The sequence below is a fragment of the Xanthomonas vasicola genome (assembly GCF_000772705.2).
Classification (GTDB): Bacteria; Pseudomonadota; Gammaproteobacteria; order Xanthomonadales; family Xanthomonadaceae; genus Xanthomonas; species Xanthomonas vasicola.
The window spans coordinates 1-115,343 of the sequence record NZ_JSBW02000086.1 but is presented as its reverse complement, the minus strand read 5'-3'; the positions used below and the strand labels follow the sequence as shown (position 1 = coordinate 115,343).

The following is a 115,343-nucleotide window of genomic DNA, read 5'->3' as shown; positions in this document are numbered from 1 at the left end:
GCGGCCTTGGGCGCTTAGCGGCAGCAGACGCCCGCTATACCCCACCGTACGGCCGACCGAACCCAACCGCGTGCAATCCACGCATTGGTGCTTCAGTTGCGCCGCTACTTGGCCGATATCCAGTTATAGCTCACGACGCGTATGGATATGACGACTACGACTTCCGCTTCAGACACACGCGAATTTGATTTCGGCGACCGCGACTTCAAACGCGTCTGCGACCTGATCTACCAGCGTGTCGGCATTGCGCTGGCTCCAGCCAAGCGCGACATGGTGTATGGCCGCCTATCGCGTCGTCTGCGCGTGCTCGGCCTGCGCTCATTCCGCGAATACCTCGATCAGCTCGAGGCCGGCAACGACGAAGAAGAATGGCAGGCGTTCACCAATGCGCTGACCACCAACCTGACCTCGTTCTTCCGCGAGCCGCACCATTTCGACAAACTGCGCGAAGAACTGCAAAAGCGCGCCTCGCAGGCGCCACTGAAGATCTGGTCATGCGCCGCGTCCACCGGCGAGGAGCCCTACTCCATCGCCATCACCGCTTGCGAAGCGTTCGGCACCCTGACCCCTCCGGTCAGCATCGTCGCCACCGACGTCGATACTCAGGTGTTGGAAACCGCGTCGCGCGGCGTCTACGCCATCGACCGTGTCGCCTCGCTGGATGCATCGATCAAGCGCAAATACTTCCAGCGCGGCAGCGGCCCCAACGAAGGCAAATGCCGGGTCATTCCCGCGCTGCGCCAGCTCATCGAATACCGCCAGTTGAATCTGCTGGCACCGCGTTACGACGTTGGCGGCCCGTACGCCGCGCTGTTCTGCCGCAACGTGATGATCTATTTCGACAAGCCTACCCAGCGCGGCATCCTGTCGCGCCTGGTCAGCCACATGGGCGACGATGGCTTGCTCTACACCGGGCACTCGGAGAATTACCTGCACGCGGCCGATCTGATCCAGCCGTGCGGGCGCACGCTGTATCGGCGCGCTCCGCGCGCAGGAGCCTCTGCATGAGTACGGCCGTGCAAGTCGACGATGTCATGCGTTACCGCGATTCGCGGTTCCAGACCATTGCCGCCAAACTGCTGCCCACGCAGTATCTGGTGGTGGACGACGACACCGCGTTGACAACCACCCTGGGATCTTGCGTCGCAGCCTGCCTGCGCGATCCGGTGCTGAAGATCGGCGGCATGAACCATTTCTTGTTGCCAGAAGGCCAGATCGGCGATGGCGCACCCGCGCGTTACGGCAGTTACGCGATGGAGTTGCTGATCAACGACATGCTCAAGCGCGGCGCGCATCGTAAACGCATCGAAGCCAAGGTTTTCGGTGGCGCCAACGTGCTCAAGGGCTTCACCAGCAACCCGGTTGGCACCCGCAACGCAGAGTTCGTGCGCCAGTACCTGCAGGCCGAACACATTCCCATCATTGCCGAAGATCTGTGCGGCATCCATCCGCGCAAGGTGTGGTTCTTCGCGACTACCGGCCGCGTCGTCGTGCAGCGTCTGCCGCATGCACACGAAGCCGAAGTTGCCGCTACCGAATCGGCCGTGCGCGCCCGTCTGTCCAAAGCACCGGTCACCGGTGGAGTGGAGTTGTTCGAATGACGCTGGAAACCCCTGTGCGTGTGTTGATCGTCGACGATTCGGCGGTCGTGCGTCAGATGCTCACCGAAATCCTCTCGCGCGATGCCGGCATCGAAGTGGTCGGCTCCGCCGCCGACCCTTTGCTGGCGCGCGAAAAGATCAAGCGCCTCAATCCGGATGTGATCACGCTGGATGTGGAAATGCCGCGCATGGACGGGCTGGTGTTCCTGGAAAACCTGATGCGCCTGCGCCCAACCCCGGTGGTGATGATTTCATCGCTGACCGAGCGCGGCGCCGACACCACCTTGCAGGCGTTGTCGCTGGGCGCAGTGGATTTCGTGTCCAAGCCCAAGATCGATGTCGCACGCGGGCTGGAAGACTATGCCGAAGAAATCGTCAGCAAGGTCAAGATGGCCGCCAAAGCCAAGGTCAGCGCACTCAATCGCCCGAGCGCCCCCAAGGTCACGCTCGATATGCAGGCGGCGCCGGTGCCCGGCAGCGCGCTGCGCTTTCGTACCACCGACCGTTTGATCGCCATCGGCGCCTCCGCCGGTGGCACCGAAGCGCTGCGCGTGGTGCTCGAACACATGCCCGCCGATGCGCCCGCGGTGGTGATGACCCAGCATCTTCCGGCCAGCTTCAGCACCGCGTTCGCAGAGCGCCTCAACCGCCATTCCGCCATGTCGGTGCGCGAAGCCACCGACGGCGAAGCGATCCTGCCCGGTCACGCGTATTTGCCGCCAGGCGGCCAACATTTACGCATTATTCGCGACGGTGCGCGTTGGCGTTGCCGTATCGACGATGGCCCGCCGGTCAATCGCCACAAGCCGGCGGTGGACGTGCTGTTCCGCTCTGTCGCCGCAAACGCCGGCCCGAATGCGGTCGGCGCCATCCTCACCGGCATGGGCGACGACGGCGCACGCGGGCTGCTGGAAATGCTGCAGGCCGGCGCGCCGACGCTGGTGCAGGACGAAGCCAGCAGCGTGGTCTGGGGCATGCCCGGCGCGGCGTACAAACTTGGCGCTGCGCAGGAAGTGGTGCCGCTGGAGCGCGTGGCCGAGCGCTTGCTCGCATTGTCGGCGCAGGCGCGCTGAGCCCGCATGGCCGCGCATCCCTCGCACCCGAGCGACCCGACGCTTCCGCTGACACCGGGAAGCGCGACGGGCGCTGCTGCGGACGCGGCGGTCGATCGTACGCAGGGGACGGCTGAGCCGGTACATGCGAACACGCCAAGCCACGACCTGGTCAGACCCGGCCCGGTCACTGCCGGCATGGCCAAGGCCGGCGAACAGCCTGAGCAGCGCCGTTCGCGCCTGCTGGCCGAAGCGCTGGATGGCAGCAGCAGCGCCATTCTCATCTGCGATCTGCAATCGCGCATGCTGTATGCCAACGACGGTTTCCAGCGCATGTTCGGCTACACCGAAGCCGAAGTGGTCGGTCTACGTCCCTCGGACGTACTGACCCGCGCGCAGAGCGACCAGAGCGAAGTCGCCCGTGTGCGCGAGAGCGCTGATGCCTTGCAGCACACCCGCGCCGACCTGCTGGTGTACCGCAAGGACGGCACCCCGCTGTGGATCTCGCTGAACTTCAACCCGATCTACGACGCCAACCACGCTCCTTCGCATTATGTGGCCGTGCTGACCGACATCACCGACACCAAGATGCACGAGATATTGCAGCACCGCGTGCTGGAAGCTCTGGTGCAGGAACGCCCGTTGATCGAGGTGATGACGCTCATTTGCACCGAGGTCGAACGCATCGCACCGGACGTGCTGGCCACGGTGATGAGCGCAGACAATCAAGGCCGCCTGCATTCGCTGGCTGCGCCCAGCCTGCCGCCCGAATACGCCGATGCGGTCAACGGCTTGAAGATCGGCCCGGCCGCGGGCGCCTGCGGCACCGCGGCCTGGCGCGGTCGCGCGGTGATGGTGGAAGACATCGCCACCGACTCATTGTTCGAACCGTATCGCGACACGCTGTTGTCATGGGGCCTGCACGCCTGCTGGAGTATGCCGATCCGCTCCAACAGCGCACGCGTGCTCGGCACCTTCGCGCTGTACTACCGCAAGCCGCAACGTGCCGATGCCTGGCACATGCGGCTCTCCGATTGGTGCCAACAACTGTGCACGCTGGCGCTGGAGCGCGAGCAGATCCGCCAGCGCGTGCATCAATTAGCGTTCTACGACACGCTCACCGGCCTGCCGAATCGCATCATGTTCAGCGCGCGCGCAGAGCAAGCACTGACGCAGGCCGAATACGCCGGCGAACCGGCGGCATTGATGTTCATCAACATCGATCGTTTCAAACTCATCAACGATAGCCAGGGTCATGCCGCAGGCGACGGTCTGTTGCGCGACATCGCCCTGCGCATCAACGACCAACTCACTGCCACAGCGATGCTGGCGCGCCTGTCAGGCGACGAATTCGCACTTGCACTGCCGCAGTGCAGTGCCGAGCAAGCCAGTGCCGCCGCCGAGCGTTTGTTGGTCAGCATCGCTAGCCCGCTGCCGGTGGGCCATATGACCGTGCATCCGTCAGCCAGTATCGGCGTGGCGATGTTTCCCGAGGATGGCCGCGAGATCAACATCCTGTTGCGCCACGCCGATCTGGCGATGAACCGCGCCAAGAAAGAAGGCGGTGGGCGTTTCCGTTTCTTCAGTTCCGACATGAACCGCATGGCGCAAGAACGCGTTGCGCTGGAAGCGGAGCTGCGCCAGGCCATCGGCCGCCATCAGCTGCAACTGCATTACCAACCGCAGATGCACAGCGCCGCGCCGCACACGTTGTATGGCGTGGAAGCGCTGCTGCGCTGGAATCATCCGCAATTGGGCGCAGTGTCACCGGCGCGGTTCTTACCGGTGGCCGAAGAGCAAGGCATGATGCCGCAGATCAATGCGTGGGTACTGCGCAGCGCGTGCCAGCAGGTCGCCGACTGGCGTCAGCGTGGCGTGCCGGTGGCACGCGTCTCGGTGAATCTGTCGGCCAGTGGTTTCGAAAGCCCGCGCATGCTGTCGGATCTGCTCCAGCTCATTGCCGACATGGGCGTACAGCCCTCCGACCTGACCCTGGAACTGACCGAAAGCGTGATGCTGTCCGGGCAACCGGGCGTGCTGGAAAACCTGCATGCCATTCGCGAAGCCGGCATCTCGCTGTCGCTGGACGATTTCGGTACCGGCTATTCCAGCCTGAGCCATTTGCATCGCCTGCCAATCGACGAACTCAAACTGGACATGAGCTTCGTCCGTGATATCGAACACAGCGAAGACGCGCGCGCACTCACCACCTCGGTATTGCGCATCGGCGAACACCTGCGCAAGCACGTGGTGGCCGAAGGCGTAGAAAACGAAGCACAGCGCCTGTTTCTCGCCGATCTGGGCTGCGAAGTGCTGCAAGGCTACCTGTTCTCGCGGCCGCTGCCGGCCGCAGCGCTGGAAGCATGGCTGGGCGCGCAGCCATAGCGCGACTGATAAACGACCTCGTGGCGATCAGGCTGGTGCATTGTTACTCAGTGCGGCATGGACACCACATACAGAATCACCAATGCCCACCTACCATCGTGGGACCCCGTGCGTAGCTTTGAATAGAGCGGGCAGCAGACTGCTCGACGCGGTGTTCTCGCGCTTCAAGAAGCCACCTGCAAACTGTCTGGCGCGGTGCCCTCGCCGATTGCGGGACCGTTGGCGGCATGGATGCCGCCAACGAGCCCCCCATGGACTGGTTCACAGCGTGTCCCGCGAGCAGTGAGGGCACTGCGCACGCGCCTAATCAAGCTTTTGCCCCAAGGGTTGGTTAGCTGATCCGACTGCTGGCAATGCCCTCAAGCGCTCCTCTTAGCAGTCATGCCAGCACTCAGCCTCACTGCAACGTGCGCTTCAACCATCCCAACAGCTGCGCATTGACGAATGCCGGATTTTCCAGCGATGCGATATGCCCGGCATCGGGCACCAGTTCGTAATCGCAGCCGATCACCTCGGCCATCATCCACAACTCTTCCGGCGGGCGCGGAACGTCGTATTCGCCAGCGAGCAGGAACGTGTTGGCAGGGTTGAGCGCTGCCAGTGTTTCGAGCCGATCGTCGCGCCCGAAGATCAACCGCCCTAGTGGCACGATCGACGCACGCAACTGCTCCGACGTCATCGCCGCCAGACGCTGCGCGAACGCCGCCGGCAACGCGGATTGCAGATCGATATCGGCACGGAAAAACAGCGGCACGATCGCCTCGACCAATTCCGGCGTCACCTGCCCCGCCGCATCGATCGCATTGAGCAACGCAAAGTAGCGCGTGCGCGCCGCCTGCGATTCGGCACCCATAAAGGTGTCCATCAACACCAGGCTGCGCACTCGCTCCGGCGCGCGCATGGCCAACTCCGCGCCCCACATGCCACCGACCGACAGACCCACCACCGCGCATTGCGGAAGCTCCAGCGCATCCAGCAGCGCCAGCATCTGATCGGCAAGATGCCCCACGGTCTGCGTGCCGGCCGGCAATGGGTCTGATTGCCCATGCCCCCACAGCTCGGGAACGATCACCTGGTAATGCTGCGACAGCGACCGAATCTGCGGCTCCCACATCGCCGCGTCCCACAGATAACTGTGACCAAGCAAAATCGGAAACCCTTGGCCGTGTTGCGTGTAGTGCAACGTCTGACCGGAAATTGTGCAAGTAGGCATGGGCATCAACGGGCAGTGGTAGAGCGGCCGGACTCTAGACGCGGGGACTTCAGATTTTTGTTGCAATGCCACAATCCAGTCAGCTGGTATTTGCTTTGACACCCGGCATCGCGGTGAAAACACGAAGTAATTGCCCGAAAAGCGAAATGCCCGACAGTGCCGGGCATTTCGGGACAACAGAGCAGCGGCGAATCAGGCTGCGACAGTGTCCGCCATGTCCTGATACTCCTGGATCTGATCGAAGTTCATGTAGCGATAGATCTGGTCGCCACTGGTCTTGATCACGCCCACATCGGCCATGTACTCGTCCTTGGTCGGGATGCGGCCCAGGCGCGAGCAGATCGCCGCCAGTTCCGCCGAGCCCAGGTACACGTTGGTGTTGCGGCCCAAGCGGTTGGGGAAGTTACGCGTGGAGGTGGAGAACACCGTGGCGCCCTCACGTGCCTGGGCCTGGTTGCCCATGCACAGCGAGCAGCCCGGCATTTCCATGCGCGCGCCGGCCGCACCGAAGGTGCCGTAATGGCCTTCCTTGGTGAGTTCGGACGCATCCATCTTGGTCGGCGGTGCCACCCACAAGCGGGTCGGGATATCGCGCTTGCCTTCCAGCAACTTGGCAGCAGCACGGAAGTGACCGATGTTGGTCATGCACGAACCGATGAACACTTCGTCGATGGCCGCACCGGCTACTTCAGACAGCGTCTTGACGTCGTCCGGGTCGTTCGGGCACGCCACGATCGGCTCGTGGATGTCGGCCAGGTCGATCTCGATGACCGCGGCGTATTCGGCGTCGGCGTCGGGCTGCAGCAGCTGCGGGTCGGCAAGCCACTCTTCCATCTTCTTGATGCGGCGGCCCAGGGTGCGCGCGTCGGCATAGCCTTCGGCGTTCATCCAGCGCAGCAGGGTGATGTTGCTGGTCAGGTATTCGACGATCGGTGCTTTATCCAGGTGCACGGTGCAACCGGCCGCCGAACGCTCGGCCGAGGCATCGGACAGTTCGAACGCCTGCTCCACCTTCAGATTCGGCAAGCCTTCAATTTCCAGGATGCGGCCGGAGAAGATGTTCTTCTTGCCCTGCTTGGCCACGGTCAACAGACCGTCCTTGATCGCGTACAGCGGGATCGCATTGACCAGATCACGCAAGGTCACGCCCGGCTGCATTTCGCCCTTGAAGCGCACCAGTACGCTCTCGGGCATGTCCAGCGGCATCACCCCGGTGGCGGCTGCGAAGGCGACCAGGCCGGAGCCGGCCGGGAACGAAATGCCGATCGGGAAACGGGTGTGCGAGTCGCCGCCGGTGCCGACGGTGTCGGGCAGCAGCATGCGATTGAGCCAGCTGTGGATCACGCCGTCGCCCGGACGCAGCGAGACGCCACCACGGGTGGAGATGAATTCCGGCAGCGTGTGGTGGGTCTTGACGTCGACCGGCTTCGGGTATGCGGCGGTGTGGCAGAACGACTGCATCACCAGGTCGGCCGAGAAGCCCAGGCAGGCCAGATCTTTCAGCTCGTCGCGGGTCATCGGGCCGGTGGTGTCCTGCGATCCCACCGAGGTCATCTTCGGCTCGCAATAGGTGCCTGGGCGCATGCCCTGGCCTTCCGGCAACCCGCAGGCCCGGCCAACCATCTTTTGCGCCAGCGAGAAGCCCTTACCGGTGTCCGGCGGGTCCATCGGCAGACGGAACAGGTCCGAGGCCGGCAGGCCCAGGAATTCGCGCGCCTTGGCGGTGAGACCACGGCCGACGATCAGCGGAATGCGGCCACCGGCGCGCACTTCATCGAACAGCACGTCCGACTTCATCGCGAACTCGGCGATCACCTGCCCGTTCTTGAGTGCCTTGCCGTCGTACGGACGCAGCTCGACCACGTCGCCGTGCTCCATTTGCGACACGTCCAGTTCGATCGGCAGGGCGCCGGCGTCTTCCATGGTGTTGTAGAAGATCGGCGCGATCTTCGAACCCAAGCAGACGCCGCCGAAGCGCTTGTTGGGGATGTACGGAATGTCTTCGCCGGTCCACCACAGCACCGAGTTGGTCGCCGACTTGCGCGAGGAACCGGTACCGACCACGTCGCCCACGTAGGCGACCAGATGGCCCTTGTCCTTGAGGTCGGCAATGGCCTGGATCGGGCCACGCTTGCCGTCTTCTTCCGGCTCGAACGCCGCGCCATCGCGCTTGTTCTTCAGCATCGCCAGCGCGTGCAGCGGGATGTCCGGGCGGGTGGTCGCATCCGGTGCCGGCGACAGGTCGTCGGTATTGGTTTCGCCCGGCACCTTGAACACGGTGACGGTCATGCTCTGCGGCACTTCCGGCTTGCTGGTGAACCACTCGGCATCGGCCCAGCTCTGCAGCACGGACTTGGCGTGCGCGTTACCGGCTTCGGCCTTTTCCTGCACGTCGTGGAACGCATCGAACACCAGCAAGGTGTGCTTGAGCGCTTCGGCAGCGGTGGCGCCCAGTTCGGCGTTGTCCAGCAGGTCGATCAACGGCTGGATGTTGTAGCCACCCAGCATGGTGCCGAGCAGCTCGGTGGCGCGCGTGGGGCTGATCAGTGCGGTGGTCTCGGTGCCGAAGGCCACCGCGGCCAGGTACGAGGCCTTGACCTTGGCGGCATCGTCGACGCCGGCCGGCACCCGCTGGCTGAGCAGTTCGACCAGGAACTCCTCTTCACCCGCAGGCGGGGCCTTGAGCAGCTCGATGACCTCGGCGGTCTGCTGCGCGGTCAGCGGCAGCGGCGGGATACCGAGCGCAGCGCGCTCTGCAACGTGGTGGCGATAGGCTTCCAACATGCGGGTTCTCCAAAAAAGACAGCGGTGAAGGTGGTAAGACGCGAAACGTGGATCAGGGTGCGGGTTTGGGAACGACGATCTTCAAACCCTTGAAATAATCGCGGAAGAAGCCCTCGTCGCGGGTAATCAACCCGTCGCACTGGAGCATCGCGTGAGCGCCGATCAGAAAGTCGGCCACCACCCGCTCGCGCTTGCCGCCGCGTGCGCGGAAGCGCTTGTTCATATGGCCGGCGCGCACTGCCGCCGCTTCCTGGGTGGCCTCGTAGCGCACGCCGATCGAGGCCAGGGTTTCCATCAGGTCGACCTGGGTGTCGAGCATGGCCAGCACCTCAGCCACCACGGCGTCGCAGACCACCACTTCGTCACGCGCCAACGCGTCGCCGATGCAGATCTCCGACACTTCGCCATAGACCGGGTCGCCGATCAGGATGTCCAGCAGGACCGAGGAATCCAAAGCGATCATTGGTTGACAATCATGGGTCGAACGGGTCTCCGGGGGCACGGCCACGGATGACGCGCATGGCGGCATCGGTGCTGGTCAGGCCATCGACCAGCTTGAACTTGCCGCGCACCTTGCGCAGCGCCTCGCTGACGTCCTTACGCAGGATAATGCGCCCGCCGTCAAGCTCGATCTTCAGGGTGGTGCCCTTGGTCAGGCCCAAGGCATCGCGCACCGCCTTGGGCAGGGTGATCTGTCCGCGTTCGGCAACTGTGGCTTCCATGAGCATGCTCCAGAAAGTATGCGCACATGATACGTACTTGCACTGTCGTACTCAAGTTGGCAGATCGGCTTAGACACACCGTGCGTACACACTGAATCACTCAGAATGAGCGCCTACCTAAAGCCTTCGACGCCATAGGAGTGACGCATGAGCGATTCCTTTTCCACTCGCACCTCGCTTGAGGTCCACGGCAAACGCTATGAGTATTACAGCCTGCCGAAGCTGGGCGAACGCTTCGACATCGGCCACCTGCCCTACTCGATGAAGATCCTGCTGGAGAACCTGCTCCGGCACGAAGACGGCGGTGTCACCGTCGGCAAGGACCACATCGAAGCAGTCGCCAAGTGGGACCCGAAGGCCGAGCCCGATATCGAAATCGCCTTCATGCCGGCGCGCGTGGTGCTGCAGGATTTCACCGGCGTGCCCTGCGTGGTCGACCTGGCGGCGATGCGCGATGCGGTGGTCAAGCTGGGCGGCAACGCCGACCAGATCAACCCGCAGATTCCCTCCGAACTGGTCATCGACCACTCGGTGCAGGTAGACGTGTTCGGCAAGCCCGACGCGCTCGACCTCAACGGTAAGATCGAATTCCAGCGCAACCAGGAACGTTACGGCTTCCTGCGTTGGGGCCAGAAGGCGTTCGAAAATTTCAAGGTGGTGCCGCCCAACACCGGAATCGTGCACCAAGTGAATCTGGAGAACCTGGCGCGCGTGGTGATGAGCGCGGACAAGGACGGCACCCTGGTCGCCTACCCCGACACCGTGTTCGGCACCGATAGCCATACCACCATGATCAACGGCATCGGCGTGCTGGGCTGGGGCGTCGGCGGCATCGAGGCAGAGGCCGCGATGCTGGGCCAGCCCTCCTCCATGCTGATTCCGCAGGTGGTCGGCTTCAAGCTCAGTGGCAAGCTGCCCGAAGGCGCGACCGCGACCGACCTGGTGCTCACCGTCACTCAGATGCTGCGCAAGGCCGGCGTGGTGGGCAAATTCGTCGAGTTCTACGGTGAAGGCCTGCAACACTTGCCGCTGGCCGACCGCGCCACCATCGGCAACATGGCCCCCGAATACGGTGCCACCTGCGGCATCTTCCCGGTCGACGAAGAATCGCTGACCTACCTGCGCCTGTCCGGCCGCAGCGAGGAGCAGATTGCCCTGGTCGAGGCCTATGCCAAGGCACAAGGGCTGTGGCACGACGCCAATACCCCGCCGGCACAGTACAGCGCCACGCTGGAACTGGACATGGCTGAGGTCAAGCCGTCGCTGGCCGGGCCCAAGCGCCCGCAGGACCGCGTGCTGCTGGAAGACATGCAGTCCAACTATCGCGAAAGCCTCAAGCCGTTCGCCGACGCCCGCAGCAAGAAACTCACCGATCTCAAGCAGGAAGACCGTCTCAAGAACGAAGGTGGCGGCGGCACCGCCGTTGGCGCCAAGGCCTCGCAGGCAGAAAGCGCCAGTGCCAGCGGCGCCGGTCGGCGGCTGCGCGATGGCTCGGTGGTCATCGCCGCAATCACTTCATGCACCAACACCTCCAACCCGGCAGTGATGCTGGGTGCCGGCTTGCTTGCGCGTAATGCGGCAGCCAAGGGCTTGAAGGCGCAGCCGTGGGTCAAGACCTCGCTCGGGCCGGGTTCGCGCGTGGTCACCGATTACCTGAGCAAGGCCGGCGTGCTCGCCGACCTGGAAAAGCTGGGCTTCTACGTGGTCGGCTACGGCTGCACCACTTGCATCGGCAACTCCGGCCCGCTGCCGGAAGACGTGTCCGCGGCCATTGCCAAGGACGATCTGGTGGTGACATCGGTGTTGTCGGGCAACCGCAACTTCGAAGGCCGCGTGCACCCCGAAGTCAAAATGAATTACCTGGCTTCGCCGCCGTTGGTGGTGGCGTATGCCATCGTCGGCACTACCGACATCGACCTCACCACCGAGCCGCTGGGCACCGGCAGCGACGGGCAGCCGGTATACCTACGCGACATCTGGCCGAGCAACAAGGAAATCGGCGACACCATCGCCGCCACCGTCGGCCCGGAGATGTTCAAGCAGAACTACGCCGACGTGTTCAAGGGCGACACGCGCTGGAACACCATCGCCTCGCCCGATGGCGCGCTGTACGAGTGGGACGCCGCCTCGACCTACATCAAGAACCCGCCCTACTTCGACGGCATGACCATGCAGGTGGGCAACGTGGATGACGTGCATAGCGCACGCATCATGGGCCTGTTCGGCGACTCGATCACCACCGACCACATCTCGCCGGCCGGCAACATCAAGAAGGATTCACCGGCGGGCCGCTTCCTGCAGGAACGTGGCGTGCAGCCGGCCGACTTCAACAGCTACGGCAGCCGCCGCGGCAACGACGATGTGATGGTGCGCGGCACCTTCGCCAACATCCGCATCAAGAACCTGATGTTCGGCGGTGAAGAAGGCGGCAACACGCTGTACTACCCCGCCGACGGCGGCCAGCCGGAAAAGCTGGCGATCTACGATGCCGCAATGAAGTACAAGGCCGACGGCGTGCCGCTGGTGGTGCTGGCCGGCAAGGAATACGGCACCGGCTCCTCGCGCGACTGGGCGGCCAAGGGCACCAACCTGCTTGGGGTCAAGGCAGTGATCGCCGAAAGCTTCGAGCGCATCCACCGCTCCAACCTGGTCGGCATGGGCGTGTTACCGCTGCAGTTCCTGGAAAACGAGAACGCACAGACGCTTGGGCTGGATGGCTCGGAAGTGCTGGACATCAGCGGCCTGCAGGACGGCGCCAGCCGCCGTGCCACCGTCGATGCAAAGAAGTCCGACGGCAGCGTCAAGCAGTTCCAGGTCAAGGTGCTGCTGCTGACCCCGAAGGAAGTCGAGTACTTCAAGCACGGCGGTTTGCTGCAATACGTGCTGCGTCAGCTGGCTGCGCGCAAGGCTGCATGATCGCGGCGCGCGTTGTGCATCGCGCTCTGCATCGCGTTCTAAGGATGCAGCACGACTCCCGCCACTCGGCGGGAGTCGTGTTTCAGTCCATCACAACACATCGCGAACACGTCTTGCGAGAAGGTGCCAGGTGATTGCGAATAGCGTGCCTTGCAAATCGGCAAACGCGCTCCACCTCCACGCCAACACCACACATCGGCGTCGCTACAGGCACTGCGCATTTCGGCCGGATGCTCTTCCACGCCAACATGTGTTGGCGCCGAGTATCGGCGACGTGACGAGAGCAGCAAAACCACCATCGCGGTCGACCACGATCACCAATGCCACCATGCGCCCCACAGCTCCGATCGGCGCTTTCAGCCGGTCGACGCGCTTACCGCGCCCTGCCGGCGCCCATTGCGCGTGATACAGCTGCCAGTCGCTGCCCTGCAATCGCCAGCCGGTGGTGACCTGGTAGGTTTGCGCCTGATCAGGCACCCAGCGGCCGTTGCCGCCGGTCAATAGCGCCGTGAGCTGCACCGTGGCAGTGTCGCCGCGAAGCGCCACATCGACCGCCCCCCCGGCCCCATGGTCACACCGATCTGTGCGTTGCCCAGCATCTGCGCCTGCATCAAGCGCCGTAACCCTGCTGCGTCCAGCCCGGTTTCGCCGACAAAGTCCTCGGCCACCGGCGCCATCGCAGTGCCAATCTCGCATGCCTCGATCGCCTGATGCATCTGCTCCAGCGTTGCGCGCGGCTGTTGTTCCGGCGCCGCACGCGTGCACCCGAGCAAGGCCAGCATGCAAAACCCCACGCAAACCACATGCCACCGCGCTTGAATGCTGCTCTGCATCACGCTTCGCCTTTTCCATCCATGACGGTATGCTGCCAGCGGTTGTAACGCCGTGGAACACGCTGCGGCGCGTCGAAAACACCCTGGAGGGGGGCAGATGAATCAGGCACGACCTTGGTTGCAAAGTTATCCGGCCGGCGTTGCCGCCGAAATCGATCTTGAGCAGTTCCGCACGGTGGCCGAGGTGTTCGCCACCTCGGTAAAACGCTTTGCCGACCGGCCTGCGTATCACAGCTTCGGCAAAACCATCACTTACCGCGAAGCGAATCAGCTGGTCGAGCAATTCGCTGCCTACCTGCTTGGCGAACTGCAGTTGAAGAAGGGCGACCGCGTCGCCTTGATGATGCCCAACTGCCTGCAATATCCAATCGCGACCTTCGGCGTACTGCGTGCCGGCCTGACCGTGGTAAACGTCAATCCGCTGTATACCCCGCGCGAACTCAAGCATCAGTTGATCGACTCCGGCGCCAGCGTGCTGGTGGTCATCGACAACTTCGGCACCACCGTGCAGCAGGTCATTGCCGACACGCCCGTCAAACAAGTCATCACCACCGGCCTGGGCGACATGCTGAGCTTCCCGAAAGCGGCGGTGGTGAACTTCGTGGTCAAGTACGTCAAGAAGTTGGTGCCGGATTACCGCATCAACGGCGCGATCCGCTTTCGCGATGCGTTGGCACTGGGCCGCAAGCACAACGTGCCGACGCTGCAGATCGAGCCCGACGACATCGCCTTCCTGCAATACACCGGCGGCACTACCGGCGTGGCCAAGGGCGCGATGCTGACCCACCGCAATCTGGTCGCCAACATGCAGCAGGCGCACCAGTGGCTATCGGGCACCGGCAAGCTGGAAGAAGGCAACGAAGTGGTGATCACCGCGCTGCCGCTGTACCACATCTTTGCATTGACCGCGAACGGCCTGGTCTTCATGAAGATCGGCGGCTGCAATCACTTGATCAGCAACCCGCGCGACATGCCAGGCTTCGTCAAGGAATTGAAGAAGACCCGCTTCACGGCATTCACTGGCGTCAACACGCTGTTCAACGGTCTGCTCAACACGCCCGGTTTCGATCAAATCGATTTCTCCTCGCTCAAGATGACCCTCGGCGGCGGCATGGCCGTGCAGCGCTCGGTCGCCGAGCGCTGGAAGAAGGTCACCGGCCTCACCTTGGTCGAAGCCTACGGCCTGACCGAAACCTCGCCGGCCGCGTGCATCAACCCGATGGACTTGAAGGACTACAACGGCTCGATCGGCTTGCCGATTCCGTCCACCGATGCCTGCCTCAAGGACGACGCCGGCGCGGAACTGCCGCTCGGCGAAATCGGCGAGCTCTGCATCAGGGGCCCGCAAGTGATGAAGGGCTACTGGAAGAAGCCCGACGAAACCGCCAAGGTCATGGACGCTGAAGGTTGGTTGCATACCGGCGACATCGCGCGGATGGACGCGCAAGGCTTCGTTTACATCGTCGATCGCAAGAAGGACATGATTCTGGTGTCCGGCTTCAACGTGTACCCCAACGAAATCGAGGACGTGATCGCCGAAATGCCGGGCGTGCTGGAAGTAGCAGCCGTGGGCATGCCGGACGAGAAATCCGGCGAGATCGTCAAGGCGGTCATCGTAAAGAAGGATCCGGCTCTGACCGCAGACGATGTGAAGGCGCATTGCCGCGCCAACCTGACCGGCTACAAGCAGCCGCGCGTGATCGAATTCCGCAAGGAGTTGCTCAAGACAAACGTCGGCAAGATCCTGCGCCGCGAGTTGCGGGTTGCGCCGAAGACGTAATACAGTTATACCGCAGACCAAAGGCATTCAGCCTTCACCGACGCCCGCAATGCCGCAAGGCCTTGCGGGCGTTCGCTTTTACACGCATAGAATCCAGTGTCGGCGCACGCTCACGCGTTCAACCTTATCTCCGTCCGAAAGGCGGCCGGCCGGACGGTCATCACGGAGACCATCATGTCTGCAGTTCAACCCTTTATTCGCACCAACATCGGCTCGACCCTACGCATCGTCGAAGAACCGCAGCGTGACGTGTACTGGATCCATATGCATGCCGACCTTGCCATCAACCCGGGGCGTGCCTGCTTTTCGACGCGCTTGGTCGATGACATCACCGGCTACCAGACCAACCTTGGTCAACGCCTGAACAACGCTGACGTGCTGGCTCCGCATGTGGTGCTGGCATCCGACAGCGACGTCTTCAACCTGGGCGGCGATCTGGCGTTGTTCTGTCAACTCATTCGCGAAGGCGACCGTGCTCGACTGCTTAATTACGCCCAACGCTGTGTACGCGGTGTGCACGCATTCCATGTCGGCCTCGGCGCGCGCGCGCACAGCGTCGCGCTGGTGCAGGGCAACGCGCTCGGCGGCGGATTCGAAGCGGCATTGAGCTGCCACACCATCGTCGCCGAGGAAGGGGTGATGATGGGATTGCCCGAAGTGCTGTTCGACCTGTTCCCCGGGATGGGCGCCTACTCTTTCATGTGCCAGCGCGTCAGTGCGCAATTGGCGCAAAAAATCATGCTCGAAGGCAATCTGTACTCCGCCGAGGAGCTGCTTAGCATGGGCCTGGTCGATCGCGTCGTGCCCCGCGGTCAGGGCGTGGCGGCCGTCGAACAAGTGATCCGCGAAAGCAAGCGCACACCGCATGCCTGGGCGGCGATGCAGCAAGTACGCCAAATGACCACGGCGGTACCGCTGGACGAGATGATGCGCATCACCGAAATCTGGGTCGATACGGCGATGCAGTTGGGCGAAAAGTCATTGCGCACCATGGACCGTCTGGTTCGTGCGCAATCGCGTCGCTCAGGGCTTGACGCCGGCTGATGCGTCGGCAGGCTATTCGCGGCTCCGGGGGGAGCGCTCGTCGTCGTTGGCACCTTGTGCGCGCGCGGCGAGTGCATCCTTTCCGGCCTGCAGCTGTTCGCGTAACGCCGACAGCCGCTGTCGCCATTCGGCCTGCAGCTGCCAATCGGCCATGCGCATCAGCTCACCGCCGCTGCCGGCCAGCTGGGCCAGGCCCAAATTGCTGGCAACACCGCGCAATGCGTGAGCGCTCTCGCGCAGTTGCTCCCAATCCGAGCGCGTGCCATCGCGCTCGATCGCACCCACGCAGTTGTGCGCATCATCCAGACATTGCCGGACGAACTGACATTCGAATTCTTCGCCCATGCCCAACGCAGCGAGTTCGTCCAGCACGCTGGCATCGAGTACGCCCTCGAAACTGGTCGAGGCCTGCACCACCGTCGCCGACGTCGCCAGTGCACGGGTGCTCACAGCAAGTTCGGCCAGCGTATCGAGCAGCTTGGCGGCCACGACGGGCTTGGCCAAAAACGCACGGGCACCGGCCTGCTCGCACGCGCGGATCGCCTCCGGTGTGACATCGGCACTGAGCACCACCACCGGGGTGTAACGCATGCCGCTGGCCTGCATCACGCGCAGCTGCTTGAGCATGTCAAGGCCGTTCATGCCCGGCATGTGCAGATCCACGATCACCGCATCGAAATCCTCGTCGGCCATCGCGTCCAGCACCTGCTCGGCGCCGTTGACACACATCACCTTATGCCCTGCCTTCTCCAGCAATCGCTGCAACACCATGCGATTGGCTTCATGGTCGTCGGCCACCAGCATGCGCATGCTGCGCACGCGCGCGCGATGACGCAGGAACGGGTTGGAAAAGGCAATGACGTTGGAGGTTTCCAGCTCGTCGGGCGTCTCCAGCAGCGCGCCGACCGGCGTGCGCGTCGGCGCGGCCTTCTCCAGTACGCCGATCTCCAGCGGCAACTCGAACCAGAATACGCTGCCGCCGGATGGATTGGGCGCAAAGCCAATCGCGCCGCCCATGGTCTCGACCAAGCCCTTGGCGATCGTGGTCCCCAGGCCGGTGCCTTCATAGCGGCGCGACAAACCCACGTCCGCCTGCTCGAACGCCTCGAACAGGCGCGGACGCATGTCCGTCGGCACGCCGATGCCGCTGTCCTCGACATCGAAACGCAGACGCACCGTCTCGGCACCATTGCCGGAGACCCGCGCGACCCGCAGCAGCACATGTCCGTGCTCGGTGAACTTGACCGCATTGCCCAGCAGGTTGAGCAACACCTGGCGCAGATGGCCAGTGTCGCCCTTGAGCAGGTCAGGCACGTCGGTGGCGACCTCGGTGCCGTAATCCAGTCCGCGCACCTTGGCCTGAGGCTGCAGGATCATGTTGACCGAGCCGATCAGGTCACGCAGCGAGAAATCGCGGCGATCAATACGGATCTTGCCCGCCTCGATCGCAGAAATATCGAGCACTTCTTCCACCAGCGACAGCAGGCTGCGCGCCGAGGCCTGGATGGTATTCAGGCATTCCTTCTGCTCCGCATCCAGACGCGTGGTTGCCAGCACTTCGGTCATGCCCGACAACCCGTTCAACGGGGTGCGGAATTCGTGACTCATATTGGCCAGGAAGCGGCTCTTGGCCTGGTTGGCATGCCGCGCCTCGCGGACCGCGCGCGTCATCGCACGCAACAACGAATCGAAGTACAGCGGCACGGCGATCAAACCCAGCAACAAGCCCCAACTTAGATAGGGGTTGGCCTTCCAGTAAGGCGAAATCAGGATGGCACTGAGAAAACTCAGGCTGGCCATCCCCGTGGCGGCACGTAGATAAGGACTGCCATAACGCAAGCCATTGCCGATGGTCACCCACATGCAGACCGCATACAGCGGCGATGCCGGTTCGCCCTGTATCGCAATGATCGCGCCGATGCAGGTGTAGTCGAGCACCATGCCGATCAGGCGCCGGGTGTGCGACACCTGCGGCCGCAGCAGGATCGCCACCATCAGCCCCAGCGACACCACCAGCTCGCCGACCAGGATCAACCAGGTGGCCATCACCGTGTCGCCGTGGGTGTGCTGATAGCGCCATCCCAGGTACGAAATGAACAGAGTGGTGATGATGATGCGGATCAGATTCTGCGCGTGTTCCGAATCTGCTCGCCCTGACAGGCGCCGCTTCCACCATGGCAATGGAGACTTCATAGACGTCTCAGACGCGCTTTCGCGTCAATAGGTTGGGATCCTTCCGTGGCTGCGACGCAGCGTCGATATCTGCCGCGGGCGTCGACCCGGTCATTGCCTGGTCCCGCTCGCGCAGCGTACGCAACAATGACATAGGAACCATGATCAGCGCACCCAGGAGCGCGACCCCCAAGCCAAGCTGGCCCTGCCAATACGTGCTGTTGGCAAGCGTCGTGCCGAAGCTGAGCATGGCCATGGCAACAGCGGTATGCAGCGCCTCGCTGCCAAAGCGCAACCCGTTGCCGATCGTGATCCAGAGCAACACGACATACAGACAGGCCATCGGTGCGCCCATCCAGGTCATTGCCAGCCCGATCAAGCCGTAGTCGGCGAGCATCCCGAGTGTACGCCGCAGATGCGAGCGCTGTGGGTTTGCCACAATCCAGCAAAAGATCAGCAACGCTGTCGCCTGACCGATCGCGATCAGGCAGGACAGCTGCTGCAGCTGGCGCCCGGAGACCGGCCAGCGGGGAGCGCAGATCAGCGTGTAGATCAGGATCAGCAGGATCAGCGCGATGCGCACCAGCGCTTGGCCATGCTCGCTGTCGGTGCGCCTGACGAGGCGATCACGCAGCTGGCCAAGCGCCCTTTTCATCTCACACTCCGGGTCGCGCCGATGCGGTGGAGAACTCGCCGCAGATCTGGTCCAGCTGTGCACGGCCGCGCAACAGCGCATCCACGCAGCGCGGGTCGAACAGACGGCCGCGTTGGGCATACAGATAGGCCAGCGCGGCGTCCATGGTCCAGGCTTCCTTGTAGGGGCGCTGCGACAGCAGCGCGTCGAACACGTCGGCTACCGCCACGATGCGCGCTTCCAGCGGAATCGCCTCACCGACCAGGCCATCCGGATAACCGGTGCCGTCATAACGTTCGTGGTGACGCAGCGCGATCAAAGCGCCGATCTGGATGAAGCGGTTCTGGCTGCCGCTGAGCAACTCGTAGCCAATGCGCGGATGGCGTTTCATCACGCTCATCTCGTCGTCGGTGAGTTTGCCCGGCTTGAGCAACACTGAATCGGGAATGGCGATCTTGCCCATGTCGTGCAGCGGGGCGGCCATCTCGATGATGCGCACCTCGTCTTCCGACAACCCCAGCTGCTCGGCAATCAGGCCGGCCACATGCGACATGCGTTCCAGAAACGCACTGGTGCCCGAATCGCGGTACTCGATCGCGCGCGCCAAGCGTGACAAGGTTTCGCGCTCGCGCTCTTCTACCTCATTCATGCTGGCCAGCAGGCGCTGTTCCAGCGACAAGGCGCGTTGTTTGACGCTCTCGCTCTGCTGGCGCAACTGCAGCAGGTTGGAGCAACGCGCGCGCAGCTCGCGCGGGCGGATCGGCTTGACCAGGAAGTCGATCACGCCGGCTTCCAGCGCCGCCTGACGAATCGGTTCGTCGCCGACGATGGTGATCAGGATGATCGGGATATCGCGATGGCTGGGCAGCCGGCGCAGCCGACGTGCGAACTCCAGACCATCCATGCCCGGCATGCGGTAGTCGAGCAGCAATAGATCCACGCGCCCGGCTTCGCACCAGGCCAACGCGTCGAGCGGATCGCCGAAGTCGTAGACCTTGAGCTCCGGCGCAATGTCCTCGATGACGTGGCGCAGCATGGTCCGCGCAGACATCTGGTCATCGACAATGACGATGTTCAATCCCAGATCCGCCTTTTCCGCCCAGCTTCCCCATGTATCCGTCGACAACGCGCCGCCCGGACCCCCTAAAACATCCTGCATAGCCGTTGCTCCTCTATCTCGAGAACGGAAAAGCGATAACGCCGGCGCTGTGCCGACTCCCCCGAACAATACCTTGTTCGAAGCTCCGCCCTAGCATATGCAGTATCTGTGCCGTCGGTACACCGAAGGCGCAAAAAAGTCAGGCTTCCGGACGCATATACGGGAACAGCAGGACATCGCGGATGGAGGTGCTGCCGGTCAACAGCATCACCAGACGATCGATACCGATGCCCAGGCCGCCGGTCGGCGCCATGCCGTACTCCAACGCACGGATGTAATCGGCGTCGAAATGCATCGCTTCGTCGTCGCCACCATCCTTGGCCTGCACCTGCGCCTGGAAGCGTGCGGCCTGATCTTCGGGGTCGTTGAGCTCGGAGAAGCCGTTGGCCAGCTCCTTGCCATTGATGAAGAGCTCGAAGCGGTCGGTATAGCCCGGCTCGGTGTCGCTGGAGCGCGCCAGCGGTGACACTTCGACCGGGTGGTCGGTAATGAAGGTCGGCTGCACCAGCGTGTGTTCGACGGTGGCCTCGAAAATTTCCAGCAGCAGCTTGCCCCAGCCGTAGGAGGGCTTCACGCGGATCTTGAGGCGCTCGCAATGGCGCAGCAGCGCATCGCGATCGGTGCAGTCAGCTGCGCTGATCTCCGGATTGTGGTGACGAACGGCCTCATCCATGCGCCAGCGCCGGAAAGCCGGCGCCAAATCGATGTCCGCGCCATCCCAGCTCACCTGCGTGGTGCCCAACACCGACTGCGCGGTGTCGCGGATCACCTGCTCGGTCAGGTCCATGATCTCGTGGTACGTGGCATAGGCCTCGTAGAGCTCGAGCATGGTGAACTCGGGGTTGTGTCGGGTCGACACGCCTTCGTTGCGGAAATTGCGGTTGATCTCGTAGACGCGCTCCAGGCCGCCGACCACCAGCCGCTTGAGATACAGCTCCGGCGCCACGCGCAGGTACAGATCCAGATCCAGCGCGTTGTGGTGGGTGGTAAACGGCTTGGCGGTCGCGCCGCCGGGGATGTAATGCATCATCGGCGTTTCCACTTCCAGGAAGCGCCGCGCATCCAACCACGCGCGCATGGCGCGGATGATCTTGGAGCGCTTGATGAAGACTTCGCGCGCTTCCGGGCTCACGATCAGGTCGACGTAACGCTGGCGGTAGCGCTGCTCCACGTCCGATAGGCCGTGCCACTTGTCCGGCAGCGGACGCAGCGACTTGGTCAGCAGACGCAGCGCGCTGGCCTTGACCGACAGCTCGCCGGTCTTGGTGCGGGTGAGCCCACCCTCCACCGCCACGATATCGCCGACATCCCAGCCCTTGAAGGCGGTGTAGGCATCGCCCAGCACATTGCCTTGCAGGAACAACTGCACGCGCCCGGATTCGTCCTGGATCTGCGCAAAGCTGGCCTTGCCCATTACCCGCTTGGCCATCAGGCGGCCGGCCATCCTGACCGTGCCCCCGCTGGCTTCCAGCGCTTCCGGGGTCCAGGTGTCGGCGTCGGCGAATTCGGCCTGCAGGTCGCCGGCGAAGTGTTCGCGCACGAAGTCGTTGGGATAGGCGATGCCCTGGCCGCGCAATGCGCCCAGTTTCGCGCGACGCTCGGCGATGAGGCTGTTCTCGTCGGCGGGGGGCTGCGGCACGGGGGTCTGCTCGGTCATGGCGGGAATCGATCTGCTGTGGGTCGGGCGAATGCCCGGTGGGGAATGCGGAACCGGCGACGCCGATCCTCTTTTTACAACGACGGTGTGATGAAGGTACGCGTTATCCGTGTCACCAGAAGCTGCAGTGCATTAACACCGCTGCGTCACGGGTACTGCGGAGCTGCGCCAGGATGCCGTCGCGACGGCCACCTGGCGCGGCGGTCAGGCATCCAGGCGTTTGGAGCCCGCTGCCAGACCGGCCTTCAGGCTGGCCTCGACGAATTCGTCCAGGTCGCCGTCCAGCACTTTCTGCGTATCGCTGCGTTCGATGCCGGTGCGCAGATCCTTGATGCGGCTCTGGTCAAGCACGTAGTTGCGGATCTGGCTGCCCCAGCCGATGTCGGACTTGGTGGCTTCCAGCGCATCGCGCTCGACGTTGCGCTTCTGCACTTCCAGTTCGTACAACTTGGCCGCCAGCATCTTCATCGCGTTGTCGCGGTTCTGGTGCTGGCTGCGGCCGGTCTGGCATGCGACGACCGTATTGGTCGGGATGTGCGTGATACGCACCGCCGATTCGGTCTTGTTGACGTGCTGACCACCGGCGCCGGACGAGCGATACACGTCGGTCCGCAGATCGGCTGGATTGATATCGATCTCGATGTTGTCGTCCACTTCCGGCGACACGAACACCGAGGTGAAACTGGTGTGTCGGCGGTTGTCCGAGTCGAACGGCGACTTGCGCACCAGCCGGTGCACGCCGATCTCGGTCTTCAACCAGCCGTAGGCGTACTCGCCTTCGATGCGGATGGTGGCCGACTTGATGCCCGCCACTTCGCCGCCGGAGACTTCCATCAGCTCGGTCTTCCAGCCACGCGACTCGGCCCAGCGCAGATACATGCGCAGCAGAATTTCGGCCCAGTCCTGCGCCTCGGTGCCGCCAGCGCCGGCCTGGATGTCGACGAACGCGTTGGCGCCGTCCATCTGGCCGGAGAACATGCGCTGGAATTCCAGCTTCTCGACATGGGTCTGGTACTTGTCCAGATCGGCGATCACCGCCACTGCGGTGTCTTCGTCCTGTTCACTCTCGGCCAGCTCCAACAGATCGCCCGCATCGGCCAGGCCCGACAGCACATCGGCAATGCCGATCACGGTCTTTTCCAGCATCGAACGCTCGCGGCCCAGGGCCTGCGCGCGCTCGGCGTCGTTCCACACATCGGGGCTCTCAAGCTCCCGGCTGACTTCTTCTAGACGCTCTTTCTTGACGTCGTAGTCAAAGATACCCCCTGAGCGAGAGCACGCGATCGTTGAGATCGGTGATGCGCTGGCGGATCGGATTGGTTTCGATCATGACGGACTTCCGGCAAACAAGCTGGTTAGTTTAGCAAGCGGGCGGCGGCGGCGAAACGCGGCAAAACTGTGGCCGCGCACGCTGTAGCACCTGTTAGTGCTCGGGTACTCGGCTGGCGTGCTCGACCGCTGGCGCCGCACGCAACCCACCATCGCGCGAGGGTGTCGCAACAGCTGCGACCTGCCACCGGCAAGGGGCTGGGACGAATTTGGGACGGGACGCTGGTCAAATTCGGGACGGGACGCTGGTCACTGCGGGCAGCGCCAGAGCAACGGGCTTACGCCACCAATGCGTCGGTCTTAGGCGCAGCCGCACCCTGCCCTGCATGCGCACGCAAGCCGGCCAGGTGGCTGCGACTGCACGGCAGCACGGTAGCGTCGCGCAGATGCACACGTGCATCGCCGGAATCGACAGGTTCAATCGCTTGCACCTGGCCCAGATTGACCAGATAGCTGCGGTGGATACGCACGAACACGGCCGGATCCAGCTTGGCCTCGATCGCCGCCATGGTGCTACGCAGAGGGTAATCGTGGCCGCGCACATGCAGGTTGACGTAATTGCCCGAGGCCTGGATCCACTCGATATCGGCGGTGGCGACCAGGAAATCGCGTCCCAACTTGCGCACCAGAAATCGCTCCGGGCGATCCAATGGCTCCACTGGCGGGCCATCGTCAGGTGCGGCGAGCAGATGCGCCTCGCCCTGACGGCGTCGTGCGTACCAGGCCAGTGTGTGCTGTACCGCCACCAGCAGCGCAACGGTACGCAGATCCTTGGACAGCTCGTAGACCCACTGCAGCCAGCCGCCGAAATCGTAATGCGCGCCAGCCAGTGCGTAGACCAGCATGCGCAGCACGACCATGCCGGCGACATGCAGCAGCCACCAACCCAGTGCAGCGGCCACATACGCTGGCAAGCGTCGCACCCAGGCATCGGCATGCAGCGGCCAGCGTGCGCAGAGCCACACCACTGCCGGCAACAGTAGAAGCGCAGCCGTGGCGCTACTCAATTCCCAGCTCAGCACCTGCCACACCACGATAGGCTGGCCATCGCGGCGCGCGGCAAGGCAGGAAGTCCAGACGTTGCCTAGTGCACTCAGGTAGAACACCAGCGACCAGATCACCACGGCCCAGCGTGTGGCAGCGCGGCCGGCCCTGTCGTGGATAGTTGGCGGGCGCGACTCGGTCGATTGCATTGCATACGTCCGCAGTTGGCAGATGCCGATCATAGAGGCCTGCGCTACGTGGCGAAACCGCCATCCCTGCCGTCCCCATTCGTCCCTGGGCGGGCACCACTGGTCACTGCGGGCCGGGGTTTCCACCCCTGACACCCCCGGTGGAGCGGGCCGCTGGGCAGGATGCATCCACTCCTCCACCAGCCGCCGACCATGACCGAGCGCCGCCACGATATCGATGCCTTGCGCGTCTTCGCCTTCGCCCTGCTGATCCTCTACCACGTGGGCAGGCCTATGTGGCCGACTGGGATTTCCACCTCAAAAGTGTGCACACCGCCGAGTGGTTGCAGTGGCCGATGATCGTGCTCAATCGCTGGCGGATGCCGTTGTTGTTCATGATCTCCGGCATCGCGATCGGCTTGTCGCAGCCGCAGGCCACGCCGTGGCGCTTCGCGTTGCGTCGCTGCGGGCGGTTGCTGCCGCCATTGCTGTTCGGCATGTTCGTGGTGGTGTCGGTACAGGCCTATTGCCAGGGCGTGAGCAACGGCAAGGTCGCCACCGGCTTCGGCAGTTTCCTGCTGCGTTACTGGCAGGTGCGCCCATGGCCTGCCGGCAGCTTCGATGGCTGGGAGCACGGCATCACCTGGAATCATTTGTGGTACCTGGCGTACCTGCTGCCCTACACCGTCGTTTTGATGGCGCTGGTATCACTGAGCAAGCTGCTACGGCTGCCGGTCTTCCCGCGGCTTCCCTCTTCAGTGGTCGTGCCGGCCTTGCTGGTGCTGCCGATCCTGTGGGAAGCGTTCTGCGTGATGTGGGTGATGCCGCGTCATCCACCGACCCATGCATTGGTCGGCGACTGGTTTGTGCATGCCGAATCCTTCCCACTCTTTCTATTGGGCTATCTCTTGGCGCGCAAGGAGCGCTTCTGGCAATTGGCCATGCAACTGCGCTGGCTCACCTTGGTCAGCGCAGTGCTGGCTATCACGACCGAATTGGGCATTCGCTATGTGGGCATGCACGTGCAACCCGCGCAGGTACCGCAGGCACTGGCCGCGCTGCCATGGGAAACGCTGGAACACGCCGCACGCGCCGCTTACACCTGGCTGGCGCTACTGACCCTGCTGGGCTGGGCGAAGCAGCGGTTGAACCGCCCGTTCCGCTGGCTGCCGTATTGCACCGAAGCGGTATTCCCCTGGTACATCCTGCATCAGAGCCTGATCATCGTGGCGCTGTACTGGCTGATGCCGTTGCAGTTGAACGCCTGGCTGGAACCGGCGCTGGTGATCGCCGCCACGGTGATCGGCTGTCTGGCGCTGCATGAGTATGTGATCCGGCGCGTGCGCTGGCTGCGGCCGCTGTTCGGCTTGCGTGGGCGCACGCATGCTGTGCCGCGCCAACTCGGTGGTGCAACGGCTGCATGATGACTTGCTTGCGAGCGCACGTGGCTAGCCAACGTGCGATTCACTGGACGGCACATCAAACAGCAACGCGAGTGCGCGCCGGATCTATGCTTTCGGAACCACCCTGCGCCCCGCCCTGCTTGCCGCCCCGCCTTACTCACGCCTCTCGTCGCCTTCGCCGATCCCGTGACCGGGATCAGTTTCGATCACGACGACTGGACCATTGCTTGCGACAACACCCGCACCTGCCGCGCCGCCGGATATCAGCCCGATGAAGGTGAGCACTTGCCGGTGTCGGTGCTGCTGAGCCGCAAGGCCGGCGCCGGCCAAGCAGTGACGGCGGAGTTGATGCTTGGTCAGTACGACGAGATCAAGATGCCGGCATCGCTGAGGCTGCGGATCGATCAATGCGATCTAGGCAAGCTGGCGCTGGATCGCAGCAAGGGCACTGCGCCCCTGAGTGACGCGCAGGTTGCCGCACTGCTGACTGCCCTCCGCGGCAGCAGCACGATTGTGGCGGTAGGAAACGATGGCCGCCGCTGGCAGCTGTCCGACCGCGGCGCTTCGACAGTGCGGCTGAAGATGGACGAATTCCAGGGCCGGTTGGGCACGCGTGGCGCGTTGGTGCGCAAAGGTGATCGCGACGAGACCAAGGTGTTGCCTGCTGTGCCGGCGCCGCAAGTGCGCGCGGTCAAACTCCCCGCAGCGCAGGCCAGCGATGCACGCATTGGCACATTGCCCGCGCTGTTTCAGGCCCTGCGCGCCAGCTTGCCGGCCGATGAGGAATGCAAAGGACAAGCCGGCGATGCGCAAGAACCATTGACCGTCGCCCGGCTCGGCAACGACAAGCTTCTGGTCTCCACCGATTGCGGGATGGGCGCGTACAACGTCGGCACCGGTTTCTGGCTCGTCGATGCACGCGCGCCATTCGCGCCGACCCTGGTGACCACGCACGCCAGCGACATCGATGGTTCCACCTTGCTGTCGTCGCAAAAAGGCCGCGGCCTGGGCGATTGCTACAGCGCGGCCAGTTGGACCTGGGATGGCCGCCGTTTTGTGCCGACCTCCAAATCCACCTCGGGCCTGTGCCGGCTGGTGGCTGCCGGCGGCGCGTGGGAGCTGCCGACCTTGGTGACCGAGGTCAAACAGTCGCCTTGATCGAAGCGAAGACAGTGCATGCCTGCGCTGTTTTGCGAAAAGAGCAGTCAAGTTGGTTGGCGTGTAGAGCTTTCAATAAAGCAAGCAGCAACGCGCTGTTCCCGGTCTCGACACGACACCAGCCAACTGTCTGGTGCGGTGTCCTTGCCGATTGCGGGACCGTTGACGGCATGGATCCCGCCATCGAGCCTCCAGGGACGGGTTTATGGCGTGTCCCGCGAGCGGTGAGGGCATCGCGCACTCGACCAACGCGGCTTGGAACGATCGAGATGGCGCGAAGTACGAGGAACAAGAACTAGCGACTACACAAAGCCCGCGGTCAACTCGTGACTGTCGCCGGCTCGCAATGCTCGACGATCAACTGCACTGCCGTACCGCCGCGATAGTCGTCGGCGACCAGCCGATACGCCAGCCGCACCGAGCGCGCGGGTTCGCTGCCGCGCCAGCCGTTGAAGTGGATGGCATTGAGCGGCTCGGCGCGTCCGGCGCACCGCAGGGTCAATTTGAGGTGGCGCTCCTTGAGCACGCGGTGCTGCAGCACCTCAAACTGACCATCGAATAACGGCTCGGGAAAACCCTGCCCCCACGGCCCGGCCACGCGTAGCGCTTCGGCGTGCACGTGATCGAGTTCGTGCGCGGCCAGTTCGCCGTCGCTGTGCAATTCGGCGTGCAGCAGCGAAGCGTCCACCATCGCCATGACCTGCGCATGGAAGGCCTGCCCGAACGTGGCCAACGCCGCATGATCGATGCTCAACCCGGCTGCCATCGCATGGCCGCCGAACCTCTGGATCAACCCGGGATGCCGCGCGTCCACGGCCGCCAGCACATCGCGGATATGCAGGCCAGGAATCGACCGCGCCGAGCCACGCAACTGACTGCTGCCCGGCTCGGCCGGTGCCAGCGCGATCACCGGACGATGCAGGCGGTCTTTGAGTTTGGATGCCACCAGACCGATCACGCCCGGGTGCCATTCGGCATCGAACAGGCATGCAGCCATCGGCAATGCGCCGTCCGCATCCAGCACCACCTTGGTAACGGCTTGCTCGGCATCGTCGGTCATCAACTGCTGCACCGCGCGGCGCTCGGCATTGATTTCTTCCAGCGTGCCGGCGATCTCGCGCGCCTGGCTCCAGTCTTCGCTGAGCAACAGTTCGATGCCCAGCGCCATGTCTTCGAGCCGGCCGGCCGCGTTCAACCGCGGCCCCAACGCAAACCCGATATCGCTGGCGCTCAGTCTCGCCACATCACGGCCGCTGGCATCGATCAAGGCGCGCAACCCGATGCAGCCCTTGCCCTCGCGCAGACGACGCAGGCCAGCCGACACCAGCGCACGATTATTGGTGTCCAGCGGCACCAGATCGGCGACGGTGCCGACTGCGACCAGATCCAGCAACACCGACAGATCCGGTTCGACGCGTTCTGCAAACGCACCGCGTGCACGCAACGCTTTTCGCAGCGCCAACAACACGTAAAAGATCACCCCGACCCCGGCCAGCGTCTTGCTCGGGAAGGTGTCTTCGGCCAGATTCGGGTCGACGATCGCGTCGGCCGGCGGTAACACCTCGCCAGGCAGATGGTGGTCGGTGACCAACACTGTCCAGCCGCGCGCCTTGGCTGCGGCCACGCCGGCATGGCAAGCGATGCCGTGATCGACGGTGACCAGCACGTCCGGCTGCAACGCGGCCAGTTCGTCGACCAACGCAGGCGACAAGCCATAGCCGTGCACCATGCGATTGGGCACCGCGTGATGGACGTCCAGCGCGCCGAGCATGCGCAAGCCGCGCACACCGACTGCGCAAGCGGTTGCACCATCGCAATCGAAATCGCCGACCACCAGAATGCGTCGCTGCTGCGCGATCGCATCGGCCAGCAGCTCGGCGGCCACGCCACTGTTGTGCAATAGCTCGGGCGACAGCAACTGGCCCAGTCGCGGCTGTGCGCCTTGTGCGTCGGTGACGCCGCGCGCGGCATAGATGCGGCGCAGCAGCGGCAACATGGTATCGGGCCAACTGCCGGCCTGCCCGGACGGGCGCCGGACGATCCGTGGACTCGACGTCATTGCGCCAGCTGTACCCGCGGCTTGCGCCAGAAACGCCAGCGCTGTGCATGCGTGAGCGACACGCTTTCACCGTCCTGGAAATCCAGCACCAGCCGATCCAGTTCGCCGCGCGCCATCGCCGCAAGAAGCGGTGCCACCGCATCGTCGCTGACCTGCTGCAGCGAACGCAGATGACGCAGATCCACCAGCGCATCGACGCGTTGTTCGCCCTGCGCGTCGGCACCTGCCGCCAACGCCAACGCACGCAGCAGCGATTCGCGGCTGCGCACCTGGCGATGCGGCGAAGTCACCGCATGCGGCAGCACACCGCCACCCCAGAACCACAAGGAATTGATCGCCGGCTTGCCGCTGGCCACGCGACCTTCGTTCCAGGGATGCTGATGCAGCAGCACCTGCGCTTCGGTCAGCAGGGCACGCCAGCGGCGGCCGCTGTCGCCGGCCGGCAGATGCTCGAACAGGTCGTCGCCGATCGCGACATCCGGCGGCGCGAACTCCGGCAATTTCGCATCCGGCGACAGGCGCAGATACCAGCGCGATGGCGTGGGCGCATCCAGCAGAAATCCCGCATCGCCGAACATCGGCTTGAGAATCGGCAGCAGCACCGCCAGATCCTCGGCAGTGGGGCCGAGCGCCTCGCCGTAGCCCATCAACCGCGCGCCCTGCATGTCCGGCACCACATAGGCCGGGTCGGCGCGCACCCAGGTGGCGCCGGCGGCATCGCCGGCATCCAGTTGCCGGGTCAACGCCGCCACCGGCCAATGCGATGGCGTCAGGCTGAAATGGCGCTGCAATTGCGCCACTTCGCCGGCATCGGCAGTGTGCTGGTCGGCGCGCGCAAGCGCACGCGCCACCGCCGTCTCGCCCAGGGTCCCGGGCAATCGACGTTTTTCCGGCAGCAGCAGCGTTGCAGTGGTCATCGCGCGGTGATGCCGGTCAGTCCAGGTAGGCGACGCTGACGACTTCGTACTCGCGCTGGCCGGCCGGTGCATCGATGGTGACCGAATCGCCTTCCAGCTTGCCGATCAGCGCACGCGCCAGCGGCGAGGAAATCGCGATCAGGCCCATCTTGATGTCCGCTTCCAGATCGCCAACGATTTGGTAACGCTTCTCTTCGTCGGTCTCGGTATCGGCCAGCGTCACCGTAGCGCCGAACACGATCTTGTTGCCTGCCGACAACTTGGTAATGTCGATAATTTCGGCATGCGAAAGCTCGCCTTCGAGCTGCTTGATGCGGCCTTCGATGAAGCTCTGCTGCTCGCGCGCGGCGTGATACTCGGCGTTTTCCTTCAGGTCGCCGTGCGCACGCGCTTCGGCGATCGCATTGATCACCTCCGGGCGCTTGACCGACTTCAGTTGTTCCAGCTCTTCGCGCAGGCGCAACGCGCCCTTCGATGTCATGGGTGCTCTCATGCTTCCAGCTCCTTGTGCAGTTCCTGCAGCGACCACACAGGGCCGGTGCCGCGGAATTCCAGCGAATGCACCAGCGCCTTGGCGCCAGCGACAGTTGTCGAATAGGTCACGCGATGCTGCAGCGCTTCGCGGCGGATCGAGAACGAGTCCGAGATGGCGGCGCGACCTTCAGTGGTGTTGACGATGTAGACGATCTCGCCGTTCTTGATCGAATCGACGATGTGCGGGCGGCCTTCGGCGACCTTGTTGACGATCTCGCAGCTCAGCCCGTTCTGCTGCAGCCAGGCACCGGTGCCGCGCGTAGCCACCAGCGTAAAGCCGCGCTCCACCAGCGCCTGCGCCACCGGCAGCACGCGTTGCTTGTCCGGGTCACGCACCGATACGAACGCCTTGCCCAGCGGCGGCGCCTTGATGCCGCCGGCTTCCTGCGCGCGCGCAAACGCGGCGCTGAAGCTGCGGCCCACACCCATCACTTCACCGGTGGAGCGCATCTCCGGCCCGAGGATCGGGTCCACGCCCTGGAACTTGGCGAACGGGAAGATCGCTTCCTTCACCGAATAATAGTCCGGCACGATTTCCGTGGTGGCGCCCTGCTCGGCCAGCGTCTTGCCGGCCATGCAACGTGCGGCAATCTTGGCCAGCGGGATGCCGATCGCCTTGGACACGAACGGCACCGTGCGCGAGGCACGTGGATTTACTTCCAGCAGATACACGATGTCGTCGCCGGCCTCGTTGACCTGCACCGCGAACTGGGTATTCATCAGGCCGACCACGTTCAACCCTTCGGCCAGCATCACCACCTGACGGCGCAGCTCGGCCTGGGTTTCGGGCGAGAGCGAATACGGCGGCAGCGAGCACGACGAATCGCCCGAATGCACGCCGGCTTCTTCGATGTGTTCCATCACGCCGCCGATCAGCACATTGCCGTCCTTGTCGGCAATGATGTCCACGTCCACTTCAACGGCGTTGTCTAGGAAGCGGTCCAGCAGCACCGGCGAGTCGTTGGAAACCTTCACCGCATCGCGCACGTAGCGCGCCAGGTCGGATTCGCCGTACACGATTTCCATCGCGCGGCCGCCCAGCACGTAGCTCGGGCGCACCACCAGCGGGTAGCCGATTTCGCGCGCCAGCACCAAGGCTTCTTCGGAATTACGCGCGATGCGGTTCGGCGGCTGCTTCAGGCCCAGCTTGTCGACCAGCTGCTGGAATCGCTCGCGGTCTTCGGCCAGATCGATCGAATCCGGCGAGGTGCCGATCACCGGCACACCGTTGGCTTCCAGCGCACGCGCCAGCTTCAGCGGAGTCTGGCCGCCGTACTGCACGATCACGCCCTTGGGTTTTTCCAGCTCGACAATTTCCAGCACGTCTTCCAGCGTCAGCGGCTCGAAATACAGACGGTCGGAGGTGTCGTAATCGGTGGAGACGGTTTCCGGGTTGCAGTTGACCATGATGGTTTCAAAACCATCATCGCGCAGCGCCAGCGCCGCATGCACACAGCAGTAATCGAACTCGATGCCCTGGCCGATGCGGTTGGGGCCACCGCCAAGAATCATGATCTTGTCGCGATCGGTCGGCAGCGCTTCGCATTCGTCCTCGTAGGTCGAATACATGTAGGCGGTGCTGGTGGCGAATTCGGCAGCGCACGAATCCACGCGCTTGTAAACCGGGCGCACCTTCAGCGCACGGCGCAACGTGCGCACAGACTCTTCGTTGCTGCCGATCAGCTCGGCCAGACGCGCATCGGAGAAACCGGCACGCTTGAGCATGCGCAGACGCGGTGCATCCAGCGCGGCCATGCCGTCGTCGGCCAGCTGCTGTTCGTGGCTGATGATTTCTTCGATCTGGTCCAGGAACCAGGGGTCAATGAACGACAGCGCGTACACATCGGCCACCGTCATGCCGGCGCGGAACGCATCGGCCACGTAGAACAGACGCTCCGGGCCCGGCGCCTTGAGCTCGCGCTTGAGCGTGGCGATATCGTCTTCGCTGCTCAGATCCAGACCGCTCGGGTCCAGGCCGATCTTGCCGGTTTCCAGGCCACGCAGCGCTTTCTGCAGCGATTCCTGGAAGGTGCGGCCCATCGCCATCACCTCGCCCACCGACTTCATCTGCGTGGTCAGACGCGCATCGGCCTGCGGGAACTTTTCGAACGCAAAGCGCGGAATCTTGGTGACCACATAATCGATCGACGGCTCGAACGAGGCCGGGGTCAGACCACCGGTGATTTCGTTCTTCAATTCGTCCAGCGTGTAGCCCACCGCCAGCTTGGCGGCAACCTTGGCGATCGGGAAGCCGGTGGCCTTGGAGGCCAGCGCCGACGAACGCGACACGCGCGGATTCATTTCGATGACCACGACGCGGCCGGTGGTCGGGCTGATGCCGAACTGCACGTTCGAGCCGCCGGTATCCACACCGATCTTGCGCAGCACCGCGATCGAGACATCGCGCAGGCGCTGATATTCCTTGTCGGTGAGCGTCTGCGCCGGTGCCACGGTGATCGAGTCGCCGGTGTGCACGCCCATCGGGTCAAGGTTTTCGATCGCGCACACGATGATGCAGTTGTCCGCGGTGTCGCGCACCACTTCCATCTCGAATTCTTTCCAGCCCAACACCGATTCTTCCACCAGCACTTCGGTGGTCGGCGACAGTTCCAGGCCGCGGCCCACGATGTCGATCAGCTCTTCGCGGTTGTAGGCGATGCCGCCCCCGCTACCGCCGAGGGTGAAGCTGGGGCGGATGATGGTCGGGTAGCCGACGCGGGTCTGGATTTCCAGCGCTTCTTCGAGGGTGTGGGCCACCGCGGCCTTGGGGCAATCCAGGCCGATCTCGCCCATCGCCACGCGGAACAGCTCGCGGTCTTCGGCCATGCGGATCGCTTCGCGCTTGGCGCCGATCAGCTCGACGTTGTACTTCTCCAGCACGCCGTGGTCGGCCAGATCCAGCGCGCAGTTCAGCGCGGTCTGCCCGCCCATGGTCGGCAGCAGCGCGTCGGGCCTTTCCTTGGCGATGATCTTTTCGACCGTCTGCCAGTTGATCGGCTCGATATACACGGCATCGGCCATGTTCGGGTCGGTCATGATGGTGGCCGGGTTGCTGTTGACCAGCACCACGCGGTAGCCCTCGTCACGCAGCGCCTTGCACGCCTGCGCGCCCGAGTAGTCGAACTCGCAGGCCTGGCCGATGACGATCGGGCCGGCGCCGATGATCAGGATGGTTTTTAGGTCGGTGCGCTTTGGCATTTCATTACCCGATTGAATACATGCGGCAAGCCGCAGGTGCGTAAAGAGTGGCCGCGGCGATCAGATCGCAACGCAGCATGAGGATTGCTCGACTCCACGGAGCCGAATGCCGAGGTCATCCCGCTGACCCGTAACCCAGGGCATGCAGGCCGCGCTGCATCCACTGATGCAGCCCGAACGCGGCAGCGAAACTGGTCAGTATCAGCACCCAGCCGAAGCCGGACGTCTTGCCCCAGCGGCGCACCTTGTCCGGGTCGGTGTTGTGCATGGCCTGATGAAAACGCCCACCACCGATCGCATAGCCGAAGCCGAACACCACACACATCGGCACCAACAAGGCCAGTTTGATGCCGCCAGGCAGGGTGATCGACGCGGCGCCGGCCTGCGCCTGCTGCAGGGGCGTCCATACGCCCCAATACGCCAGCGCGGCGCCCGCCAGGATGATCAGCACGCCTATCAGACGGCCGCTCATGCGCGGTTGGCATCCTTGGCCATCAACGCCACGAACCGATCAAACAACGGCCCCACGTCGCGCGGGCCTGGCGAGGCTTCCGGATGGCCCTGGAACGAGAACGCCGGTGCGTCGGTCAGCGCAATGCCCTGGTTGGTGCCGTCGAACAGCGACCGATGGGTCACCCGTACATTGGCCGGCAACGTGCTTTCATCCACCGCAAAGCCGTGGTTCTGCGAGGTGATCATCACCCGGCCGCCGTCCAGATCCTGCACCGGATGGTTGGCACCGTGATGGCCGGTGGCCATCTTGAGCGTCTTGGCGCCGCTGGCCAGCGCCAGCAACTGATGGCCCAGGCAGATACCGAAGGTCGGCACCCTCTGCGCGATCAGTTGCTTGATCGCATCGATCGCGTAGTCGCACGGCTCCGGGTCGCCCGGGCCGTTGGACAAGAACACGCCATCGGGTTGCAGCGCCATCACCTCGGCCACCGGCGTGCGCGCCGGCACCACGGTGACGTCGCAGCCGCGCTCGGCCAGCATGCGCAGGATGTTGAGCTTCACGCCGTAGTCGTAGGCCACAACCTTGTATTTCAGCTCGGCCTGCACGAACGCATCGGCGTTCAGATCCAGCTGGCCTTCCTGCCAGCTGTAAGTGCTCTCGGTCGAGACCACCTTAGCCAGATCCATGCCTTTCAGGCCGGGGAACTTGCGCGCGGCTTCCAGTGCTTTTTCGACGTCGATCTCGCCGGCCATCAGCGCACCGTTCTGGGCGCCCTTCTGCCGCAGCAGGCGGGTCAGCTTACGGGTGTCGATGCCGGAGATGGCGACCACACCGCGGGCCTGCAGCCATTCCGGCAAGGCCACCTGGCTGCGCCAGTTGCTGGGGCGGCGCGGCACATCACGCACGATCAGGCCGGCGGCCCAGATCTTGCGGGCCTCGTCGTCCTGATCGGTGAAGCCGGTGTTGCCGATATGCGGATAGGTCAGCGTGACCATCTGGCGGGCGTAGGAGGGATCGGTCAGGACTTCCTGATAGCCGGTCATGGCGGTGTTGAACACCACTTCGCCGACGGAAAGCCCGTTGGCGCCTACGGATTCGCCCTCGAACACGGTGCCGTCTTCGAGGACAAGGATTGCGGGTTGGGTCACGTGGGGTCTCGCTCTGGCTGCCTGGGACTCCGATGCGCTTCCGGCCAAATTCCGGTTGCAGCAAAGCGCGGACGCGGTGCTGGGGACCGGTCCGACGCTGGTTCGGGCAAGCGAGAATTGTAAAGGCAACTGCCCCGGCATGCCAGCCTGAAGAGCGTTCGATGCAGCACCGGTATCAATGCTGGGGCATGAATAGGCCGCGACGTGCGGCCACCGTTCATGCGCGGTGGCGCGACGGCTTACAGCACCAGATCGCGCACGCGGTAACTGCCGGCCGGCTTGCCGATCAGTCGCTTGGCGACATGCAAGGCACCGCGCGCGAAGATGTCGCGGTTGGTCGCGCGATGCACCAGTTCGACCCTCTCCCCCAACCCGGTGAACTGCACGGTGTGTTCGCCGACGATGTCGCCGGCACGCAGGCTCACATAGCGCGGCTGCGCGCCGCTACCGGTGGCCGCCTCGCCCAGCGTCAACGCGGTTCCGGAGGGCGCGTCCTGCTTGTGCACGTGATGTGCCTCAATGATGTCGCAATCCCACCCCGGCAAGGTGCCGGCGGCGCGCTCCACCAGCTCGGTCAGCACGGCCACGCCGAGACTGAAGTTGGACGCCCACACCAACGGAATCTGTTGGGCCGCATCGCGCAGTGCCACGCGCTGCGCCTCGTCCAGCCCGGTGGTGCCGGACACCAGCGGCTTACCGCGCTGCGCGCACAGCGTCAGGATCGGCGCGAAGCCCTGCGGCAAGCTGAAGTCGATGGCCACATCGAACGCAGGCGCGCCGCCGAGTTCGCTGGCAGCGAAGAACGGTACCCCATCGATGACGCGTTGCGATGGCGAGCGGCCCACTACGGCGCCGACCACCTGCAAGCTCTCGTCTTCGGCAGCCAATCGCAGCAGCGCCTTGCCCATCCGCCCGGAGGCGCCGTGGATCAGAACTTTCACAGCAGAGGTTGTCATGGCGGCAGGCTGGCTTGGCGGTGTAGGTGATACACGATAGCCGGGATTGAGGCGTTGCGATTGGAGATTCGTCGCCGCGGTGGTGCCCTGCGCGCGACGCGCCGTTGCAGGGTTGTGTTGTTAGTGGCTTTCGCAGCGGGAATAAGATGAAGCGAGCGGTTCTGGGATGGGTGCTGACGGAGCAGCGAACCGCAGACGTACGAGTTACGCATGCCGACATTGAGCAATAGTGCGCGCGCTTGGCAACGGAACAGCCTTAGTGCCAGTTGGCTTTGGAAAGTCCATCAAACGCGCGAACAGGCCTCAGCGGGTGCAATCACCGAAGAGCAGCCTCACTGCAAGCCTGGCACACGAGGATTTGCAACACGACCACGCGTCCGATGGTGACGCAGCAGGCGTGCTGATCGCGCTTAGAGCGGCTAACAAAACGTAGCGAGCAGTCGTCAGGCGGGTGCGGGCGGCGCACAGGAACCGGAGTGTACGAGTGGTACATGAGGACTCCGAGCACCGGCCGCGCCCGCCTGGCGGCTGCGCAGTAGTTTTGTTAGCTGCTCTTAATCGCTGAGGCCATCCGGCCGTTTGCTCCAGCTCTCCACTTCGGTGCGCTGCAGGCGGCGTTCGAACAGCGTGCGCCACGATGGCACCAGCGGCAGCTGCAGCACTGCAGTGACGGCGGAGACATCGACCTGGCGCGCGTACAACACCTGTTGCAGGCGCGACAGCGGCCACTGCGGATGCGGGCGCGCCTGCAGGGTCAGCAGGTCGCCGGCCGCAACGCTGCCCGGCTGCAGTACGCGGTAGTACCAACCGGTGCGGCCGGTTTCCTGCACACGCCGCGCCAGTTCGCGCACACCGAAGCGGTCCGAGAGTTTCCAGCACGGTTGCCTCAACTGCGACACTTCCACCACGGCGGTGCCCAACGCGAAGCGGTCGCCGAGACAGACGTCGGCTTCGGTCATGCCGACACTGCTGAGGTTTTCGCCGAAGGCGCCGGCAGCTTCTAGCAACGCGTGCGTACCGAGCTCATTGCGCCAGGCAGCGTAGTGATCGCGCGGATAATGATGGATGGCCTTGTCCGGCCCACCATGCACGCGCCGGTCGCCTTGCTCGTCGCCTTCCAGGCCTTCGATGCCGACCTGCACCGCACCCTGCAGCGCGCGCTTATCGATCGCACTGCGGCTACCGGGGCGGGTGAAGTCGCGGACACGGCCGATGGCAACGCTATCGATCTTGATCGCGATCGGCGCGCCCTGCTCCGTCGTCGCCACTGTCACGCGCCCTGCCCTGGCAATTCGTCCAGCGCCTCACGCAGCAGCTCGCCCAGCACCTGGATACCGGCATCGATCTTCTCGCCGGGCACGGTGACAAACGACAAGCGCAGCGTATTGGCCTGCGGCAACGTCGCGTAGAACGGCGCGCCCGGCACGAAGGCGACATTGCGCGCAATAGCCCGCGCCAACAATGCGGTGCCATCCAGCCCAGGTGGCAGCGTCACCCACAGGAACATGCCGCCTTCCGGGCGATTCCAGTGCACCTGCGCCGGGAAATGCCGATCCAGCGCCTCCAGCATCAGGCTGCATTGGCGCGCATACAACGCACGGATCTGCGGAATATGGGTCTCGAGAAAATCGTCCTGCAGCGTCTGGTACACCACGCGCTGCGTGAAAGATGGTGTGTGCAGATCGGCCGCCTGCTTGGCCTGGATCAGCTTGCCCAGCACCGCCTCGGGTGCCACCACATAGCCCAGCCGCAAACCGGGGGCGAGCACCTTGGAAAACGAGCCCATGTAGATGACGCCTTCCGGGTTCATCGACAGCAGACTCGGCAACGGCTGCCCGCTGTAGTACAGCTCGCCGTACGGATCATCTTCGACGATCGGCACGCCCGCCTCGGCCACGCGCGCCACCAATGCCTGGCGGCGCGCCACCGGCAAGCGCCGGCCAGTGGGGTTCTGAAAATTCGGCAGGCAATACAGAAACCGTGCATCGGCCAGCAGCGCCGCATCCAGCGTGTCCACCACCACACCGTCCTCGTCCGAGGGCATGCCGACAAAAGCCGGCTGGAACAACGAAAACGCCTGCAATGCACCCAGATAGCTCGGCGTCTCAACCAGCACCTTGCTGCCTTCGTCGATGAAGACCTTGCCGAGCAGGTCCAGGCCCTGCTGCGAACCAGTGGTGATCAGCACCTGGCTCGGCCGGATGCTGGCGCCATCGCGACTCAGCCGCGCAGCCACCCACTCGCGCAGCGGCGCATAGCCTTCGGTGGGGCCGTATTGCAGCGCCGCCTGTGGCGCATCGCGCAGCACCTGGTCGCTGGCCGCGCGCATGCGCTCCACCGGGAACGTGGCTGGCGACGGTAACCCGCCGGCGAAGGAAATCACCTCCGGCCGCTCGGTCACTTTAAGGATTTCGCGAATCGCCGAACTGGTCAGCGCCTGCGCACGTCGGGAGATCTGAAAGGAGGTTGTCATGGCATAAGCATAGCGAACGCAAGTGGCTGCTGCGCTGTGCAGTGCAGCGACGGACTTCACGCCGTTTGCCTGGCTCACCGCCGCTATATCGAGCGGCGAACACAATGCAGCGAGCGGTTGTCAGGCTTGCGTGGACAGCGTACGGAAACCGAACCGGACCACTGACGCGTGTCGCACCCAGCATCAACTGCGCCTACACCAGCCTGTCCGATAGAATTGTTTGCTGCTCTTATTGATACGCCGGGCCAACCCAGGCGGTGCCTTCGCTACGGGCTATCGGCGTCTTCCAGCGCTTGCGGATCACCCTGTCGCGGGTGCGGAAGGTCATGCGCAAGCCGGGCAGACCGAGCGTGGCGCGCGTTTCGACCATGGCCGATTGTTCGTCCGCGGCAATGTCGATCTTGGTGATCGACTGCTTTTAGTCGATCAACTCTTCCGGATTCGCCACGCGGCTCATCTGCCGCAGCACCTGCGCCCATTCGCCGTTGGAGTTGCAGTATTTCTCGCGACTGGTGGTCTCCCGCTTCTGATGCGAATCCATGCGGTACAGCACAACCATTTCGAACCGGAGCGGCCATGGCGCACAGCGCCTCGCCATCCTGGCCCAACATCGCCTTGTCGTGCGCGGCATAGAAATCGCCCACCTGCTTGTCGTCGAGCGCCTTGCCACCGTGGTTATAGACACCTGCAACGGTGGCCAGCACCGCCAACAACACCTACAACACCTACAAACGCGTCACCGCCCCCTGTTCCGCCGCGTCCTGCGGCCGCGCGAGTGTAGCTGACGCTACAAGTATCAGTGACGACGCGGCGGTGTCGGGCCGCAGCTGTCGCATCCGCCGCAAGCCGATGCATTTTGTGTGGCGGGCGGTGCAACGCGACGCCCAATCATCTGCATCCATGCTGGTCGTCCGCTGCGCAGCAGACCAAGTGCAAGCGCACCGCGCAAACGATGCAGCACGCCTGGAAACTGCTTCTTCATCACCACCCACAGGCTGACCAGCACGGCGATGGCGATCACCAGGTATTGCAGTGCGAGCGAAAGCGTCACCTCAGCCGGCTCCCAGCAGTACGGCCAGCTGGTAGGTCACCAGCGAGGCCAGGTAGGCCAGCGCGAACAGGTACACCGCGCTGATGCTCATCTGCTTCCACGAGTTGGTTTCGCGCTTGATCGTGGCCAGTGTGGAGATGCACATCGGTGCGTAGATGTACCAGACCAGCAACGACAGCGCGGTGGCCAGCGACCACCCATCGCTGATCAGCGGCGACAATGCCTGTGCCGCCGCATCGTCGTCAGCAGCCGACAGCGCGTAGACCGTGGCCAGCGAAGCAACCGCTACTTCGCGTGCGGCCAGGCCGGGAATCAGCGCAATGCAGATCTGCCAGTTGAAGCCCAGCGGTGCGAAGAACACCGCCATTGCATGGCCGATGCGACCTGCGAAGCTGTAGTCGATCGGCGGCAAGGTGGCATTGGCCGGCGCCGCCGGGAACGACAGCAAAAACCACAGCAGGATGGTCAGCGCCAGGATGATGCCGCCCACGCGCTTGAGGAAGATCCACGCACGCTCCCACAGGCCGAGCGCCAGATCGCGCAGCTGCGGCACCCGGTAGGACGGCAGTTCCAGCATCAGCGGATGCTCGCTCTTGTCGCGCCGCCACTTCTTCATCGTCCACGACACCAGCAGCGCACTGAGGATGGCCGCGGCATATAACCCGAACAGCACCAACCCCTGCTGATTGAAGATGCCCCACACCGTCTTCTGCGGAATGAAGGCACCGATCAGCAATGCGTACACCGGCAGCCGCGCCGAACAGGTCATCAACGGCGCGACCATGATGGTCGCGAGCCGGTCGCGCGGGTCCTGGATGCTGCGCGTGGACATGATGCCCGGCACCGCACAGGCAAAGCTCGACAGCAGCGGAATGAACGAGCGCCCCGACAGGCCGGCCGCAGACATCATGCGATCGAGCAAGAAGGCGGCGCGCGGCAGGTAGCCGGATTCTTCCAACGCCAGGATGAAGGCGAACAGGATCAGTATCTGCGGCAGGAACACGATTACCCCGCCAAGGCCAGCGATGACGCCGTCCTTGAGCAGGCTATTGAGCGGACCTTCTGGCAAGGTGGCGCCGACCCACTGGCCCAGCGCGGCGGTGCCGCCGTCGATCATCTCCATTACTGGTGCAGCCCAGGCATACACCGCCTGGAAGATCAGGAACATCACCACCGCCAGCGTGACCAAACCCCAGAGCGGATGCAGCAACCAGCGGTCCAGCGCATCGTCCACGCGCGAGGTGCGGGTGGGCATGGTCACGGCTGCGCTGAGGATCTGCCGCACCAACGCGTGGTAGTTGCCGTCGGCTGGTGGGCTGGCGGTGGGCGCTGCCAGGCGTGCGGCCTGCGTATCGAGCCGTTCAACCAACACTTTGGCACCGCCGCGACGCACCGCCACCGTTTCGATCACCGGCACGCCGAGCGCCTGCTCCAGCGCCGGCAGGTCGATGACGATGCCGCGGCGCTGTGCGGCGTCCATCATATTCAGCGCCACGATCATCGGCCGGCCGAGTTCGCGCAGCTCCAGCGCAAAGCGCAGATGCAGGCGCAGATTGGTCGCGTCCATCACGTAGACCAGCACGTCCGGTGCCGGCTCGCCTGGATAAAAGCCACGGCACAGGTCGCGGGTGATCGCCTCGTCCAGGCTCGCCGGTTGCAGGCTGTAGGCGCCGGGCAGATCCAGCACCGCGAAATCGCGCCCCGACGGCGCACGGAAGTGCCCTTCCTTACGCTCGACAGTAACGCCGGTGTAATTGGCCACCTTCTGCCGGCTGCCGGTCAACTGATTGAACAGCGCAGTCTTGCCGCTGTTGGGGTTACCCACTAGCGCCAGGCGCAAGGGAACCGCTGCCGCGCTCATGCCGACACTCCCGCTTCGCGCACCTGCACGCGCGCGGCCTCGCTGCGTCGCAGGGCAAACCGCGTATAGCCGACCTGCACCAACAACGGTTCGCGCCCGACCGGCCCGGTGGCCAGCACCGTCACTTCCTCGCCTGCAACAAACCCCAACTCCCGCAAGCGCCGGGCAATCGTGTCGTTGGGGAGTCGATCCTCCACGAAGTCCACGATGGCGGCACGATGCAAAGGCATGTCGGACAGCGTCACAAAGACGGCCTGATTGTTAGGAATGGTTCTCAATTCTAGCATCGACGCACCGCATCATGGCTCCGGCGGGCCGGCCCGCTATCATGGTTCGCATCCCATTCATGGACTTCTTCGCAATGCAGGAGACTGGCTTGATCGTGGAGGACCAGGGCGCGGTCCGCACCTTGCGATTGCATCGCCCGGCGGTGCACAACGCGTTCGACGCGACGCTGATCGCAGCGCTGACTGAGGCGTTACGCCAGGCTGGCCAGGCACCACAGATCCGCGTGGTCGTGCTGACCGGTGACGGCGCTGCCTTTTCGGCCGGTGCAGACCTGAATTGGATGCGTGGCATGGCGACCGCCAGCGAAGCCGACAATGCCGCCGACGCACTGGCGCTGGCGCAGCTGATGCGCATCCTGGATGAATTGCCCAAGCCGACCATCGCACGGGTCAACGGCGCAGCCTTCGGCGGCGGTGTCGGTTTGGTCGCGTGTTGCGATATCGCCATCGGCTGCACCGAGGCGCGCTTCGGCCTGACCGAGAGCAGGCTGGGCTTGCTGCCGGCGGTCATTTCACCCCATGTGGTCGCGGCGATTGGTGCGCGCCAGGCGCGGCGTTGGTTTGCCACCGCCGAGATCTTCGATGCCGGCACCGCACAGTTGCTGGGACTGCTGCATCAACTGGTGGGCGCCGATCAGTTGGATATCGCCGTGGAGCGCCAGGTTCGCCTGCTGCTGGCTGCAGCGCCGCTAGCCTCCAGCAGTGCCAAAGCGCTGGTGCGCTCGGTACTGCCGCCCGCCGACCGCGATGCCATCGATGCCGCCAACGCGGCGTTGATCGCCCGCTTGCGCGTCTCGCCCGAAGGCCAGGAAGGCCTGGGTGCATTTCTCGACAAGCGCAGCGCCGCCTGGGTGCCGGAGAGCATGACATGAGCGCGATCGACCACATTGGCCTGGCATGCAGCGACCTGCGCGCCAGCACCGCGTTCTATCAGGCCGCGCTTGCGCCCCTGGGCATCGCGTCGCTAGTGGAGCTGACTGCCGCACAAACTGGCGGCCGCGCGCATGCCGGCTTCGGCACCGAGCGCCCATTTCTATGGCTGGGTTCCGACGTGCAGACGCCAGGCACCACCCATGTGGCGCTGACAGCGGCTGACCGCGCCAGCGTGGATGCGTTTCATCGTGCTGCGCTGGCTGCCGGTGGCCGCGATCACGGCGCACCCGGCCTGCGCCCGCATTACCACGCAAGCTATTACAGCGCCTTCGTGCTCGACCCCGACGGCAATAATTGCGAAGCGGTCTGCCACCTTCTCACATGAGTACCTGTCCAATGTCCCTGGTTGCTTTCTGCGCGCATGCCGCAGCCGCCGCGTTTGGCGTTGCGGCAATGGCTGCGCCTACTGATGCGCCTGGCGATGTGAGCGCATGAGCGACTTCGTCCGCATTGTCGAAGTCGGCCCGCGCGATGGCCTGCAGAACGAAGCACAACCGATCGCCACTGCCGACAAGATCGCATTGATCGATCAACTCACGGCCACCGGGCTGCGCACCATCGAGGCGACCAGCTTCGTCAGCCCACGCTGGGTGCCGCAGCTGGCCGACGCTGCCGAGGTGTTTGCCGGCATTACGCAGGCGCCCGGCATCGCCTATCCGGTGCTGGTGCCGAACCTGCAGGGCTATGCGCGCGCACGCGCCGCCGGTGCGCAGGAAGTGGCGGTGTTTACCGCGGCCTCGGAGGCGTTTAATCGCACCAATACCAATGCCGGTATCGATGAATCGATCGACCGGTTTCGGCCGATCCTGCAGCAAGCTGCGCTCGATGGCGTGCGCGTGCGCGGCTATGTGTCCACCGTGCTGGGCTGCCCGTATCAGGGCGAGGTGCCGGTGGCCGACGTGGTCGACGTCGCGCAACGTCTGCATGCGCTCGGCTGCTATGAAATCTCGCTGGGCGACACCATTGGCGTGGGCACGCCGGTCAAGGCGCGCCAGATGCTGGCCGCGGTGGCGCAGGCAGTGCCGATGCAGGCGTTGGCAGTGCATTTCCACGACACCTACGGCCAAGCATTGGCCAATATCGCGGCCTGTCTGGAGCAAGGCGTGCGCGTGGTCGATGCGGCCGTGTCCGGTGCGGGCGGCTGCCCGTATGCCAAGGGCGCCAGTGGCAACGTGGCCAGCGAAGACGTGGTGTACCTGTTGCAGGGGTTGGGCATGCCCACTGGCATCGATCTGCCCGCTCTCGCCCGCACCGGCCGCTGGCTGGCACAGCTGCTCGGCCGCGACACCGGCAGCAAGGTCGGCAAGGCGCTGGCTGCGGCTGGCTGAGGCTTCACTTGTCCTAGCAATGCTGCATTGCCGTCAACCGCGATCACGCAAGGGCTTCGGCTAGAATTGCCGACCGCTTCGCCGATCGTTCGCTCGCCGGTCTCCATCGGCCTTCAACGCTTTTCAGGGAATTACCGCATGCAGCCATCTTCTGTCCTTGCCATCGTTACCGGCGGCGTGTCCGGCCTTGGTCTAGCTGTTGCGCAGCGTCTCGTTGCCGACGGCGGCAAGGTCGCGTTGTTCGACGTCAACGCCGACAACGCCGACGCAGCGCTGGCGCTGCTCGGTGCAGGCAACGCACATTACGTCGCCACCGATGTCACCGACGAAGCACAGGTGGCGGCCAATGTGGCGCACGCTGCGCAGGCGCTGGGCGGGCTCAACCTGGTGGTGAATTGCGCCGGCATCCTGGGCGCCGGCCGCGTGCTGGGCAAGCAAGCGCCAATGCCGTTGGCCACCTTCCGCAACACCGTGCTGGTGAATCTGGTCGGCAGCTTCAATGTGGCCAAGGCCGCGGCCGATGTGATGCAACACAACGCCGCCGGCGACGACGGCGAGCGTGGTGTCATCGTCAACACCGCCTCGGTGGCGGCGTTCGAGGGCCAGATCGGCCAGGCGGCCTACGCCGCCAGCAAGGGCGGCGTGGTCGGCATGACCTTGCCGATGGCGCGCGAACTTGCGCGCTTCGGCATTCGTGTAATGACGATTGCACCGGGCGTGTTCTGGACTCCGATGGTCGACGGCATGCCCGAGACCGTGCAGCAATCGCTGGCCGCCTCCATCCCGTTCCCCTCACGCCTGGGCCAGCCCGACGAGTACGCCGACACCGTCGCCTTCATCCTGCGCAACCGCTATCTCAACGGCGAAGTGATTCGCCTGGACGGCGGCGTGCGTCTGGCGCCTAAGTAGCGGTGAATGGGGAATCGGAAATGGGGAACCGCAACGGCGCCCCGCTCCTGCTACCCCGGCCCCGGCTTTTCCAATTCCCCATTCCCAACTCCCGATCCCATGAAAGCTAACGACATCAAGAAAGGCAACGTCGTCGAATACAACGGCGGCATTTACCAGATCCGCGACATCGAGCGCAGCTCGCCGCAGGGCCGCGGCGGCAATGTGCGCTTCCGTTTCATCATGTACAGCGTGCCAGGCGGGGTGAAAACCGACGCCAGCTTCGATGCCGACGACAACCTGCCGGAAGTCGAACTGCTGCGCCGGCTCTCGACGTTCTCGTACAAGGACGGCGAAGCGTTCGTGTTCATGGACGACGAAGATTTCACCCCGTACACGCTGGATGCGGACGTGATCGGCACCGACGCCGGCTACATCACCGATGGCCTGACCGGCATCTATGTACAAGTGATCGACGACCAGCCGGTGGCTGTGCAACTGCCGCAGACGGTGACGCTGGAAGTGGTGGAGACCCCGCCGGAATTGAAGGGCGGCACCGCTACCAAGCGGCCCAAGCCGGCCAAGCTCAACACCGGCATGGAAATCATGGTGCCCGAGTACATCACCAACGGCGAACGCGTGCTGGTCAACACCACCACGGGCGAATTTGCCGGCCGCGCCGACTGATGCATTGACTCGCCGTTGTCATGACCTTGGGTGTGCTGGTGGCTTGCAGCGCGCAACAGGCACCAACGCAGGCCGCAACGCCTGCGCCGGTGGCCTGCACCGACCCCAAGGTGGAAGACGAATGGCTGCAGCATCCGGCAGGCCTGTGCGGCATGCCGGAGGATGTGCGCAAGCGCGTGGACGACTACGACACCTGCGAGCACTTCGCCGGCGAGGAACCCTATGACGCCGACCGCCGTCATGAAATCGAAGTGGCGGTGGCGCAGTTCTGCACACCGGCACCTGCGCGGCTGGCCAGGTTAATGCAGCAGTACCGCACGACGCGCATGTCAGCCAATGGCTGCGTCAGTATGCGAAGCAAGCGGATCTGCAACCAGCCGGCTGAGGCATGTGGATGGATACCTTTTCCCTCGGGAGAAGGTGGCGCGTAGCGCCGGATGAGGGTGCGGGCGAAGCCTCGTGCATTTGGAACGACACAAGGGCTTCGTCTTGTATCCTCATCCCCTGCGCGCCGGCTCACTAGAAGCGAGGGCGCTCCAGGGCACGCGGCGCCAGTGGCGCGCAAGCAGCGCCTTGTCGCCCAGGCGCGAGGGAGGCTCGTACACGCAGCCATCCGCGTAACCCAGCTCGCTACTGCACCCGCAAAGGTACGCGCATACCCGATTGCACGTTGGCGGCAGCCGCATCACCTAGCGCAAGCACACGCAGGCGCGCGCGCAAACGCTCCACATTCGCCTCGCCCCGCTCCAATCCAATGCGCACATCGGCCGGCAATTGCTGGCGCCCAAGCACCTGCAGCTGCTTCCAGCCACCGACCAGCACCTCGCTCTCCTGCGCCACGCGCGCAGTTAGCTGCTGCTGCTCGTCTGCCTGCGGCAAGCCGTACCCAGCGCTACCCAACAGTAGTGCCGGGTGGCTGAGTTGCGCTTCCCGCGCAAACAGCGATTGCAGCTGCCCCTGCACCGTGTCGAGTGCGACCATGCCCGGTTGCAGCAGGCGCTTGAGCGCATCGCGCGCCAACAATTCCTGACGGCGCAATGCCGCCTGTTCCAGCAACAAGGCCGCAGCAGTTTCGCGCAGACCACCACGATCGAACCATTGCGCCCGTGCAGCAGGCGCAGCATCCAGCCACTGCGCGACACTCGTTTGCGGCACTGCGATGCCGCGCCGAAGCACATCGAACATGGCCTGGTAATGCGCAGCCGCCGATTCGAAGTAATAGCCTTGGCGGATCGCCTGTGCAGGATCGTCCAGCACCCGCATATCGGCGACACCCGCGCGCTGCAGGCGTTGCCGCACCCCGCGCGGGGTGATCGACGACAAATTGGCTGCAGCCAGACGTGGCACGCCATCGTGCAGCAACTTGTAGGTTTCCACCGCGCAGTTGTTGCCGATGAAGTAATAGCGCCCGTCGTAACTCCAGTGCACTTGCGCGGCACGCGTCAGCAGCGCAGAAATCTCATCGGGTTTCAGGGTCAGCGGCACCGACGACAAGGCGCGCAGTTCCACTTTGGTGTATTCGTCGACGACCTGATTCAACGGCAGCACGAACAGCCGCGATGGATACGAACCGGTAAGCCCACGCCAGCTGGAAATCTGCACATCGCCCACGAACGCGCGGAACGACAGCACGCGGTGGTACTGCAGATCCAGCCGGCACGCAGGGCCCGGTGCACGGCCGGGGGCACAGATCACCAGCCGCAGCATGCTATGGCCCCAGCGGCTCATCGGTTGCTCGTTGCCCTCGGCGAGCAGATAGTCCACTGCGTACACGCGTGCCGGCTCCAGCGTCAGCAACGACATCGCACCTGCGTCGTTGTCGGCCTGCAAATACGGCAGCGCGGTCTCGCATGGCACAGCGCCCTGCGGCGTACCAATACGCTGCGCAAACCAGGCCGCCAGCGCAGGACGTCGGCAGGCATAGTCGGCATCCAGTACGTAATGCTCAAGATTGACCGCCACGAACTCGGCCGGGCTGCGGCGTTCGTAATCGTCCGGGCTGCGGTCGCTGAACTGGTTTTCGCTGCGCCGCACGCTCCACGGCCGCACCTGCCAACCGGCAAGATCGTGCAGGCGCGGATCGCGCGACAACGCGCTGTGTGCGCCGCGGTCGAGCACATGCGCCAGTTCGTGTATCAGTGCTGCCATCGCTGCGCGCGTAGCAGCTGCGTTGCGATCGGCACGTGCGTCTTCGGGCTGCGCGCTCCACGCCTGCAGCAGCGCACGATCAAGCAGGATGCGATTGCCGATTGCACGACCATGTACCCGCGCTGGCAGATCGGTGCGCCATTGCAACTGGATCGGCGCAGTCAGCTGCTGCGTCCAGCCCTGCGGCAGTCGCCGTGCGACCTCCTGCACCAGCGCGTTACCTGCTTGGATCTCCGCCGGAGGCAAGTCCGGCGAAACAACCTCAACCAATAGTTCGGCCTGCGCCTGCGGTGCGATCAAGGCGGCCAGCAGCAGCCAACCGCACCGCCGGCGCAGACTCACTGGGCCAGGATGGACTGCGCCAGTTCCAGGTCGCTGGACAGCCGCGCCGCATCGCTACGGCTACGCAACTGCAGCAACGCCGCTTCCAGACGCGCACCGCGGATGACGCCATCGCTGGCAACAAAACCAGCCGCATCTTCGCGGGCGTCGGCTACCACTTTGTCCTCGCCGGAACTGCTGCCGGAGGAATTGGACGAACCGGCCGACGATGCGCCTGCCGAGGTACCGGCCAGACTGGATGCGGCTGCTGCCAGCGGCAGCAGCGGCAGCAGCGTCAAAGCGCGAAACACCAGGGAGCGCATCATGGGCTGATCTATTCCGTGAAGGTGCTGGAAGACTAACCGGCGGGCGTAGCAGCAGGCACCTCGCCCATCTCGAACAGCTTGCCGGGATTCAGCAAAAGATGGGGATCGAGCACATGTTTGATGCCGCGCATCAAGGCGATTTCCTCGGCAGAGCGCGTACTCCACAGGTACGCCTTCTTGACCAGACCGATGCCGTGCTCGGCGGAAATGCTGCCGTCGAAACGCTGCAGGGCCTGCGCCAGCAACTTGGTCACCTGATCGCAGGCTGCAACGAAATCGGCCTGGCTGGTGTCATCGGGTTTGAGCACGTTGATGTGCAGATTGCCGTCGCCGATATGCCCGAACCACACCACATCGAAGTGCGGGTAGGCCTCGCTGAGCAAGGCCTGGGTTTCGGCCAGGAATGCGGGCATTGCCGAGATACGCACAGACACATCGTTCTTGTACGGCGTGTAGCGCGCCAGCGCTTCGGTGATGCCTTCGCGCAGACGCCACAGTTGCGCGGCCTGCGCATCGCTCTGGCTGATCACGCCATCGCTGACCCAGCCCTGCTCCATGCAGGTCTCGAAAGCCGCCATCGCGGCAGCCTCCTGCACCTCGTCGCCGGCAGCGAATTCGGTAACCACGTAATACGGGTGAACCTCGGCGAACGGCGCCTGCGCGCCGTGCGCAAGCACATGCTGCAACGCGCGATCGGTGAAGAATTCGAAGGCTTCCAGGCGCAGCTGCGCGCGGAACGCGGCGAACACCTGCATCAGCACTTCAAACGAGGGCAGCGCCAGCAGCATCACGTTGCTGGGCGGCGGCGGGTCGGTCAACCGCAGCGTGGCTTCGACCACGATGCCGAGCGTGCCTTCGGAGCCGATCAGCAGATGGCGGAAGTCGTAGCCGCTGGAATTCTTCACCAGCGCGTTGTTGAGTTCGAGCAGCTCGCCGCCGCCAGTGACCACCTTCAACCCGGCCACCCATTCGCGCGTATTGCCGTAGCGGATCACCCGAATGCCGCCGGCATTGGTGGCGATATTGCCGCCGATCGAACACGAACCCCGCGCCGCAAAATCCACCGGATATACCAAGCCATGCTCGCGTGCGGCGTTGTGCACCGCTTCCAGCGGCATGCCGGCCTGCACGGTGAGCGTGCGATCCACTGCGTTGAAATCCAGCGGCTTGTTCAAGCGCTCCAGGCTCAGCACCAGCTCGCCATTGGCCGCCACTGCGCCGCCCGATAACCCCGTGCGCCCGCCCGATGGCACCACCGCCACGCCCTGCGCATTTGCCCAACGCATGACCGCTTGCACTTCGTCCACCGAGCCGGGCAAGGCGATTGCGAGCGGGTTGGGCGTCCAGCGCCGTGTCCAGTCGCGGCCGTAATGCTCCAGGTCGGCCGGCTCGGTCTTCAAACGCAACGCAGGCACGGCCTGTTGCAACGAAAGGATGCGGGGATCGGTCATGGCACGCGGCGCTGCGGTAGGAACCGCACAGCGTGCCAGCGCCAGCCTGCCCCGTCCAGCCCGCGCGATCATGGCCAACGCAGCGTTGGATTCAGCTGAAACCGTTGCGCCGCAAGGGCTTTGCCAGTGCGAACACTGCGTTGCGACCACCCAATCGCGCACCCCATCTGGCATAGTTGCCGACCCGATTGCTGCGTTGCGCTCCCCCATGTCGCCGAAGAAAACCTCGTTTCCCAAGCAGGACATCCGCGTGCTGTTGCTGGAAGGCGTCAGCCCGACCGCCGTGGATGTGTTCCGCGCCGCCGGTTATTCGCAGATCGAGCTGCACGCCAAATCGCTGCCGGAAGACGAGCTCAAGGCGCGCATCGCCGACGCGCATATCGTGGGCATCCGCTCGCGCACCCAGCTGAGCGCCGAGGTGCTGGCGCACGCCAAGCGTCTGATCGCGGTCGGCTGCTTCTGCATCGGCACCAACCAAGTGGATCTGGACGCGGCCGAACTGGCCGGCATTCCGGTGTTCAACGCGCCCTACTCCAATACCCGCAGCGTGGCCGAACTGGTCATCGCCGAAGCGATCCTGTTGCTGCGTGGCATCCCGCAAAAGAATGCCCAATGCCATCGCGGTGGCTGGTCCAAATCGGCCGCCGGCAGCCATGAAACGCGCGGCAAGGTGCTGGGTATCGTCGGCTACGGCCATATCGGCACCCAGGTCGGCGTGCTGGCCGAATCGCTGGGCATGCAGGTGATCTTCCACGACATCGAAACCAAGCTGTCGCTCGGCAACGCGCGTGCCGCGATCGATCTGGGCGACCTGCTGGCGCGCGCAGACGTGGTGACCTTGCACGTACCGGAAACGCCGTCCACCAAGGACATGATCGGCGCGGCAGAAATCGCCCGCATGAAGCACGGCGCGCATCTGATCAACGCCTCGCGCGGCACTGTCATCGACATCGACGCGCTGGATGCAGCGCTCACCTCCGGCCAGATTGGCGGCGCGGCGGTGGATGTGTTCCCGATCGAGCCCAAGGGCAATGGCGATGCATTCGAATCGCCGCTCACCGCGCACGACAACGTGATCCTGACCCCACACGTGGGCGGCAGCACGCTGGAAGCGCAGGACAATATAGGCATTGAAGTGGCTGCCAAACTGGTGCGCTACAGCGACAACGGCAGCACCTTGTCGGCAGTGAACTTCCCTGAGGTCACCTTGCCCGAGCACCCCGACAGCCTGCGTCTGCTGCACATCCATCGCAACGTGCCGGGCGTGCTGTCGCAGATCAACGAACTGTTCTCGCGCCATAACGTCAACATCGACGGCCAGTTCCTGCGCACCGATCCCAAGGTGGGCTACGTGGTGATTGATGTCAGCGCCAGCGAAGAACTTGCTGCAATATTGAAAGACGGCCTGGGTCAGATCACCGGCACCTTGCGGACGCGGGTTCTTTATTGACCGGGATTGGGGAATCGGGATTCGTAACAGCGCAGCGAACCGGTGGGTTCACCGGTTCGCTGCGCTAAAGGGCGGGAATGTGCGGCCTGGCCATGTGGATAGGCGCCGGCCCATCGCTTCTGCCAATCCGAAATCCCGAATCGCTACTTTCGGCTCTCCAGCCACTTCTCTGCCATCCGCCGCAGCGACGGATCGAGCTCAGGTTCGGCGAGCAATTCGCTGATCGAACGCCATGCCAATGCCAGCGATTCCTCACTAACTTCGAAGGCCTCGTCCGCACCGGCCACCACCACATAACGCGCATCAAAGTGCCAATGCCCCGCCACCTCGCCGCGTGCCGGAATCCAGTGACGGTCCAGATCGAATAACGCCCCATCAGCCAGCCGCAATCCGCTGAGACCTGATTCCTCCTCCGCCTCGCGTAACGCCACCTGCGCCAGATCGCGGTCGCCGTCGGCATGGCCGCCCAGCTGCAGCCAGCGCTGCAGCTTGCGGTGGTGGGTCAGCAAGGTGCGTGTGCCGTCGGCGCTCACCACCCAGGCCGACCCGGTGAAATGACCTTCGACACGCTCACGCACGAACGGATCGGTGGCATCGTCCAGCAATTGCGCGAACTGCTCGGCCAATGCGGCTTCGTCCGGCCAACGCAGGCGGTACGCGGCCAATTGCTGCCGCAGGGTTGCATCCACCATCTCTCGATCTCGGTCGCCCAGTGCGGGCCAAGCGGCCATTATCGCCATTCATGCTGCGTACGTGCTTGTCGTGAGCGTGTAGCTTTGGCAAGGTAGGCCGCTTGCCTGTCCCGCCGGGATGCGCCACACCACCTTCGTCCGGGCGTCTGCGCCTAGCTTTGCCACTTAGGGATGTACCGAATGCTGAAGTCTCTGTTGAGGGTCAAACCGATCGAACCCGCGGGCCATGTCGATGCGGGCGAACCGGTCGAAGGCAGCCTGCGAGGCGAAGCCACGCTACAACGGACCCTCACAGCCAAGCACCTGATCATGCTCGGCATCGGCGCGGTGATCGGCGCCGGCATTTTCGTGCTGACCGGCCAGGCTGCGGCCAATCACGCCGGCCCCGCAGTGATGCTGTCGTTCGTGTTTGCCGGTATCGCCTGCGCCTTTGCGGGCCTGTGCTACGCCGAATTCGCCGCAATGATGCCGGTCTCCGGCAGCGCCTATTCGTATTCATACGCCACGCTGGGCGAAGGCATCGCCTGGTTCATCGGCTGGTGTCTGGTGCTGGAATACCTGTTCGCCGGCTCCAGTGTTGCAGTGGGCTGGTCTGCCTACCTGATCAGCTTCATCACTGGCACCCTGGGGCTGCCATTCCCCGCAGAGTTGGCGGGTGCGCCGCTTGCCTGGGACGGACATGGCTTCGTCAGTTCCGGGAATCTGGTCAACCTGCCGGCGGTGCTGATCGTCGGCGCAGTGAGCATCCTGTGCTACATCGGCGTCACCCAGTCGGCGTTTGCTAATGCGATTGTGGTAGCGATCAAGGTCGTGGTGATCTGCCTGTTCGTTGGTTTCGGCATTTCCTATATCGACCCGGCGAATTGGCACCCCTTCGTCCCGGAAAACACCGGTCCGGGCCAGTTCGGCTGGGACGGGGTGTTCCGTGCCGCGTCCATCGTGTTCTTCTCCTACATTGGCTTCGACGCGGTCTCGACCTCCGCCGGCGAAACCAAGGATCCGCAGAAGAACATGCCAATTGGCATCCTGGTGTCGCTGGCCATTTGCACCGTCATCTACATCATCGTCTGCGCGGTGTTGACTGGCTTGCTGCCCTACACCCAGTTGGGCACCGCCAAGCCGGTGGCCACCGCGCTGGAAGCCCACCCGCAACTGACCTGGCTGAAGACTGCGGTGGAAATTGGGGCAATCGCCGGTTTGTCCTCGGTGGTGCTGGTAATGCTGATGGCGCAGCCACGCATTTTCTACACCATGGCCAAGGATGGGTTGATGCCCAAGCTGTTCGGCAAGGTGCACCCGAAATTCCGTACGCCATACGTCGGCACGCTTTTCGTCGGCGTGGTTGCCGCGCTGCTGGCAGGAGTGATCCCGTTGAACGTGCTGGGCGAACTCGTCTCGATGGGCACCCTGCTCGCCTTCGCCACTGTGTGCGCCGGGGTGATGGTGCTGCGTTTCACCAAGCCCGATCTGCCGCGCCCGTTCCGGGTGCCGCTGGCGATGGTGATCTGCCCATTGGGCGCGCTGGCCTGCCTATTCCTGTTCTTCCAGGCGTTCCAGGAACACTGGAAGGTGTTTGTGGGCTGGACCGTGATTGGCCTGTGTATCTACTTCGGCTACGGCATCCACCACAGTCGCCTCGCGAAACAGGCCTAACCTTCTCTCAAGACCGGCGCGCGACGCTGGTCTTCTTGTTAAATGATCGCGCTTAGCGCCAAGCCGGAACCGCTTCATGTTCAAACAACTTTGGGCCACCAAACACCCGCACGCCAGCCATGAGGCGGCCGACGGGCTGGGCCTGCAACGCGCGCTCGGCCCCTGGGGGCTGACCGCCCTGGGCATCGGCGCAGTGATCGGCGGCGGTATTTTCGTCATCACCGGCCAGGCTGCGGCCGACCATGCCGGCCCGGCGATCATGCTCTCGTTTTTGCTTGCGGCTGTGTGCTGCGCGTTCTGCGCAATGGCCTACGCCGAATTCGCCGCGATGGTGCCTGTCTCCGGCAGCGCCTACAGCTACACCTACGCCACCTTCGGCGAGCTGGCTGCGTGGTTTATCGGCTGGATGCTGGTGCTGGAATACGGCATGTCTGCCTCGGCAGTGGCGGTGAGCTGGACCGGCTATTTCCTGAGCCTGCTCGAACACTTCGGCATCCACCTGCCGGCCGCGTTCGTCAGCGCGCCGCTCGACGGCAAGCTGCAACCCACCGGCGCGATCGCCAACCTGCCTGCGGCCAGCATCGTGCTGCTGCTGACCTGGCTCTGCTATGTCGGCATCCGCAAGTCGTCGGCGATGAATATGGCCATGGTGATCCTCAAGACCGGCCTGATTGTGCTGGTGATCGCAGTGGGCTGGAAATACGTGGACACGGCCAATTGGCACCCATTCATTCCGGCCAACGAAGGCCCCGGCAAATACGGCATGGAAGGCGTGCTGCGCGGCGCGGCGATGGTGTTCTTTGCCTATATCGGCTTCGAAGCGGTGTCGGTGGCGGCGCAGGAATCGCACCGCCCGCAACGCGATCTGCCGATCGGCATGATCCTGTCGCTGGTGATCTGCACCGTGCTCTACATCTCCATGGCGGCGGTGATGACCGGGTTGCTGCCGTATACCTTGCTCGGCACCGACGAACCGGTGGTGACCGCGGTCGCAGCGCATCCGCAGTTGGCCTGGCTGCGCGTGATCGTGGAAGTGGGTGCGTTGATCGGCTTGTCGTCGGTGGTGCTGGTGATGATCATCGGGCAGCCGCGCATCTTCATGATCATCGCGCGCGACGGGCTGCTGCCGTCGATCTTCACCCGCATCCATCCCAAGTACCGCACCCCGCATATCAATACCGTCATCACCGGTGTGGGCATCGCGCTGCTGGCAGCGGTCTTCCCGCTGGATGTGCTAGGCGAGCTGACGTCGATGGGAACGCTGATCGCCTTCGCGGCGGTCTGCGCCGGCGTGTTGATCCTGCGTCGCACCCACCCGGAACTGCCGCGTCCGTTCCGCATGCCGGCCGCCTGGTTGATTTGCAGTGCTGGCGTGTTGAGCTGTCTTGCGCTGCTGTCGGCGATGACGCTGCACAACTGGATGCTGATGGGCCTGTGGACGCTGGTGGGCCTGGTGATCTACTTCGGCTACGGCTACCGCCACAGCCGTCTGCGCGACGGCCGCTGAGCCGCCGCATGGTCTGCGGTCCGGCGCGGCAGGAAACGACCTGCTGCGCTGCACCTGCCCGTACACCGGGGGCGCAGTAGAATAGGTCCATGAATGCGACTACTGCCCCCCTGCCCTATAGCGCCGCGCGTCTGCACGAACTGGCGCACGTGCTGATCGCCAATATCCGAGAGCTGGCGCATGCCGGCTGGACACCTGCGACCAGCAGCAACTTTTCTCATCGTCTGGACGAACAGCACGCCGCCATTACCGTCTCCGGCCGCGACAAGGGTCGCTTGGTCGAAGAAGACATCATGGTGGTGGACTTCGACGGTTTGGCCGTTGGCCGCCCGTTGCGCCCGTCTGCCGAGACCCTGCTGCACACCCAGCTGTATCGCCGGTTTCCGGAGATCGGTTGCGTGCTGCATACGCACTCGCCGGTGCAGACGGTTGCCTCGCGCCTGTATGCAGGCAGCGGCGTGATCCGGCTGGAAGGCTACGAACTGCTCAAGGCATTCGAAGGCAACACCACCCATGAAACTGCGGTGGAGGTGCCGGTGTTCGCCAACACCCAGGACATGCAGGTGCTGGCCGCGCAGGTCGAAGCCTTGCTGGACAAACGGAGCATGTGGGGGTATCTCATCGAAGGACACGGTCTGTATGCCTGGGGCCGCAACATGGCCGAGGCACGTCGTCATCTGGAAGCGTTCGAATTCCTGCTGCATTGCGAACTCGAACTGCTGAAACTGCGCGGCACGCGCTGAGTATTGCCTGTCCCCCATTCGTGAGCCAGACCGCCATGAGCCGACTGCGTATCTTCGCCGACACCAATCCCGCCACACCCCAATTCGATAGCCGCGATGGCGATGCGATCGCCACCGAGTTGAAGAAGATTGGCGTGACCTTCGAACGCTGGCACGCCAGCGCGCCGGTCGAACCCGGCGCCACGCCCGAGCAGGTGATGGATGCCTACCGCGTCGACATCGACCGCATCAGCGCCGAGCGCGGCTTCAAGACCGTGGACGTGGTGAGCATCGCGCCGGACAACCCCAAGCGCGAAGAAATGCGCGCCAAGTTTCTGGACGAGCACTTCCACAAGGAAGACGAAGTGCGGTTCTTCGTCGCCGGCTCGGGCCTGTTCACGCTGCACGTGGACGCCAAGGTTTATGAGATCGAATGCGTCAAGGACGATCTGATCGCCGTGCCCGACAGCACCCTGCATTGGTTCGACATGGGGCCGGAGCCGCACTTCGTGGCGATCCGTTTCTTCACCGAGCCGGACGGCTGGGTCGGTCATTTCACCGGCACCGAAATCGCCAAACAATTCCCCCGCTACGCCCCCGAGAAACCTCACAAGGCCAGCTGACGATGACACGACCGCAAGCGATCCTCACCGATATCGAAGGTACGACCAGCAGCATTTCGTTCGTCAAGGATGTGTTGTTCCCGTATGCGCGCCGCGCCGTGCCCGCTTACGTGCGCGAGCACGGCAATCATCCGCAGGTGCGCCACTGGCTCAACCAGGTGGCCGATGAAATCGGCGAGGACGTGCCGGACGAGGTGCTGATCACCACGCTGCAGACCTGGATCGACGAGGACCGCAAGCACACCGCGCTCAAGGCCTTGCAGGGCTTGATCTGGGGCGACGGCTACAAGACTGCAGACTTCACCGCGCATATGTATGCCGATGCAGCGATCCAGCTGAAGGCGTGGCACGCGGCGGGCATTCCGCTGTACGTGTATTCGTCCGGCTCGGTGCCGGCGCAGAAGTTGTTTTTCGCACACAGCGATGCCGGCGATTTGAGCGAACTGGTGACCGACTGGTTCGATACCGAAGTGGGCTCCAAGCGGGAAGCCGCCAGTTACCGCCGGATTGCCGAGCGCATCGGTGTCCCGCCGTCGGAGATCCTGTTCCTGTCAGATGTGATCGAAGAGCTCGATGCAGCCAAGCGTACCGGGATGCGCACCGCGCTGCTGGACCGCCGGGAGGACTACCCCACCCCGCGTTCGGCCGATGATGTCGGCAGCCATCAGCGCGTGGAAAGCTTTAGCCAGCTGGTGTTTTAAGCACGCTTGGCCAGGCGACCGCGCTCCCTGTTGGTGAACGCGGTCGATGTTTGTCTAGGTTACTAAAACGTGGCGTGCAGTCGTCAGGTGGACGTGGACGGCGTGGAGAAGCCGCAGCGTACGCGTGGTGTGCGCCGCGGCGAGCGCCGACCTCGCCCGCATGACGGCTGCGTAACTGTTCGCTTAGTCGTTGTGTTAACTAATCTTGGCGCTACGTGAGCCGGTGGTACGTTGCGGCGACACACGCGTTATCTGCATCTCCCTGACGGGATGCTGGTCTGCGTTGCAATCACCGCGCGCAGCTGCTCACCCCGTCTCCCTAGCTCTCGGCGTTTTTCATGTCGCTGCATTTTCCCTTTGGACCGAGTGCCTTGTTGCGGCGATTCTCGCTGCTGATCGTTGTCGTTGCGCTGATTGCCGGCTGCCATTCGGATGCCGGAGCTGCATTGCCGGCGCAGGCCGCAGCGAGCCAGGACGCGGTGGATCCGGTCGATCAGGCCGCGCTTGCGCACGCATTGAAAGCACTGCAGCCGCAGCGCCCTGGCCTCACCGATCTATACGTGGTCGGCTTTGCTGGCGACGCCAGCGACGATGTGTTTCGCAACGAGACGCTGTACCTCAAGCAGCTGTTCGAGCAGCGTTTCGATGCGCGTGGGCGCGTGGTCACCTTGGTCAACAACCCGGACAACCTGGGCGAGCATCCGTACGCGCCGTTGGCGACCTACGACAATCTGTACGACACGCTGGCTGCGATCGGCAAGCGCATGGATCGCAAGGAAGATGCGCTGCTGCTGTTCGTCACCACCCACGGTACCGAAGACCACAACCTGTACGTGCAGGTGGACGCCAAAGAAGAGGATTTCATCAGCCCGCAGGATCTGCGTGCGGCGCTGGACGATGCAGGCATCGACAAGCGCATCATCGTGTTGTCGGCCTGCTATTCGGGCGGCTTTATTCCCGCGCTGCGCTCGCCGCAGACGTTGATCCTCACCGCCGCGCGTGCCGACCGGCCCTCGTTTGGCTGCGGCAACACGTCCAACGCCACCTACTTCGGGCAGGCGTGGTTGATCGATGCGATGAACCAGAGCGACGACCCGCTGGCCGCATTCGAAATCGCCAAAGCCGCCATCACCGCACGCGAGCAACAGGAAGGCGAGTTGCCGTCGTTGCCGCAGCAGTCGCTGGGCAAACGCATCGCGCCGGTACTGGCACGTTGGCGCGCGGGCGTGCATCTCGGGCCGGCGGTTGCGTACCCGTATCCGCCTGTGGACGTGGATGCTGACGCTGACCCGGACGTCGATTCAGTCACCCAACCGACCGATGCAGCGGTAGATGATGCGAAGCGCTCAAAGGCAGCGGAAGCAGAGAGCTCGCCGTCCAGGCCGCCACGCGTGCCTGCCGCATCCACTCGATAACCACAGTGAATTTCTGCGACTAATTCTCATTTCGTCAACATCGGCGCGGTATCGCTAGACTCGCCCGGCCAGCCAGCAACTCGCCAGCCAGCACCGATCTTCGCCAGCGCGCCAACGCCTGCCAGCCCGGATCCCAAAACGCCTCCCTTGTGGAGGCGTTTGTGTGTGTGGCGATCGGGAGGAAGCGTCGCATCCGACGTAATGCGTTAACGCTGCGAGGCCGCAGCAACGCATCAGCCCGTGCTGGATATCACCAAGACACGGCCCACTGCCGCTGCAACAAGAGCGGCTACAACGTAACGAGCAATCGTTTGGCGTGCTCTAGATTCTCATTGGCGCGAGGTGCCCGAGGGGTTGGATGATGTCAGCATTGCGTGCACCCTTATCCGCCCCTTCACGGCAGCTTCTTCCGGTGGAAGAAGGGCATTAGGCGACCATCGCTGTTATGTGCCTTACGGCTCAGCAGTTTGCAGGCGATATACCTTGCTAGCGTTGTACTGCCCGGTCGGCAGAGTCGCACGCACCTCGACGGTGTGCTCGCCCACTGCCAGGGTGGTCGGCAATGCGCCGCGCCAGAGATGCGTCGACGGCGTGGCCTCCGGCGAGCGATCGTAACCGCGCAGCGCATCGGCCGCATCGTCGCGCACGTTCTCTGCCAGCACGCGCGGATCGGCGCGCTCTACGCGCTTCATCGGCTGCCAGGCGCCGTTGTCGATGCGCATCTCAACGACGGTGTCGGCCTGGCCCATGAACACATTGGCGTAGATGCCCCACGCCGCATACGCACCTTTGCGCAGCACCTTGGGCGCATGCAGCAGCAACTGCGCATCATCGGCCGCGCGCGCGGCGTGATAGGCCAGCGTGTAGTCGCCGCTGGGGGCAACCTGCAGCACCGCATAGCCATTGGGAGTGCCGTCGCTCATGGTCGCATCCGGAATGCCGTCGGCGTCCTTGGCACCCGACCAGAACGCACCGCAAGCCGCGCCCACGTTGTATTCGTGCAGCGGGCGTGCGCCCTGCCAGCCTTCGTCCGCACCATGCTCCACCTGGCGCTGGGTATGGCTATGGCCACTGAGCACCAACACATGCGGAAACTCTTTCAGCAATGCGAACAGGCGGCGGCGATCGACGTGCCGAAAGGTTTCCTGCCCCGGCACTGCATCGAACAGGTGGATATGCATGCCCAGCACCAATAGCCGGTCGCGTGGCAGCTGCGCCAGATAATTCTGCAGGAACGCGAATTGATCATCGCGCAGGCCACCGATATAGGCCTGTTTACCGCCGGGCGTGTAGATCACATCGTCCAGAAACACGAAGCTGGCGTTGGCTTCTTCCACCGCGTAGGTATCGGGGCCGTAAACCGCGTGCCAGCTGTCGAGCGACTGCGCATCGTCGTGCGCGTCCAGGTTGAGATCGTGATTGCCCGGCACATGGAACCACGGCACGCCCAGCTGCATGGTGACCTTGTTCAAGGCCGGATACAGGCTCAGATCGTCGCTGACAATATCGCCCAGCGTCGTGCCCAGCCGCGCCGTGGTCTTGCCGATGATCGGTGCCACAATATCGCGCTGGTAGTAGCCAACGTCGGCAAGGCTGGCGGTCTGGCTGTCGGCAAACACCAGCATCTGAAAACCATCGGCCGCGATGCTGGCGCGCGGCGTCAACGCGAAATCCCAGTTACCCGTGCTGCGGCCGGTTGCTGCAATAGCGGGGTATTTGTGTTTTGCAGAACCGCTGGGTTCGTAGTGGCGCCAAAACGCCGGCAAGCCGTCGGCGGCTGGCACAAAGCGGCGGTCGCCCGGTTTGATCACGAATACCGTCTGCCCATCGCGCACCGGCAGGCGGTAGCGGCCCTGCGCATCGGTGCGCACGATTTGCTCGCCATTTGAGACAGCCACATCGGCAATGCCCGGCTCATCGGCGCTGCGGCCGTCGCGCCCGTCGCGCTCTTCATAGACGACGCCATCGACCGTGGTGTCGCGCGCGTATGCGCTTCCCGCGAGCAGGCCCAGTGCCAACAAAACGAAGCGAGGTTGCATGCATTTTCCCGCGCGAAGACCAGCGGAAATTGTACATGCCATCGCGACGCGCACAGCGCGCGTACGAAGGTCGGAAGACATGGCGACACACATCCGTACGATCGCACCCGGGCGCGACGGGCATTATTGGGAACGCCCCGGCTCGCCCAGGTGCGCTCCTATACGACCCAGTTACTTGTGCCGCGATTCCAGCAACGCGACCGCATCGCCAAGACCCAGCCCACGTGCGTGCAGCAGCACGATCAGGTGATACAGCAGATCGGCCGATTCGCCGAGCAAATCGTCATCGCCCTGCACTACACCAGCCAGCGCTGTTTCCACTCCCTCCTCGCCCACCTTCTGCGCGATGCGGCGAATGCCTTGCTCGAACAGCTTGGTGGTATAGCTACCGTGCGGGCGTTCGCGCTCGCGCTCGGCCACCAACGCATCCAGGCTACCCAGGAACTGCCCGGGCGCACTGGCAAAACAGCTGGTGCGGCCCAGATGACAGGTCGGCCCATGCGGGCGCGCCTGCACCAGCAGTGTGTCGGCATCGCAATCAGTCTCGATCGACACCACGCGCAACACGTTTCCCGAGCTCTCGCCCTTGGTCCACAAGCGCTGCTTGCTGCGGCTGAAAAAGGTGACGTCGCCGCGCTGCTGGGTCACTGCCAACGCTTCGGCATTCATGTAGCCCAGCATCAGCACGCGCAGGTTGTCGGCGTCCTGAACGATCACCGGCAACAGGCCCTCGCCCTTGCTCCAATCCAGCGCAGCGAGCGCGTCGCCCGTTGCCACTTCGTTACTGCCCATCGCGTACCTCGATCTGTTGCGCGCGCAAGAATTGCTTGAGTTCCGGAATCGGAATCGCACCGCTATGAAATACGCTGGCCGCCAGTGCGCCATCCACATCGGCCTGGTCGAACACATCGGCAAAGTGCTGCATCTCGCCAGCACCGCCGGAAGCGATCAACGGCACGCGGCATAACGCGCGCACCTGCCGCAGCTGAGCGATGTCGTATCCGCGGCGCACGCCGTCGTTGTCCATGCAATTGAGCACGATTTCGCCTGCGCCCAGCCGCTGCGCTTCGGCCACCCAATCCAGCGTGCGCATCGGCAGCGCCTGGGTCTTGCTCGGATCGCCGGTGTAGCGGCGCACGCGCCACTCGCCATCGTCCTCGCGAATCGAATCGATGCCGACCACCACGCATTGCACGCCGAAGGCATCGGCCAGTTCGGAGATCAATTGCGGGCGGCCCAACGCGGGCGAGTTGATCGATATCTTGTCGGCACCGGCGTGTAGCACCGCACGCGCCGTTTCCATATCGCCAATACCTCCGGCGACACAGAACGGGATATCGATCAAGCGCGCCACCCGTTCGACCCAGGTGTAGTCGACCGAACGCCCCTCAGGGCTGGCGCCAATGTCGTAGAACACCAGTTCGTCGGCGCCCTGCGCGCGGTAGCGCAATGCCAGCTCGACGATATCGCCCATGTCGATGTGGTCGCGGAACTTGACTCCCTTGACCACGCGGCCGTCGCGCACGTCCAGGCACGGAATGATGCGACGGCTCAGCATGCCAGTGCCTGGTTAAGATTCAGATGCCCTTCGAGCAATGCCTTGCCGAGCACGATGCCGGCGCAACCTGCGGTCTTGGCAGCGGCGACATCGGCCAGACTGCGCGCGCCACCGGAGACCTGCACCTGCAGCTGCGGCGTCAGCGAACGCAAGTGCCTGTACAGCGCCATGTTGGGGCCGGACAACATGCCATCGCGGGCAATGTCGGTGCAGAGAAGATGTTGCAGACCGGCCTGCGCGTAACGCACCGCCAACTGGTCCAACGTGGCGTCTGCGGTTTCGGTCCAGCCATGCACTGGCAACTGCCAGATGCCAGATGCATCCTGGCGCGTGTCTAGTGCAATCGTCAGGCGATCCGCACCAAATTCCCGCAGCCAACCAATCACCCTCTCGCTGTCGCGTACCGCCAACGAGCCGATCACCACGCGTGCGGCGCCCGCACCCAGAATGCGCGCTACATCATCGCGCGACCGCACACCACCGCCGGTCTGCACCTGCAAGCCGGTGGTGCGCGCAATCTCGCCAAGTGTGGTGGCCAGTGTGTAGCCGCCCGCTTTCGCCGCATCCAGATCGACCAGATGCATCCACTGTGCGCCGGCATCCGCAAACGCCTGCGCGCGCGGCAGCACGTCGTCGCCGTACTGCGTTTCGCGTGCGTAATCGCCTTGCAGCAGGCGCACCACGCGGCCGTTACGGATATCCAGCGCCGGGTAAACCGTGAAACTCATGGGAAGCTCATCTCAAGAAAATTGCGCAGGATGCGTGCACCCGTGTCGGCAGAGCGCTCAGGGTGGAATTGCGCGCCGCAGCGCAGGCCGTTCTGCACAACGGCAGTGAACAACCCGCCGTGATCGCAGGCGGCTACCGTGTCGGGCGTGACCGGCGCAGCGTAGCCATGCACGAAGTAGGCACTGGCGCGCTCCAGCAGGCCAGCCAGCAATGCGGATTCGCGCATCGTCACCAGCTGATTCCAGCCCATATGCGGCACCCGAATGCCAAGCGCGGGCGTCATGTGGCGCACGATGCCCGACAGCAGACCCAGACACTCGACATCGCCTTCTTCGGAATGTTCGAACAATAACTGCATCCCTAAGCAGATACCGATCAACGGCACCTGCAGCTCGCGCAACGGCTCGACCAAGCCCTGCGCGCGTAAACGCGACATCGCCTCTGGCGCAGCGCCAACACCGGGTAGTATCACCCGCTGCGCGCCCTGCAAGCCGGCCGCATCACGCACCACGCGTGCCTCAACGCCCAACCGTTCCAATGCATAGCGCACCGAGCCCAGATTGGCGCCGCCGGCATCGATCAGCGCAACATCGGTCATAGCGTGCCCTTGGTCGTGGGCAACGCGGTGCCCTCGCGGCGAATCGCTTGACGCAATGCACGCGCCAACGCCTTGAAGCAGGCCTCCACCTTGTGGTGATCGTTCTCGCCGCGCACGCTCAGATGCAGATTCAGGCCCGACGCATCGCAGATCGAGCGGAAGAAATGCGGCACCAGTTCGGTGGGCATGTCCCCAACGCGCTCGCGCTTGAAGTCGCCATCGAAGACGAAATACGGCCGGCCGCTGAAGTCCAGCGCAGCACTGGCGATGGTTTCGTCCATCGGCAACGTGAAGCCATGCTGCGCCGTGTCGCCGGCAACCTGCCACGGGCTGCTTTCCGGATCGAACCCGTAGCGACCGATACCGCGCTTGTCGCCCAGCGCTTCGCGCAACGCCTGACCTAGGGCCAAGCCGGTGTCTTCGATGGTGTGGTGCTCATCGATATGCAGATCGCCTTCGGCACGGATGTCCAGCGCAAAACCGCCATGCTTGCCGATCTGTTCCAGCATGTGGTCGAAGAACGGCAGGCCGGTGGCGGTTTTGGGCTCGGCGATACGATCCAGATCCAGTTCGACGCGGATCCTGGTTTCCTTGGTGTTGCGCTGGACTACCGCGCGGCGTGGCGCATCGGCCAGCTCGTGGGCGATGCCGGGCCAGTCCCACTCGCCGCCGAACTCGTCTGTGCGCAGTTGAAAACCGCGGATATTGAGGTTCTGCGCGAACTGGATGTCGGTCATGCGGTCGCCGACCATCGCTGAGCGCGCCCAGTCGATAGTGCGGTCCTGTAGATACGGCACCATCAAGCCGACGCCGGGCTTGCGCGTGGGTGCGTTGTCGGATGGCCAGCTGCAATCGATCAGCACTTCGCGGAATTCGATGCCCTGGCTGGCGAAGATCTGCAGCATAAGGTTATTCGGGCCGTCGAAGGAGGCGCGTGGGAAGCTCTCGCTGCCCAGCCCATCCTGGTTGCTGACGATGACGAACTGGTAGCCGGCATCACGCAGCTTGAGCATCGCCGGAATCACGTGATCGACGAAGCGTAGTTTCTCGTACGCATCGATCTGGTAGTCGGCCGGCTCGGTGATCAGCGTGCCATCACGGTCGACGAAGAGAATCGGGGTCATGCGGCGGCCTCCTGTGTGCGTTGCAGCGCGCTCAGTACGCGCTCGTTCTGTTCATGTGTGCCCAAGGTGATGCGCAAGGCGTCGGACAAGCGCGGCACTGCGCGTTGATCGCGCACCACCACACCGGCCTCCAGCAATGCCTGGAAGGCTGCTTCGGCATCGTCGAAACGCACCAGCAGGAAGTTGCCTTGCGAGCGATAGACCTGTCGCACACCGGTCAGCTGCACAAGCGCCTTGTGCACGCGCTCGCGTTCACTGCGTACCTCGGCGATACGCCGGCGGGTCACCTCCAGCGCTGGCGCAGACAACGCCTGCTCGGCCATCGCCGCGCAGGGCGTCGGCACCGGATACGGCGCTTGGCAGCGGCGCAGCAAGGCAATCAGCTCAGCATTGGCAATCAGCGTGCCGATACGCGCAGCCGCCAAGGCATGCGCCTTGGAAAGCGTGCGCAGCACAGCGAGATTGTCGTAACGCGCCAGCAGACCGACTGCCGACGGCACATCAGAAAATTCACCGTAAGCCTCGTCCACCACCACCAGCGCCTTGCCCTGCAATGCCTGCAGCGCGTGTTCGATCTGGTCTAGTGCGATCGTCGAACCGGCTGGATTAGACGGCGAGCACAGGAACACCAGCTTGGCGTTCGACGCCAAGGCCGCTGCCACAATTGCCGGGATGTCCGCGTGGAAACCGTCAGGCCCATCGACCAGCGGCACCTCCACCAGTGGCGCATTCTGCAGCCGCGCGCACACAGCGTACATGCCGAATACCGGCGGCGTGACCAGCACCGCGTCGCGCTCTGGCACGCACAGGCCACGCACCAGCAAATCGATCGCCTCGTCACTGCCGCGGCCAATCAGCAGCTGCTCCGGCGCGCAGCCGTACAGCGCCGCCAGCGCACTGCGCAGGCCCTTGGGTTGCGGGTCGGGATAGCGCCGTGTGCTGGCGCTTGGATCGGCCGGATTGCCCCACGCCGACTCGTTGGCGTTGAGCCACACATCGCCCTTTAATGCGCTGGTGCGCGCCGACGCATACCCCGCGAATGCGCGCAGATCTTCGCGTACCAGATCCAGAATCGATGACGTGCTCATGCTGCCACTCCCATGCGCAGCGCCACTGCATTGGCGTGTGCGTCTAGCCCTTCTGCCCGCGCAAGAATCAACGCGCATTCGCCGATGCCATCGATGCCGGCCTTGCTGGCCGCCTGCACGCTCACCATGTTCTGGAAACTGGCCACGCTGACACCGCTGTACGCGCGCGCCGCACCGCTGGTCGGCAACACGTGGTTGGTGCCGCTGCAGTAATCGCCGAGTGCTTCCGGCGTGTAATCGCCGAGAAATACCGAGCCTGCCGCTTCCACCTGGGCTAGCCACGCGCGCGGTTCGCGCAGCGCAAGAATCAGGTGCTCGGGTGCATAGCGGTTGCTGATCGCAAACGCTTTATCCAGCGTCTGCACCTTGATCAAGCGCGATTGCGCCAGCGCCTGGCGCGCGATGTCGGCACGCGACAGTTGCGCCAGCTGTACCTCCAATTGCACCTGCACGGCATCGATCAACGCATCGCTGTCGGAAAGCAACAACACCTGCGAATCTGGGCCGTGTTCGGCCTGCGACAGCAGGTCGGCAGCGACGAAAGACGGTTGCGCGCCAGCATCGGCAATCACCAAGACTTCCGACGGGCCGGCCGGCATGTCGATCGCCGCAGCCCCGGATTGCGCCACCTGCTGCTTGGCTTCGGTGACATAACTATTGCCCGGGCCAAACAGCTTGTCGCAGCTCGGCACCGATTCAGTGCCATATGCCATCGCCGCAATCGCCTGCGCGCCGCCGAGCTTGAACACACGGCGCACGCCGGTGAGCTGCGCGGCCACCAGCACTGCCGGATCCACGCTGCCGTCTTTGCGCGGCGGCGTGCACAACACCACCTCGCGACAACCGGCCAGGCGCGCCGGCACGCCGAGCATCAATGCAGTGGACGGCAGCGGCGCGCTGCCGGCCGGCACGTATAATCCGACACGACCGATCGGGCGCACGATCTTTTCGCACACCACGCCCGGTGCGGTCTCCACCGCATAACCTTCACTCATGCCGGCGCGGTGGAAGGTGTCGATGCGTGCCACCGCATCCTGCATGGCCTGGCGCAATTCCGGCGCCACGGCGACTTCGGCGGCGGCGAAGTCGGCTTCGCTCACGGCGAAGCTCTCCAGCGACACGCCATCGAAGCGCGCAGTGATCTCGCGCAACGCCGCATCGCCGCGCGTGCGTACGTCGGCAATCAACGCGGCGACCGCATCGCGCGTTTGTGCGGCCACGGTCTGCACCGGGCGGGTCAACGCGTCGGTCCGAGCGGCGCTGTCGAGTTGGGACCAATCGAGAATTTTCATGCCAGCGAGCGCTCCACCGTCAACACCATCAGGCCTTGCGCACCTGCGCGTTCGAGTTCTTCCAAGCGTTGCCAGGTCACCGCGCCGTGGCACATCGTCTGCAAACGCAACGCGCCATTGCCATCGTCGGGCAGTTGCACCAGCGGGTCGGCATCCGGCAGCAGGCGCCGCAACGCATCTACATCGTCCTGTTCGGCGCGGAACATCAGCAGCTTGCTGTCGCGCAGCTTGAGCACGCCGTCCATGCGCCGCAGCAGCATTGCCAGCAGGCCGGCGCGCGCATCGGCCGGCGCGCGCACTGCGCCGGCCAGCACCGCTTCGCTTTCCATCACCAGTTCAACCGGCTTGAGCTGGTTGGCGGCCAAGGTGGCGCCGCTGGAAACCAGATCGCAGATCAGATCGGCGGTGCCCAGGCGCGGTGCGATCTCCACCGAACCGGACAACTCCACCACCGCCGCATCGATGCCCTGGCGCTCCAGCCAATCGGCCAGGATCGCCGGGTAGCTGGTGGCGATGCGCTTGCCGGCCAGTTGCGCCACGCCCTGCCAGTCCCATTCTTCCGGCACTGCCAGCATCAGGCGGCATTGACCGAAGCCAACTCCACGCAGCGCGTGATAGGCGGCTGGCAAGCCATTGCGGCGGCGCTCTGCAGCCTGCTCTTCCAGTTCGTTCTGGCCGACGATACCCAGGTCGCAAACGCCATCGGCGATCAGGCCGGGGATGTCGTCGTCGCGCACCAGCAGCAGGTCCACCGGCAACGATTCGCCGTAGCAGAACAGCTTGTCGCGGCTCTGCCGCCAGCTCAGCCCACAGGCGGCCAGCAGGCTGCGCGCTGGCTCGGCCAGACGGCCGCTCTTCTGGATGGCGATACGCAACCGGTCACGTGCCGGCGCTGCCGTGGAAGCACTCATCTTGTTCTCTCAGTTGGGATTCGTCAGGGCGCGAAGACTGCTCGCGCAGGGCCGTGGCGTAGCCGCCGGCACCGTGGTCCAGGGTGCGCGCAACGCGCCCGATGGTGGTCACGCTGACCTGGGTCAGCTCGTGAATTTCGCGATACGGCACGCCCTTGACCAGCAGCGGCACCACCCGCCAGCGGTCGGCCATGGCTTCCAGCTCGGCGGGCGTACACAGGTCGCGCAGAAACGCCTCGACCGCGCCGGGCGCGTTGAGGCGAGCCAGCGCATCGGCCAGCATCGTGAGCGAGGCGGTAACGTCGGTACTTTCGCGGGGGGCAGTTCGTTGTTTCATTGCGTTAATGTAATAGCGTGTTAGTACATTAGCGCAACGGCGGCGAGGAGACAAGTTGACCGAACCGAAGCATTCATACGGTGACTGTTTGCGCGCGTGCCATTACGAAAACGCCCACTGACATCCAGATGTCAGTGGGCGCGCTGTGCGCGGCGGCGCGTGGCTAGCGGCGGCAGATGATCGCCAGACCTGCAGGCGCCTTCGGCCTGCGGCGTCAATCGCCCTTGGGTGCCCCGGCCACCAGCATCGCCTTGGCCTGTTCCAACTCCACCTGCAAGGTACTCGCCAGCTCGTCGCGAGCGACGTCGAACTGCTGCTCGCGTACCAAGTCCTTCACCGCCACCACGCCGCGCGCCAGTTCGTCGTCGCCGGCCAGCACCACGAAGCGGATGCCCGCGCGGGCAGCGTACTGGAACTGCTTACCGACCTTCTTCGGCTCCATCTGCACTTCGGTGTTGATGCCGCCGATGCGCAGCCGGCGCGCGATATCCAGCGCATCGTCCAGGCGGGTCTCGTCCATCAGCGCCACCATCGCCTGCACGCTGCTTTCGGCAATGCCCTGGATCAGGCCGGCCTCGCGCAGCTGCCAGAACAGCCGGGTCAGGCCGATCGAGATGCCCACGCCGGGCAATTTGGACTTGGTGTAGTGGCTGGCCAGGCTCTCGTAACGGCCGCCCGAGCAGATCGAGCCGATCTGCGGGTGGTCGGTCAGCGTGGTCTCATAGACGGTGCCGGTGTAGTAATCCAGCCCGCGCGCGATGGAGAAATTCAGGCAGTACGCGCTCTCCGGCACGCCCAGCGCCTTGACCAGCTCCAGTACTTCGCGCAACTCGGCGATGCCCTCGCCCAGCGTCGCGCTGGCGCCGACAGACGCTTCCAACGCCTGCAACTGCGCCAGCGCATCGGCATGCCCCTCAGAGCGCACCGCCACGAAGGCGAGAATCTTGGCCACCTGCTCGGCAGCAATGCCGAAGCCCTCGCCCACCAGCGTGTCGCGCACATAATCGGCGCCGCGCTTGTCGATCTTGTCGACTTCGCGCAGCACGGCCAGCTGCAATTCGCCTTCGGCCACGCCCAGGCTTTCGAAAAAGCCGCGCAGCAACTTGCGGTTGTTCAACTGCACCTTGAAGTCGCCGATGCCTAACTCCGCGAACACGGCATGGATCACCGCCAGCACTTCGGCGTCGTAACGGATGCTCAGTGCATCCTTGCCGATGACGTCGATGTCGCACTGGTAGAACTCGCGGAAGCGCCCACGCTGCGCGCGCTCGCCACGATACACGCGCTGCATCTGGTAGCGACGGAACGGGAAGCTCAAATCGTGCTCGTGCTCGGCGACGTAGCGCGCCAGCGGAACCGTCAGGTCGAAGCGCAGTGCGAGCTCGGGCAGGCCACCGTTCTCGGCGCCCTCATCGGCGGCCGCAGCAGCATTGGCCAGCGCACCGGTGGACTGCACGAAATACACCTGGCGCTCTGTCTCGCCGCCGGATTTGGTCAGCAGCACATCCGATAGCTCGAACACCGGAGTTTCAATCGGCAGGAACCCGAACCGCTCGTAGTTGCGGCGGATGACGTCCAGCATGCGCTGGAACGCGATCTGCTCACGCGGCAGCAATTCCATGATGCCGGGCGGCGTACGGGGCTTGATCACGAGCGAAACTCCTGCAGGGCAATGTGGCGAACGCACAATTCTACCGGCTGCCGGCCGCACTGACCGCATGGCGTATCATTCAATGCGTCCCACCAGTGCGTGGCCCATGTACCGGCAGCTTTCCGACCCCAGCGTGACCTGCCCTGCGCCCGGCGCGGCATCCGCCAGGGGCACGCCAAGCTCCGATTGCGCGCTGTGCGCGGTGCGCGGCCGGGCTATTTGCGCTGCGCTGTCGACGCAGGAAATGGACGCGCTGGATCAGGTCACCCACACGGCGGCCTACACGCCTGGTAGCAGCCTGGTGCGTGCGGGCGAGACCCGGCACAACGTCTATACCGTGACCTCCGGCGCGTTGCGCATGGTGCGCACGCTGGCCGACGGACGCCGCCAGATCACCGGCTTCGTGTTGCCCGGCGGCTACGTCGGCCTCACTGAAACCGCGCAGCACCGCCACGATATCGAAGCCATCGTCGACAGCCGCGTGTGCCGCACGCCGATGGCGCAAATGCGCCAGCTGCGCGAGCGCTACCCGCAACTGGAACGCAAGCTACTGCAACGGGCCAGCATGGAATTGGCCGCCGCCCAGGACACCGGCCTGCTGCTGGCACGCCTGCAACCCAGCGAACGGCTGGCGCATTTCCTGCTGCGGCTTGCCACCCGCTCCACCCAGCCTGGCGCCAGCGGCGACACCGTGGCGCTGCCGATGAGCCGCAGCGATATCGCCGACCATCTGGGGCTGACCGTGGAAACAGTGAGCCGCACTTTCACCAAACTGCGGCAACAGCAGCTGATTGCGCTGCCGCAACTGCACCTGGTGCAGATCCTGGCTTACGCCGCTTTACGCAGACTGGCCGGCGATATGGTGTGAGGTTTGGCAGTTGATTGGTGGATTGATTGATGCGTCACTGCGTGCTTGTCGGAGCAGTTGATTGGGTCGCTCGCCCTCAACCACTCACCGCCCAGCCACCGCACGCGCAACCGCCCCACCGCAGCCGCCACTCAACAACTGCGATTGCCGCAACCAGGCCCGGTCTGGGTAATAAACAAACACAAACGCACCGTCGCGCAAGGTGTCGATCAACTGTTTGGCCACGGCTGGCCGCACGGCTGGGCAGCCAAGGCTGCGGCCGAGCCGACCCTGGGTGCGGATAATGGCTTCGCTCACATAGGGGGCACCGTGGATAACGATGGCGCGGTCGCGCGCGTGGTCGTTGAAACCCGGCTCCAGGCCCTTGAGCCGCAACGAGTAGCCGTTCTGGCCGGTGTACGACTCCTGCGCGGTGAAGGCGCCCAGGCTGGACTGGAAGCTGCCATCGTTATTGGAGAACTTCGCCGCCAGGTTCTCCCCGGTATTACGTCCGTGCGCGACCCATTCCCGAAACAACAGACGCTGCTTGTCCAAGTCGAACACCCATAAGCGGCGCTCGGTCGAGGGGCGGCTGTAGTCGATGACGCTGAGCACGCGCTCGGCACCCACCTGCTGACGCTGCCGGGCGCATTGCAGCGCTTCGGTGGCCAGGGCCAACACCTGACGGTCCAGCGACGGCGCCTGACGCGCCAGTGCCTCGACCAGACCCACACGCGGCGTGCCCAATGGCGACACCGGAGACGCAGACAAGGTATCGGCCGCACTGGCCGCACCAGCCGCTGCCCACCCGCATAAAGCGGCGGCAACGGCAATCATTCGATAAGACATGCAACAACCCACAGCAGACGCGGCGCCACAGCGGGGCCGCACCCACCTAGAAATAACCCCATGCGGGCCACTTTCCAACCCCGAGTGCCTGAACGCGTTGGGTCAGGCCGCATCCGCAAGCAGGCGCTGGCGGAAGGCCGCGTAGTCTGGCGCCAGTGCTTCGGCATGCGCCGGACGCTGCAGCAGTTCCGCCAGCGCTGGCGGAACTTCCACCGCGCGGCCGATCAACGGTTCCACCACGCCCTCGAACTTGGCCGGATGCGCCGTGGCCGCCACCGCCCAATCGCCAGTGCCGCCCTCCGCGCCCTCGGCACGCAATTGTTCGAGTACATGCACCGCGGTGGCGGTGTGCGGGCAATGCACCTCGCCATAGCGCGCGAAGCGCTGCTGCACGGTGTGGCGAATCGCCGCATCGTCCACCGACAACACACGGAATTGCTCACGCAAGGCAGCATCGTCGCCGTTGTAAAGCCAGCGCAAGCGTTCGAAATTGCTTGGCGCGCCCACGTCCATCGCATTGGCCAGCGTCGCCACGCTGGGCTGCGGCGCGTACGCGTTGCCAGCAAAGTAATCCGGCAACACATGGTTGGCGTTGGACGCCAGCGCAATGCGGCCCAACGGCACCCCGAGCGCGCGCGCAATGATCGCTGCCAACCCGTTGCCCAGATTGCCGGTCGGCACCACCAGATTGAGCACGTCGGCCGACGCCGCACGGTGCTGCAGCGCGGCGTGCGCGTAGTAACTCATCTGCGGCAGCAGCCGGCCCAGGCTGATGCTATTGGCCGAACTGAGCGGAACCTGCGTTTGCAACGCGGCATCGTTCAAGGCCTGCTTGACCATCGCCTGGCAGTCGTCGAACGAGCCGGCCACACGTAAGGCCTGGATGTTGTCGCCGAAACACCCCAACTGATGCGCCTGCCGCGGAGAAACGCGGCCGTCCGGATACAGCACCACCACGCGCAAACCGGGCTGGCGATGGAACGCGGCGGCCACGGCGGCACCGGTGTCGCCGGAGGTTGCGACCAGGATGGTGAGCGGGCGGTCTTCGGCACGGCGCAAGCGGGTCAGGCAGGCCGCCAGAAAGCGCGCACCGAAATCCTTGAACGCGGCGGTGGGGCCATGAAACAGCTCCAGCGCGTAGTCGCCCGGCGTGCCCAACGCCACCAACGGCGCAGCAAAGTCGAAGGCTTCAGCGCAGATGGCTGGCAGCTCGGCCGCCAGCGCATCGCCTTCGAAAAACGGCTGCAGCAGCACGGTGGCGGTGTCGGCCAGGCTGGCGCCCGCAACCAGCGCACGCGCGGACGGGAGGGTCTGCGGCACGTAGAGGCCGCCATCGGGCGCCAGCCCGGCGGCAATGGCCTGGCTCAGGCTTGCGGCGGGCACACCGCCACGGGTGGAAATAAACATCAGCGTGACTCCAGATCAAGCGAAGGCTGGGCGTTGCCCGTAGAAAAGTGTGCGGCGCTTGGGGCGGCCGGGGCGCGCGGCGCAACGACATTCCGCCGAGTGGCAGCCCATGGTCGGCGGCGCGGGGCTATGCTGCGCGCACCTTTCCGTGGAGTCGGCAGATGATCAAAGTCAGCGTGATGTACCCCTACCGCGACAGCGCCCGCTTCGATCACACCTACTACCGCGACAAGCACATGCCGCTGGTGAGCGCGCGCATGGGCGCGGCCTGTTTGAAATACACCGTGGACAAGGGCATCAGCGGCGGCGAAGCCGGCAGCACCCCGGCCTTTATCGGCATGTGCCATATCTTTTGCGAGTCGGTGGAAACCTTCAACGCCAGCTTCGGCCCGCACGCGGCGGAGATCCTGGGCGACATCCCCAACTACACCGACCTGAGCCCGGTGATGCAGATCAGCGAAGTCGTCGTCGACTAAACAGCGTGTGGCGCGCTGCAGGCCATACATGCAGCGCGTTACCTGCGACGCATTGCCATTGCGTGCGTGCTGATTCATCCGAGCAACCGTGCCGCAGGACTTGCGATCGGCGACACCCACGCCTGGCTATCGAACCCTGCGGCAGTAAACCCGGCCTGCACTGCCGGTGCCGCGGCGTCTGCTGCGGCGCGCGATTCGAACCAGGCAAACACGCTGGGCCCTGCGCCGGAAATGCTGGCACCGAGTGCGTTGTGGTCCAGCGCTGCCTGCTTGGCATCGGCAAATCCGGCAATCAACGGGGCGCGGCGCGGTTCGATCAGCACATCGCGCAAGCCCGCACGCACCAGGTCTGCATCGCCTGCATGGCAACCGGCCAACACCAATGCCAGATTGGTGCTCTGCGCGACGAATTCGCGCAACTGATAATTGCCGGCCAACGCTTCGCGCGCGCGTCGCGTTTCCAGCACTGCATCCGGATGCACCAGCAGGCTATGCCACGCTGCGGGGACGCTGATCGGCACCAGACGCTCCAGCGTGCACAGCACCAGACCGCCTAAAAATAACGGCCCCAGGTTGTCGCCATGTCGGCTGCCGCTAGCCACCGCTTCGCCATCGAGCGCGTATTGGTAGAGCTGGTGGTGATCCAGCGGCGATGCCAGCAGCGCGTTCGCCGCGACCAAGGCCGCCACGCACGACGCAGCCGATCCCCCCATGCCCGAGCTCAGCGCAATGCCTTTGTCGATCTCGATTTCAAACCCGTAAGGCAGCTGCAAGGCGGCACGCAGCGACATCAACGCAGCGCCTGCAGTATTGCGTTCGGCATCCAGTGGCAGCGCCACGGTCGTGCCGCGAATCGCAGTAATGCGCACCACCGGCGTTTCGATACGACGCACGGTAACGGTGTCGCCGACGCCATCGATGGGGTAACCGAGTAGGTCGAATCCCACCGCCACATTCGCAATCGATGCCGGCGCGAAGGCGCGCGCTTCGTGCGGGCCGCGTTTGCCGAGAGAAGCACGATCGCTGTGGTGCACTTGTGTCGCGGATGCTTGACTCGAGCTGGCTTGGCTGGCGGCTGTTTGCGTCACAGCCGCGCACCCTCGCCCGCCGCCACGCGCAGCAGATCGGCGAACACGCCTGCTGCGGTCACTTCCGGCCCCGCACCCGGCCCCTGGACCACCAGCGGGTTCTCGCAGTAGCGCCGCGTGGTGAATTGCACAACGTTGTCAGTCAAACGCAAATTGGCGAATGCATGATCGCCCGGTAGCTCGACCAGGCCCACGCTGGGCGCGCGGTCCGGCGGCAACTGCGCGACATAGCGCAGCACGTTGCCACGCGCATGCGCTTCGGCAAGACGCTGCGCGAAAGCCGCATCCACTTCCGGCAGGCGCGCCATGAAATCGTCCACGCTGGCCTGACGCAATGCCTCCGGCACCAGGCTTTCCACCTGCACGTCTTCCAGGCTGATGGAACGCCCTGCTTCGCGCGCCAGGATCACCAGCTTGCGCGCCACATCCACGCCGGACAGATCGTCGCGCGGGTCTGGCTCCGTGTAGCCCATGCCGCGCGCCTGCGTCACCAGCTCGGCGAACGGCACGCTGCCGTCGTATTTGTTGAACAACCAGGCCAACGTGCCGGAGAAGATGCCTTCGATGGAGGTGACTGCATCGCCGGTATCGACCAGATCACGCAGCGTGGTGATCACCGGCAAACCAGCGCCCACGGTGGCTTCGTAACGGAAGCGCGCACCGCTAGCGTCGGCTGCTGCGCGGATTGCCTCATAACGCGCCAGCGGGCCGGAACCCGCCTGTTTGTTCGGCGTCACCACGTGGATCCCGGCAGCCAGCCAGCCTGCGTAACGGTCTGCTACTTCGGCGCTGCCGCTGCAATCGATGATCACCGTATGCGGCAGATGCGCAGACAGCAAATGTGTGGTGAAGCGTTCCAGATCGGTGGGCGTGGCGGCCGATGCAAAGGCATCGCGCCAGTTGCCGACCAGCCCGCGCTCGTCCAGCAGCATGCGACCGCGCGACACCACCGCACGCAGGCGCAGATCCAGATTGGCCTTGCCCAGCAACTGCGGTTGCGCGACGCGCAGTTGATCCAGCAACGCCGCGCCCACATTGCCCGGCCCGATCACGCCGACCGAGAAGGTCTGCGGCGACAACCAGAAACCGGCATGCGCCGCGCGTAAAGCCTTGGTGGCATGCGCTGCATCAATGGCCACCGAGATATTGCGCTCGGAGGAGCCCTGCGCAATCGCCAGGATATTGACCTGCGCACGTCCCAACGATTCGAACAAGCGCGCCGCCACACCCGGCTGGCCGGCCATGCCATCGCCCACCGCTGCCAGCACGCTGATGCCGGGGGTCAGCTGCACGCGTTGCACCTGGCCGACCGTAAGTTCATGCGCAAACGCCTGCAACAACGCATTGCGTGCACGCTCGGATTCGTGCTGTTTGACCACGCAGCAGATCGAATGCTCCGACGAACCCTGCGAGATCATCACCACCGACACCTGCGCCGTGCGCAGCGCAGCAAACACGCGCTCGGCGGTGCCAGGCACACCGATCAGGCCGGTGCCTTCCAGATTCAGTACCGCCAGATCCGGGCTCAGCGTCAGCCCCTTGATCGGCCCGCTCTCCGCGCTGCTGGCAGTGATGCGCGTGCCCGGATGTTCGGGCTGGAAGGTGTTGCGGATGATGATCGGCAGGCCGCGTTCGATTGCCGGCGACATCGTTTGCGGATGCACCACCTTCGCGCCGAAATACGCCAGCTCGCACGCCTCATCGTAGCTCAGCGTTTCCAGTTGCACCGCTTCGGGCACCACGCGCGGGTCGGCCGACAGCACGCCGTCCACATCGGTCCAGATATGCAGTTCGTCGGCATCAAACAATGCGGCAAAGATGGCCCCCGAATAATCGCTGCCGTTGCGGCCTAGCGTGGTGATGCGGTCGTCACGGTCGCGCGCCACGAATCCGGTGACTACCACGCGCGTTTGCGGATGCGCTTGTCGCCACGTTGCAAGCCGCTGCGCACTCACGTCCCAGTCCACATCCACACCCAACTCGCCGCGATTGACCACAAGCACGTCGCGCGCATCCAGCACCGCGCAGTCTTCGCCAATCGCGCGGAAATGATCTCCCAATAATTGCGCCGAATACACCTCGCCCAGTCCCTGCACGCGGTCAAGCACCTCGCGCGGCAATTCGCCGATGACCGCTAGCGCGCCAAGGATCTGCGACAGATGCTCGAAGCGCTCGTCCAGCCACTCCACCGTCGGCCCGGAATGCTCACCGAGCAGGGCCACGGCCGCACCGCGATGGCGCGCACGCGTTTCGTACCAGCGCTCGCGCCATTCGGGGCGATCCTTTGCCGCCAGTTCGGCCAGCTCGATCAAGGCATCGGTGACGCCCTTCATCGCCGAGACCACGGTGACTTGCACCGTCTCGTCGCGCGCAAGCAGCAGCTGCGCCACATGCCGATAACGCTCGGCATCGGCTACCGAGGTGCCGCCGAATTTGTGGACGACAGTGCGCGCACAGGACGCAACAACAGCGGCGGGTTCGAACAGAACAGCAGGCGATGACATCGACAGACCTCGTTGGGGAGGCCCCGTCCGCATCAGATGAGAGAGGGAAGCCCCCGCATCCTGATCCGGGTGCGGGGCCGTTGTTTTCGGAAGTTACGCGAAGACGACGGACCGCACCGGGCGAATGGTGGCGGTAGTAATAATGATGGTAATGCCGGCCACGCCCGCACCTGCTCGAAGCAGCGGCTGGCAGAGAAGCAAAGCGATGGCAGAGGCGTTACCCATGCATGCAAAAGACATCACCAGGCCGAGGCCTGTCAAGCATTGCGTGAATGGGCAACCGTGCGCGCTTGGCGCACGGAACAGAAAACCTTGCCGCTCAGGGATTTAAGCACTGTGCGCGCAAGCAATTGATTGCTATGGAAACTTTTGAAGCGGCGTTGCAGAGCCATGCTGCGCAGGTTTCTAACCTTAGCTTGGTGGAGCCATGCGCTCGGCTGACGCGATAGGCTGACTGGATCGCCAGCGCTCGATGCATCACATCGCTGCAGGCAGCATGTTGCTTCAAGCAACAGACAACTTCGCATCAAGCAACAGATCGTCGCTATCGCAACCCCGAATCGGTGCGAGCCAAGGTCAGCAGCGCAGATCAGCCAAGCACCTGAGGGTTGAGTTGCCAGACCGAAAAATTGAGCGCCGCCGCAAAGCTCACCCACGCCAGATACGGCACCAACAACCACACCGCCAGAGCTTGCCTCTTCGCAAACACACCGATGGTCGCCGCCAGCACCAGCCACAGCGCCACGATGTCCGCGAACGCCCACGCCCCCAGATGCCACGCAAAGAACAACCAGCTCCACAGCGCATTGAGTGCCAGCTGCACCAGGAAAAGTGTCAGCGCCACACGCGCGCCAGCCCATCCCCCACGGCGCCACACCAACCAGACCGACACCGCCATCATCCCGTACAACGCCGTCCACACCGGCCCGAACAACCACCCCGGCGGCGCCCATGCCGGCCGCTGCAGCTGCGCATAAAAGCTGGCCGCCTGGATCGACGCCATCGCGCCCAGCCCGGCGACGGCGTAGCACAGCACCAGCCAGCCGAGAAGGCCAAACCATTGTGGTTTTTTTGAACTTCGTTGGGTCATGCCTGTTGTGGTCTGTGATCCGCGGCCGTCAGCCTGGCAGAGCTTCTGTGCAAGCCGTGAATACGCAAATAGCGAGTCCGCACTCAGCTAACCCCGTACGGATTCGCGCCGTCATGTCCCAATCTCCTCGCGGTAGCCAATCGGACTACAAACTGATGTGCTACTCAAAATCGGGGGGACGTCGATAGCCGGCGTTGCCTTACGCAGAATTCAGACCTTGGCAGGCCACGCGGACTACGCGACAACAGACAAATACTACGCGCACCTGACACCAGAGGGGGATAGCGAAGCTGTGCGTAAGATTAAGCTTTGACTAGCGCTTTTTCGACGAAATCGAACCACCGCTGTGGATGCAAAAGTTTCATCTCGGTTACAAGCAACTTCATATCAGGCGCAAGACTGCGCAGTTCATTCAACGCTTCACGCGCGGACGCAAGGGTTCCAAGTTGCCCTCGGAGCAGACTATCCTGTAGCAGCTCGGGGACAGATTCAATTGGCCATTTCCACGGGGCGCTGATATACGCCAATTCTTCGCGAAGCAAATCAATCTGCTTGTCTGCATCAGGGTTTTGAACTGATCTGCACCAACTTTGAAATTTCTTGAGCCCTCTTGATCATTGCATCCACCTCTTCAACAACTGGTTTAACAAGCTGGCGGACCAAAGTCAGCAAAAGATATCTCAACGTCGGCTCCGCTGTAGCCATCACAGTATTTTGGCTAGACCCGAGAGCGCGTAGATTGCTCACTTATTTTCTGAAGCAACTCATAGAGCGTTTCCGCTCTGGGCACATCATTTATATATCCCGACTTAAGTTGTAGGTCTAAGAGGTTGCCGCCGACAATCTCGGCAATTTCCTTAATGCGAGCAAGGATGACCTCCGCCTGCACCAACGTCGCGTCTAACTGACGCTGCTTGGCTTCAATTCCAAGCCCCTTGATGCTCTCGAAACGCTCGATAGTGGACGCAAAAAGCAGTGCGATACCCGTGCCCAAAAGTGCCAAGGCAGCCGTAGTCTCAATTCTAATCGCGCTCAAAGTGCCCATAACGAGGCAAACGAAGCCAGCAAGCCCAAGCGCGGCATTCACTATCAAGTAGTAGCGAATGGACCCAACCCCGACGGCTTTGTGCTGCATGTTTGTACCTCTCGCCCAAGTGCAAGCCGCTTGCCCAGACCGTCTGAGCAATTCTCAAAGTGGACTGTGGCAGCTGTGGCAATGCCTTGTGGATATCCACTGCAATATGCAGAAACGGCTAATCCCGCAAGCACCTAAGCCATTGATTTTTGGTGACCCCGGCCCGATTCGAACGGGCGACCTTCCCCTTAGGAGGGGGACGCTCTATCCAGCTGAGCTACGGGGCCAAGGGCAGCATTGTCGCACGATCGTTGCGATTGCCAAGCCGGTAGCTGGACGGCGGAGCCTGCTAAAATCGGCGGCTATCCCCGTGTCGTGGCCGGCCTTGCCGCCGCGCGACCGCCACTGTTTCCAGGAGATCCCATGTCCGCTGACCTGCTCAAGGCGCTCGACCTCGCTGCGTCCAATTCCGGCACCTATCTTGGCGAGGCGACCTGGTCGCAGGCCACCGGCGCCGGGGTGCTGCAGCCGCTCAATCCAACCACCAATGCGGTGATCGCCGAGGTGCAAGCCACCACGCAAGAAGATTACGAGCTGATCCTCCAGCGCGCGCAGGCGGCTTTCAAGGTGTGGCGTACGACGCCGGCGCCACGTCGGGGCGAGGCGGTGCGTTTGTGTGGCGAGGCGCTGCGTGCGCACAAGGATGCGCTCGGTTCGCTGGTGGCGCTGGAAATGGGCAAGAGCAAGCCGGAAGGCGATGGCGAAGTGCAGGAGATGATCGACATTGCCGACTTCGCGCTCGGCCAGAGCCGCATGCTCTACGGCTACACCATGCATTCGGAGCGCCCCGGCCACCGCATGTATGAGCAGTATCAGCCGCTGGGCCTGGTAGGCATCATCAGCGCGTTCAACTTCCCGGTCGCAGTGTGGGCCTGGAATGCGTTTTTGGCGGCGATTTGCGGCGATATCTGCATCTGGAAGCCGTCCAACAAGACGCCGCTGACCGCAATCGCGACAATGAAGATCTGCAGCGCGGCATTGAAGGACGCGGGCTTCCCGGACATCTTCTTCCTGATCAACGATGCCGGTACGGCACTGTCGGAAAAGCTGGTCGAAGACAAGCGCGTGCCGCTGATCAGCTTCACCGGCTCGACCCAGGTCGGCCGCGTGGTCGCCGAAAAGGTCGCCCATCGCCTGGGCCGTTGCCTGCTGGAACTGGGCGGCAACAACGCCATCATCCTGGACGGAACCGCCGACCTGAAGCTGGCGATTCCCGGCATCGTGTTCGGCGCTGTCGGCACTGCCGGGCAGCGCTGCACCACCACCCGCCGCCTGATCGTGCACGAATCCATTTACGACAACGTGCTGGCGACCCTGGTCAAGGCGTACAAGCAGCTCGACAGCAAGATTGGCGACCCAACTGACCCCGCAAACCTGATGGGCCCGCTCAACAGCCAGGGCGCCGTCCAACAGTTCCTCGACTCGATCGCCAAGGCCAAGGCGGCCGGCGGCACGGTCGAAGTGGGCGGCACGGCGATCGATGGCCCGGGCAACTTCGTGTTGCCGGCGATTGTCACCGGGCTGCAGAACAGCGACGAAGTGGTGCAGCACGAGACCTTCGCGCCGATCCTGTACGTGATGAAGTACAGCACGCTGGATGAGGCAATCGAGCTGCAGAACGGCGTGCCGCAAGGCCTGTCGTCGTCGATCTTCACCCAGAACCTCAAAGCGGCCGAGAAGTTCCTGTCGGCGGCCGGCAGCGATTGCGGCATTGCCAACGTCAATATCGGCACCTCGGGTGCGGAGATCGGCGGCGCGTTCGGTGGCGAGAAGGAAACCGGCGGCGGTCGCGAGTCTGGCTCGGATGCGTGGAAGGTGTATATGCGTCGTCAGACCAACACCATCAACTACTCCGATTCGCTCCCGCTTGCCCAGGGCATCAAGTTCGATCTTTGATCGGAAGCGGCTAGAAGAGCACCGCGCCGCCGTCAGGCGGACGCGGTCGTTGCCGGGCAAGTCGCCTGCCATGCGGCCCATGGCTGAGCGCGCGGCTCACGCCCGCGATTCGCTGCGTTTCGCTGGCCACTCGAAGGCTTTAACGCGCGTCTGGCAGCTGCCGACACGCCTGTTCTGCCATGCGGCCGTGCTGCGGCAACATACGGATGCAGCAGGCTGAGAGGGACTGACTGCGTCTCCGGATGCAGGTCGACAGGAAACCGAGAGCCTCTCTCTGCACGATACGGTGCCCGGCCGCCACTCTCAGCTTGGATTGCAGCACCCAGCTGACCGACCTACAAATGACAGAGCCGAAAGCGCGAATCGCATGGCCTGACTCACCGGCCTAGCCAAGCCACCTCGCCCGTCAGCAGCAGCACCAAGACGGCCAGATCAGCCTGTTCAACCCGTCAAATTCGACTCATCACGCCCACCCGACTGCGTTTCGCCGCAAACGGCACGCCTTTTGCCCGGCGGCTCTGGGATAATCGTGCGACGCCAGCCCTCGGCTGCCCGCCCTTCAAGGAGTTCATGATGAACGTTGTCGTTCGACAGACCAGCGCCATGGCGATCGTCAGCCTGGTCGCAGGCATTCTCGGCTGGACGCTGATCCCGTTCCTGGGCAGCATCTGCGCCATTATCACCGGCCACCTGGCGCGCGCGGAAATCCGCCGCAATCCGCAGGGTCTGGACGGCGACGGCCTGGCCATCGGCGGCTTGATCATGGGCTGGCTGGCGGTGGCGCTGTGGGTGGTGGGAATCGCGTTTTTCCTGCTGTTCTTCGGCGGCATGGCCTGGCTCGCGGCTGCCAACAGTTGAGCATGGCCGCGCCCTCCTCCGCTCAGCGCTTTAACGACCGTGTGGCGGCCTACGTGCGCTACCGGCCGAGTTATCCGCCGCAGTTGCTGCGCTGGCTGCATGAAGAACTGGGCGTGACGCCAGCGACGAGGATCGCCGATATCGGCGCCGGCACCGGCATTTCCAGCCGCCTGTTTCTGGAAGCCGGGTATGCGGTCACCGCGGTAGAGCCCAACCCGGCCATGCGCGAAGCCGCGCTGCAGTGGCTGGCGGAATTCCCCAAGTTTCAGGCGATCGACGGCACCGCCGAAGCCACCGGGCTGGCCGATGCCAGCGTCGGCATGGTCTCTGCTGCGCAGGCCTTCCACTGGTTCGACATGCAAGCCGTGCGCGACGAATGGGCGCGCATCCTGCAACCCGGCGGGCTGGCGGTGGTGTACTGGAATTCGCGCGAACTGGACAGCACTGCCTTCCTGCGCGGCTACGAGCAACTGCTGCTGGATTACGGCACCGACTATTCTGCAGTAGCCGAGCGTTATCAGGACGACGCCACCATGCAGGCGTGGTTCGGCGAGGGTTTTCGCGCGACGGCACGCTTCCCGAATGTGCAGCGATTGGACTTCGATGGCTTGCGCGGCCGCCTGCTGTCGTCCTCGTACGCCCCGCTTGCGCACGACCCACGTCATGCCCCCATGCTCGCCGCGCTGCGCACGCTGTTCGATGCGTATGCACACGATGGGCTGATCGACTTCCAATACCAAACCCGCGTTTTCGCCGGGAGATTGAACTAACCCGCATGTATTCGCTTGCCCGCCCCTTGCTGTTTTCTCTCGATGCCGAGCGCGCCCACGCGCTGGCATTGCGCTCCATCGACACCGCGTATCGCACCGGCACCACGTCGCTGCTGGCCAAGCGCCCGGTGCCGCTGCCCACGCCGGCCTTCGGCTTGATGTTCCCCAACCCGGTTGGACTGGGTGCCGGGCTGGACAAAAACGGCGAGCATATCGATGCCTTGCTTGCGCTGGGTTTCGGCTTCGTCGAAATCGGCACGGTGACGCCGCGCGCGCAGGAGGGCAACCCCAAGCCGCGCATGTTCCGCTTGCCCGAGTACCAGGCGGTGATCAACCGCATGGGCTTCAACAATCTGGGCGTGGATGCGCTGGTGGCCAATGTGCAGCGCGCGCGCCGCCGTGGTGGCCTGCTTGGCATCAACATCGGCAAGAACAAGGACACGCCCAACGAAGAGGCCACCAGCGACTACCGCTATTGCATGGAACGCGTGTATCCGCTGGCCGACTACATCACGGTCAACATCTCCTCGCCCAATACCGCCGGATTGCGCGAGTTGCAGGAGGAACAATCGCTGCGTCGCCTGATTTCCGACTTGCGCGAAACCCAGGAAGCGCTGGGCGCGCAGCACGGCAAGCGCGTGCCGATGCTGGTGAAAGTCGCGCCGGACCTCAACGACCGTGACATCGATGCCGCCGCACGCGTGCTGGCCGACCTTGCTGTGGATGGCGTGATCGCCACCAACACCACGGTGACGCGCACCTTGATCGCCAATCACCCGTTGGCTGCGGAAGCCGGCGGCCTGTCTGGTGCGCCGCTGCTGGGGCAATCCACGCTGGTGCTGCGACGTTTGCGCGCGCGGCTGCCCGAATCGATTCCATTGATCGGCGTGGGTGGCATCAACTCCGGCGCGGATGCGGTGGCCAAGATGGCGGCCGGTGCGAGCCTGGTGCAGTGCTATAGCGGGTTGGTGTATCGCGGCCCGCAGCTCATCGGTGAATGCGTCAATGCCATCCGCCGCCGCCGCGAGGCACCCAGCGGCGGTGCGGTGTCGCCGTTATGAGCGACACAACGCAAGCCGGCTGGCAGCTGAGCGAGCATGCGCCGCTGCGCGCGCTCAATACCTTCCATGTCCAAGCCACCGCGCGCTGGCTGCTCAGCGTCCACGCGCCCGAGGCATTGCCGCAGGCACTGGCCGCACCCGAGATCGCCGATCAGCCGCTGCTGGCGCTGGGCAGCGGCAGCAATGTGTTGCTTGCTGGCGACCCGCCGGGCTGCGTGCTGTGTTTCGAAAACCGCGACATGGTCATCATCGCGCACCATGCCGACCACGCCATCGTGCGTGCCGGTGCCGGCGTGAATTGGCATGCGCTAGTGCTGTATTCGCTGCAGCAAGGCTTGTCGGGGCTGGAAAATCTGGCCTTGATTCCCGGCACTGTCGGTGCCTGCCCGATCCAGAACATCGGCGCGTACGGCGCGCAGGTAGGCGACTTCATCCATGTGGTGGAAGCCTTCGATCGGCACAGCCAGCAATTCGTGCGGCTGGATGCGGCCGACTGCGCGTTCGGTTATCGCGAAAGCGTGTTCAAGCAACAACCCGAGCGTTATCTGATCGTGGCGGTGGAATTCAATCTGCCGCTGCTGCACGAACTGCGGCTGGACTACGCCGGCATTCGCGAGGAACTGGCGAGCATGGGCGCCGAATTGGCGGGCGCCGCTGATGTGGCGCAAGCGGTCATCAATATCCGCCGGCGCAAGTTGCCGGACCCGGATGTGCTTGGCAATGCAGGTAGCTTCTTCAAGAACCCGCTGCTGCCAAGCGAGCAAATCGCCGCGTTGCAGGCCAGCTTTGCCGACATGCCGGTGTACCCAGGCGAGCATGCACGCCAGGGCAAATTGTCGGCAGCCTGGCTGATCGAGCAATGCGGCTGGAAAGGTAAGCGCGAAGGCGATGCCGGCGTGTCGCCTGAGCATGCGCTGGTGCTGGTCAATTACGGCACCGCCAGCGGCGCGCAGTTGCTGGAGTTTGCTCGGCGTATCGCCGAATCGGTGCGCGAGCGCTATTCGGTGATCCTGGAGCCGGAACCGCGCATCATCGGGGCGCATTGGTGACGGCAGCGCAGGTCTCGCGGCGTGCCGCGTTGTGGATGCTCACCAGTACCTTCGCCTTCGGTCTGATGGCGATCACGATTCGGCTTGCATCGAGCACGATCGCGACGACCGGGATCGCGTTTTTCCGCAATGCCTTCGGGCTGTTGGCATTACTGCCGTTGATCGTGCGGCCAGGTAAGCCGCTGCCGCGCACGCGGCAATTGCCGCACTATCTGGCACGCACGCTCATCGGCCTGGCCTCGATGCTGTGCGGGTTCTGGGCGATTGGCCATCTGCCGTTGTCGCAGGCCATCTCGCTGTCCTACGCCACCCCGTTGTTCGTCACCGTGCTGGCCGTCATCTGGCTGCATGAGCAGGTGCGGCTGCGGCGCTGGCTGGCGGTGGCGGCGGGCTTCATCGGCGTGTTGGTGATTTTGCGGCCGGGCTCGTCCACATTCACGCCCGGCCTATTGATTGCGCTGTTGGCTGCGGTGATCAGCGCCGTCGTCGCGATCCAGATCAAGCAGCTCTCGCGCAGAGACGACTCCGACGCGGTGGTGTTCTACACCTACGTGTTCTGGGTGCCGATGTCGCTGATTCCGGCGCTATTCCAATGGACCTGGCCGCAGGGCATCGATTGGCTGTGGTTGGTGGCCACCGGCATCTTCGGCACCGCCGGGCAGTTGTTCTGGACGCGCGCACTCAAGCTGGGCGAGGTCTCCGCATTGCAGCCGATCAGCTTCATGCAGCTGCCATTGGTGGCGCTGCTGGGCTGGTGGCTGTTCGGCGAGGCGATCGAGCGCCACACCGTGATCGGTGCAGCCATCATCATCGGTGCCAACGTCTACATCGCCCATCGCGAAACCGTGCTGGCGCGCCGCGCCGCCACGCATGCACCGGTAGAAGGCGCCAAGCCGGGCGAGTGAGCGAAGCTCGCTGAGCTGGCTGCGCCTGGTCGGGCATGCGTCTTGTCGGTACTGCCGACTTACACTTCAGTCCTCATGCGCAGCGCACGCGCTGCATTGCACGCTGCGCGATTCGTCATCCGCTGCACTGCCATGGAGTTCGCATGCCGGTTCCAAGCAAAACAATCGGTTTGATCGGTGGAATGAGCTGGGAGTCCACCCTGCCCTACTACCGCATCATCAACCAGCGCGTGCGCCATGCCTGCGGCGGCCTGCACTCTGCAAAGTTGCTGCTGTACAGCGTCAATTTCCATGCGATCGAGCGGCTGCAGCATGCCGGCGATTGGGAGGGTGCTGGTCAGGCGATGGCCGCAGCAGCACGTGCGCTGCAGGCAGGAGGCGCCGACTTTATCGTGCTGTGCACCAACACCATGCATTGCGTTGCCGACGCGATCACGTCTGCAACACCACTACCGTTGCTGCATATCGCCGATGCCACCGCCGATGCACTGGTCGCAGCGGGCATCAACCGGGTCGGATTACTCGGCACGCGCTTCACCATGGAGCAGCCGTTTTATCGCGCGCGCCTGCAAGCGCGCGGCCTGGACGTACTGGTACCGCCGGCCGATGCACGCGAAGAGTTGCATCGCGTGATCTACAACGAACTCTGCCAGGGTGTGATCAAGCCCGAATCACGCGCTTACGTCCGCCAGGTCATGGCCGACCTCGGCCAGCACGGTGCGCAAGCGATCATCCTGGGCTGCACCGAGATTTCGCTGCTGGTGGACAGCACCGATACGCAGCTGCCGTTGTTCGACACCACTGCACTGCACGCCGAAGCAGCGGCGTTGGCAAGCGTGTCGGACTGAGTCGCGACGAAAGCCCGGACAACGCGCGATGGCCGATGCACGCACGCGTTCGCGTGAGGTATTATGGGTCCTATCGGCACTCCCTCGCCGGAACGGCGTAGCGACGGCCCCGCATGGCGGCTAGCATTGGCTGCTCGGCGCGTTACCACGCTGCAACGGCGATGCGTTTCCACCCGCAACAGGATGCGACCGCATGACCACCGACGCCGCGCCAGCACAACTCACCCGCAACGACTACAAAACGCTGAGCTTGTCCGCGCTGGGCGGCGCGCTGGAGTTCTACGACTTCATCATCTTCATTTTCTTCGCGAAGGTACTGGGCGAGCTGTTCTTTCCGCCGGGCATCCCGGAGTGGACGCGCCAGCTGCAGACATTCGGCATCTTTGCGGCCGGCTACCTGATCCGCCCGTTGGGCGGCATCGTGATGGCGCACTTCGGCGACCTGCTTGGCCGCAAACGCATGTTCGCGCTGAGCATCGGATTGATGGCCTTGCCCACGCTCGCCATCGGCGTGCTGCCAACCTACGCGCAGATCGGCGTGGCCGCGCCGCTGCTGCTGTTGACGATGCGCCTGCTGCAGGGCGCGGCCATCGGTGGCGAAGTGCCCAGCGCGTGGGTGTTCGTGGCAGAGCACGTGCCGGCGCGACGCAGAGGGCTGGCCTGCGGCGCTTTGACCGCCGGTCTGGCTGCCGGCGTGTTGCTCGGTTCATTGTGCGCAGGCGCGCTCAACCACGCGTTCACGGCGTCAGAAATTATCGAATACGCGTGGCGCCTGCCGTTCCTGGCCGGCGGCATCTTCGGGCTACTGTCGGTGTATTTGCGGCGTTGGCTGCATGAAACGCCAGTGTTCGCCGAGCTGGTTGCCATGCGCGCACTGGCGCGCGAGACGCCACTGAAGGTGGTGCTGCGCGATCACCCGCGCAGTCTGGCGCTGTCATTGTGGCTGACCTGGGTGATCGCGGCGGCAGTGCTGGTGGTGTCGCTAATGACGCCCACGCTGCTGCAAAGCGCGTATGGCTATCCGTCGCCAGTCGCGTTGCAGGCCAATCTACTGGCAGTGCTGCTGCAGGCGATCGGCTCGGTGGTGGCCGGCGCGCTGTCCGACCGCTGGGGCAGCGGGCGTGTTCTGATGGCCGGTAGTGTGTTTTTGGGCATCAGCGCATGGCTGTTTTATCGCTTTGCGGGCGACCCAACATTGTTATTCCCGCTATATGCCCTGCTCGGCGCTGCGCTAGGCGTGCTGGGTGCGATTCCACGGGTGATGGTCGAGGCGTTCCCACCCGTCGTTCGTCTGTCTGGCGTGTCGTTCGCCTACAACCTGGGCTATGCCGTGTTCGGCGGCCTGACCCCGCTGCTGGTGGTGATGCTGCTCAAGCAGCACCCGATGGGGCCGGCGTATTACGTGATTTTGCTGGCGTGCATCGGCGCCATCGTTGGTGTCCGGCTATCGCAACGAGAGCGTGTCCCCCGCCCTTAGAGCGTCTAGCAGACGTAGCGAGCAGTCGTCAGCTGGGTGGACGGCGCGCAAGAACAGCAATGTACGAGCGGTACATGCCGATTCCGAGCATCTGCCCACACCCGCCTAGCGGCTGCACGGTTGTTTTATCAGCTGCTCTTAATCGGCGAACGGCGCGCGCCCGGTCTGCTTCACCACCACACCGCTCGGCGTGCGCCAATGCGGCCGTCGCGCGCCGCGGAACATCACCAGATATAGCCCGAACACCCACACCAGCGCCGCCGACCAGCCGCCCAGGATGTCGGAGGGGTAATGCACGCCCAGATAGATGCGCGAGGTGCCTACCAGCAGCGCAAACAGGCTGGCGGCGATCGTCACCGGCCAGCGCCAGCGTGTGTTCCAGGCCAATGCGATGATCACGGCCGCCAGCGTCATCGAGCCCATCGCGTGGCCGCTGGGAAAACTGAAAGACGTTTCCGGCGCGATCGACTCCCACAGACTGGGGCGGTCGCGCTGAAAAAATTGCTTGGCGCCCATGTTGAGCAATGCCGAGCCACCGAATCCCAGCGCCGCAAACGTGCCTTCACGCCAGCGCTGCAAGACCAACAACACCAGCACGATGGCGATATCGGCCGGAATCACGCCGTACTGGTAGCCCACTTTAGAGATCACGCCGAAAAACGCATCCAGCCCGGGCGTGGCGATGCTGCGCATGCTCCACAGCAGCGATTCGTCGAAGTAGATGTTTTCCAGTGCGTGGACTTCATCTGCCAGGTCCACGAATAGACCCAGCGGCAGCAGCACACCGGCAAACAGCAGCGCCATGCGCCACGCATTGCTACGCAACCACCCCTTGAACCCGGCCGGCGACTCAGCCGGCGCGGCGGGCATAGGTGCGTTCGACGTATTGATCGATCAGGCCAATGAATTCTTGAGCGATGTTTTCGCCGCGCAAGGTGACGCTTTTCTCGCCATCGATGAACACCGGCGCCGAAGGCGCCTCGCCGGTACCCGGCAGCGAAATACCGATGTTGGCGTGGCGCGATTCGCCAGGCCCATTGACCACGCAGCCCATCACCGCCAGGGTCATGTTCTCCGCGCCGGGATTGGTGATCTTCCACTCCGGCATCTTGGCGCGCACATGGTTCTGTACCACCCCCGCCAGCTCCTGGAAGAACTCTGAGGTGGTGCGGCCGCAGCCCGGGCAAGCGGTGACCATCGGCGTAAATGCACGCTGGCCGGTGGTCTGCAGCAGTTCCTGCGCGACGATCACTTCCTGTGTACGCGACTGCCCCGGCTCCGGGGTCAGCGAGATGCGGATGGTGTCGCCGATGCCTTCCTGCAGCAGCACGCTCAGCGCTGCCGCCGAGGCGACAATGCCTTTGCTACCGATACCGGCTTCGGTCAGGCCCAGATGCAGTGCGAAATCGCAGCGGCTGGCCATGTCGCGATACACCGCGATCAGCTCCTGCACGCCGGACACCTTGGCCGAGAGAATGATGCGCTCGCGCGGCAGGCCCAAGTCCACCGCGCGTTCGGCCGAATCCACCGCCGAGCGAATCAACGCCTCGCGCAGCACCCGGCCGGCGTCCCACGGCGTTTCGCGCTGCGAGTTTTCGTCCATCAGCTGCGCCGCCAGCGACTGGTCCAGCGAGCCCCAGTTGGCGCCGATGCGCACCGGCTTGCCGTACTTGATGGCGAACTCGATCAACTGACCGAACTGCAGATCCTTCTTCTTGCCGAAACCGACATTGCCCGGATTGATGCGGTACTTGGCCAGTGCCTCGGCGCAGGCCGGCTCTGCTGCGAGCAACTGGTGGCCGTTGTAATGAAAGTCGCCGATCAACGGTACTTCGATCCCCATCATGCGCAGCTTGTCGACAATGCGTGGGATGGCAGCAGCGGACTCGGCATTGTTGACGGTCAGGCGCACCATTTCCGAGCCGGCGCGCCACAGATCGGCCACCTGCTTGACGCTGCCGGCAATGTCAGCAGTGTCGGTGTTGGTCATCGACTGGACGACGACCGGATGGCCTCCGCCCACGGTTACGCTGCCGATCTTGACGGCCTGGGTGATGCGACGCGGCCAGGCGGTGGCGTCGGCGGGAGGGGTTGGGCGGGTCACGGCGTCATACATCGCGGTATTTTAGCCTGTCCGCCGTGCGCTCACAGCTGAAGCGCCGTGCGCGCCACCGTCCCGGCCGATGCGACGGTTTGTCGCAGGCCACCACCTCCCCGAGCGCATAGCATTGCCGTGATGAACACCTCCGACGCTTCCTTCCTGCGGACCCTGTGCAGCCTGCGCTGGCTGGCTACCGCCGGCCAGGCCGCCACCATCCTGGTCGCCACCTGGCTGATGGGCCTGAACCTGCCGCAGCAGCCGCTTTGGGCCGGCGTGGCGGCGCTGGCGGTGTTCAACCTGTATGCGCAACTGCGCGTGGCCCACCGCGGCGCGGTGAGGCCCGCGACCGAATTCGGCCACATCCTGGTGGACGTGACGGTGCTGACCTGGATGGTGGGCTGGAGCGGCGGTATCGCCAATCCGTTCGGTTCGTTGTTCCTGGTGTTGATCGCGCTGGCCGCGTTGGCACTGCCGTTGGGCTGGGCGATGGCGGTGGCGGCCTCGTGCGTGGCCGGCTACGTGATCAGCGCCGCGTTCGGGCTGCCATTGCCCTACGGCGGCTTCGACCCGCTCAGCCTGCACATGTGGGGCATGGCCGCCAACTTCCTGCTGTCCACGGTGGTGGTGCTGGCGTTCGCTACGCGGTTGGCTTTCTCGATGCGCGAGCGTGAGCGCGAGATTTCCACCTTGCGTGAGCGCTTTGCCCGCAACGAAGGCATCGTGGCGCTGGCCACGCATGCGGCGTCGGTCGCGCACGAATTGAACACGCCGCTGGCCACCATGACCCTGCTGGTGGACGACATCGCCGACCAGTGCGAGCAAGGCGAACTGCGCGAAGATCTGGATACCTTGCGCGAGTTGCTGGTGCAGTGCCACGAACGCGTCTTGGCACTGGCGGCGCCCGCCGACAACGGCCACCTCAGCCGCGAGGTGGCAGTGAAAGAAGTGCTGGAGCAATGGCGTCTGGTGCGCCCCACTATCGAACTGCGCCGCAACGAGGACGCACCGATGCGACTGATGCTGCAACCCGGCGTCAGTCATTTGTTGATGGTGCTGCTCAACAATGCCGCCGATGCCGGCGAACGCGCCGGGCGCCCGCAGATCGACCTGACCCTGCGGGTAGAACACGACCATCTCAGTGGCGAAGTGCGCGACTACGGCCCTGGCTTCGACACCGCGCAAGCGATGCTGCCGGGCACCTTGTTCAACAGCGGCAAGCACGACGGCATGGGCGTCGGGCTGGCGCTCTCGCATGCCACCGTCGAACGCCTGCAGGGCGAGTTGTGGATGCTGCCCGCCGAAGGCAGCGGCGCGCGCGTCGGTTTCCGTCTGCCGCTCTCCGAACACGAGGCACTCGCATGACAAGCCCCCCGATCCGTACCGGCCTATTGGTCGACGACGACACCTTGTACCTGCGCACGCTGCAACGCAGCCTCGCACGCCGCGGTGTGGAAACGCTCACCGCCACCGATGCGGCCAGTGCATTGTCTACTGCACGCAGCGCGTTGCCGGACTTTGCGCTGGTCGATCTCAAGCTCGGCCACGATTCTGGTTTGAGTCTGATCCAGCCGCTACGTGAGATCCGCGCCGACATGCGCATTCTGCTGGTCACCGGCTACGCGAGCATCGCCACGGCGGTGGAGGCGATCAAACTCGGTGCTGACGATTACCTGCCCAAGCCAGCGAATATCTCCACCATCATGCGCGCGCTCGGCGAAGAGGACGACGATCTGCCCGAGCCGGACGAAGAAGAAAGCGCGCAGGAAATGATGACCCCACTCAGTCGCCTGCAGTGGGAGCACATCCAGCAGGCGCTGCACGAAACCGGCGGCAATGTTTCAGCGGCGGCACGACTGCTCGGCATGCACCGCCGCTCGCTGCAACGCAAGCTGACGAAGCGGCCAAGCCCGGGGCCGTTGCGCTAGTACCGCCATCGAGACGTGTTTGCAGCGTACGCCGCGATGGCGGCCGACAAGGGCCACGCTGCAAAGTCGCAGATCGACACGCTTGCAGTGCCCCTATCTTCGTCTCCAGAGAAACATAGACGCTAACTTCAGGGCTTCAGTCTCAAAGCGGGCCGAACACGCTCGCCCTGCGCGAGGTTGCCGTGATGCCATCGGTGCCCAGTATCAAGCTGCGGCCCCAGGTGCTCAGTTTTGTGGCATTCCAGCCGATCGCGATGTCCAGCGATTGCGTGCCGCTATCATTGCCCGACCACGACCAGCCCATGTAGCCGACGCTGTATTCGCGTGCGCGGCGCATGATGGCCGCTTCGTCCACATGCACGCCGCGATGATCGCCGCCGAATTCGCCGATCACCAACGCCAGCTTTTTATCGCTGAAGGCGCGCAAATAATTATTGACCGTGGTGTCGCTACTGAACACCTCGTACATGTGCACGCTGAAAATGAGGTTGCGGCGGCTGTCGCGCGCGAGCAGGACGGCGGCGTTGTCGCGCATATAGAACTGCCAATCCTGGCCCCAGTTCGGGGCATCTACCATCAATGCATGAGTCAGTCCGTTCTTGCGCAAGGTCGCGATGGCGTTGGCATGGCTGTTGACCCATTCGCTGCCAGTGAGGCTGTTGCCGAACGGTTCGTTGGCGATATTGATGACCACATTGTCTTCATTGCCGACCAGTGACTTGCGTATGCTGACCCAGTAATTGGTCGCATTGAGCAGATTCGCAGCGGAGGTGTCTTCGCCATACCCAGTGGTGTCATGTACCTCCAGCACGGCGATCAAGCCCAGGCTTTTACAGCGCGCGATGATGCGTGCCACGTCTGCCTCGGGTGTCCGCGTCCAGCGGTAGCCAGAACTGAGCACGACTCGCACGCTGTTGGCGCCGGTGGCAGCAATGGCATCCAACGCAGCATCAGTGCGGCCCGGATACCAGGCATGCGGAAGATTGACGCCGCGCAGGACCAATACATTGCCGTTGGACTCGCGCAACTGCGTGCCGGAGACAGTGAGCCCGGCATGGGCGGCAGACGGTAGCGACAGACCGGCGATGACCAAGAGCATGCGTTGTGCAAAAGACAAAAGTGCGTTCACGATATTCCAGAGAGGAGCGACAAAACCGCGATGGCACATTCACAACGCGAGTGAAGAATGTGTCAATTTGCAACGCCCATTGTCGAATGCGCATCACATAAGCAAACACTGGCCAACAATCATTGGTCGCATGCGCGAAGCTAGATGGTTGCGTTTGTATGGGCACTGCTGCGGTTAAGACAGTTATCGGCAGCGCACGCACGATATTTAGGCGCGTCGACGAGACAAAGCACGCGCCATATGTTGGTGTGAGCACACATTCCCGCTCAGGCAGAGAGCGATTGGTCGCGGGAACAACGGCGCGCTGTTGCGACAACGTAGATCCGCAAATCGCGTGCGGCACGTTGATGACGCAACGGTTTCTATTCATGAAGACCGACGCGACCATGCCCAGCTCTGCCGCAACTGAACAGAGTCAATCACCAGCGATTCAAGGGATTGCGCTTCAGGCCGATACGATCACATGCCATCCTTGCCCGCCTCCGTCGACGCTCTTCTTCCGCGCACGCTTGATGAGTCCACCCGGCTCGCGGTGTTGCGCGGCCTGTGCCTGCTGGATTCGCTGCCAGACCCGGTGTTCGACACGGTTGCCGCCATGGCGGCGCGCAGCCTGGGCGCGGAAATTGCGCTGGTGTCGCTGGTGGACGAGCACCACCAGTGGTTCAAGGCACGCGTTGGCCTGGAAGCGCGCGAAACGCCACGCAGCCAGGCGTTCTGCGCACACGCGATCCGCTCGGACGAAGTGATGGTGGTACCCGATGCGCAGCTGGATCCGCGCTTCTGCGACAACCCGCTGGTGCTGGGCCCGCCGTACATTCGCTTCTACGCCGGCGCACCGCTCAAGCTACGTGACGGCCACACCATCGGCACACTGTGCGTGGTCGGCACCAGCCCGCGCGAGGGACTGGATGCAGCGGCGATCACTCAGCTGGAAGGTCTGCGCGACCTGGCCGTGCTGCGCGTGGAAAACCTGCGCAGCAACACCTACCGCGATGGTCCAACCGGGCTACCCAACCGCTCGCGTTTCAGCGAAGACATGGAAACCTGGCTATCGCAACGCGACACCGCACCGGCCACCACGGCGGTGGCCATCGACGTCTGCGGCAGCGACTATTTGCGAGAAATGGTCAAGGCGCTGGGCTGGGAATACGTAGATGGCTATATCACGTTGGCCCAGCGTCGCCTGGCCGCCTATCTGCCCGGCGGCACCCTGCTGTATCGGTTGGACCCCACGACCCTGGGCTTCCTGGCGCAGGCCGAAGGCCAACGTCTTGCAACCATTTGCACCAAGGTCTCTAAAGCATTCACCGAGCCGTTGGAACATCAAGGCATCCCGCATACCGCGGTGGCTTCGATTGGTGCGGTCGCGTTGCAGTCCACCTACGGCGCCGCCGATACCATCCGTTCGCTGACCACCGCGGTGGATGTCTCGCGCGATCGCTGCATGCCGTGGAGCATGTACGAGCGCAAGCACGATGTTGCCCAGCGCAGCACCTTTCGCCTGCTTGCCGCCCTGCCCGCTGCGCTAGACAGCGCCGGTCAGCTGCGCCTGCACTATCAACCGCGCGTGGATCTGCACGACCACCGCTGCGTAGGCGTGGAAGCATTGCTGCGCTGGCATCACCCAATGATTGGCCCGGTGATACCGTCGGACTTCATTCCGATGGCCGAGAAAACAGCGCTGATCAACCGCATTACCGCCTGGGTTATCGATAACGGCATCGCGCAGGCAGCGCGCTGGCAACAGCAAGGCCTGGACTTCAATCTGGCGTTGAACGTGTCGGCTGTCGATCTGGATCGCCCCGGTTTTGCCGGCCTGCTGCGGCGCGGCCTGGATCGCTACAAGCTGGACCCGCGCCGGCTGGAAATCGAATTCACCGAAAGCGCGATGATCCGCCACCCCGAGCATCTGGCCGAACAACTGGCGGCTATTGCAGCGTTGGGCGTGCATATCGCCATCGACGACTTCGGTACTGGCTACAGCAATTTCAGTTATCTCAAGCAGCTGCCTGCCAGCGCGCTGAAGGTCGACCAATCCTTCATCCGCTCGTTGCCGGACAGCCGCACCGACCGCACGCTGGTGCCGACGATGATCCAGCTCGGCCACAGTCTGGGCCAGCGCGTGGTCGCCGAAGGTATCGAATCGGCAGAGGCGTATGCGCAGTTACGCGCCTGGGGTTGCGACGAAGGCCAGGGCTACTGGATCGCCAAACCGATGCCGGCCGCCGCACTGGAAACCTGGCTGGAAACGCCGTGGCATGAGCCGTTCAACCTGCTCGCCGCCAGCCTGGCCGCGGCACGCGTCTAAGCGCAGCTAGCAAAACGACTGCACAGTCGCCAGGCGGGCGCGCCCAGTACCCGGAATCGGCACGTACCACGTGTGCACTCCGGTTCCTGCGCGCCTTTCGCACCCACCTGACGACTGCTCGCTGCGTCCTGGTAGCCGCTATAAGCGACACCAGAAACGCACGCTTCAAACGCAGCGCGGCGCGACACCGAAGTGCCGCGCCGCGCTGTGTTTAGGCATCAATCTGCCGGTGTAGCGCTCACCAGAACACCGTGTACAGCACGATCAGAATCGCGATCACGCCGGCTGCGCCGATCTTGAAGCCCAGCGTGGTGCCGTAGGCCACGTCGTTGGTGCGAATCAGATCGCGCGCCTGCGTGGCCGGCGTCAGCAGCGACACCACCACCGCCAGCAACAGCGCAGCGACGAACACCACGCCGATGCGGTCCATGAACGGCAGTTCCGGCCAGGCGAACTTGAGCGCGAACGACAGCACCACCGAGCCGATCGCTGCGGTCAGCGCGCCGGCTTCATTGGCACGCTTCCAGAACAGGCCCAGCATGAAGATCACCACCACGCCGGGGGTAAAGAAGCCGGTGAATTCCTGGATGAACTGGAAGCCCTGATCGAAGTTACCCAGCAGTGGCCGCGCGGTGAGGATGCCGATCAGCACCGAGACGGCGGCAACAATACGGCCCACGCGCACCAACTGTTTCTGTTCGGTCTGCGGGCGGAACTTGGCGTAGAAATCCAGGGTGAAGATGGTCGCCACCGAATTGATCTTCGAGGCCAGCGAGGCCACGATCGCCGCCACCAACGCGGCAAACACCAGGCCCAGGATGCCGGTCGGCAACAGCTGCATCATGGTCGGATAGGCTTGATCGGGCTTGGCCAGATCCGGCGCCAGCACCACTGCCGCGATACCCGGCACCACTATCACCAACGGCATCAGCAGCTTCAGGAACGCAGCAAACACCATGCCCTTCTGCGCCTCGCCGATGTTCTTGGCGGCCAGCGCGCGCTGGATGATGTACTGGTTGAAACCCCAGTAACTGATGTTCATCACCCACAGCCCGCCCAGCAGCACGCTCAGGCCCGGCAGGTCTTTGTAGAACGGGTTGTCCTTGGTCAGGATCATATGGAAGTGCTCGGGGTGCGCACTCCACAGGTGCTGGAAGCCGGCCAGCACGCCAGCCCCATCGCCGATACGCGCCAGGGTCAGCCCCGCCACCAGCAAGCCGCCCAGCACCAACAACGTGACCTGCACGATGTCGGTCAGCGCCACCGCCTTCAGCCCGCCGTACAGCTGGTAGACCAGCGCGAACACGCCGATCAATGCCAGCGCCAAGGTCTGGTCCATGCCGGTGACCTGGCTGACCGCGATCGACCCCAGCCACAGGATCGAGGTGAGGTTGACGAACACGTACAGCAGCAGCCAGAACACCGCCATCAGCGTGCGGATCCACTTGCCGTAACGCTCTTCCAGAAACTGCGGCATGGTGTAGATGCCGTTGCGCAGGAAGATCGGCAGGAAGAACTTGCCGACGATCAGCAGCGTCAGCGCCGCCATCCATTCGTAGGACGCGATCGCCAGGCCGATCGCATAACCCGAACCGGCCATGCCGATGATCTGTTCGGCGGAGATGTTCGCGGCAATCAGCGATGCGCCGATCGCCCACCACGGCAACGACTTGCTGGCCAGGAAGTAATCTTCGGCACTCTTGCTGTGGCCTGCCTTCTCGCGCGACACCCACTGCGCGAGTACGAAGATGCCGGTCAGATAGACCAGCACGATCACGATATCCAACGTCGCCAAACCCACTGCACTCTCCTGTCTGGCTCTGGGGTGTGCATCGAACGCCAGGCGAGCCTGCAGAATGCCGCCGCAACGCACCGCGTGCGCCACGGCAGCGCGGCGAACCGCAGCTGCAGGCCATCCGGGCCGATCGACGCGCGCGTCCCGCGGCGGCTGATGACACCACCGATCAGGGTGGCCGCTGTAATGCGTCGCCAGCACTGGCGACGCATCTGTTTCATCCGATCTACCGCGGGCGCGCACGCACGCCTGCGGAAATGCTGCTTACTTGACCGGGCAGTCGACGCTGACTTCGGCTTCGTTGAGCGCGCCCAGCGAGACCTTCGACACCGACAGGTTCAGCGCAGCAGCGCTTTCGATGCTGGCGACCTGGGTCAGTTTGGTCACATCGGCGCCGGCCACTGCAAAGCACTTGAGCGGCGCACCGACCACTTTCCACTGGCCCTGCGGCAGCGCGGCCAGGGTCTTGCGCACATCGACGCGGCCACCGCACTTGTCGCCACAGCCCACGCCCAGCCACACCGGCGCGGTCACCGCACTGTCGCGGCGCAGGGTCAGCTGCAGCTGCACGTCGCCGTTGCTCTCACGCGAGACGTCCACCGGCTTGCCAGACACCAGCAACACACTGGACGCCGCACTGCCGGACCACACCAGACGGCGCGCATCTTCCTGCGCCTTGTGATCGACCGCGGTCATCTTCAGGCTGCCATCGGACAGACCCACGGGCAGCGTGGTCGCCGGCATATTGGCCTGGCGGGCGTTGGACAGCTGCATCGCAATGCCCAGCGCCGGCTTGCCGCGCACGAAGTACACCCCGCCCACCGACTGCTCACCGGACACGCCCGATTCTTCCGGCAACGCGGCCAGGTCGCCCTTGTCGGCGTAAGTCAGGCCGAAGCCGAACTTGAACTGCGGGTCGTAGTCCTTCTGGCCGACGTTGTTGGCGAACTGCACCGCGGTCTTCGGCCAGGAGAAGCTCAGCTTGCCCTTGAAGTCGTTCTGCACCGTGCCATCGGCCTTGCGCAGCAGCACATCGGCAATGCCCTCACCTTCGGAACCCGGCAACCACGCAGCCACGAACGCGTCGGATGCGTTGATGTACTGATTCATCCACAGCGGGCGCCCGCTCAGGAACACCGCCACCACCGGGACACCGTCGGCCTTGAGTTTCTTGATCAAGGCCAGCTCGCTCTCGTCGCCCGGCTTGTAGAGCAGGGTGGCGATATCGCCCTGGAATTCGGCATACGGGTTTTCGCCGAACACCACCACAGCCACGTCAGGCTTGGTCTTGTAGGCGCCATCCACAGCCAGCTCTGCGCTGCCGCCGGCAGCCTTGATCTGCTTGTCCAGGCCTTCCCAGATGGTGGTGCCGTTGGGGTAGTCGCTGCGCTTGGTGCCGGTGCCCTGCCAGTTCAGGGTCCAGCCGCCGGACTGCTTGCCCATGTCGTTGGCACCGTCGCCCAGCACCAGCACGCGCTTGGTCGGATCCAGCGGCAGGATGCCGGCCTGGTTCTTCAGCAGCACCAGCGACTCGCGCACCGCCTGGCGGGCGATCGCACGGTGTTCCGGTGCGCCCAGCAATTGGTACTTGCCACCGAGCGGGCGATTGGACGGCTTGCCGGCTTCGAACAGGCCCAGACGCATCTTGACGCGCAGGATGCGGCGCACGGCATCGTCCAGACGCTCGGCCGAGATCTGGCCCGACTTCACTGCGGCCAGTTCGGTTTCGTAGATGCCCTTCCAGCTGTCGGCGGCCATCGCCATGTCGACACCGGCAATGAACGAGGCCGGGCAATTTTGGTTGGTGCAGCCCTTGACCTGGCCGTGGCCATTCCAGTCGCCGACCACGAAACCGCCGAAATTCATGCGGCCCTTGAGCACGTCGGTCAGCATGACCTTGTTGCCGTGCATCTTTTCGCCGTTGAAGCTGTTGAACGAGGCCATCACGCTCTGCGCACCAGCGGCAATTGCGGGCGGATAGCCGGCAGCGTGGATGTCGCGCATGGTGGCTTCGGACACCTTGGTGTCGCCCTGGTCCTTGCCATCGGTGGTGCCGCCGTCGCCGACGAAATGCTTCACCGACGAAATGACGTGGCTACCGTCCAGGAACTGCGGCGTGCCCGGCACGCCCTGCACGCCTTCGACCATCTTGCCGGCGAAGCTAGCCACCACGTCCGGCGACTCGGAATAGCCTTCGTAGGTGCGGCCCCAGCGGTCGTCCTGCGGCACGGCCACTGTTGGCGCGAAGGTCCACTCCATGCCGGTGACGCGGGTTTCGGCAGCGGTGACTTCGCCGATCTTCTTGATCAGGTCCGGGTTGCGCGTGGCACCCAGGCCAATGTTGTGCGGAAACAGCGTGGCGCCGACGATGTTGCTCTGGCCGTGCACCGCATCGATGCCGAAGATGATCGGAATCGCATTGCCGCCCTTGGAGCTGTCCATCGACGCCTCATAGAACGCGTCGGCCAGCTTCAACCATTCGGTCGGGCTGGCGTTGTATTTGCCGCCGGGATCGGAATTGCCGCCGGCCAGCACCGAACCGATGCGGTATTTGCGCACGTCGTCCGGGGTCATGCTGGCGATGTCGCCCTGGATGGTCTGAGCGACCTTTTCTTCCACGCTCATCTTGGCCATCACATCGGTGATGCGCTGCTCTAATGCCGCGTCATGCGCGAACGGCCACTTCGGCGACGGCCACTGGTCCGGATGGATGGTGGTCGACGACTCGGCAGGCGCGGTGGTCGGTGCGGTCTTGCTCGCCTCGGCAGCGGTGTCCTTGCCTTGGCAGGCGGCCAACATCAGCACCGCCGCAGCGGTTGCCAGGCAGAGGGTGCGACGCGCGACGGGCGCGGCGGTACGACGGAGCAGCTTGTCCAAGATTTGGTTCTCCAGGGTGGTTCTCCCACGGCGATGCGTTGCGCCGCAGGCCATTAGGCGGCGTACGCTTGCGTGATTCCCCTACCCTGTCAACCAAAGCTGACCGTATGCCAATCCACGGGTAACTTATTGGACGCGGCTATAGCCTTGGAATACCGATAGCAGCGGTGAAACCGCGCAAAACCACCTAATCCGCTGCCGCGCCAGGCATTGACGGACCAGGTACTTTGCTGCGCCGCACCACCTGCAGATTTGATCAGTGCGCAGCACATGCATGTATTTGCCCCCCCGCCAGCGCTCGCTTACGTCGCAGCATGCGAAGGCCGGCCAATGGGTGAGACCGTCGTCAAACAACTGTCATATCGCTGGCCTAGCGTGATCGGCTTGCCGATGCGCCGTTGCCATCGTTGATCGTTGCCTTTGCCTGGAGTTTCGATGTCTGCCTCCCCCAACCCCTCCCGTCGTCGCCTGATGCAGTTGCTGGCGGCTGTTCCCCTGTTGCCGCTGGGCAACGCCAGCGCCGCCGCCCTCCAGCAACTTGGCGGTGCGGCATCGGCCGCGCGCCCGCTGCGACCATCGGACAATCCGACCCGCCTGGTCTCGGCCACCTTCCACGGCATGCCGGCACCGAGCTTGGCCAACCCGGCGGCCATGGCTACCACCACGGTCGGCTCGGCACTCAGCGTGACCCGCAGCGACGGCAGCACGCAGCGCTATGCGCTGGCCTACCACCCGTTCTTCATTACCGGCGACCAAGTGCCGGACGGCAACGGCGGCACCGTGCTGGCAGGCGGCTATTACGACATCCAGCATCGCCCGATCATCGACCGCTCCAAACCTGGTGCCGAACGTCCGTTCTTTTCCGATTGCCCGGACGGCTCCTCGCTGCTGACCCTGCCCCATGCCAAAGTGCCGGGCGTCAAAGGCAACCACGTGTTCGCGGTGGTGCAGTTCGAATACACCACCCGCGACCAGGCCGGCAATGACACCAACCGCCACCTGCCCGCGCCGATCGCGGTGCTGACGCTGGATCAGGATCCGGCCACCGGCAAGCTCTCGCTGGTGAAGTACCACAACGTCGATACCGCGCCAGTGCATGGGCTATGGACCACCTGCGGCGCCAGCCTGTCGCCGTGGAATACCCACCTGTCCAGCGAAGAGTACGAGCCCGACGCCACCGCATTGGCCGGCAACACCCAGTTCCGCAGCTACAGCACGCATCTGTACGGCAACCCGGAAAAAGCCAATCCCTACCACTACGGCCATCTACCGGAAATCACCGTACACCCGGACGGCACCGGCAGCGTGCGCAAGCACTATTGCCTGGGCCGCATCTCGCACGAACTGGTGCAGGTGATGCCCGACCAACGCACCGTGTTGATGGGCGACGACGCCACCAATGGCGGACTCTTCATGTTTATCGCCGACCGCAAGGCGGACCTCTCTGCCGGCACCTTGTATGTCGGCAAGTGGCACCAGACCTCGGGCATCGGCCCGGGTGCGGCCACGCTGAGCTGGATCAAGCTCGGCCACGCCACCAGTGCCGAGATCCAGGCCATGGCCGACCGCCTCACCGCCGCCGACATCCTCGACGTGCACCTGAGCGACCCGGGCGATGCCGCGTTCACCAAGATCCCGTTCAACGGCACCTTCAACTGGATCCGCATCAAGCCCGGCATGGAAAAGGCCGCCACCTATCTGGAAACCCATCGCTATGCCGCGCTGGCCGGCGGTAGCCTGGGCTTCACCAAGCTCGAAGGCACCACCGTCAACGCGCATGACAAGGTCGCCTACATGGCGATGTCCTACATCGTCACCAGCATGCTCAACGGCTCGGGCGATGTAAAAGTACAAGGCCCAGAAGCCGGTGCGGTCTATGCCTTAAACCTACGTGGCGGCCAGCGCGACAGTCACGGCGCGCCGATCCACAGCGACTGGGTGCCGATCGACATGGCCGCGCCGGCCGCGCTCACCGGCCACAACCTGGCCAAGGCCGATGCGCTGGGCAATCTGGCCGACCCGGACCGGATCGCCAACCCGGACAACCTCAAATTCTCCGAGTCGCTGCGCACCTTGTTTATCGGCGAAGACAGCAGCCTGCACGTCAACAATTTCCTGTGGGCCTACAACGTGGACAGCGGCACGCTGACGCGCGTGCTGTCGGTGCCGGCGGGCGCCGAATCGACCGGCCTGCACGCCGTCGACGAGATCCACGGCTGGACTTATGTGATGAGCAACTTCCAGCACCCCGGCGATTGGGAGAGCCCGCTGCACGACACCGTCAAGGCTATGCTGGACCCGCTGGTCCGCGCCAACTACAAGGATCGCTTCGGTGGAGCCGTGGGTTATCTCACCGGCGACCCGGTGGCGGTGCAGTTGGGCAAGGCCTAAGCCTGCAGTACGACCGCTCGCAGTGCGCACAGAAGCGCTGCGAGCGGTCGTTGGAACATACGCAGGTTTGCGTTGCTGCGCGGGTCCGACCGACCCGCGCTCTGGCGAGCCCTCGCCGTTAGCAATCGACGCCTTCCGAATAACGCAAACCGGGGCCTGTCAGCACGCGCCGCAGACACGCGGCACCGACGCACGTCCAATGCATAGCGCGCAACAGCGATTGCGTCGCCATCCCGTCGGTCGAGTTAGGCCAGCCTCGCGCACTCGGCGCGGGGGCGCACGTCAGGGCATGCGGTGCGTCTCCAGCGCCGCCATCACGATGGGCTTGGCCCAATCGGGCACCTGCACCAATTCTTCCGGCGTTTGCGGGTAATGCAGGCCGAGGCGGTCCAATTCCAGTACCAGCATCGGCGACGCCTGCCCCGCCGCGTCGGCCGGTGCGCTGTTGTCGTAAACATGCAGCACTGCCAGATGCGGCAGCAACGCGATCAAGTTGGCACGCGAGGTGTCGTAACGCTCGCGGATCTTGTGTTCGGGAATGGCGTGACCGCCGGCCGCAACGCGCGCGGCCACACGCTGGATATGCAGGTCCACCGTCGCCAACCCGCGGAACCAGACCGCCACTGTGTGCTGCGCGCACGCCTCGCGCAGCAGGCGCGGAATGGTCGTCGCACCCAGCGTGGTTTCGAACGCGAAATCGCTGCCATCGGCCATGGCTTGGCGAAGCCGCCGCACGCCTTCTTCCCAGGCCTGCGCGTTCGCCTCTGCAGGCGCCCAGCCTTGCTCGATCAGTTCTTTGGTAAACGCATCGGGATTGAACCAGGTAGCGCCATCCTCCTGCAGAAAACGGCCCAACAACGAACTCTTGCCGGCGCCGTTGACGCCGGCCAGCACCAGGAGATTGCCCATCGGTTACAGCGACGGGCCCAGGGTGACCTTGCGGCCGCGGCGTGCCGGCGTGGCGATCGCCTTGGCCAGGCCTGCACCTTCAGTGGCTGCCGCAAGATGCGCATCGAACTTCGCCTGCAACACCTGCAGCGATTGCGCACGCGCCGAGGCCGCTGCCGCCGCACTCGCCTGATTGACCAGGCGCCGATACTCCTCGGCATCCACCACCACCGCCTCGGGGTGATTGTGGTTGGTGATGACCACCGCCCCGTGCGATCGCACCTTGCGCATCAGGCTGGGCCAGCCCTTCACCTTGATGTCGGCGGCGGGGGATTTTTCGAGCTCGGGCAAATCCTGGAAGCGCGACATGGCGGCAGTCCGGCGCGGAGTAATAGCGATCAGCCTACTCTCAAATTCCCAATTTAGGAAATTTGTCTATTTTGGCCTCAGCGCAGTCGGTCATATCGTCCAAATAAAAACGGGGCCCGCAGGCCCCGTTCTCTGTAAGCGCGATGCGCAATGCTCAGCCGCGCAGCTTGCTCAGCAGCTCGCGCGTCACCGGGTCGGCCACATCGGCCGATTCGCCTTTCAGCGCCGGCAGCAACTGGCTGGCCAGCTGCTTGCCCAGCTCCACGCCGAACTGATCGAACGCATTGATGCCCCACATCACCGACTGCACGTACACGCTGTGCTCGTACATCGAGATCAGCGCGCCCAGCGCCTGCGGGGTGAGCGCATCGAGCAGGATTACCGTACTTGGACGCCCGCCGGGATAACTGCGGTGCGGGTCGCTGCTGTCCTGGCCGTTGGCCAGCGCCTCGGTCTGCGCGAGCACATTGGCCATCAGCGCGACGTGGTTTTCCGCGTACGGGTCGTCGTTGTGCACGGTGCCAATGAAATCGGCCGACACCACGCTGGTGCCCTGGTGCAGCGCCTGAAAGAAGCTGTGCTGTACATCGGTGCCCGCACCGCCCCACCACACCGCCACCGTGTCGCTGTCCACCGCCGAGCCGTCGAGCTTGACGCGCTTGCCCAGGCTCTCCATCACCAACTGCTGCAGATACGCCGGCAGCAAGGCCAGGCGTTGGTCATAGGTCATCACCGCATGCGTGGCGCTCCCGAGCAGGTTGCGGTTCCACACCGCGGTCAGGCCGTGCAGCACCGCGACGTTTTCTTCCAGCGGCGTATTGAGCACATGCGCATCGAACTGCGCGGCGCCTTCCAGCAAGTGTTCGAAACGTTCGAAGCCGATCGCCAATGCAATCGGGAAGCCCACCGTCGACCACAGCGAATAACGCCCGCCCACCCAGTCCCACATCGGCAGCACGCGGCCGGGTGCGATGTCGAAGGCCTTGGCGGCGCGCTCGGGATTGGCACTGACTGCGTACAGCCGCTCGCTGCCACCGAGCCAGGCATGCAGGATGCTACCGTTGAGCAGGGTTTCCTGGGTGCCGAAGGTCTTGGAAATCAGGATGCCGGCGGTGCGTGCCGGGTCCAGCGTGGCCAGCGTACGCTGCATCGCTGCGCCATCCACATTGGAGACAAAATGCACGCGGAAGCGCGCACCGGACGGCGCACGCAACGCATCGGCAACCAGACGCGGGCCCAGGTCCGAGCCACCGATGCCGACACTGACGATATCGGTGACGTCGGTGGCTTCCAGTTGCTGGATCAATGCACCCATGCGTTGGCGCACGTCGGCAGCGGTGGCATAGGCCTCCGATGCCACCGGCGCGTCGGTCAAATCGCCACGCAACGCGGTGTGCAAGGCCGCGCGCTGTTCGGTGACGTTGACCTGCTCGCCACGGAACAGGCGCTGGAATGCGCCGGCTAGATCGCGCTCGCGGGCGATGGCGAACAAGGCATCCAGCGCGGCGCGGTCGTACTTCTGCCGGGCGAAATTGAAATACAACGGACCGACTTGCCTGGCGTATTGCGTCGGCCGTTCCGGCTCGGCGGCAAGCAATGCGGGGATGGCAGCGCCGCGCAGGCGCTGGGCGTGGGCGTGAAGCGCGTCGAATCCGTTGGTGTGTGTCATGCGGCCTGCGTGGGGATGCTGTGGTTGGTGTGGGAGATCGCGTTGTGCGCGTTCACATATACCAGATTGGGCTTAAAGGTCTTGGCTTCGTCTTCGCTCATGCTGGCGAATGCCGCCACGATGATCAGATCGCCCACCTGCACATGACGCGCAGCGCCGCCGTTGAGCGACATGATGCCGCTGCCGTCTTCGGCGCGGATGGCATAGGTGCTGAAACGCGCACCGTTGGTGACGTCCCAGATATGGACCTGTTCGAATTCGCGGATGCCGGTCGCTTCCAGCAGCAGGCCGTCGATAGCGATCGAGCCTTCGTAGTTGAGCTCGGAGTGGGTGACGGTGGCGCGGTGGATCTTGGCTTTCAGCAGGGACAGATGCATGGACGCAGGCAACGACAAAAGGAAAGCCGGCATTTTAGCGGAAAGCGCTCGTCCCCACCGGTTCGCGCCGCGGCCGGTGGTGAGGGCTTCAGGCGCGCGCTGCGCGAAGGCGCACATGCACTGGCGCGCTGGCGCTACCAGCCGAGCTCAGGCGCTGCGCACGCAGCGTCAGCCTGCTCAGAATTCCAGGTTGTCGATCAAACGCGTGTTGCCCAGGCGGGCCGCGATCAAGGCCACGCGCGCACCGGTGTGGCTGTCGCCCGGCTCGCTCAAGTCGGGCAAACGCACAACCGCGTAATCGACCCGGAAGCCGGCTTGCTCCAGCGCGTGGCTGGCGGCGTCTTCCACTTGCGCGCGCGGTGTACCGGCGGCGTAGCTGTCGCGCATCTGCAGCAGCACCTTGCGGATCTTGGTCGAGGTCGGGCGCTCTTCGGCCGACAGATACTGGTTGCGCGAGCTCATCGCCAGACCATCGGCCTCGCGCACGATGCTGCCGCCCAGGATCTCGATCGGAAACGCCAGGTCGGCCACCATCTGCCGGATCACCGCCAACTGTTGGTAATCCTTCTTGCCGAAGGCGGCCACGTCTGGCTGCACCTGGTTGAACAACCGTGCCACCACGGTGCACACGCCATCGAAATGCCCCGGCCGGCATTCACCTTCCAGCACATCGCTGACGCCGGGCGCGTGGATCGGTGTGGCCAGTGCGGTGCCGAGCGGATACATGGTGCCCACGTCCGGCAACCACAGTGCATCGCAGCCGGCATCTTCCAGGCCACGCCGATCGGCCTCGGGCGTGCGCGGGTAGCGCGCGAAATCTTCATTCGGCCCGAACTGGGTCGGGTTGACGAACACGCTGGAGACCACGCGGTCGGCGTACTGGCGCGCCAGCATCACCAGCGAATAATGCCCGGCGTGCAAGTTGCCCATGGTGGGCACCAGCGCCACACGCAGGCCCTCGCGCTTCCAGCCATTGACCAGGGCACGCAGCGCGGAAAGATCGGTGAGTGTCTGGATCATGCGGCGTACGCGTGCTCTGCATCGGGGAAGCTGCCGTCGCGCACGGCCTGCGCGTAGGCACGCACCGCGCCGGCGACCGAGCCGCCTTCGGCGAGAAAATCCTTGACGAACTTCGGCCGGCGATGGCCGCTGTCCAGGCCCAGCATGTCGTGCATCACCAGCACCTGGCCGTCGCAGCCGGGGCCGGCGCCGATGCCGATGGTGGGCACGCTGAGTTCGGCGCTGATCTGCGCGGCAATCGGCGTCGGCACGCATTCCAGCACCACCAGACTGGCGCCGGCATCGACCACTGCCTGCGCATCACGGCGCAACTGCTCGCCGGCTTCGCCCCGGCCCTGTACCTTGTAGCCGCCGAAACGCAGCACCGATTGTGGGGTTAGCCCCAAATGGGAGCAGACCGGAATCTCACGCTCGACCAGGTAACGAATGACCTCGAGCTTGTGCCCGGCGCCTTCGATCTTGACCATCTCTGCGCCGGCCTGCAGCAGCTGGGTGGCGGCATCCAATGCACGCTCGGGGGTGGCGTCGGCCTGGAACGACAGGTCGGCCACTAGCAACGCGCGATCGAGCGCACGGGCCACCGCGGCGGTGTGGTAGACCATGTCGGCTGTGGTCACCGGCAAGGTCGACTCGTGCCCCTGCACCACCATGCCGAGCGAGTCGCCGACCAGGATCAGGTCCACGCCATTGACATCGAAGGTGCGCGCGAAGCTGGCGTCGTACGCGGTCAACATGACCAGTTTTCGACCCTCGCGCTTGGCCTGCGCCAAGGCGGGCACGGTCCAGGGCTTGCTATCGGCGTGGCTGCTCATGAAGTCATTACGTGGGGTGATAAGCCGACCATTATCTACCCAATCGGCTCCAGCCCGCAGGTATCGATGGTTTGCAGGGCGTGCCGCACTGTTCCATGGCCTGGGATGATTGCCTCCGGCGCCAGCTCGGACAGCGGCAGCAGTGCGAAGGCACGCGCCTGCAGATGCGGATGCGGTACCTGCAATTGCGGCAGATCAATCACCTGCTCGGCGTACAGCAGCAGGTCCAGATCCAGCGTGCGCGGGCCCCAGCGCTCGCCGGCGCGACGCTCGCGGCCGAATGACTGTTCGATGCCGAGCAAGGCCTCCAGCAGCGGCAGCGGCGCGAGGCCGGTGCGCAGCTGCGCCACGGCATTGATGAAATCGGGTTGATCTTCGCGGCCCCAGGCCGGCGTGCGGTATAAGCGCGAGGCGGCGATCAGTGTGGTCTGCGGCACCGCGCCGAGCGCGGTGATGGCCGCGCGCACGCTGGCCTCGGCCGGGCCCAGGTTGGCACCAAGGCCGACAAAGGCGGTCTGCATGCCTTACTCGCCTGCAGGCGCGCCGGTGCGGCGGCGGCGGCGGCGGCGCTTGCGCGGTGCGCCCTCCTCGCCTTCCAGGTCGACCTGCGCCGATTCGATCGCATCCACCAGCTCCTGGCCGGACGACTTTTGCGCCTCACGCCAGAACTCCACATCGGCGGCGTGATCAGGCGAAGCGAACTGGCGCAGCACCAGGAAATCGAACGCCGCGCGGAAGCGCGGATGCGACAAGGTGCGGAACACCCGCTTGCGCTGACGCGACGAGAAGCGCGTCTGCATCAGCCAGATTTCCTGCATCGGCAGCGAGAAGCGGCGTGGCAACGCCACGCGCTCCAGCTGATGCAAGGTCACGCGGTCGGCCGCGCGGCGCTGCGCATCTTCCGGTTGCACGCCTTGCGCCTGCAGCCCCATCAAGGTGCGGCAGAACGCCGGCCACAGCAGCAACGCAAACAGGAATGCTGGCGACACTGGTTCGTCGTTGGCCACGCGTGCATCGGTGTTGCGCAGGCCTTCCAGCACCATGGCGCGTAACGCGCCGCTGCGGTTAGATTTCAATGCTGCCGCGCTTTCGGGAAACAGCGCGCCGAACAGGCCATAACGCTCCAAGCCTTCGAAGCTGGCCACGCCATGCCCGGAAAGGAACAGCTTGAGAATTTCTTCGAACAGTCGCGCGGGCGCGGCTTCGGACAACAGCCCGGCCAGACGCGGAATCGGCTCGGCGGTGCCGGCTTCGATCTCGAAGTCCAACTTGGCCGCCAGGCGCACCGCGCGCAGCATGCGCACCGGGTCTTCCTGGTAGCGCAGCTCCGGGTCGCCGATCAACTTCATCAGGCGCGCCTGCACATCTTCGAAGCCGCCGCAGTAGTCGCGTACCGAGAAATCTTCGATGGCGTAGTACAGGGCGTTGCAAGTGAAGTCGCGGCGGATCGCGTCGTCTTCGATGGTGCCGTAAACGTTGTCCCGCACCAGTCGGCCGTTATCGAGTTCGCGGTCGCCGCTGCCATCGTCGCTATTGGCGCGAAAGGTGGCCACTTCGATGATTTCGCGGCCGAACACCACGTGCGCCAGCCGAAAACGGCGGCCGATCAGGCGGCAGTTGCGGAACAGCGCCTTGACCTCTTCCGGCGTGGCACTGGTGGCAACGTCGAAATCCTTGGGGTGGTGGCCGACCAGCAGATCGCGGACCGCACCGCCGACCAGATAAGCACCGAAGCCCGATTCGCGCAGGCGGTAAAGCACGCGCAGCGCATTGGGGCTGATGTCCTTGCGCGAGATGGTGTGCTGATCGCGTGGGATGACGCGCAGCGTGAACGGAGATGTAACTGAGGGTTCGATGATGGCGCTTCCGTCTTGTGTTGCAGGATTGCCCAACGGCTATTACCTCACTATACTAGCGCGCTGCACAAGACGTGACAAAAGCGCTCCCTTCGTCTAATGGTTAGGACGTGGCCCTCTCAAGGCTAAAACAGGGGTTCGAGCCCCCTAGGGAGCACCACCTCTCGTCTCGCTGTAGAAACGCCAGAGCCCCGCATTGCGGGGCTTTTGCGTTGTGGCGCAGGTGTTGGCAAGTGTGCTGGACTGCACTGCCGTGCTGCAGGCCGCGACGATCTCCGCCGCATACCGTGGTCTGAGCATGACCGCTCGGCCGACGAAGTGGTCGAGGCTGGTTGCCGGCCCGTATCGACAGGTGGATTGCATCGAATGCGCGCCATGTGGCAGTGCTTGTCGGGATGAGATGAGGCCCCGACCCAACACGCCGCAGCTAATGCGCGTGCATCTTTCGGGCGCATCGCGCGCTGAGGGTTAGACGACGTATCGATCGCCGTTGCATCGGTTAGATCAGCCACATCAGCACGAAGAAAACAGACGGGTCTGATAGCAACATGCCACGCAGGCCGCGTTTGCCCTTCTTCGTTGAGACAGCCGACCTGCCTGGTTGTGTGCCATTCGCAGTGGCCGCCTTGGCAATTTGCAGTACCTGACGCCTGCTTACACCGCTATTGGGAAGGCGTCTCGTCATCGCTGCCGGATTCGGCAACAGCGTCATGGGCATGCAGGCTTTCCAGATGACGTACCGCCACATGAAACCTCGCATAGTGCTCGACCAGCACCTGGCGCAGGCGTCGCGCTGCGTCTTCCACATACATGAGGTTCGCGCCGTTCAAGCGCGCAAATGCCTGTTCGTCGGGCCGCCGCACCGCGGCCTGCACCGGCGTCGCCAACGCCTGCTCGCATAGACCGATCAGTTGCTGGATTGCGAAGCCCTGCGCATCCACGGGCAGATCTACACGCACCTGCGCCACGCTGCGCTGGCTGTGCGGGGTGGCGAAAGAACCGCGATCCTGCAGCCACTGCGCAACCTCTTGCAGCGGCAGCGCATCGCGCCCGGCGTACTGCTGCACGAACGCATCGCGCAGCAACTGCCGCGACAACGCCGCCGAACAGGGGCAGGTGGACGCGTACAGCACCTCGACTTGTAGCTGGATCGTGGCGCGCCCCGCCCTGCACTGCGCGGCGATGTGCACCGGATAGGCACGCCAGCCGCTTAGTCCCTCGCTGCGCAATGCCGGCACGCGCAGCATCACTTCGAAGCTGAGCGTCAGCCGTGCCGCGCGGCTTGCGCAATCACTATGACTTTCGACCAGTGCCTGCAGCAGCTGCGACAACATTGCCGGCGACAAGGGCTGCTGCAGATGCAGATCCAGCAGGCGATACAGCCGCGACATGTGGATGCCTTTGAGCTCGACACGGGGCAGATCGACCTGCACACTGGCGCGGGCGGCAAGGTCGCCACCATCAGTGTCCAGATGCACGGGAATCGCGATGTCCTGCATGCCGACCCACCGCAAGGGCGCGCTCAGCGTGGATGGTTCAGTCACAGCAACATCGGGAAGCGTGGCGGACATCAGGCACTCGTTGGAGAATAAAAAAGATGATCGCGCCTCAGGAGCGACCGGGAAACGCAGCGAAGTAGTCGTCGATTCCCGCGTGCAGCGTATGTGCGAGTTCGTCCTGATGCGTATCGCCACACAAACGCTGGCAATCGTCGCGATTGCTCATGAAGCCGGTTTCCACCAGCAGCGATGGGATATCCGGCGACTTCAGCACCGCAAAACCTGCCTGCCCGACCTGGTTTTGATGCAGATGCGTCACCTGCTGCAGGCGCTCCAGCATCAACGTACCGAAGGCCAGGCCGCTGGCGATGGTGCCGCTTAGCGACAAGTCGGCCAGCACCTGCGACAACACCGGGTTGCTCGGCACCCGAAGCAGGCGCGCGGTGTCGCCCATGTCGTCGGCAGCGTTTTCGCTATCGGCAATCCAGCGGGCAAGTGCAGAGCTCGTGCCAGTCTGCGATAGCGCAAACACCGATGCGCCGCGCGCTTCGCGCGTTGGCGCGGCATCGGCATGGATGGAGACGAACAGATCCGCGCTGTGGCGATGCGCGATCAACACGCGCTCGTGCAGCGGCACGAAGCCGTCATCGCTGCGGATCATGGTGGGCCAATAGCGCGCATCGGCCGCCAAGCGCTGATGTAGCCGCTTAGCTACTGCCATGGCCACATGTTTTTCGTAACGCGCATCGGCACTGACCGCGCCCGGATCCTTGCCGCCGTGGCGGCGTCGATGGTGACCACATAGGGCTGCAGGCGCGAGCGGGTCGGCTCCGATGGCTCCGCCTGCCCCCTCGGCGCTGCCGCTGCAGCACCGCCACTCGCGGACAGCGCCACGCTGCCGGGCATGGCGGCAAGCTCCAGCACCAGCGCACCGCCTTCCCAACGCAGATTGGTTGAACATGGCTGCTGCAGATCCAGCACCACGCGTAGCCCATCCAGATGTAGCTCACTGCGTATGCGCGTCACCGCAGCACCCGCGGGCACCGGATCCATGCGCGGCGACTGCAACGAAACGCCGGAGAGATCGATGACCAAGCGCTCGGGATTGGACAGGTTAAAGCTGCGATAGGCCATCTGCGCGCCCAGCTCCAGCCGCAGGCGCAGCGATTCGCCCTGCTGCTGCACGCTGCATCCCCGCAAGACTGGAAGTCCTTGTGCAGGCCCCAACGCCGGCGAAAGCATCAATGCAGCAGCCCCGCCCAGTACTAGGTGGCGGCGCCTCATCACGCCTTCCCCCTCAAAGCCGGAGCAATCGACACCCAAGCAATCGACCCGCCGCGGCAGACGGCAGTACAAAACGCGGCGCGATTCAAGACAGCACATCCAACACAAGGGGAGGCATGACACGGGGGCCAGACTACACGGCGGCGGAGATGTGTTATACTGTAACATAAATTCAGGGAAGGCAGATCAGCCGCTCCTATCCTGCGCTCTTGCGTTCATCTTCCCGTCCCCAAATTGGAAGGCGCGGCCATACGCCACGCCTAAATGCCTTTATCACTGTGACGAAGTCGATTGCGCACAGACGATGACCCGTTCGTTTCCCGGACGACTCGCCGAGTGTCGTGCGTTTACATAGAAAACCTAATAACTTCTACGCGGACGGGTCACGCATTATTCGAATAACCCGCTACTTGCCACAGAGTTCTGTGACTGTAAAAACCCAGCCCTCCCAATCTCTATAACCGTGGCACCAAGAACATGCACAGTAATGATTTCAGTCTATGATGAAATCTGTCAGCCTCGGCATTCCACACAATATAAAAAAATAAAAAGGCAGCAAAAGTTATGAAAGTGAACTCAGGAGAGCTGACACCTACTCAAGAGTCAACACATTGACACAAGGCAAGTGCAATGAATTTTGACTTAGCCACTAACGTAACTACAGAGAAACACGTACCGTAGGCATGCCTGAATTGCAGGCGAACGTTTCCCATAAACGGGAGAAGGCGAAGTCATGGACATGAAGGCGAAGCTGGCATTTGAGACCCTAGGTACCGTCGCCATCGCGATGCTGGCGGGTACCGGATCAGCAAGTGCATGCTGTCCAGGCGATGGAACAGTTACCACGCTGGCTGCCACGGGCCTGGGCGAGTCCGTGCCCCACGCAACCAATCTTGCGGCAGATCCGACATGGCGGATCTATGAATTTCAACGCGAGGGCATGCTGTATCTGCAGATTAATGATGCAACTGGCGTAGTGCGTGGCGCGGTTGGTCGCGCAGGCGAAGTTCTGTGGGTGCTGCCGATGGGTAAGGACGTCAATCGTGTGACGGTTTCGACATTGACGGTCCCAACGCTCGCACAATTGGTTTATCAGACCGACAATTTCACGGTGCATCTCATCCCGGGCACCGCTGGAGAGCGCTGGATTGTCACACGGACGAAGTGATCGAGACTGGCTCGGCGAGTAGCAGACTGAGGGTTCGCGTATGGCGGCGGCGAAACATACCGCCATGCGCTTTTAGTCGCGTCCGCAATTCGGCACTCGCTTCAGTTGTGTCGCGCTGCACTATATCCAGCAATAAACTATCAGCGAAGATCCTGATAACAACGCCCTGTGAACCCCCACTTTTCCATGTGCGAGCTTGCACAAGGTGCCGCTCAGCTTGTGGAAGCATTTCGAACGCGTTGAGCGCGCACCTATACGCGGCCAGCTGCAAGCCAAGTGATAGATCGCCACAATGACCACGCAGCGCGTGATGGATCTCAGTGTTATAGAACCTCGCCAGTACGGGTGAGCGCAGCGCCTGATACACGCCATGCGTCTCGATTTCTAGCGGATATAACCCCGCGACATATTCATGCAGCAGTCGGGACTCAATGACTCCTGCCCTAGTCATTTCCATGGCTGCGGCGTGATGCCCACGCTCACGCAGCTGCGCAACACAATCCTTGCGCAACCGATTTATATGAACGTTTATATCAGAATAATCCACCACGCGATTGCGAAGGGTGCGCTCTGCAGCCAGATAGCCCGCCTGAGCAAACTGCAAAGCTTCCAGTTGTGCCTGCTCCTGGTTCCCTGCCTGCGTGTATGCAAAGGCCAACCGTGAACCGAGGACAAAGAGTCCCGTCGCAATCACTGCAATCAGTAGCTGAACACTGAACAATTCGGAGTCATATGCGGCGATTCCGTACTTCGACCTAGACAACGCTGCAATTAGGTTTGCCAGCAAGGCGCCAACCGCGGCTCCCCGCCAGCCATGACGGAGCGTCAGGACGATTGCTGGCCCAATAAGCGACACCATCAAAATCTGTCGCAGCAGTGGCTCAGGGACAACATTGGCGGTGCAAAATAATGCCGCCATCGCACATCCGGCAAATGCGCTGTCACGCACCAAATCGTCACGAAGATAGCCTTCCGCACGCCGGCACCAAAGCAAACCCGGCAGCAAAAATATCAAAATGCCGAGGTATGAACCCAACCACGTTCTTAAGGATGGTCTGATCAACGCGACCGGAAAACGAAGCAACCGCATCCGCCGCGCTGAGGGCGCTCAAATCGCCGATTTTTTGCCGGTTTCGGCCGTTTGCGGGGTGTTGCCTGGGTTACAGGCACAGCTTCCCCGCAGCAGGCATTAACGCTTTGCGCGTCAGCCACAGATTCGACAGTGCAAACAGCGTCAGCACCTGTGCGGTGTTCTTCGCCAAACCGCGATAGCGCACCTTGACGTAACCAAACTGACGCTTGATCACCCGAAACGGGTGTTCCACCTTCGCACGCAGGCTGGCCTTGGTGTGCTCCCAGCGCTTGGCCAACTTCAGTTCGCGCTTGTTCTTGATCTGCTTCAGCTTCGAGCGCTTCTCCGCGATCAGGTAGCGCAACTTGCGCTTGCCCTTCATCTCATCGCGCTTCTCAAGCCCCGTATAGCCGCTGTCC

General features: G+C 64.0%; 93 protein-coding genes, 2 tRNA genes, 4 other RNA genes and 6 pseudogenes. 39 read left to right on the top strand and 66 right to left on the bottom strand.

The window, feature by feature from the left end; translation table 11 throughout:
• Positions 1 to 141: 141 nt before the first annotated feature.
• Genes NX05_RS19535 through NX05_RS19520 form a run of 4 tightly spaced genes read left to right on the top strand, consistent with a single transcriptional unit; the run spans position 142 to position 5,038 of the window.
• Positions 142 to 1,008, top strand: a complete 867-nt coding sequence (locus NX05_RS19535) for a CheR family methyltransferase (RefSeq protein WP_039435128.1) — start codon at positions 142 to 144, stop codon at positions 1,006 to 1,008.
• A complete protein-coding gene (gene cheD / locus NX05_RS19530) occupies positions 1,005 to 1,601 on the top strand; it encodes a chemoreceptor glutamine deamidase CheD (protein WP_010365269.1) in 597 nt (198 codons plus the stop codon). Before NX05_RS19535 ends, cheD begins: the two co-directional genes overlap by 4 nt.
• Positions 1,598 to 2,674 carry a protein-glutamate methylesterase/protein-glutamine glutaminase gene (locus NX05_RS19525; RefSeq protein ID WP_010365270.1) on the top strand — a complete coding sequence of 359 codons (1,077 nt, stop codon included), beginning with the start codon at positions 1,598 to 1,600 and terminating at the stop codon, positions 2,672 to 2,674. The genes cheD and NX05_RS19525 overlap by 4 nt, the downstream gene beginning before the upstream one ends.
• 6 nt (positions 2,675 to 2,680) lie before the next feature.
• Positions 2,681 to 5,038, top strand: a complete 2,358-nt coding sequence (locus tag NX05_RS19520) for a sensor domain-containing protein (protein WP_240307869.1) — start codon at positions 2,681 to 2,683, stop codon at positions 5,036 to 5,038.
• A gap of 397 nt (positions 5,039 to 5,435) precedes the next feature.
• Here NX05_RS19520 and NX05_RS19515 read toward each other — a convergent pair whose 3' ends face one another.
• The 4 genes from NX05_RS19515 to NX05_RS19500 all read right to left on the bottom strand — a co-directional run bounded on the left by NX05_RS19515 (position 5,436) and on the right by NX05_RS19500 (position 9,757).
• Complete coding sequence (locus NX05_RS19515) at positions 5,436 to 6,251, bottom strand: alpha/beta fold hydrolase (protein WP_039435135.1); 816 nt, start codon at positions 6,249 to 6,251, stop codon at positions 5,436 to 5,438.
• Between the two features lie 192 nt (positions 6,252 to 6,443).
• Positions 6,444 to 9,035, bottom strand: coding sequence for a bifunctional aconitate hydratase 2/2-methylisocitrate dehydratase (gene acnB / locus NX05_RS19510; protein WP_039435138.1), 2,592 nt, complete (start codon positions 9,033 to 9,035; stop codon positions 6,444 to 6,446).
• 52 nt (positions 9,036 to 9,087) lie between these two features.
• Positions 9,088 to 9,498 carry a type II toxin-antitoxin system VapC family toxin gene (locus tag NX05_RS19505; RefSeq protein WP_003486318.1) on the bottom strand — a complete coding sequence of 137 codons (411 nt, stop codon included), beginning with the start codon at positions 9,496 to 9,498 and terminating at the stop codon, positions 9,088 to 9,090.
• A gap of 10 nt (positions 9,499 to 9,508) precedes the next feature.
• Entirely contained in the window at positions 9,509 to 9,757 is a 249-nt protein-coding gene (locus NX05_RS19500; protein WP_003486316.1) for an AbrB/MazE/SpoVT family DNA-binding domain-containing protein, read from the bottom strand.
• A 147-nt stretch (positions 9,758 to 9,904) separates the two neighbouring features.
• Here NX05_RS19500 and acnA point away from each other — a divergent pair, with 147 nt between their 5' ends.
• Complete coding sequence (gene acnA / locus NX05_RS19495; RefSeq protein WP_039435141.1) at positions 9,905 to 12,673, top strand: aconitate hydratase AcnA; 2,769 nt, start codon at positions 9,905 to 9,907, stop codon at positions 12,671 to 12,673.
• A 378-nt stretch (positions 12,674 to 13,051) separates the two neighbouring features.
• On the opposite strand, the pseudogene NX05_RS19490 reads toward acnA, so the two are convergent.
• A pseudogene (locus tag NX05_RS19490) lies at positions 13,052 to 13,506 on the bottom strand (hypothetical protein); the annotation flags it as partial.
• A gap of 97 nt (positions 13,507 to 13,603) precedes the next feature.
• Between NX05_RS19490 and rpfB the strand changes: the two are divergent.
• Both rpfB and rpfF read left to right on the top strand, forming a co-directional pair.
• Entirely contained in the window at positions 13,604 to 15,286 is a 1,683-nt protein-coding gene (gene rpfB / locus NX05_RS19485; RefSeq protein ID WP_039435143.1) for a fatty acyl-CoA ligase RpfB, read from the top strand.
• Positions 15,287 to 15,460: 174 nt separating this feature from the next.
• Positions 15,461 to 16,330: a diffusible signal factor synthase RpfF gene (rpfF, locus tag NX05_RS19480; RefSeq protein ID WP_039435147.1), complete on the top strand. Its 870-nt coding sequence runs from the start codon at positions 15,461 to 15,463 to the stop codon at positions 16,328 to 16,330.
• A gap of 12 nt (positions 16,331 to 16,342) precedes the next feature.
• Here rpfF and rpfC read toward each other — a convergent pair whose 3' ends face one another.
• The 6 genes from rpfC to NX05_RS19450 form a co-directional block, all read right to left on the bottom strand.
• Positions 16,343 to 18,523 (bottom strand): sensor histidine kinase RpfC, encoded by a 2,181-nt coding sequence (gene rpfC / locus NX05_RS19475; RefSeq protein ID WP_039435150.1) that lies wholly within the window; start codon positions 18,521 to 18,523, stop codon positions 16,343 to 16,345.
• A 7-nt stretch (positions 18,524 to 18,530) separates the two neighbouring features.
• Positions 18,531 to 19,157 carry a hypothetical protein gene (locus tag NX05_RS19470; RefSeq protein WP_039435153.1) on the bottom strand — a complete coding sequence of 209 codons (627 nt, stop codon included), beginning with the start codon at positions 19,155 to 19,157 and terminating at the stop codon, positions 18,531 to 18,533.
• 1 nt (position 19,158) lies between these two features.
• Positions 19,159 to 20,295, bottom strand: coding sequence for a cyclic di-GMP phosphodiesterase response regulator RpfG (gene rpfG, locus NX05_RS19465; protein ID WP_039435156.1), 1,137 nt, complete (start codon positions 20,293 to 20,295; stop codon positions 19,159 to 19,161).
• A 139-nt stretch (positions 20,296 to 20,434) separates the two neighbouring features.
• Positions 20,435 to 21,952, bottom strand: coding sequence for a lysine--tRNA ligase (lysS, locus tag NX05_RS19460; protein WP_039435158.1), 1,518 nt, complete (start codon positions 21,950 to 21,952; stop codon positions 20,435 to 20,437).
• Between the two features lie 204 nt (positions 21,953 to 22,156).
• Positions 22,157 to 23,282 (bottom strand): peptide chain release factor 2 gene (prfB, locus tag NX05_RS19455; protein ID WP_097370619.1). Its coding sequence is split into 2 segments (ribosomal slippage): positions 22,157 to 23,206 and positions 23,208 to 23,282, totalling 1,125 coding nucleotides; the frame shifts between segments, so codons are not numbered across the junction.
• Positions 23,283 to 23,559: 277 nt separating this feature from the next.
• Positions 23,560 to 24,507, bottom strand: coding sequence for a LytTR family DNA-binding domain-containing protein (locus NX05_RS19450; protein WP_039435160.1), 948 nt, complete (start codon positions 24,505 to 24,507; stop codon positions 23,560 to 23,562).
• A gap of 159 nt (positions 24,508 to 24,666) precedes the next feature.
• On the opposite strand from NX05_RS19450, the pseudogene NX05_RS19445 reads away from it, so the two are divergent.
• Together NX05_RS19445 and NX05_RS19440 are read left to right on the top strand one after the other, a co-directional pair.
• Positions 24,667 to 25,877, top strand: a pseudogene (locus NX05_RS19445) (acyltransferase family protein).
• A gap of 165 nt (positions 25,878 to 26,042) precedes the next feature.
• Entirely contained in the window at positions 26,043 to 27,014 is a 972-nt protein-coding gene (locus NX05_RS19440; RefSeq protein WP_052239635.1) for a DUF1176 domain-containing protein, read from the top strand.
• A gap of 319 nt (positions 27,015 to 27,333) precedes the next feature.
• Here the strand turns inward: NX05_RS19440 and recJ are convergent, their stop codons facing one another.
• The 14 genes and pseudogenes from recJ to NX05_RS19375 all read right to left on the bottom strand — a co-directional run bounded on the left by recJ (position 27,334) and on the right by NX05_RS19375 (position 41,910).
• Complete coding sequence (recJ, locus tag NX05_RS19435) at positions 27,334 to 29,073, bottom strand: single-stranded-DNA-specific exonuclease RecJ (RefSeq protein WP_039435164.1); 1,740 nt, start codon at positions 29,071 to 29,073, stop codon at positions 27,334 to 27,336.
• Positions 29,070 to 29,990 (bottom strand): phosphoglycerate mutase, encoded by a 921-nt coding sequence (locus tag NX05_RS19430; protein WP_039435166.1) that lies wholly within the window; start codon positions 29,988 to 29,990, stop codon positions 29,070 to 29,072. The genes recJ and NX05_RS19430 overlap by 4 nt, the downstream gene beginning before the upstream one ends.
• A gap of 16 nt (positions 29,991 to 30,006) precedes the next feature.
• Positions 30,007 to 30,471: a transcription elongation factor GreA gene (greA, locus tag NX05_RS19425; RefSeq protein WP_010367104.1), complete on the bottom strand. Its 465-nt coding sequence runs from the start codon at positions 30,469 to 30,471 to the stop codon at positions 30,007 to 30,009.
• 8 nt (positions 30,472 to 30,479) lie between these two features.
• The gene (carB, locus tag NX05_RS19420; RefSeq protein ID WP_039435171.1) at positions 30,480 to 33,722 is read right to left on the bottom strand and encodes a carbamoyl-phosphate synthase large subunit; all 3,243 of its coding nucleotides are present in this window, start codon (positions 33,720 to 33,722) and stop codon (positions 30,480 to 30,482) included.
• A 115-nt stretch (positions 33,723 to 33,837) separates the two neighbouring features.
• Positions 33,838 to 34,194 (bottom strand): hypothetical protein, encoded by a 357-nt coding sequence (locus tag NX05_RS19415; RefSeq protein WP_039435173.1) that lies wholly within the window; start codon positions 34,192 to 34,194, stop codon positions 33,838 to 33,840.
• On the bottom strand, positions 34,191 to 35,324 hold the full coding sequence (gene carA / locus NX05_RS19410) for a glutamine-hydrolyzing carbamoyl-phosphate synthase small subunit (RefSeq protein ID WP_039435175.1): 1,134 nt from the start codon (positions 35,322 to 35,324) through the stop codon (positions 34,191 to 34,193). The genes NX05_RS19415 and carA overlap by 4 nt, the downstream gene beginning before the upstream one ends.
• 239 nt (positions 35,325 to 35,563) lie before the next feature.
• Positions 35,564 to 36,280 carry a 4-hydroxy-tetrahydrodipicolinate reductase gene (gene dapB, locus NX05_RS19405; RefSeq protein WP_010367114.1) on the bottom strand — a complete coding sequence of 239 codons (717 nt, stop codon included), beginning with the start codon at positions 36,278 to 36,280 and terminating at the stop codon, positions 35,564 to 35,566.
• Positions 36,281 to 36,697: 417 nt separating this feature from the next.
• Positions 36,698 to 36,773: non-coding RNA, sX9 sRNA (locus NX05_RS19760), on the bottom strand.
• Between the two features lie 61 nt (positions 36,774 to 36,834).
• Positions 36,835 to 37,554, bottom strand: a complete 720-nt coding sequence (locus NX05_RS19400) for an MOSC domain-containing protein (RefSeq protein ID WP_039435177.1) — start codon at positions 37,552 to 37,554, stop codon at positions 36,835 to 36,837.
• The gene (locus NX05_RS19395) at positions 37,551 to 38,753 is read right to left on the bottom strand and encodes an aminotransferase-like domain-containing protein (protein ID WP_039435313.1); all 1,203 of its coding nucleotides are present in this window, start codon (positions 38,751 to 38,753) and stop codon (positions 37,551 to 37,553) included. The genes NX05_RS19400 and NX05_RS19395 overlap by 4 nt, the downstream gene beginning before the upstream one ends.
• 229 nt (positions 38,754 to 38,982) lie before the next feature.
• Positions 38,983 to 39,469: pseudogene (locus tag NX05_RS25055) on the bottom strand (nuclear transport factor 2 family protein).
• Positions 39,470 to 39,549: 80 nt separating this feature from the next.
• The gene (locus tag NX05_RS19385; protein ID WP_039435179.1) at positions 39,550 to 39,804 is read right to left on the bottom strand and encodes a DUF6587 family protein; all 255 of its coding nucleotides are present in this window, start codon (positions 39,802 to 39,804) and stop codon (positions 39,550 to 39,552) included.
• A 1-nt stretch (position 39,805) separates the two neighbouring features.
• Positions 39,806 to 41,665, bottom strand: a complete 1,860-nt coding sequence (gene feoB / locus NX05_RS19380) for a ferrous iron transporter B (RefSeq protein WP_010367124.1) — start codon at positions 41,663 to 41,665, stop codon at positions 39,806 to 39,808.
• Positions 41,662 to 41,910 carry a FeoA family protein gene (locus NX05_RS19375; protein WP_039435182.1) on the bottom strand — a complete coding sequence of 83 codons (249 nt, stop codon included), beginning with the start codon at positions 41,908 to 41,910 and terminating at the stop codon, positions 41,662 to 41,664. Before NX05_RS19375 ends, feoB begins: the two co-directional genes overlap by 4 nt.
• A 116-nt stretch (positions 41,911 to 42,026) precedes the next feature.
• Between NX05_RS19375 and NX05_RS19370 the strand changes: the two genes are divergently transcribed.
• From NX05_RS19370 to NX05_RS19345, 6 genes and pseudogenes are all read left to right on the top strand, one after another.
• Positions 42,027 to 42,824, top strand: a complete 798-nt coding sequence (locus tag NX05_RS19370) for an enoyl-CoA hydratase-related protein (protein WP_026112801.1) — start codon at positions 42,027 to 42,029, stop codon at positions 42,822 to 42,824.
• On the top strand, positions 42,821 to 43,210 hold the full coding sequence (locus tag NX05_RS19365) for a VOC family protein (protein WP_039435186.1): 390 nt from the start codon (positions 42,821 to 42,823) through the stop codon (positions 43,208 to 43,210). Before NX05_RS19370 ends, NX05_RS19365 begins: the two co-directional genes overlap by 4 nt.
• 106 nt (positions 43,211 to 43,316) lie before the next feature.
• A complete protein-coding gene (locus NX05_RS19360) occupies positions 43,317 to 44,213 on the top strand; it encodes a hydroxymethylglutaryl-CoA lyase (RefSeq protein WP_039435189.1) in 897 nt (298 codons plus the stop codon).
• Positions 44,214 to 44,351: 138 nt separating this feature from the next.
• Positions 44,352 to 45,122: an SDR family NAD(P)-dependent oxidoreductase gene (locus tag NX05_RS19355; RefSeq protein ID WP_039435192.1), complete on the top strand. Its 771-nt coding sequence runs from the start codon at positions 44,352 to 44,354 to the stop codon at positions 45,120 to 45,122.
• A gap of 99 nt (positions 45,123 to 45,221) precedes the next feature.
• Positions 45,222 to 45,788, top strand: coding sequence for an elongation factor P-like protein YeiP (gene yeiP / locus NX05_RS19350; RefSeq protein WP_005993551.1), 567 nt, complete (start codon positions 45,222 to 45,224; stop codon positions 45,786 to 45,788).
• Positions 45,789 to 45,808: 20 nt separating this feature from the next.
• Positions 45,809 to 46,173, top strand: a pseudogene (locus NX05_RS19345) (hypothetical protein).
• Positions 46,174 to 46,418: 245 nt separating this feature from the next.
• Here NX05_RS19345 and NX05_RS19340 read toward each other — a convergent pair.
• The 3 genes from NX05_RS19340 to NX05_RS19330 are packed head-to-tail and all read right to left on the bottom strand — an operon-like array spanning position 46,419 to position 50,034.
• The gene (locus NX05_RS19340) at positions 46,419 to 48,278 is read right to left on the bottom strand and encodes a DUF7844 domain-containing protein (protein ID WP_039435195.1); all 1,860 of its coding nucleotides are present in this window, start codon (positions 48,276 to 48,278) and stop codon (positions 46,419 to 46,421) included.
• Positions 48,275 to 48,583 (bottom strand): DUF2388 domain-containing protein, encoded by a 309-nt coding sequence (locus tag NX05_RS19335; protein ID WP_039435198.1) that lies wholly within the window; start codon positions 48,581 to 48,583, stop codon positions 48,275 to 48,277. The genes NX05_RS19340 and NX05_RS19335 overlap by 4 nt, the downstream gene beginning before the upstream one ends.
• 32 nt (positions 48,584 to 48,615) lie before the next feature.
• Positions 48,616 to 50,034: an FAD-binding oxidoreductase gene (locus tag NX05_RS19330; protein ID WP_039435201.1), complete on the bottom strand. Its 1,419-nt coding sequence runs from the start codon at positions 50,032 to 50,034 to the stop codon at positions 48,616 to 48,618.
• A gap of 208 nt (positions 50,035 to 50,242) precedes the next feature.
• Here NX05_RS19330 and serA point away from each other — a divergent pair, with 208 nt between their 5' ends.
• The gene (gene serA / locus NX05_RS19325; RefSeq protein WP_010367140.1) at positions 50,243 to 51,484 is read left to right on the top strand and encodes a phosphoglycerate dehydrogenase; all 1,242 of its coding nucleotides are present in this window, start codon (positions 50,243 to 50,245) and stop codon (positions 51,482 to 51,484) included.
• A gap of 143 nt (positions 51,485 to 51,627) precedes the next feature.
• On the opposite strand, the gene NX05_RS19320 is transcribed toward serA, so the two are convergent.
• Complete coding sequence (locus NX05_RS19320) at positions 51,628 to 52,215, bottom strand: NUDIX hydrolase (protein ID WP_010367142.1); 588 nt, start codon at positions 52,213 to 52,215, stop codon at positions 51,628 to 51,630.
• 141 nt (positions 52,216 to 52,356) lie between these two features.
• Here NX05_RS19320 and NX05_RS19315 point away from each other — a divergent pair, with 141 nt between their 5' ends.
• The 5 genes from NX05_RS19315 (at position 52,357) to mtnC (ending at position 57,382) form a co-directional block, all read left to right on the top strand.
• Positions 52,357 to 53,829, top strand: a complete 1,473-nt coding sequence (locus NX05_RS19315; RefSeq protein ID WP_039435205.1) for an amino acid permease — start codon at positions 52,357 to 52,359, stop codon at positions 53,827 to 53,829.
• A gap of 76 nt (positions 53,830 to 53,905) precedes the next feature.
• A complete protein-coding gene (locus tag NX05_RS19310) occupies positions 53,906 to 55,336 on the top strand; it encodes an amino acid permease (protein ID WP_039435208.1) in 1,431 nt (476 codons plus the stop codon).
• A gap of 89 nt (positions 55,337 to 55,425) precedes the next feature.
• Entirely contained in the window at positions 55,426 to 56,079 is a 654-nt protein-coding gene (locus NX05_RS19305) for a methylthioribulose 1-phosphate dehydratase (RefSeq protein WP_010367148.1), read from the top strand.
• 35 nt (positions 56,080 to 56,114) lie between these two features.
• The gene (locus NX05_RS19300) at positions 56,115 to 56,681 is read left to right on the top strand and encodes a 1,2-dihydroxy-3-keto-5-methylthiopentene dioxygenase (protein WP_039435211.1); all 567 of its coding nucleotides are present in this window, start codon (positions 56,115 to 56,117) and stop codon (positions 56,679 to 56,681) included.
• 2 nt (positions 56,682 to 56,683) lie between these two features.
• Positions 56,684 to 57,382 carry an acireductone synthase gene (gene mtnC, locus NX05_RS19295; RefSeq protein WP_039435213.1) on the top strand — a complete coding sequence of 233 codons (699 nt, stop codon included), beginning with the start codon at positions 56,684 to 56,686 and terminating at the stop codon, positions 57,380 to 57,382.
• A 57-nt stretch (positions 57,383 to 57,439) separates the two neighbouring features.
• Here mtnC and NX05_RS23240 read toward each other — a convergent pair.
• Positions 57,440 to 57,515: non-coding RNA, sX9 sRNA (locus tag NX05_RS23240), on the bottom strand.
• A gap of 205 nt (positions 57,516 to 57,720) precedes the next feature.
• On the opposite strand from NX05_RS23240, the gene NX05_RS19290 reads away from it, so the two are divergent.
• Positions 57,721 to 58,797, top strand: coding sequence for a C13 family peptidase (locus tag NX05_RS19290; protein WP_039435216.1), 1,077 nt, complete (start codon positions 57,721 to 57,723; stop codon positions 58,795 to 58,797).
• A 452-nt stretch (positions 58,798 to 59,249) separates the two neighbouring features.
• On the opposite strand, the gene NX05_RS19285 is transcribed toward NX05_RS19290, so the two are convergent.
• From NX05_RS19285 to hisS, 11 genes are all read right to left on the bottom strand, one after another.
• The gene (locus tag NX05_RS19285) at positions 59,250 to 60,836 is read right to left on the bottom strand and encodes a calcineurin-like phosphoesterase C-terminal domain-containing protein (protein ID WP_039435219.1); all 1,587 of its coding nucleotides are present in this window, start codon (positions 60,834 to 60,836) and stop codon (positions 59,250 to 59,252) included.
• A 171-nt stretch (positions 60,837 to 61,007) separates the two neighbouring features.
• On the bottom strand, positions 61,008 to 61,628 hold the full coding sequence (gene hisIE, locus NX05_RS19280) for a bifunctional phosphoribosyl-AMP cyclohydrolase/phosphoribosyl-ATP diphosphatase HisIE (RefSeq protein ID WP_039435220.1): 621 nt from the start codon (positions 61,626 to 61,628) through the stop codon (positions 61,008 to 61,010).
• Positions 61,618 to 62,394, bottom strand: a complete 777-nt coding sequence (hisF, locus tag NX05_RS19275) for an imidazole glycerol phosphate synthase subunit HisF (RefSeq protein WP_039435223.1) — start codon at positions 62,392 to 62,394, stop codon at positions 61,618 to 61,620. Before hisF ends, hisIE begins: the two co-directional genes overlap by 11 nt.
• Positions 62,388 to 63,122, bottom strand: coding sequence for a 1-(5-phosphoribosyl)-5-[(5-phosphoribosylamino)methylideneamino]imidazole-4-carboxamide isomerase (hisA, locus tag NX05_RS19270; protein WP_039435226.1), 735 nt, complete (start codon positions 63,120 to 63,122; stop codon positions 62,388 to 62,390). Before hisA ends, hisF begins: the two co-directional genes overlap by 7 nt.
• Complete coding sequence (hisH, locus tag NX05_RS19265) at positions 63,119 to 63,721, bottom strand: imidazole glycerol phosphate synthase subunit HisH (RefSeq protein WP_039435229.1); 603 nt, start codon at positions 63,719 to 63,721, stop codon at positions 63,119 to 63,121. Before hisH ends, hisA begins: the two co-directional genes overlap by 4 nt.
• On the bottom strand, positions 63,718 to 64,845 hold the full coding sequence (hisB, locus tag NX05_RS19260) for a bifunctional histidinol-phosphatase/imidazoleglycerol-phosphate dehydratase HisB (protein ID WP_039435232.1): 1,128 nt from the start codon (positions 64,843 to 64,845) through the stop codon (positions 63,718 to 63,720). The genes hisH and hisB overlap by 4 nt, the downstream gene beginning before the upstream one ends.
• A complete protein-coding gene (gene hisC / locus NX05_RS19255) occupies positions 64,842 to 65,933 on the bottom strand; it encodes a histidinol-phosphate transaminase (protein ID WP_039435235.1) in 1,092 nt (363 codons plus the stop codon). Before hisC ends, hisB begins: the two co-directional genes overlap by 4 nt.
• Positions 65,930 to 67,225, bottom strand: a complete 1,296-nt coding sequence (gene hisD / locus NX05_RS19250) for a histidinol dehydrogenase (protein WP_039435238.1) — start codon at positions 67,223 to 67,225, stop codon at positions 65,930 to 65,932. Before hisD ends, hisC begins: the two co-directional genes overlap by 4 nt.
• On the bottom strand, positions 67,222 to 68,136 hold the full coding sequence (gene hisG, locus NX05_RS19245) for an ATP phosphoribosyltransferase (protein ID WP_017113117.1): 915 nt from the start codon (positions 68,134 to 68,136) through the stop codon (positions 67,222 to 67,224). Before hisG ends, hisD begins: the two co-directional genes overlap by 4 nt.
• Positions 68,105 to 68,473 (bottom strand): YerC/YecD family TrpR-related protein, encoded by a 369-nt coding sequence (locus NX05_RS19240; protein WP_052239634.1) that lies wholly within the window; start codon positions 68,471 to 68,473, stop codon positions 68,105 to 68,107. The genes hisG and NX05_RS19240 overlap by 32 nt, the downstream gene beginning before the upstream one ends.
• 214 nt (positions 68,474 to 68,687) lie before the next feature.
• Positions 68,688 to 70,124: a histidine--tRNA ligase gene (hisS, locus tag NX05_RS19235; RefSeq protein WP_039435241.1), complete on the bottom strand. Its 1,437-nt coding sequence runs from the start codon at positions 70,122 to 70,124 to the stop codon at positions 68,688 to 68,690.
• A gap of 202 nt (positions 70,125 to 70,326) precedes the next feature.
• Between hisS and NX05_RS19230 the strand changes: the two genes are divergently transcribed.
• On the top strand, positions 70,327 to 70,992 hold the full coding sequence (locus NX05_RS19230) for a Crp/Fnr family transcriptional regulator (protein ID WP_173568307.1): 666 nt from the start codon (positions 70,327 to 70,329) through the stop codon (positions 70,990 to 70,992).
• An 84-nt stretch (positions 70,993 to 71,076) separates the two neighbouring features.
• Here the strand turns inward: NX05_RS19230 and NX05_RS19225 are convergent, their stop codons facing one another.
• Positions 71,077 to 71,820, bottom strand: a complete 744-nt coding sequence (locus tag NX05_RS19225; RefSeq protein ID WP_039435247.1) for a murein L,D-transpeptidase catalytic domain family protein — start codon at positions 71,818 to 71,820, stop codon at positions 71,077 to 71,079.
• A 102-nt stretch (positions 71,821 to 71,922) separates the two neighbouring features.
• Positions 71,923 to 73,227 carry a threonine synthase gene (gene thrC / locus NX05_RS19220; protein ID WP_039435250.1) on the bottom strand — a complete coding sequence of 435 codons (1,305 nt, stop codon included), beginning with the start codon at positions 73,225 to 73,227 and terminating at the stop codon, positions 71,923 to 71,925.
• A 161-nt stretch (positions 73,228 to 73,388) separates the two neighbouring features.
• Here thrC and NX05_RS19215 point away from each other — a divergent pair, with 161 nt between their 5' ends.
• Entirely contained in the window at positions 73,389 to 73,703 is a 315-nt protein-coding gene (locus NX05_RS19215; RefSeq protein ID WP_039435252.1) for an EthD family reductase, read from the top strand.
• A gap of 74 nt (positions 73,704 to 73,777) precedes the next feature.
• Here NX05_RS19215 and NX05_RS19210 read toward each other — a convergent pair whose 3' ends face one another.
• The 5 genes from NX05_RS19210 to NX05_RS19190 form a co-directional block, all read right to left on the bottom strand.
• The gene (locus tag NX05_RS19210; RefSeq protein WP_010378548.1) at positions 73,778 to 74,737 is read right to left on the bottom strand and encodes a homoserine kinase; all 960 of its coding nucleotides are present in this window, start codon (positions 74,735 to 74,737) and stop codon (positions 73,778 to 73,780) included.
• A gap of 50 nt (positions 74,738 to 74,787) precedes the next feature.
• Positions 74,788 to 77,295: a bifunctional aspartate kinase/homoserine dehydrogenase I gene (thrA, locus tag NX05_RS19205; RefSeq protein WP_039435255.1), complete on the bottom strand. Its 2,508-nt coding sequence runs from the start codon at positions 77,293 to 77,295 to the stop codon at positions 74,788 to 74,790.
• A gap of 589 nt (positions 77,296 to 77,884) precedes the next feature.
• Complete coding sequence (locus tag NX05_RS19200; RefSeq protein ID WP_010367192.1) at positions 77,885 to 78,385, bottom strand: TspO/MBR family protein; 501 nt, start codon at positions 78,383 to 78,385, stop codon at positions 77,885 to 77,887.
• 718 nt (positions 78,386 to 79,103) lie between these two features.
• The gene (locus NX05_RS19195) at positions 79,104 to 79,520 is read right to left on the bottom strand and encodes a hypothetical protein (protein ID WP_039435258.1); all 417 of its coding nucleotides are present in this window, start codon (positions 79,518 to 79,520) and stop codon (positions 79,104 to 79,106) included.
• A 150-nt stretch (positions 79,521 to 79,670) separates the two neighbouring features.
• Positions 79,671 to 79,747: transfer RNA gene (locus NX05_RS19190), tRNA-Arg, on the bottom strand.
• Positions 79,748 to 79,883: 136 nt separating this feature from the next.
• On the opposite strand from NX05_RS19190, the gene amaB reads away from it, so the two are divergent.
• From amaB to NX05_RS19150, 8 genes are all read left to right on the top strand, one after another.
• On the top strand, positions 79,884 to 81,416 hold the full coding sequence (gene amaB / locus NX05_RS19185) for an L-piperidine-6-carboxylate dehydrogenase (protein ID WP_039435262.1): 1,533 nt from the start codon (positions 79,884 to 79,886) through the stop codon (positions 81,414 to 81,416).
• Positions 81,417 to 81,989: 573 nt separating this feature from the next.
• The gene (locus NX05_RS19180) at positions 81,990 to 82,274 is read left to right on the top strand and encodes a DUF4190 domain-containing protein (protein ID WP_011347158.1); all 285 of its coding nucleotides are present in this window, start codon (positions 81,990 to 81,992) and stop codon (positions 82,272 to 82,274) included.
• A 2-nt stretch (positions 82,275 to 82,276) separates the two neighbouring features.
• A complete protein-coding gene (locus tag NX05_RS19175; protein ID WP_017116101.1) occupies positions 82,277 to 83,044 on the top strand; it encodes a class I SAM-dependent methyltransferase in 768 nt (255 codons plus the stop codon).
• 5 nt (positions 83,045 to 83,049) lie between these two features.
• Entirely contained in the window at positions 83,050 to 84,105 is a 1,056-nt protein-coding gene (locus tag NX05_RS19170) for a quinone-dependent dihydroorotate dehydrogenase (RefSeq protein ID WP_010378559.1), read from the top strand.
• Entirely contained in the window at positions 84,102 to 85,154 is a 1,053-nt protein-coding gene (murB, locus tag NX05_RS19165) for a UDP-N-acetylmuramate dehydrogenase (RefSeq protein WP_039435269.1), read from the top strand. Before NX05_RS19170 ends, murB begins: the two co-directional genes overlap by 4 nt.
• A complete protein-coding gene (locus NX05_RS19160; RefSeq protein ID WP_039435271.1) occupies positions 85,148 to 86,059 on the top strand; it encodes a DMT family transporter in 912 nt (303 codons plus the stop codon). The genes murB and NX05_RS19160 overlap by 7 nt, the downstream gene beginning before the upstream one ends.
• 143 nt (positions 86,060 to 86,202) lie before the next feature.
• A complete protein-coding gene (locus tag NX05_RS19155; protein WP_039435273.1) occupies positions 86,203 to 86,907 on the top strand; it encodes an aspartate/glutamate racemase family protein in 705 nt (234 codons plus the stop codon).
• A 193-nt stretch (positions 86,908 to 87,100) separates the two neighbouring features.
• The gene (locus tag NX05_RS19150) at positions 87,101 to 88,384 is read left to right on the top strand and encodes an MFS transporter (RefSeq protein WP_010378561.1); all 1,284 of its coding nucleotides are present in this window, start codon (positions 87,101 to 87,103) and stop codon (positions 88,382 to 88,384) included.
• Positions 88,385 to 88,387: 3 nt separating this feature from the next.
• Here NX05_RS19150 and NX05_RS23225 read toward each other — a convergent pair.
• The 3 genes from NX05_RS23225 to ispG form a co-directional block, all read right to left on the bottom strand.
• Positions 88,388 to 88,460: non-coding RNA, sX9 sRNA (locus NX05_RS23225), on the bottom strand.
• Between the two features lie 62 nt (positions 88,461 to 88,522).
• Positions 88,523 to 89,254, bottom strand: coding sequence for a phosphatase PAP2 family protein (locus tag NX05_RS19145; protein ID WP_010371422.1), 732 nt, complete (start codon positions 89,252 to 89,254; stop codon positions 88,523 to 88,525).
• A complete protein-coding gene (gene ispG, locus NX05_RS19140) occupies positions 89,235 to 90,500 on the bottom strand; it encodes a flavodoxin-dependent (E)-4-hydroxy-3-methylbut-2-enyl-diphosphate synthase (protein WP_039435275.1) in 1,266 nt (421 codons plus the stop codon). Before ispG ends, NX05_RS19145 begins: the two co-directional genes overlap by 20 nt.
• 120 nt (positions 90,501 to 90,620) lie before the next feature.
• Here ispG and NX05_RS19135 point away from each other — a divergent pair, with 120 nt between their 5' ends.
• The gene (locus NX05_RS19135) at positions 90,621 to 91,847 is read left to right on the top strand and encodes an ATP-binding protein (RefSeq protein WP_017113108.1); all 1,227 of its coding nucleotides are present in this window, start codon (positions 90,621 to 90,623) and stop codon (positions 91,845 to 91,847) included.
• A complete protein-coding gene (locus NX05_RS19130) occupies positions 91,844 to 92,410 on the top strand; it encodes a response regulator transcription factor (protein ID WP_010371417.1) in 567 nt (188 codons plus the stop codon). The genes NX05_RS19135 and NX05_RS19130 overlap by 4 nt, the downstream gene beginning before the upstream one ends.
• Positions 92,411 to 92,552: 142 nt before the next feature.
• On the opposite strand, the gene NX05_RS19125 is transcribed toward NX05_RS19130, so the two are convergent.
• Complete coding sequence (locus tag NX05_RS19125) at positions 92,553 to 93,539, bottom strand: glycoside hydrolase family 5 protein (protein ID WP_039435278.1); 987 nt, start codon at positions 93,537 to 93,539, stop codon at positions 92,553 to 92,555.
• 463 nt (positions 93,540 to 94,002) lie between these two features.
• Between NX05_RS19125 and NX05_RS19120 the strand changes: the two genes are divergently transcribed.
• The gene (locus tag NX05_RS19120) at positions 94,003 to 95,847 is read left to right on the top strand and encodes a putative bifunctional diguanylate cyclase/phosphodiesterase (protein ID WP_039435280.1); all 1,845 of its coding nucleotides are present in this window, start codon (positions 94,003 to 94,005) and stop codon (positions 95,845 to 95,847) included.
• 61 nt (positions 95,848 to 95,908) lie between these two features.
• Positions 95,909 to 95,984, top strand: a non-coding RNA gene (locus tag NX05_RS23220) — sX9 sRNA.
• 101 nt (positions 95,985 to 96,085) lie between these two features.
• Here the strand turns inward: NX05_RS23220 and NX05_RS19115 are convergent.
• Positions 96,086 to 97,648 (bottom strand): sodium/sugar symporter, encoded by a 1,563-nt coding sequence (locus NX05_RS19115; protein ID WP_017117651.1) that lies wholly within the window; start codon positions 97,646 to 97,648, stop codon positions 96,086 to 96,088.
• Between the two features lie 258 nt (positions 97,649 to 97,906).
• Positions 97,907 to 100,519, bottom strand: a complete 2,613-nt coding sequence (locus NX05_RS19105; RefSeq protein WP_039435321.1) for a glycoside hydrolase family 3 protein — start codon at positions 100,517 to 100,519, stop codon at positions 97,907 to 97,909.
• 435 nt (positions 100,520 to 100,954) lie between these two features.
• Here NX05_RS19105 and NX05_RS19100 point away from each other — a divergent pair, with 435 nt between their 5' ends.
• The gene (locus NX05_RS19100) at positions 100,955 to 102,910 is read left to right on the top strand and encodes a PhoX family protein (RefSeq protein WP_010371408.1); all 1,956 of its coding nucleotides are present in this window, start codon (positions 100,955 to 100,957) and stop codon (positions 102,908 to 102,910) included.
• 282 nt (positions 102,911 to 103,192) lie between these two features.
• Here NX05_RS19100 and NX05_RS19095 read toward each other — a convergent pair whose 3' ends face one another.
• From NX05_RS19095 to pcnB, 8 genes are all read right to left on the bottom strand, one after another.
• On the bottom strand, positions 103,193 to 103,819 hold the full coding sequence (locus NX05_RS19095) for an ATPase (RefSeq protein WP_039435287.1): 627 nt from the start codon (positions 103,817 to 103,819) through the stop codon (positions 103,193 to 103,195).
• A 3-nt stretch (positions 103,820 to 103,822) separates the two neighbouring features.
• Positions 103,823 to 104,167: a type II toxin-antitoxin system prevent-host-death family antitoxin gene (locus NX05_RS19090; RefSeq protein ID WP_010371400.1), complete on the bottom strand. Its 345-nt coding sequence runs from the start codon at positions 104,165 to 104,167 to the stop codon at positions 103,823 to 103,825.
• Positions 104,168 to 104,321: 154 nt separating this feature from the next.
• Positions 104,322 to 105,836, bottom strand: a complete 1,515-nt coding sequence (gene pgi, locus NX05_RS19085; protein WP_039435290.1) for a glucose-6-phosphate isomerase — start codon at positions 105,834 to 105,836, stop codon at positions 104,322 to 104,324.
• Positions 105,833 to 106,213 carry an aspartate 1-decarboxylase gene (gene panD / locus NX05_RS19080; protein ID WP_003481969.1) on the bottom strand — a complete coding sequence of 127 codons (381 nt, stop codon included), beginning with the start codon at positions 106,211 to 106,213 and terminating at the stop codon, positions 105,833 to 105,835. The genes pgi and panD overlap by 4 nt, the downstream gene beginning before the upstream one ends.
• 177 nt (positions 106,214 to 106,390) lie before the next feature.
• On the bottom strand, positions 106,391 to 107,233 hold the full coding sequence (gene panC / locus NX05_RS19075) for a pantoate--beta-alanine ligase (RefSeq protein ID WP_039435293.1): 843 nt from the start codon (positions 107,231 to 107,233) through the stop codon (positions 106,391 to 106,393).
• Positions 107,230 to 108,045 (bottom strand): 3-methyl-2-oxobutanoate hydroxymethyltransferase, encoded by an 816-nt coding sequence (panB, locus tag NX05_RS19070; protein ID WP_010371380.1) that lies wholly within the window; start codon positions 108,043 to 108,045, stop codon positions 107,230 to 107,232. Before panB ends, panC begins: the two co-directional genes overlap by 4 nt.
• Positions 108,046 to 108,080: 35 nt before the next feature.
• On the bottom strand, positions 108,081 to 108,566 hold the full coding sequence (folK, locus tag NX05_RS19065; protein ID WP_010371378.1) for a 2-amino-4-hydroxy-6-hydroxymethyldihydropteridine diphosphokinase: 486 nt from the start codon (positions 108,564 to 108,566) through the stop codon (positions 108,081 to 108,083).
• Positions 108,567 to 108,569: 3 nt separating this feature from the next.
• A complete protein-coding gene (gene pcnB, locus NX05_RS19060; protein WP_039435296.1) occupies positions 108,570 to 109,937 on the bottom strand; it encodes a polynucleotide adenylyltransferase PcnB in 1,368 nt (455 codons plus the stop codon).
• A 49-nt stretch (positions 109,938 to 109,986) separates the two neighbouring features.
• Between pcnB and NX05_RS19055 the strand changes: the two genes are divergently transcribed.
• Positions 109,987 to 110,061 (top strand) — tRNA-Glu (locus NX05_RS19055).
• A gap of 502 nt (positions 110,062 to 110,563) precedes the next feature.
• Here NX05_RS19055 and folE2 read toward each other — a convergent pair.
• Together folE2 and NX05_RS23215 are read right to left on the bottom strand one after the other, a co-directional pair.
• Positions 110,564 to 111,472: a GTP cyclohydrolase FolE2 gene (gene folE2 / locus NX05_RS19050; RefSeq protein ID WP_039435300.1), complete on the bottom strand. Its 909-nt coding sequence runs from the start codon at positions 111,470 to 111,472 to the stop codon at positions 110,564 to 110,566.
• A 37-nt stretch (positions 111,473 to 111,509) separates the two neighbouring features.
• A pseudogene (locus NX05_RS23215) lies at positions 111,510 to 112,684 on the bottom strand (N-acetylmuramoyl-L-alanine amidase).
• Positions 112,685 to 113,417: 733 nt separating this feature from the next.
• Here NX05_RS23215 and NX05_RS19035 point away from each other — a divergent pair.
• Complete coding sequence (locus NX05_RS19035) at positions 113,418 to 113,852, top strand: hypothetical protein (protein ID WP_039435307.1); 435 nt, start codon at positions 113,418 to 113,420, stop codon at positions 113,850 to 113,852.
• Here NX05_RS19035 and NX05_RS19030 read toward each other — a convergent pair.
• Positions 113,836 to 114,900 (bottom strand): annotated as a pseudogene (locus tag NX05_RS19030) (MASE1 domain-containing protein); the annotation flags it as partial. The gene NX05_RS19035 and the pseudogene NX05_RS19030 sit on opposite strands and share 17 nt — an antisense overlap.
• Before the next feature lie 112 nt (positions 114,901 to 115,012).
• Positions 115,013 to 115,343, bottom strand: a 331-nt coding sequence (locus NX05_RS19025; RefSeq protein ID WP_155550126.1) for a transposase, incomplete at its 5' end; no start/stop codon positions are given.

Excerpts from the sequence above, each read along its gene's own strand:
- NX05_RS19535 (WP_039435128.1), top strand. The coding sequence starts at position 142 with ATGGATATGACGACTACGACTTCCGCTTCAGACACACGCGAATTTGAT.
- cheD (WP_010365269.1), top strand. The coding sequence starts at position 1,005 with ATGAGTACGGCCGTGCAAGTCGACGATGTCATGCGTTACCGCGATTCG.
- NX05_RS19525 (WP_010365270.1), top strand. The coding sequence starts at position 1,598 with ATGACGCTGGAAACCCCTGTGCGTGTGTTGATCGTCGACGATTCGGCG.
- NX05_RS19520 (WP_240307869.1), top strand. The coding sequence starts at position 2,681 with ATGGCCGCGCATCCCTCGCACCCGAGCGACCCGACGCTTCCGCTGACA.
- NX05_RS19515 (WP_039435135.1), bottom strand. The coding sequence starts at position 6,251 with ATGCCTACTTGCACAATTTCCGGTCAGACGTTGCACTACACGCAACAC.
- acnB (WP_039435138.1), bottom strand. The coding sequence starts at position 9,035 with ATGTTGGAAGCCTATCGCCACCACGTTGCAGAGCGCGCTGCGCTCGGT.
- NX05_RS19505 (WP_003486318.1), bottom strand. The coding sequence starts at position 9,498 with ATGATCGCTTTGGATTCCTCGGTCCTGCTGGACATCCTGATCGGCGAC.
- NX05_RS19500 (WP_003486316.1), bottom strand. The coding sequence starts at position 9,757 with ATGGAAGCCACAGTTGCCGAACGCGGACAGATCACCCTGCCCAAGGCG.
- acnA (WP_039435141.1), top strand. The coding sequence starts at position 9,905 with ATGAGCGATTCCTTTTCCACTCGCACCTCGCTTGAGGTCCACGGCAAA.
- rpfB (WP_039435143.1), top strand. The coding sequence starts at position 13,604 with ATGAATCAGGCACGACCTTGGTTGCAAAGTTATCCGGCCGGCGTTGCC.
- rpfF (WP_039435147.1), top strand. The coding sequence starts at position 15,461 with ATGTCTGCAGTTCAACCCTTTATTCGCACCAACATCGGCTCGACCCTA.
- rpfC (WP_039435150.1), bottom strand. The coding sequence starts at position 18,523 with ATGAAGTCTCCATTGCCATGGTGGAAGCGGCGCCTGTCAGGGCGAGCA.
- NX05_RS19470 (WP_039435153.1), bottom strand. The coding sequence starts at position 19,157 with ATGAAAAGGGCGCTTGGCCAGCTGCGTGATCGCCTCGTCAGGCGCACC.
- rpfG (WP_039435156.1), bottom strand. The coding sequence starts at position 20,295 with ATGCAGGATGTTTTAGGGGGTCCGGGCGGCGCGTTGTCGACGGATACA.
- lysS (WP_039435158.1), bottom strand. The coding sequence starts at position 21,952 with ATGACCGAGCAGACCCCCGTGCCGCAGCCCCCCGCCGACGAGAACAGC.
- NX05_RS19450 (WP_039435160.1), bottom strand. The coding sequence starts at position 24,507 with ATGATCGGCATCTGCCAACTGCGGACGTATGCAATGCAATCGACCGAG.
- recJ (WP_039435164.1), bottom strand. The coding sequence starts at position 29,073 with ATGACGTCGAGTCCACGGATCGTCCGGCGCCCGTCCGGGCAGGCCGGC.
- NX05_RS19430 (WP_039435166.1), bottom strand. The coding sequence starts at position 29,990 with ATGACCACTGCAACGCTGCTGCTGCCGGAAAAACGTCGATTGCCCGGG.
- greA (WP_010367104.1), bottom strand. The coding sequence starts at position 30,471 with ATGACATCGAAGGGCGCGTTGCGCCTGCGCGAAGAGCTGGAACAACTG.
- carB (WP_039435171.1), bottom strand. The coding sequence starts at position 33,722 with ATGCCAAAGCGCACCGACCTAAAAACCATCCTGATCATCGGCGCCGGC.
- NX05_RS19415 (WP_039435173.1), bottom strand. The coding sequence starts at position 34,194 with ATGAGCGGCCGTCTGATAGGCGTGCTGATCATCCTGGCGGGCGCCGCG.
- dapB (WP_010367114.1), bottom strand. The coding sequence starts at position 36,280 with ATGACAACCTCTGCTGTGAAAGTTCTGATCCACGGCGCCTCCGGGCGG.
- NX05_RS19395 (WP_039435313.1), bottom strand. The coding sequence starts at position 38,753 with ATGACAACCTCCTTTCAGATCTCCCGACGTGCGCAGGCGCTGACCAGT.
- feoB (WP_010367124.1), bottom strand. The coding sequence starts at position 41,665 with ATGAGCGCGGCAGCGGTTCCCTTGCGCCTGGCGCTAGTGGGTAACCCC.
- NX05_RS19370 (WP_026112801.1), top strand. The coding sequence starts at position 42,027 with ATGCAGGAGACTGGCTTGATCGTGGAGGACCAGGGCGCGGTCCGCACC.
- NX05_RS19365 (WP_039435186.1), top strand. The coding sequence starts at position 42,821 with ATGAGCGCGATCGACCACATTGGCCTGGCATGCAGCGACCTGCGCGCC.
- NX05_RS19360 (WP_039435189.1), top strand. The coding sequence starts at position 43,317 with ATGAGCGACTTCGTCCGCATTGTCGAAGTCGGCCCGCGCGATGGCCTG.
- NX05_RS19355 (WP_039435192.1), top strand. The coding sequence starts at position 44,352 with ATGCAGCCATCTTCTGTCCTTGCCATCGTTACCGGCGGCGTGTCCGGC.
- yeiP (WP_005993551.1), top strand. The coding sequence starts at position 45,222 with ATGAAAGCTAACGACATCAAGAAAGGCAACGTCGTCGAATACAACGGC.
- NX05_RS19335 (WP_039435198.1), bottom strand. The coding sequence starts at position 48,583 with ATGATGCGCTCCCTGGTGTTTCGCGCTTTGACGCTGCTGCCGCTGCTG.
- NX05_RS19330 (WP_039435201.1), bottom strand. The coding sequence starts at position 50,034 with ATGACCGATCCCCGCATCCTTTCGTTGCAACAGGCCGTGCCTGCGTTG.
- serA (WP_010367140.1), top strand. The coding sequence starts at position 50,243 with ATGTCGCCGAAGAAAACCTCGTTTCCCAAGCAGGACATCCGCGTGCTG.
- NX05_RS19320 (WP_010367142.1), bottom strand. The coding sequence starts at position 52,215 with ATGGCCGCTTGGCCCGCACTGGGCGACCGAGATCGAGAGATGGTGGAT.
- NX05_RS19315 (WP_039435205.1), top strand. The coding sequence starts at position 52,357 with ATGCTGAAGTCTCTGTTGAGGGTCAAACCGATCGAACCCGCGGGCCAT.
- NX05_RS19310 (WP_039435208.1), top strand. The coding sequence starts at position 53,906 with ATGTTCAAACAACTTTGGGCCACCAAACACCCGCACGCCAGCCATGAG.
- NX05_RS19305 (WP_010367148.1), top strand. The coding sequence starts at position 55,426 with ATGAATGCGACTACTGCCCCCCTGCCCTATAGCGCCGCGCGTCTGCAC.
- NX05_RS19300 (WP_039435211.1), top strand. The coding sequence starts at position 56,115 with ATGAGCCGACTGCGTATCTTCGCCGACACCAATCCCGCCACACCCCAA.
- mtnC (WP_039435213.1), top strand. The coding sequence starts at position 56,684 with ATGACACGACCGCAAGCGATCCTCACCGATATCGAAGGTACGACCAGC.
- NX05_RS19290 (WP_039435216.1), top strand. The coding sequence starts at position 57,721 with ATGTCGCTGCATTTTCCCTTTGGACCGAGTGCCTTGTTGCGGCGATTC.
- NX05_RS19285 (WP_039435219.1), bottom strand. The coding sequence starts at position 60,836 with ATGCAACCTCGCTTCGTTTTGTTGGCACTGGGCCTGCTCGCGGGAAGC.
- hisIE (WP_039435220.1), bottom strand. The coding sequence starts at position 61,628 with ATGGGCAGTAACGAAGTGGCAACGGGCGACGCGCTCGCTGCGCTGGAT.
- hisF (WP_039435223.1), bottom strand. The coding sequence starts at position 62,394 with ATGCTGAGCCGTCGCATCATTCCGTGCCTGGACGTGCGCGACGGCCGC.
- hisA (WP_039435226.1), bottom strand. The coding sequence starts at position 63,122 with ATGAGTTTCACGGTTTACCCGGCGCTGGATATCCGTAACGGCCGCGTG.
- hisH (WP_039435229.1), bottom strand. The coding sequence starts at position 63,721 with ATGACCGATGTTGCGCTGATCGATGCCGGCGGCGCCAATCTGGGCTCG.
- hisB (WP_039435232.1), bottom strand. The coding sequence starts at position 64,845 with ATGACCCCGATTCTCTTCGTCGACCGTGATGGCACGCTGATCACCGAG.
- hisC (WP_039435235.1), bottom strand. The coding sequence starts at position 65,933 with ATGAGCACGTCATCGATTCTGGATCTGGTACGCGAAGATCTGCGCGCA.
- hisD (WP_039435238.1), bottom strand. The coding sequence starts at position 67,225 with ATGAAAATTCTCGATTGGTCCCAACTCGACAGCGCCGCTCGGACCGAC.
- hisG (WP_017113117.1), bottom strand. The coding sequence starts at position 68,136 with ATGAGTGCTTCCACGGCAGCGCCGGCACGTGACCGGTTGCGTATCGCC.
- NX05_RS19240 (WP_052239634.1), bottom strand. The coding sequence starts at position 68,473 with ATGAAACAACGAACTGCCCCCCGCGAAAGTACCGACGTTACCGCCTCG.
- NX05_RS19225 (WP_039435247.1), bottom strand. The coding sequence starts at position 71,820 with ATGTCTTATCGAATGATTGCCGTTGCCGCCGCTTTATGCGGGTGGGCA.
- thrC (WP_039435250.1), bottom strand. The coding sequence starts at position 73,227 with ATGTTTATTTCCACCCGTGGCGGTGTGCCCGCCGCAAGCCTGAGCCAG.
- NX05_RS19215 (WP_039435252.1), top strand. The coding sequence starts at position 73,389 with ATGATCAAAGTCAGCGTGATGTACCCCTACCGCGACAGCGCCCGCTTC.
- thrA (WP_039435255.1), bottom strand. The coding sequence starts at position 77,295 with ATGTCATCGCCTGCTGTTCTGTTCGAACCCGCCGCTGTTGTTGCGTCC.
- NX05_RS19200 (WP_010367192.1), bottom strand. The coding sequence starts at position 78,385 with ATGACCCAACGAAGTTCAAAAAAACCACAATGGTTTGGCCTTCTCGGC.
- NX05_RS19195 (WP_039435258.1), bottom strand. The coding sequence starts at position 79,520 with ATGCAGCACAAAGCCGTCGGGGTTGGGTCCATTCGCTACTACTTGATA.
- amaB (WP_039435262.1), top strand. The coding sequence starts at position 79,884 with ATGTCCGCTGACCTGCTCAAGGCGCTCGACCTCGCTGCGTCCAATTCC.
- NX05_RS19180 (WP_011347158.1), top strand. The coding sequence starts at position 81,990 with ATGAACGTTGTCGTTCGACAGACCAGCGCCATGGCGATCGTCAGCCTG.
- NX05_RS19175 (WP_017116101.1), top strand. The coding sequence starts at position 82,277 with ATGGCCGCGCCCTCCTCCGCTCAGCGCTTTAACGACCGTGTGGCGGCC.
- NX05_RS19170 (WP_010378559.1), top strand. The coding sequence starts at position 83,050 with ATGTATTCGCTTGCCCGCCCCTTGCTGTTTTCTCTCGATGCCGAGCGC.
- murB (WP_039435269.1), top strand. The coding sequence starts at position 84,102 with ATGAGCGACACAACGCAAGCCGGCTGGCAGCTGAGCGAGCATGCGCCG.
- NX05_RS19155 (WP_039435273.1), top strand. The coding sequence starts at position 86,203 with ATGCCGGTTCCAAGCAAAACAATCGGTTTGATCGGTGGAATGAGCTGG.
- NX05_RS19150 (WP_010378561.1), top strand. The coding sequence starts at position 87,101 with ATGACCACCGACGCCGCGCCAGCACAACTCACCCGCAACGACTACAAA.
- NX05_RS19145 (WP_010371422.1), bottom strand. The coding sequence starts at position 89,254 with ATGCCCGCCGCGCCGGCTGAGTCGCCGGCCGGGTTCAAGGGGTGGTTG.
- ispG (WP_039435275.1), bottom strand. The coding sequence starts at position 90,500 with ATGTATGACGCCGTGACCCGCCCAACCCCTCCCGCCGACGCCACCGCC.
- NX05_RS19135 (WP_017113108.1), top strand. The coding sequence starts at position 90,621 with ATGAACACCTCCGACGCTTCCTTCCTGCGGACCCTGTGCAGCCTGCGC.
- NX05_RS19130 (WP_010371417.1), top strand. The coding sequence starts at position 91,844 with ATGACAAGCCCCCCGATCCGTACCGGCCTATTGGTCGACGACGACACC.
- NX05_RS19120 (WP_039435280.1), top strand. The coding sequence starts at position 94,003 with ATGCCATCCTTGCCCGCCTCCGTCGACGCTCTTCTTCCGCGCACGCTT.
- NX05_RS19100 (WP_010371408.1), top strand. The coding sequence starts at position 100,955 with ATGTCTGCCTCCCCCAACCCCTCCCGTCGTCGCCTGATGCAGTTGCTG.
- NX05_RS19095 (WP_039435287.1), bottom strand. The coding sequence starts at position 103,819 with ATGGGCAATCTCCTGGTGCTGGCCGGCGTCAACGGCGCCGGCAAGAGT.
- NX05_RS19090 (WP_010371400.1), bottom strand. The coding sequence starts at position 104,167 with ATGTCGCGCTTCCAGGATTTGCCCGAGCTCGAAAAATCCCCCGCCGCC.
- pgi (WP_039435290.1), bottom strand. The coding sequence starts at position 105,836 with ATGACACACACCAACGGATTCGACGCGCTTCACGCCCACGCCCAGCGC.
- panD (WP_003481969.1), bottom strand. The coding sequence starts at position 106,213 with ATGCATCTGTCCCTGCTGAAAGCCAAGATCCACCGCGCCACCGTCACC.
- panC (WP_039435293.1), bottom strand. The coding sequence starts at position 107,233 with ATGATCCAGACACTCACCGATCTTTCCGCGCTGCGTGCCCTGGTCAAT.
- panB (WP_010371380.1), bottom strand. The coding sequence starts at position 108,045 with ATGAGCAGCCACGCCGATAGCAAGCCCTGGACCGTGCCCGCCTTGGCG.
- folK (WP_010371378.1), bottom strand. The coding sequence starts at position 108,566 with ATGCAGACCGCCTTTGTCGGCCTTGGTGCCAACCTGGGCCCGGCCGAG.
- folE2 (WP_039435300.1), bottom strand. The coding sequence starts at position 111,472 with ATGTCCGCCACGCTTCCCGATGTTGCTGTGACTGAACCATCCACGCTG.
- NX05_RS19035 (WP_039435307.1), top strand. The coding sequence starts at position 113,418 with ATGGACATGAAGGCGAAGCTGGCATTTGAGACCCTAGGTACCGTCGCC.